Source organism: Helicobacter pylori (genome assembly GCA_008032935.1).
GTDB classification, from domain to species: domain Bacteria; phylum Campylobacterota; class Campylobacteria; order Campylobacterales; family Helicobacteraceae; genus Helicobacter; species Helicobacter pylori_CX.
The window spans coordinates 173,015-288,357 of the sequence record CP032039.1 but is presented as its reverse complement, the minus strand read 5'-3'; the positions used below and the strand labels follow the sequence as shown (position 1 = coordinate 288,357).

The following is a 115,343-nucleotide window of genomic DNA, read 5'->3' as shown; positions in this document are numbered from 1 at the left end:
TTTGACAGCTTTGGGCAAACACTTCCTTATCGCTCAAGTTTTTAGGCAAAATAGAAGTGAGATACGCCACAATATCGCTCAAATCTTGATCGCTAAATTGAGAAAACGCCGGCATAGGATAGGGCCTTTCATCGTTGAATTTATGGCTCAATTTCGCCGTTTTCACGGGGTCTTTGATGAAGTGGGCTAAGAAATTCGCGTTCAAAACCCCCGCCACATGGCTTAAATCCGGTGGCACGACCCCAAAAGAGTTGCTTGCGCTAAGGCTGTCCATAGGGGCTGGAATGTTTTGGGATTTAATGCCATGGCAAGCGGTGCAATTTTCGGCTACAAGCTGTTTTCCTTTATTAGCGTCGCCATTTTTTAAATCCATCGGCTCTAAATCCTTGAAAGCAAAATCTGCCGGAGCGACTTTAGGGTGCATCACCGAATGCGCATAAGGCTCAACCCCATAATAAATCACGCCTACCACCACAATAAGGATGATTAGAATCTTAAATTCTTTCATCTAACACCCCCTTGTTTCTTCCTTTCAGCGATAGTGATAATGGGCAACACCACAAAGAAAAGGGCTAGGAAAGTGATTGAACCCACTAGACCAATGTATTTACCAATCCCAAGCGGAGGCAATTTACCATAGATCGTTAAAACAATCATATCAATGATTAAAAGCCAAAACCACACCATAAACGCCGGCCGTTTGTGCGCGGGAGCGACGACTGGGCTTCTGTCCAAAAAGGGCAGTAAGAAGAAAATCACTTGCGCCACGCCAAAGGCCATTAGCCCTAAATCAGCGCTAAAGAAAAAGCCCCTTAAGACTTCATAGCTCCACAAGAAATACCATTCAGGGTAAATGTGAGGTGGCGTTTTAAGGCTGTTAGCCCTTTCAAAGTTAATGGGATCCATCGCAAAATCATAGTGGTAACACACCAAGTAAAAGAAAAAGACCATGAACGCACAAACCACAAAAATATCTTTAGACAAGAACACTGGCCAAAAAGGAATGACTTTGGATTCTTTTTTCTTGCCTTCAATGAATTTTTTTTCTTCCAATTCAAAGTCAATCTCTTCGCCTTCTTGGTTATTGACATGCGGGATGCGTAAAGAATAAAAATGCACCCCAATGAGTAGAATGATCGCAATGGGCAGTAAAAACACATGGAGCATGAAAAAGCGCGTTAGAGTGGAATCCGCCACAACATAATTGCCCCTGATCCACTCCACCACATCAGCCCCAATGAAAGGAATGCCCCCAAATAAATTCGTGATAACCGCTGCAGCCCAATAGCTCATCTGTCCCCAAGGCAACATATACCCGCTAAAGGCTTCCGCGCTAAAGACCACAAACAAAACCATCCCGCTAATCCAAATCATCTCACGACCCTTTTTGTAAGAGCCATAATAGATACCAACAAACATGTGGATATAAATGATGACAAAAATCATGCTCGCTGCCGTGGCATGCATGTGGCGCCAAAGCCAGCCATAAGCCACTTCTTGCATGATGGTGAAATTCACGCTATCAAACGCCATTTTCGCATCAGGCTTGTAATACATGAGCAAGAAAATCCCTGAGACTACAAGCACGCCAAAAAGGGTTAATAAAATCACCCCCATCGCCCATAAGAAATTGATGTTTTTAGGGATCCAATATTCTGTCATTAGCACTTTAACAAGCTTGTTAGTGCCAAGACGCATGTCTAGCCATTCGCCTAAATTCTTCGCTTTTTTTATCTCTGCCATGGAACTCTCCTTACGCTTTAGCCATCATTTTCTTGTATTCAGCCCCAGCTTCACCAAAAGTGATTTTAGTGCCTTCAATTTTAAAGGGCGGGATATCAAAAGGGCGTGGAGGGGGAGTGCCGGCAATATTCACGCCATCAGCAGTGAAACGCCCCCCATGGCATGGGCATAAAAAGCCTTTTTCTTCATCTTGATAAGTGGGGATACACCCTAAATGCGTGCAAATTTGAATGGCTGTGGTAAAAACGCTCTCGCCAATTTTAAAATCGCGCCTTTCATTAAAGCCCTCTTTTTTAGAACGCTTGAGGATATAGACCGGTTTCCCACGCCATTCCACCGTGGAAAACTGCCCTTCTTGCATGTTCGCCACATCTATGGTCGTAAAACCGGCTGAAACAACGCTTGGGAGCGGATCCCAAGTCTTTTTCATCGCTACCAGACTCGCTATAGCCCCTATAGCTGTAACGCTAGCAAGGCTCATTCCTAAAAAATCACGCCTTTGAATATCTGCCATGATTAAAAAACTCCTTAATGATAATTACCTTTTAACGACTAAAGGCATAGCAAATCCCTATTTTACACAAACTCTCTTAATAATCTTTTTAAAATAACAAAATTAACGCTAAAATCAAACGCTTTTAACGCCGCTTTAAAGAAATTTGAGCGCGCAAATGTTTCAAAAGGGTTTCTAAAACATCGTTATCGTCTTTGCTTGGGGCTTTCAGGCTTTCTTTCTTCTCATCGCCATAAGTGATGGTGATGTTTTGATTGAAATTAGAAAGTTTGATGATGCCAAGCTGGTTGGCTAGAATTTTAAGCGTAATGATTTGCAAAAATTGAGCGCTCAAATCGTCTATTCTACCAAACCTGTCTTCTATTTCTTCATGGATTTGCCCCACCTCATCTACATCCTCACACAAACTCAAACGGCGGTATAAATCCAGCCTCAAACTATCGCTTGCAATGAGTTCAGGGTTTAAAAAAGCGCTCACGCCAAGTTGGATTTCTACGCTTTTTTCAAGCCTTTTCTTCCCCCCACTCAATTCATAAATCGCGTCTTCAAGCATGCGCGTATAGAGTGCATAACCAATGTTTTTAATATGCCCGCTCTGATCTTGCCCGAGCAAATTCCCGCCCCCCTGATTTCTAAATCATGATAAGCGATGCTCTCCCCACTGCCTAAATACGAATTTTTTTCCAAAGCGAGCAAGCGTTTTAAAGCTTGTTCATTCAAACTTTTTTGATCTTCTATGAGGAAATAACAAAAGCCTTCTTTTTTGCCTCTCCCCACACGCCCCCTTAATTGGTGCAAATCAGCCAGCCCGAAATTCTGTGCGTTATCTATAATAATCGTGTTAGCGTTAGGCAAATGAATCCCTGATTCCACAATAGAAGTGCATAATAAAACTTGATAGTTTCCCTTAGCAAACTCTAGCATGATTTCTTCGCTCTTATTAGCGTTAATCTGGGAATGCAAAATAGCGATTTTGAGTTTAGGGATTAAACCTTCTAGCTTGGTTTTGACTTTTGAAATGCTAGCGATGTGGTTATGGATGTAAAAAATTTGCCCGTTACGGCGTAATTCTCTATAAATAATCTCTTTTAAGAGTTCGTCATTCTTTTCTTTCAAAAAAGTGCGGCTGGGTTTTCTGTCTGTGGGCGGGGTTTTTAAAGAGCTAATGCCTTTAATTTGAGAGAGCGCCATGTTTAAAGTGCGCGGGATAGGCGTAGCGGACATGCTTAAAAAATGCACGCTTTTGCTCAATTCTTTTAAAGCTTCTTTTTGTTTCACGCCAAATTTATGCTCTTCATCCACCACCACTAAGCCCAAGTTTTTAAATTTCGCGCCTAAAATCGCATGCGTGCCTACAAGAACATCAACTTGCCCTAATTCCACCGCCTTTAAAAGCTTGTTTTTTTCGCTCGCATACCGATCCAAACGAGCCACCTTAACGCCAAAATTTTCAAAACGCGCCCTTAAAGTCTCAAAATGCTGGTGCGCTAATAAAGTAGTAGGCACGACTAACGCGCTTTGAAAGCCGTTCAAAAACGCGCAAAAAATCGCATGCATCGCCACTTCTGTTTTCCCAAAACCCACATCCCCACTCAATAATCTGTCCATCACTCTCTTAGAGCTTAAATCCTTTGAAATTTCAGCGATAGCCTTTTCTTGATCGCTGGTGTATTCAAACCCCGCATGCGATTTAAAGACTTCCAACTCCGCTAAATGCACATCCATCTTTTTACCCAAGATCAAATTGCGTTCAGCCGCTAATTCAATGATCTTACTAGCAATCTCTAAAAGCTTAGTCCTGACTTTAGCTTTTAATTTGAGAAAGCTCCCTTTCCCTAGCCGGTCTTTAGCTGGCACGCTATCGCTTTGCGCCACATAGCGAGCGATGAGATGCAAGTTTTCTACCGGCAACAGCAGTTTGTCTTCGCCCAAATAAGCGATTTCTAAAAAATCCCTCTTGCTCCCTAAAACGCTGTGTTGGACTAATTGAGAAAACACGCCCACCCCGTAATCATCATGCACCACCCATTCGCCCGGATTTAGTTCATTCAAAGCGAGCTTGGATTTTTGGCGTTTTTTCTTCCTTTCAAAAGAATTGAGCGAAATAAAAATCCCATCAGGGGTTTTAAAGTTTAACACAAAGGGGGCGATGACGCATTCCATGCTGCTTTTTTCAAGCGCACTTATCGCATTGTCTAAAATCGTTTTATTAGGAGCTAGGAGCGTGATTTTATGGTGCGAATGCAAAGCGATAAAGCCTTCTAGGGCATGCGCATGGATTTCTAAATCTTCATAGCCTTGCGCATTTTCTAAAACCTTTAAAGATTTGAAACGCTCACCATCCAATTCGTTTAAGCTCGCTAATTCTTGAACCTCTTCTAAAGCCTTAGGGCTTATGATGCTTTGATAAACGCCCAATAAATCGTTTGCTTTTTCTCCTAAAAACCACAAACCAAAACTGGTTAAATCTTTAGAAAAGCTATTTAAGGGGCTTTGTTCCACTTTTGTTTTTAGATCCTTATAAGATGGTTCGTCCAAACTAAAAAGCGTGGGGGGATTTCAATTTCTAACAAATCTTCTTTGAGGCTCATTTGAGTGGTGGGATCCAATTCCTTAATGCTCTCACACTCCGTGTCAAAAAAACTCAAGCGATATGCTTTAGAATTGGGCGCATAAATATCCACAATATCCCCCTAAAGCTCGCTTCGCCTTCCACTTCCACCAAGTCTAAAATTTCATAACCATAATAAAAGAGCTTGTCTTTCAAATCCTTAAGGTTATATTTTTCTAAAAGAGTGATTTTAAAGCTTTCTAAAAGTTCTTTTTTAGGTAAAGGGTGCAATAACGTGCTAATAGGGGCAATAATGATAACTTCTTGCTTGTTTTCTAAGGCTTGATAAAACTCCCTCAAACCCCCTAAAAGCTGTAAAAATTCTTCAAAAAACGAACGCAAATCATCGTTTTTTTTAGCCCTAAACTCCGGGAAAAGAATGGCTTTAATATTTGGCTTAAAATAGCTTATGACTTCTTTAGCGAGCTCGGATTCTTTAAAATCTTTACAAGCGAGTATTTGGTAATCAAAGCCTTTGTTTAAGGCTCTATAAAGGCTAGATTGGATCATTCCCTATTTATTTTCAATTTTCTTTTCTTGCTCATTGATCAACAACGCCCCCCTTGAATATTCTTAGGGCGAGTTTCCCCAATCAAAATCCCCTTCCTTTCCACCACAAGCTCTTGGCTAGAGATCTTACCATCAAGGCGCCCTAAAGGCATGATTTCTACCACTTCCGCTTCCACCGTGCCAGTAAACTTGCCATTGACCACTAATTTATTAGCAAAAATCTCACCCACTACCGAGCCGGTTTGCCCGATCACCACCGTGCTTTTAGAATGCACCACCCCTTCTAATTCGCCATCTACGTGCAAATGGTAATCTAAATGAAGCTCCCCCTTTATTTTTGTGCCTTGAGCGATGATAGTCGCTGGTCCTGTTTTTGCATTAACCGATTTATTATTGTTATCAAAGATTGCCATCTGATGCTCCTTTCTTTATTGAAAACTTCTTCAAAATCTTTCATGTTCCACTTGGTGAAACTCATGGGGTTTATGGGTTGATCTAAAAAACGCACTTCATAATGCAAATGCGGCCCTGTGCTCATTCCTGTATTACCACTATACCCAATCAACTGCCCTTTTTTGACAAATTCGCCCGTTTTCACAACGATTTTATTCAAATGGGCGTAGTAGGTTTTAAAACCAAAAGGGTGGAAAACTTTAATCAAATTCCCATACCCCCCATTCCACCCTTTGCTCGCTAACCCCACTACCCCGCTTGCGCTCGCATACACAGGCGTGTTAATAGCGGTGCTTAGATCAAGCCCGGTATGGTTGTGCAACACATGCAAAATAGGGTGGATTCTTTTATTAAAGGCGGCTGAAACGCGCCGATAGGATTCTAGCGGGTAGTCATTGGGGATAAGGCGCATGATAAAGCTTTTTTGAAGCCCGGTAATCCCAGCGACATCCAAGCGGCTGGAAAAATTGCCCTCTTCTTTTTCTTCTTCAGGCCTATTCACTCCCACCACTTCTTCTAAATCGTTGATGCGTTCCCCTGAAAGTTGCAAATCGTCTAAAAATTCATCCATTTGCAAAGAAAGCTTTTCATTAGTCTCTCTTTTTTTCTCAAATTCTTTAGTGATTAAAGCATGCTGTTTTTCAATATTTTTAATTTCTTTATTTAAAACCAGTAACGAAACGCCTAAAAACAATAGAGAGCCTATAACGCTCAACAGCGCATACAAGCCAATTTGGCGGAATAAGATATGCACATTAATGTAACGGCTCCCTTTAGAGTCCGTAACCATCACAATCAAACGCCTGTCTAAAAACACCAAAAACCCCTACTGACCTTTTAAGGTGTCTTTATCCACATGCTCTTGGAGTTGGACGATGTCTTCTAAAACCCAAAACAAATTCTTCCATTCAATAAATTTATTTTCTTCTAAAGCGCTTTGGAAATGATCCAAATCCCATGCTAGAAATTTTTGCGCGTCTAAAATTTTACCCAAAAAGCGCACTTCATAATGCAATTTTTCGCCGCCGCTATTGCCGCTCTTCCCGCTATAGCCAATCAACTGCCCTTTTTGGATAAAGCTTTTAGGCTGCACATTGACATGATCTAAATGCGTGTAAATGGAGCTAAAACCAAACGCATGTTCAATGCGCACCAAGTTCCCATACCCCACATTAGAATTGGTCTTCACAAAATCCACAATCCCATCAGCGCTCGCATAAACAGGCGTGTTTAATGGCACGATAAAATCAATCCCGGATTCAACGCCCTTAATCTTTTTAATGGGGTGGTTCCTTTCTTTAGTGGGTTTGATCGCGCTATAAGTTTTCAAGGGCATGCCATTAGGAATGAGCATGAGCGCTAAATGTTTTTGATTTAAGCTCAAATTTTCTAAATCCACTTCATCATAGAGATGCCCTCCTCCATTAGCCCCTCTTTTGATTTCAATCAAGGATTCCAACCCACGGATCTTTTGCCCCACAATAAAGAGCTCTTCTCGCTTGTTTTTAATCTCTTTTGTCAAAGTGTAATTTTTTTGATACAAATCCCTAAAATCCCTTAAAACCGCATTCCTCTCGCTTGTCATCGTATCCATTTTAGCGATTAAAAATTTTAAAAACCCTACGCCAAGCCCCACGATCAATAAAAGAATGATAACAGAAATGATGAGGTTGCGTTTTAAATTTTTAGAAGATTTGAGCTGTTTAGAGCCTGATTCATCAATGATGGTGATCACAAGCTGGTTTTGCGGCATCAATCCCTCTTCTTTGGATAGCGTTCATAAAAAGCGTTGGCTACCAGAAATGAGCCATACACCAAATAATTTTCATTTTCTTCCACATCTTCAAACAAAGCGTGTTCTAACCCTAAAGTTTCTAAAATCCCTTTAAGTTTTTCTAATTGGATAATTCTTTCATTATGCAATTCTAAAATCAAAACCTTTTTAACCACAGGCTTTAAAATTTCTAACACCAAAAAAGCGTCCTTATCTTGATAGCAATTATAAATCAAAACGATTGGAGCGTTAAAAACGCGTTTGATTTCTTCTTTTAAGGCTTTAGCGCTATGGGGGTTATGCCCCACATCTATTAAGATATTAGGGCTTAAAAGCTCGCAACGGCCGATTAAATTCAGGGGCTTTAGGTTTTTTAAAACTTCTTGTTTATTGCATGGCATTAGCGTTTCAAACGCTTTTAGGGCCACTTCTAAATTCATCGCTAAAAAATGGGCTAAATGGTAGCGCTCAATATAATCTTTCACTCCTTTTGAAATCTCATTTTGAACCACAATCAATTGCGCGTGTTTTTCTTTGGCGATTTTTTGAGCCGCATTTAAAACCAGTTCTTGTTGGGGAGCGATGATATTAAGAGAGCCCATCGCTTTTAATTTGGTTTGCGCAATGCTTTCTAAACTATCCCCTAAAAATTCCTTATGATCATAATCAATGGGGGTGAAAACGCTTAGGGTTTTTTCTAAAGCGTTCGTGCTGTCAAACTCCCCCCCAAGCCCCGCTTCTAAAACCAAATAATCGCAATCTTTAGCGAGCATGACAGCTAGTAAGGTAGCGTATTCAAAATACGAGCAAGCGCTGCTGAAAGCGTGCGGTTGCAATTGCTGGTGGGCGTTTTCTAAAACGCTTTCTTCAACAACAGAGCCATTCAAAAAAAAGCGCTCCCTGAATTCAAAAACATGAGGGGAGGTGAAATGCAACACCTTAAAATTTTGATCGGCTAATAAAAGGGTTAAAAACCGCCCGGTGCTGCCCTTGCCATTAGTCCCTACTACATGAATGACTTTCGCTTGGATCTCAAAAAAAGCGTTCTTAAAATCTTTATAAATTTGAATGAAGCGGCTAGGGTCAAACTTGTGGTATTCCTTAGGCTTTGTTTCTAAAAACGCCTTTAACCCATGGCTATTTTTCATTATTGAATTTCCCCTCATAAGCGATTTGAGCCACAAATTTAGTCAAAGTTTGTTCCACAGCCTGATTGATAGCGTAATAGCGGTTCTGGTAGGTGTTAAGGGGGTCTTGCAAATTCACGGCGTAATTGTAATACCCGCTATTTTGAAAAGTCTTTTGTGTGCCTCTTTTATTATCATAGGTGTAATTCACAGACACGGTTGCGCGATAGAAAGTCGTAAAGCCTTCTTTATTTTGCGTGATGCTCGTATCGGTTACATTCGTGATTTCTATAATAATGATAGAATCCGCATCCTTTTCACTCGCTAAGCGGCTTTGGAAGCGTTGCACGACTAAACGATTCATCAAATCCTTAAACTCTACAGAGTTTTCAGGGTTAGGCAAATTCACAATGAGTTTCACGTATATGCTATCGCCTAAAGCGTTTTGAGCGTAAGCGGCGATGGGCTTATACCCACAGCCCTTGAACCAAAACAACAAAATAAAAAAAAGTAAAGCCCTCATGCGATAACAAAATTAACAAGCTTATTAGGCACATAAATTTCTTTTTTAACGCTCGCGTTTTCTAAATATTTCTCTAATTCTTTTTTAGCCAAAACAATAATTTCTTCTTTACTGGCGTTAATATTGACTTTCAATTCCGCGCGCCTTTTGCCATTAATGGTAAGCCCTAAAGTCATAAAGTCTTCCATCAAAGCGTCTTCATCGATCGCTATAGGCTTGAAATTCTCTCTTTTAAAAAGCCTCTCGCTCAACTCCCATGCGGTGTGTGGGATAATAGGCTCTAAAATTTGCAACAACACAAAATAACCCTCGCATAAAATTTGCTCATTATTTTGCGCACTCAAAGCGTTTAAGGCTTCCATGCAACTTGCGATCAAAGTGTTAAACGCGTAAGCGCTTTCAGCCTTATTGAAAATTTCATGCGATTTTTTTAACGCTTCATAGACTTTCTTACGAGCTAGTTTTTGCGCTTCATTCAGGCCCACTCCTTTAAATTCAGGCTTAGAAGTGGTAGGGGTAATGGCGTTCGCTTTATCGTATAAGCGCTTGATAAACCGGTGTGCCCCCTCTAAAGCGCTGTCATTCCATTCCAATTCTTTAGCCGGCGGGGCAGCAAAAAGGATAAAGAGTCTTGCGGCATCAGCCCCGTATTTTTTAAGTATCTCTTTAGGGCTAACGACATTGCCTTTAGATTTGCTCATCTTAGCGCCATCTTTTAAAACCATGCCTTGGGTGATGAGCTGTTTGAAAGGCTCATCTAAATTGAGATAGCCCAAATCCCTTAAAGCCTTAGTGAAAAAGCGCGCGTATAACAAGTGCAAAATCGCATGTTCAATGCCGCCAATATAAGTGTCCACCGGCATGAAATACTTCAAGTAATTTTGATCAAACGCTTGATTTTCACGCTGGTTTTTGGGGGTGGTATAACGCAAGAAATACCAACTGGATTGGATGAAAGTGTCCATGGTGTCTGTTTCTCTTAAAGCGTCTTTGTGGCATTTAGGGCATTGAGCGAATTTCCAACTCGCATGCTTTTCTAACGGATTGCCCTCCCCATCAATCACAATGTCTTCAGGTAAAGTTACCGGCAGTTGGGTTTCAGGCACAATCCCACAATTCTTGCAATGAATCATAGGAATGGGCGCTCCCCAATACCTTTGACGGCTCACCCCCCAATCTTGCAAGCGGTAGTTGATGACCCTTTTACCGAGGTTTTCTTTTTCAAAATAAGCGATGATTTTTTCTCTGGCCACTGAGCTAGAAAGATCGCTCCACTCCCCGCTATTTTTTAAAACCTCTTCTTTGGTGTGGGGCAAACTTTGAGAGCTTTGCGTGATCACTTTAATAGGAATATGATAAAGATTAGCGAATTCAAAATCCCTTTCATCGCAGGCTGGCACGCCCATTAACGCCCCAGAGCCATAATTGGCTAGGGCGAAATTAGCCACCCAAACAGGGATTTTTTGCTTCGTTAAAGGGTGGATAGCATAAACGCCTAAAAACGCCCCTTTTTTCTCCAAAGCTCTTTCTCTTTGAGTCGTGTTTAAAATCGCTTTAATGATCTTTGAATCTTCTTGGCTCACTCGCTTAATGGCATGCTCTACTAAAGGGTGTTCTGGGGCGATGGCGATGTAAGTTACGCCATAAATGGTATCCGCTCTTGTGGTAAAAACTTCAATTTCTTGAATGCCGTTGCAAGCTTTCAAGCACTCATCAGCGATTTTAAAGCCAAATTGCAACCCGCTAGATTTCCCTATCCAGTTTTTTTGCATGGTTAGGACTTGAGAAGGCCAATGATCTTCTAAAGTTTCTAAGTCTTTTAGTAATTCTTCAGCGTAGTTTGTGATCTTCAAATAATATTGGTAGAGTTCTTTTTGAACAACTTCCGTATCGCAACGCCAACACCTCCCATCAATGACTTGCTCATTAGCTAAAACGGTTTTGTCGTTAGGACACCAATTGAGCATGGCTTTCTTGCGATAAATTAGCCCTTTTTCCCACAAATCAATGAAAAATTGCTGTTCAAATTTCGTGTAATCCGGATCTGAAGTGGCAAATTCCCTGTTTTTAGAAAAAGAAAACCCTAAAGCTTCAAACTCTTTTTGCATGGCTTCAATGTTTTCATAAGTCCAGGTTTTAGGGTGGATACCATGCTTAATGGCCGCATTTTCTGCAGGCATCCCAAAAGAATCAAACCCCATAGGGTGTAACACATTGTAATGGTGCAAACGATAATAACGTGCCAACGCATCGCCAATGGTGTAATTGCGCACATGCCCCATGTGGATTTCCCCACTAGGATAAGGCAGCATGCTTAGAATGTATTTTTTAGGGAGGTTAAAATCGTCTTTAGGCTCAAAACTCTTATTTTTCCACCAAAATTCTTGCCATTTTTTTTCTATATTGATAAAATCCATCGTTACCCCTTAATCCGTTTCGCTCGTTACAACGCTTTCAATCAACAAAAAGATAAGGCTGAAAGCGTTGCTAATCAACGCCCCAATCATGAGCATGTAAGCGGTAACCAAATTATTTAAAATCTGTAAAAACACAAACGCCGGTATGAGGTGCAACACGGTAGCTAAAGAGCTGGCCAACAGCTCTGAAGCGAAACGCTTGATCACCCCAATTTTGAGCGTAACAGAAATAAGGTTTAAAGCTAACGCTACAAACAACACCACCGTGTTAGGCTCATACAAAAACCCTGCAATGGTGGTTAAAGAAATAAGGCTGAACAGTACATGAACGACCCGACCCCAATCCATAGAAACTCCTTAAACTTGACCGCCCTCATACAAACGGCGCATTTTTTCTTTCTCTTGAGCTTTTTTGATTTTTCTAGCCTCATTCTCATAATATTTACCCATATCAAAGCCTAACAATAACGCCACTTTAGGGGCGATGAAAATAGAGCTGTAAGTCCCTACAATCGTGCCTATTAGCATGGGCAATGAAAAGCCAATGATGATCTTACTCCCAAACACGCACAAAATCAACACCACAAAAAACACGGTTAAAGAAGTTAAAAGCGTGCGCGTGAGCGTGCTAGAAATGGCTTCATCAATGGCTTGAATGGCGTTTTTGGTTTTTTGAGAGAGCATTTCTTCTCTGATCCGATCAAAAATAATGATCGTATCATTAATGGAATACCCGATCAATGTGAGCAAGGCCGCAATCACTTCCAAATTCATATCAATCTTAAAAACAATCACCGAGCTTGCCACTAAAATCACATCATGTACAAGCGCAATAACACTCGCTAAAGCGAAACGCCATTCATAGCGGAAACTCACATAGACCATGATCGCCATTAACGCTAAAATCAGCGACAAAATGCCCTTTTCTTTCAATTCGCTCCCCACTCTAGGGCCCACGGTGTCAAATTTACGGATTTCAAAATCGCCGCTAGGTTTTAGAATGTTAGCCACGATAGCGTTCAAGTCTTCGTTTTCAGCCGTTTCTACAAAAGGGAATTTGATTAAAATCTCTTCTTTAGAGCCAAATTCGCTCACTTGCACGCCTTTAAAGCGAGCTTCTTTTTCAAACAGATCGCGCACTTCTTTAATGGGGGCGTTTTGAGTGTAACGCACTTGCACCAAACTCCCCCCCGCAAAATCAATCCCTAAAGAAAACCCTTTGAAAAACAAAAGCCCTAACGCTAGAAGCACTAAGATCGCTGAAACGATCACCCCATAATTGGAATAACGCATGAAGCTTAAGATTCTAGTTTGTTTGAATAATTCCATAAAACCTCCTAAGCTCTTTTATTCACGCCAAACCAAAAGTAAAGGCTTTTTGTTTGGGTGAGTTTAGGTAAAAGGGCTTGATAAATCCCTTGCGTGCCTATAATAGCGGTGATAATAGAGGCCAAAATCCCAATGCCTGTGGTGAGAGCAAAGCCTTTAATCGCTCCTGTGCCATAAGCGTATAACAACACTGAAGCGATCAAGGAAGTGATATTGGAATCAAAAATCGCCCGACTCGCATTGATATAGCCTAAATGGATCGCCTTAGCGATGCCCTCATTCTCTCTTAAGACTTCTCTAATGCGCTCATTGATAATGATATTAGCATCCACGGCAATCCCCACGGTTAAAACAATCCCCGCCATTCCCGGTAAAGTCAGCGTAGCTCCAAAAATCGCCATGACCGCCACAATCAAAAAAAGATTGACCACTAACGCCAAACAAGCGATCACCCCCGCCATGGAGTAATAAAGCACCATAAAGCCCATCACTAAAATAAAGCCCCCAATGAGGGCGATAATGGAAGTTTTAATGCTGTCTTTCCCTAAGCTCGGGCCTATAATCCTTTTTTCTAAAACCTGAATGGGAGCGCTCATCGCTCCACTCCTTAAAGCGATCGCTAAATCGCTCGCTTGAGCCACGCTAAAATTCCCGCTAATTTGCCCGCTCCCCCCACCAATACGCTCCCTGATCACCGGGGCTGAATAAACCTTATTGTCTAAAACGATCGCCATGCGTTTGCCCACATTCGCGCCTGAGAAATCCCCAAAAATCTTAGCCCCTTGTGCATCCAGCGTGAAGCTCACCACCGGCTGGTTGTTTTGATCATACACCACTTTCGCATCTGTAAGCATTTCGCCATCTAAAATGGGGATCGCTTTGAGTAAGATTTTACCCCCCATTTCCACATCCGATAACAACACACTGCCTAATTTTTGAGCCTCTAAATCCGTCATTTTCATCGCATCTTTATTGTGTTCTTCATCCACTGCCATCATCTGCAAATGAGCGGATCTTGAAATCAAGTCTTTAGCGCGCCGTTCTTCTTCTAAAGTCTTAATGCCGGGCAATTGCACCGAAATTTCTTCTTTACCTTGCTGGATGACTACAGGCTCTGCCAAACCAAATTGATCCAAGCGGTTACGAATGATCCCTATCACTTGCAAAATCGTGTTTTTACGCAATTCTTCTTGCTCTAAAGGGGTGAGCTTCACGCTATAAAACTCCGCTTCTTTTTTGATTTCAAACTGGCTATGACCTTGCAATTCCACTAAAAGCGCGTCTAATTTTTTCGCCTCATCTTCATCTAAAAGCTCAAAACTGATCCCTTCTAAACTGGATTTAATGTCTTTAAGCAAGATATTTTGCTTTTTAGCGTTGTATTCTAAAGCGGACGCCAAGCTTAAATACTTGTTTTTTAAAGCCTCATCGGTTTGCACCCCTAAAAGCATGTTCAACCCCCCCCTTAAATCCAAACCTAAAGTGATTTTAGGGCCTTTAGTCTCTAGTAAAGAAGGCACAGAAAACCCTACCCCTAAAAGAAGCGCGCAAATAAAAACGATTAAACGAGGGTTAAAAAGTTTCATTCAGTTGTTATTTGGCGTTGTTTCAAAGTTTTAGTACCAGATAATTTTGCCGAGATTTCTTCTCTGCCTTGTTGGATAACTATAGGCTCTGCCAAACCAAATTGATCCAATTCGTCTAATTTGAACGCTACATAGTTTTTAGAAAGTTTAGCGGTGGTGTCATCATTGAGCTTCACGCTAAAAAAATTCGCTTCCGCTTTAAGCACCTCAACGATGAACCCTCCTTGAGTAACGATTTTATCGCCCTTAGTCAAGCCCTCTATCATTTCTTTGTGCTTTTTTTGTTGCTGGCGTTGCGGGCGAACGATCAAAAAATAAAAAATAAGAAACAACACCACAAGGGGTAAAAGCGTCGTTAGAATGTCTTTAATTTGTCCCATTTAATTTCCTTAAAAGATGTTTTAATCTCAAATTATAGCATTTTTCACTATTTCTTTAAAGCCGCTCTTTTATCTAGCGCGAATAAATACAAAGCCCCTATGATCCCAGAAATCAAAGATCCGAGTAAAATCGCAATTTTTGCCACTTCCATAGCGTCCTCATGCTCGCTCGTGAAAGCCAGATTAGAAATAAACATAGACATGGTAAAACCAATCCCTGCTAAAAGCCCAGCCCCTAAAATATGCCACCAGCTGATGCCTTTAGGGCGCGCGGTGATTTTGAGCTTTTCGCTTATAAAAGTGATTAAGAAAATCCCTAAAGGCTTGCCCAAACAAAGCCCTAAAATAACCCCTAAAAGCACCTTATCCACTTCTAAATTGATGCTAGAATCAACGCTCACCCCAGCGTTTGCAAACGCGAATAAGGGCATGATGAAATACCCGCTGATGGGGGCTAAAAAATGCTCCAATCTTTCTAAGGGGCTTTGTAAAGCGCTCGCTTTTTCTTCAATGGAATGCAAGATTTCTTGCTGCTCTTTGGTCAAAAGCGCTCCTGAACTCGTTTCTGCGTATCGCTTGCCCAGTTCCAAAAGCTCTACATTTTTAGAATCTTTAGGGATCTTCACCGGTATCATAAAAGCTAGAACCACTGCAGCGATCGTTGCATGGATACCGCTTTGATGCACGCAAAACCAAAGCAACACCCCTAAAAGCAAGTAAGGGATGAGCGAGCGGACATTCAAGCGGTTCAATACCGCTAAGATAAGAACCACCCCTAAAGCCCCTAAAAGCCATGCGAATTTTAAATTCGTGGTATAAAAGAGCGCGATCACGATAATAGCTCCCAAATCATCAGCCACCGCTAGAGTGATTAAAAAAACCTTTAAGGCGGTTGGCACCCTCTTACCTAAAAGCATGATCACGCCTAAAGCGAACGCAATATCTGTCGCCATAGGGATCCCAAAACCATGCTGAGAGGGCGTATCAGCGTTAAGGAAAAAATAAATCAATCCTGGGGCTATCATGCCCCCAAGAGCCGCAATCACAGGGAAAGAAGCTTTTTTGAAACTAGATAATTCCCCAAACAACAATTCTCGCTTGATCTCTAAGCCTATCATTAAAAAAAATAACGCCATTAAAACATCATCAATCCAGTTGTGCAAACTAAAGCCGATAAAAAAATCCCCTATTTGAAACCCAAAAGGGGTGTGCCATAGTGCAAAATAACTTTCTTTTAAAAACGAATTAGCCACCACCATCGCTAAAACGGCGTTCAAAAAGAGGAAAATCCCTCCAAAAGATTCGCTTTTAATGAAGTTTTTAAGCGTCAAACTGAGCGCGTTTTCTGTTTTTTTGAGATTCATAGACAACCTTAAAATTTTTATTTTCAAACCCATAATTTTTCAAGCAGTCTTTTATGAGCGTAAATAATGCCCGCTTGTATCTTAAAATGGGGGGCTTGAGTTTGCAAAAACGCAGCGTAATGAGACACTTGCACTTTATGGCTTTGCTGGTAATTTTGAGAGCTTTTATAATCTAAAACATACAAATTTTGCCCCTTATCCCACAATAAAACATCAATCCTAGACACAACCCCTTCAAATAAAAAAGCCACTTCGCCTTTTAAGGCATAATTTTTAAAAAGAGTTTGTATCTCTGCATCGTTTTCAAAAAGCTCTAAACTTTCTTCTAACGCCTGATAATCCAAACCATAAAAACCATGATGGTAGTTTAAATATTCTAAAACGCTTTTTTTAGGAATGTTGTAAGCGTATTGGTATTCTAATCCCTTGTGCAAAGCGATACCAAAATTGATCGCTTCCTGGTCGTTATTCTTTTCATAATCGCTCTCTGGCTCTTCTTCTATCTCTTGGACTTGCTCGCCATAGGCATGGGGTTTGATTAACACGCTTGCGATTAAAGGCTCTTTTTGTGGAGAAATAACCGGCATAATTTCCCCCTCTTCTAAAGGCACAAGATCCAATTGTTCGCGCATTGTTTTGTTTTTGCTTTCTTTTTTGCTTTCTTTTTTGTCTTTGGCCACGACAATCAGCCCTAACTCAGCCCTAGTGAATGCGACATAATACACATTAATTTCTTCATGATCTTTGGCCGCTTCTTCTTTGTCTAAAGCCCTAGCGTAATCTTTATCCACGACCTCACGATTTTTCATTCTGTAATAAAGGCGCGCAAGCTCTGTGCCGTTATATTCTTCAAGGAGTTGATTGGAGTGATTTGAATTAGGATTGCCCAAGCGTTCGCACACGATCACATAAGGGAATTGCATGCCTTTAGATTTATGGATGGTCATGATCTGTGCACCTTTTGGATTGAAAGAAGCGATCTCTTTAGCCTCTAATTTTTCTAAAAAATCATTGGCGTCTTCGCACCCAATGGCCAATTCCAAACAGCTTTGTGCAGGCTCTTCATAAAGTTTAAACTGCTCCATAATTTTCCACACAAAGCTTGCCACGCTCTCTTTTTTAGGGTTAAAACCAGGTAAAGCGATCACATCATCATGCAAGTATCCGGCGAGTTTTAAAACGCTGTGCTTATAAAAGGGCTTGTAAGGTTCTTCCGCTAAAGCGTATTCTAAAGCGTTCTTAATGATCTTAGATTCTACCAATTGAGACAATCTCGCGCTAGATTCCGTGCTTGGGCGAATGTCGCTCAAATTCTCTTGCAAATAATTTTTGATTTCTAAAGCGTCATCATTAGTGGCGCATAAAATGGTAATGTTTTTAGGATCAATACGATGTTCTAAAAGGTTTTGAGCTTCTTGTAAGACCTGATTTAATAACAATTCTCTTTCATCAGCCACTAAAGAGACTTTAACATAGCCGTCTGTAGCATGTTTATTTTGAGAAGCTTTAGGGTATTTTTGCTCCAAATAAGCGGTGGGGGAATTTTGATAAGCTTTTTTAAAAATGGTGTTCACATAATTAATGATTAAAGGTGCACTGCGGTGGTTGAATTGTAAATTATCGTGGTAAAAATCCTTAGAAACGCTTTCAAACAAAGAGCTAAAACTCCCCCTAAAGGCATAAATGCTCTGCTTGACATCGCCCACAAAAAACACGCTCCTGTGCCATTTAGCTTGCCCTATCCCAGCTTTAATCTCATCAATAAAAGGGGCTAAAATCTTATAATCGTTCAAACTCGTGTCTTGAAATTCATCAATCAAAATGTGCGCGATCTTGCTGTCCAACCTGAAATAAAAAAACTCCGCCGGCATCTCTTCATAACCATTCAATAAGGCATGGACTTTATCTTTAATCGCATCAAAATCTAGGGCTTGGATTTTAGAAGTGGCGTTATCATAAAGTTGGATGAATTTAGGGAATTTTTTAAATATTGCGGTTTCTTTGGCTTCATAATAGCGTTTTAAATCGTTTTCAATCTCTTCGCATTCGCTCTCTAAAGTGGGGATTTCACTTTTAAGTTTTTTGAAAGATTGATATTCGCTCTTTTTTTCAAGCCAGGTTAAAGAGCTGTTTAAAAATCCCCTAAAACTATCGCATTTAATGGCTGTTTTAGCCCTATCTGACGCTGTTTCTATGCTTTGAATTTGGTTGTTTAAGCTCCTTAGTTTTTCTAAAAAACCCTCTTCATCAAATGCAGGTTCTTTCTTATTAGGATCAAATAAATAGAGCTTGTTTTTTAAAAAACGCAACCGCTCTAAAATAGAATCGCTTGTGTAACTCTCATAACTTAAGCATTGGACGATAAAAGCGCTCAATTCTTCAAGCTGTTCGCTGTTTAAAGTGCTCAAAAAACTCTCATTAAGCTGTCGTTGGTGCACTTCTGTGTCTTCATTGACTTCAAAATTCGCACTCAACCCCACAAACCAGCAAAATTTCCTTAAAATGCTTTGAAAAAACGCATCAATAGTGCTGATTCTGATTTCAGCGTTTAAAAAGCGTTGGTAGATTTTTGGAGCGCTATTTCGCACTAAACTAGGGTCTAAATGGTATTTTTCTTCTAATTCTTTTAGGATATTTTGGGATTTTTCTTTTTCATTTTCAAGGTTTTCTTGTTGCAAAATTTTTAAATAGTCTAAAATACGCTCTTTCATTTCGGCGGTGGCTTTTTTAGTGAAAGTGAGCGTTAAAATCTCGCTAGGATTAGCCCCCTTAAACAACAGGGCCAAAAACCGCACGCTCAAAGCGAAAGTCTTCCCGCTCCCTGCTGAAGCCTTTAAAGCCATGCATTGTCTTTTTGTATCCATTGAGTTCTATCCTAAAATTCTATTTTGTCTTTATTATAACCTAAAAGCCTTTTTTACTTAAGCTAAAAAACCTTAATCTTTTGCTATAATCATAAGGTTTTGTCGTTTTTTCTATCATTTTAATAGGAACAAGGCAAAGACAGCGTCAAATTCACACATGCTAATCCTTGTATTTAGGTGTTCTTAAGAATTTAAGAATCAAATGAGCATGGAGGAAGAGAACCAAAATAACTTTAAGGAGCGTATTCATGGTAACCATGAAAGATTTATTAGAATGCGGTGTGCATTTTGGACACCAAACAAGGCGTTGGAACCCTAAAACCAAGAAATTCATTTTTGGCGTTAGGAAAAATATCCATATTATTGATTTGCAAAAAACCTTGCGCTACTTTAGATACACTTATAATATCGTGCGCGATGCGAGCGCTCAAGGCAAGAGCATCATGTTTGTAGGCACTAAAAAACAAGCCAATGAGACTTTGAAAGAATTTGCTGAAAGCATTCAAGTCCCTTATGTCAATTACCGCTGGCTTGGTGGCATGCTGACTAATTTTAGCACCATTAGAAAATCGGTGAGAAAATTAGAAATCATTGAAGAAATGGAAAATAGCGGTCAAATTGATCTATTGACTAAAAAAGAAAAACTCATGATCTTAAGGAAAAAAGAAAAGCTGGATAAGTATCTTGGCGGGGTGCGCCACATGAAAAAAATCCCTGATATGATTTTTGTGATTGATGTGGCTAAAGAAAAAATCGCTGTCGCTGAAGCGAGGAAACTCCATATCCCTATCGTGGCTCCTTTAGACACTAACTGCGATCCTGATTTAGTGGATTACCCCATTCCTGGAAATGACGATGCGATCCGCTCTATTAGGCTATTTTGTAAAGAAATGAGCGAAGCGATTTTAGAGGGGCGAGAACTCATGCAAGAAGAAATCGTCCATGCGGATGAAAATAGCGAAGAGATAGAGTTCGTGAGCAATGAAGAAAAAGAAGAAATGCTCGCTGAAATCCAAAAAGAAATCACTCAAGGAGCCGAATAATGTCAGGAATTAGCACTCAATTAGTCAAAAAATTAAGGGATTTAACCGATGCGGGCATGATGGATTGCAAAAAAGCCCTTGTGGAAGTGGCTGGGGATTTGCAAAAGGCCATTGATTTCTTGCGCGAAAAAGGCTTGAGTAAAGCCGCTAAAAAGGCCGATAGGATCGCTGCTGAAGGCGTAGTCGCTTTAGAAGTAGCGCCTGATTTTAAAAGCGCAATGATGGTAGAAATCAATAGCGAAACGGATTTTGTGGCTAAAAATGAGGGCTTTAAGGAATTGGTGAAAAAAACTTTAGAAACGATCAAAGCCCACAATATCCATACCACAGAAGAACTGCTTAAAAGCCCGTTAGACAACAAGCCTTTTGAAGAATATTTGCACTCTCAAATCGCTGTGATTGGTGAAAACATTTTAGTGAGAAAAATCGCTCATTTAAAAGCCCCTAGCTCTCATATCATCAATGGTTATGCGCATTCTAACGCTAGAGTGGGCGTGTTAATCGGTATAAAATACAATAATGAGAAAAACGCTCCAAAAGTGGTGGAACTAGCCCGAAACATCGCTATGCATGCTGCAGCGATGAAACCTCAAGTGCTAGATTGCAAAGACTTTAGCCTTGATTTTGTCAAAAAAGAAACCTTAGCCTTGATCGCTGAAATTGAAAAAGACAACGAAGAGGCTAAACGATTGGGCAAACCTTTGAAAAACATCCCCACTTTTGGGAGTCGCATTGAATTGAGCGATGAAGTTTTAGCACACCAAAAAAAAGCTTTTGAAGACGAATTGAAAGAGCAGGGCAAGCCTGAAAAAATCTGGGATAAAATCGTTCCTGGAAAAATGGAAAGGTTTATCGCTGATAACACCCTTATTGATCAACGCCTGACCCTTTTAGGGCAATTCTATGTCATGGACGATAAAAAAACTATCGCTCAAGTGGTTGCTGATTGTTCCAAAGAGTGGGATGATGATTTAACAATCACTGAGTATGTGCGTTTTGAATTGGGCGAAGGCATTGAGAAAAAGACAGAGAATTTCGCTGAAGAAGTGGCTTTGCAAATGAAGTGAGATTTTAGAAAACAACCTTTAAAGGTTGTTTCTTCTAACTTTTCAACTTTCTTTATTTAAAATTTTCCATTTTAAGGTGCTTAAAATTTTTGTAATTTTCAATCTCTATGCTTTTAATCATTTAAATTCGCCTTTTAGTTAGCTTGAATTGATGCCACTAGACATCGGTATAATTGCTCTAATTTTACATTATTTTGATTAAATTTTGAACGCTCACCTGTTGTAAACCTTGCGTTTAAATTATAATAGCAAGCTAATCCGCATTCTTTTTGATTTAAGGGTTAGTTTTGATTGTCTTTCTAGGGATCATGCAAATCTCATTTTATTTAATTGGGATCAATCTAACTTAAACAGATTTTTTCTAATCTGTCCTCTAAATTTGGCCTTAATGCCACAGAGCCGGCAACTTAAGACTCCTTTTTGGAGTTTGGGTTAAAAAGAGCCTTTTATTTTATTTTAAAGCGGTTTTTTTCCAAAGCGTTTTGAATCGCAATAGAGGGCGATAGATAATTGTAACGCACTAAAATTTCGGTGATTTCTTTAAAAATGGGGGCTGCAATCTTGCTAGCGTAATACTCTTCCTTGCCATGCGAGCCTAAGATAACCACGCCGATAGTAAAAACCTGCCTTTCATCTTCAGCGAACCCAAAAAAAGAGCTGTTATAGGACTCCGCGCTATAACTCCCGTTTTTAGCAACCCTAGCCGTGCCTGTTTTGCCCCCTATGTATAGCCCTTCAAATTGAGCGTTTTTACCTGTGCCATAACGCACCACTTTGATTAAGGTTTCTTTCATTTTCCTAGCGCTTTTTGGGTTGATGACTTGAAAGGTGGGTTTGGGGCTAGGGATGTAAATATCGCCATTAGGGGCGGTTTCTCGTTGCACTAAATAGGGGGTAGTCAATTTGCCTTCATTAGAAAACACCGCATAAGCCCTTAAAAGCTGCAAAAAGTTGCGTTCAACCCATAGCCATAAGAGACGCTCCCCTTTAACACTTCACGCTTGAAAGCGGACAAAGGAGGGATCTTTCCTGTGGCTTCTAAGGATAAATCAATGCCGGTTTTTTGAGAAAATCCATAACCTAAAAGCCCGTTATAGAAATCCTCTGGGTTGAGACTTTTGCTGATTTTTATCATGCCCACATTGCTAGATTGGATCAAAACGTCTTCCACAACGGCTTTTTTACTGGGGATAAAGTCGTCTTTAATGGTGTATTTTCCTAATTGGTAATAACCATGGTTTAAATCAATGCGCTCTTTAGGGTTAATCAAATTTTTATCTAGTAGCAAGGAATAGACAATAGGCTTAATCGTGCTGCCCGGCTCAAAAACCTTTTCGGCAACGCTCAAATTCAAGCTTTCATAATCGCTGGTTTTAATGGCGTTAGGATTGAAGCGCTTGCTTGAAGCTAGCGATAAGATTTCCCCGCTTTTAGGGTTGATAATGCCCACCAGGATTTCTTTAGCCCTGAGCTTGTCTTTAGTTTTATCCAGTAGGGTTTCAATTTCTCTTTGGAGTTTTAAAGGAATACTCAAATACACCTCATAGCCATCAAGCCGTTCGATCTCTGTGTAAGAGTGGTTTTGAATGAAATTAAAACTCACGTCTCTTTTGCCTGATCTTATGCCATTTTGTTGGGCTTTAAGCAAATGATTTTGAGATTTTTCAACGCCTTTTTTACCGGTAGTTAAAGTGAGCTTGTCTTCTTCTTGTTTTTGCACATAGCCAATGATGGGCTCTAGGCTATTTTGATAAGGGTAATGCCTAGAAACGCCGCTCACTTCAATGTTTAACCCTTGCTTTTGCCACACTTTATCGTGCGCGTCTTTGAAATTTTGAAAAACCCCAAAGGCTAAAAATTTCTTATTCAAGTCTCTAATATTAGCGGCCATATTGGGCGTGAGATTGTAAGCTAAAATCGTGTAGCCTTTCGTATTGAGCGCGTCTTTTAGGGACTCTTTAGGGATATTGCTATAAATAGAAAGGAAATCAATAAAAAAATCTTCTTTATTTGGGTTTAAAAACCTTGTATCAAAGCCCAGTTTGAAAAGGGTTTGTGAAGTGGCCAGGCTGTAGTTGTCTTGACTATAAATAGTCCCCCTAGTAGCGGTGTCTTGTTTGATCATCACCAAAGTGGGCATGTTGGCTTGCGCAAAAAAAGCTTTTTTAAAAGCGACCATTAAAAAAATAAAAAAAAGCAATAAAAAGATTAAGGCCGTAACCATGCCCTTGTATTTTTGGGTTTCTAAAAATTGCTCTGGGTTGAAGTTGGGATCAATGTTTTTATTATCCATGAACGCTTACTTGAAAATGGCGTAGCGTTGGATTTTCACAACGCATGAGAGCATGAATTTTTGATGGCAAAATCCGTTAAAATGGGGTGTAGCAACAACAAACCCTCTCTTTAAAAAAGACCAAGCGATCATTTAAAGAGACGCCACTTAAGAGATTAGATCTGCGTTCTCAAAAGTTCTTTATAAGCGCTGATCGCTTTGTTACGCACTTCAAGCATGAGTTTCATGCTCGTTTCGGCCTTCCCTATGGCGATAGCCGCTTGGTGCAAGTCTTTGATCTGCCCTGTCGCCATATCCGCTAAGGCTTTATCAGACTGCTCTTGAGTGTTGTTAAGCTCATTGATAGATTGTTTCAAGAGTTTAGAAAACTCCCCACCTTTTTGTTCTTTAAAGGCGTTACCTGATTCTTCTCTTTTAGTCCTGTTGTCCGTGTTAAGCTCAGAGAAAGGACTCAATAAGCTTTTATCATTGTGTATGGCTTGCATAGAACCTCCTTAAGCTCTTTTTTAAAAATTTAACTCTATTAAATATCTTATTCATTTCTATATTCTACTGATCTTTGGCTAATACTACCTAAATTTCCTTATACTACCATAAATTGCTGAAAATGTTCATGTTTGTAACATGCCAATCGCGTTTTGCGCCATGTTTTTAGCGCTTTGGAAAGCCGCGACATTAGCCTGATAGGCTCTAGTCGCTTCCACTAAGTCCGCCATTTCAACCACCGCATTCACGTTGGGGTAAGCCACATAGCCTTGAGCGTTAGCGTCAGGGTGGCTGGGATCGTATTTCATCAACGGCTCGCTATCATCGCGCACAATCTTATCCACCACCACGCTTGTGATAGGGATTAAGGGGTTATCATCGCCTTCATCTAAAGGGTCTTCATAGGGGGTGATTTGATTGTTTTGGGCGATTTTTTGGTTTAAAATCTCGTTGAAATCAAAAGCCCTAAACACCGCTTCTTGCCTCCTATAAGGGCCTCCTTCGCTCGTGCGCGTGGTGTTAGCGTTAGCAATATTAGAAGAAATCAAATTAGCTCTTAAGCGTTGGGCGGACAAGCCATAACCGCTAATATCAAAAGAAGATAAAAACATGCTTTCCCTTAACTATAAATTCTTACTAGAGTCAATGGCGTAATTGATCACGCCTCGATACTTTTTTAAGGCTGAACTCAAGGCTAAATACATGGTAGAGTTCTTGCCCATTTCACTCGTTTCAATGTCTAAATCCACGCTGTTGCCATCATTTTTAGCCAAATGCCCGTCTCTAAAAAAAAGGTTCGCCCCATTTTTAGCGCTATTTTCAAAGTCTAAATGCCTAGGGTTAGTGTGGGCTAAAGGCAAAACTTTACTGGATTGGTTTTCAAAAATTTCTGCTTTTTTCTTTGCTAAAACGCTTTCAAAATCCAAATCCTTTGGCCTGTAAAAAGGGGTATCCACGTTAGCGATGTTAGAAGCGATCATATCTTGCCTTAAAGCCCTATAATCTAACGCTTTATAAACCAATCCAAACGCTTTAGAAAAATCCATCAAAACCCCTTTTTTAAACCCTTGCAAATTAATAACATGCAAAAAGCATTCCAAAATCAGCCCGCTTCTCATCAAAGAATGCGATCAATTTCAAAGCATGCTTAAGCTTGAGCGATAAGCCAATTCAGAGTCATTATAGTGTAAAATACCCCTAAAATACCTTAAGAGAACGCCTATTCAAAAACCAAAATAAGGAAATCCTAATGACTACAGACAGAAACCTGTTTTTTTGCGCTTCGCTATTGACTTTTTTGGGGGTATTGATGAGCTATTCGCTCTCAACTTACACCACAGTGGTGCTGTATCATTATGGAGAATTCCATTTTTTCATACGCCAGCTTTCAAGTGCGATCATAGGGATTGTTATCATGTGGGGGTTGTCTCGGGTTGATCCTAGCAAGTGGTTTAGCCGTTTGGGGTTTTTTCTTCTTTTTATCCCACCATTACTCATTATTGGCATGTTTTTTTTGCCAGAAAGCCTTTCTAGCAACGCAGGGGGGGCGAAGCGCTGGATTCGTTTGGGGTTTTTCTCTCTAGCGCCTTTGGAGTTTTTAAAGATTGGTTTCACCTTTTTTCTTGCGTGGAGTTTGTCTCGCACCTTTGTGGCAAAAGAAAAGGCTAATGTTAAAGAAGAACTGATCACTTTTGTGCCTTATTCGGTGGTGTTTGTAGCCTTAGCGATTGGGGTAGGGGTTTTGCAAAACGATTTGGGGCAGATTGTTCTTTTGGGGGCGGTTTTAGCGGTGTTGTTGGTCTTTTCTGGGGGGAGCGCGCATTTGTTTGGCTTGATTATTTCAGGGGCGTTTGCGATCAGCGTTTTAGCGATTGTTACAAGTGCTCATAGGATTTTGCGCCTGAAATTGTGGTGGTCTAATTTGCAAAATTCGCTTTTCACGCTTTTGCCGGATAAATTAGCGAACGCTCTTAGAATAAGCGACTTGCCCGAATCCTATCAGGTCTTTCATGCAGGCAATGCCATGCATAATGGGGGGTTGTTTGGGCAAGGGCTTGGGCTTGGGCAAATCAAGCTTGGGTTTTTGAGCGAAGTGCATACGGACATGGTCTTAGCTGGGATCGCCGAAGAATGGGGTTTTTTGGGGTTATGCGTTTGTTTTATTTTGTTTTCTGTTTTGATTGTTTTGATTTTTAGGATCGCTAACCGCTTGAAAGAGCCAAAATATTCGCTATTTTGCGTGGGCGTGGTGTTGCTCATCAGTTTTTCTTTGGTGATCAACGCCTTTGGGGTGGGCGGGATTTTTCCGGTTAAAGGTCTAGCGGTGCCGTTTTTGAGCTATGGAGGGAGTTCGCTTTTAGCGAATTGCATCGCTATAGGGCTTGTTCTAAGCCTAGCGCGATACACGAAGGGCTAAAAAATATCGCCCTTTTTAAAAATTAATGCCATAAGAATGGCTCAATTTCTGCATCATTCAAATCAAAAACCACCTTATAATAATCTTTCACCATCGCATTAATATCCACGCCCTTAAAGGCTTCAGGGTGGGCTTTTAAAGCGATATACAAGCTTATGAGTGGGGCTCTAGGACCGCCAATATCCATTGTGGGGAGTTTATAAACTTGCTTGTTTTTAATGGCCTTGATAGTGGAAAATTTGGGGTTGTTTAACACGTCTTCAGGCGTGAGTGGGCTTACCCACCAAATGAAAATGATTTCAGGGTTTTCTTTAACGATTTTTTCCACGCTAATGTCAGCGCGCCCGAATTTGACGTATTTCAAGCCAAAATTGTCTATGCCCCCTTTTTCTAAAATGTCTGAGCTAATGGCCTGATGGCCGCTAATCTTATTGGCTTTATGGAAAAGCTCCACGCCCTTTTTCTTTTTAACGCCTTTCAAACGCTCAGCAATAAAATCCAAAGTTTCTTGCATTTTGGCGAATTTTTTAGAAGCGTCAATTTCTAAGACCGCAGCTTGAGCTTGCATGGCCTGCATGGCCTCTGCAATCGTTGTCTCTTGGAAAGAAAGGAATGATATACCAAATTTTTTCGCATGCTCTACTGCTTTAGGGTTGCCCACAAAGGTTACCACAAGATCAGGGCCAAGTTTTTTTAAAAGCTCTACATTTAGTGCGGCTGTATGATCAGTGCTCATGTGTTTGACGCGTTTAAGATCTTCGCCTTTGAGAGTGGCTTTAACAATGTCATCCTTAAAAGCGTAATCCGAAACGCCTACAACCCTATTCCAAACATTAAGCATAGCAGGCACTTCTACATAACTCCCTATATAGGCTATTTTAGAAACAGGAAGCTTTATATTTTGCTCCCCGAAATAATCCTTGACTTTGACTTCTTGTGCTGAAGCGTTGCACACATTCAATAATAATGAAGCGACAAGTGCACCTAAAGAATAAGAAATGAAAGCTTTTTTAAAGCGAGTAACTAACATAACGATCCTTTTTGTATGATTTATAAAGCGATTATAACATTACTAAGAAAATAACAATAGTAAAAATGAAACTATTTTTCATAAAATCTTAAAAGTTAAAGATAAGATAAAAATATGATTTATAAAGCGATTATAACACTATTCAAGGAAATACAAGCAGTAAAAATGAAACTTTTTTTCACAAAATCTTAAAAGATAAAGATTAAGATAAAAATATGGAAGAAAATTTTAGCTACAAGGCTTGTTCTAAGCCTAGCGCGATACACGAAAGGCTAAAAAATATCAGCCCTTTTTTAAAATCAGTGCCATAAAAAGGGTTCAACTTCTGCGTCATTCAAATCAAAAACCACCTTATAATAATCTTTCACCATCGCATTAATATCCACGCCCTTAAAGGCTTCAGGATGGGCTTTTAAAGCGATATACAAGCTAATGAGTGGGGCTCTAGGGCCGCCAATATCCATTGTGGGGAGTTTATAAACTTGCTTGTTTTTGATGGCCTTAATAGTAGTAAATTTAGGGTTGTTTAACACGTCTTCAGGTGTGAGTGGGCTTATCCACCAAATAAAGATAATCTCAGGGTTTTCTTTAACGATTTTTTCCACGCTAATGTCAGCGCGCCCAAACTTAACGTATTTCAAGCCAAAATTGTCTATGCCTCCTTTTTCTAAAATATCTGAATCAAGGGCTTGATGGCCGCTGATTTTATTGGCTTTATGGAAAAGCTCCACGCCCTTTTTCTTTTTAACGCCTTTCAAACGCTCAGCAATGAAGTCCAAAGTTTCTTGCATTTTGGCCAGTTTTTTAGAAGCGTCAACTTCTAAGGCTTTAGCTTGAGCGTCAATATCTTCCATGACTTCTGCAATGGTTTTTTCTTGGAAAGAAAGGAATGATATACCAAATTTTTTCGCATGCTCTACCGCTTTAGGGTTACCCACAAAGGTTACCACAAGATCAGGGCTAAGTTTTTTTAAAAGCTCCACATTCAACGCCGCCACATGATCGCTGCTCATGGGTTTAATGCGTTTAGGATCTTTGAGAGTGGCTTTAACAATGTCATCTTTAAAAGCGTAATCTGAAATGCCTACAACCCTATCCCAAGTATGGAACATAGCAGGCACTTCTGCAAAACTACCCAAGTAGATTATTTTAGAAACAGGAAGCTTGATGGCTTGATCCCCAAAATAATCTTTGACTTTGACTTCTTGCACTGAAGCGTTAGCCACATTCAACCATAATGATGAAACAACAAGCACGCCTAAAGAATAGGAGATTAAAGCTTTTTTAAAACGAGCGATTAGCATGACAATTCCTTTCGTATGATTTATGAAGCGATTATAACACTATTCAAGGAAATACAAGCAGTAAAAATGAAACTTTTTTTCACAAAATCTTAAAATTTAAAAGGAAATATTTTTTCATTAACTTTTTAAGAATATACTCCACCATGTTTCCGCTGACTGAGTGGAAAGCATAATAAAATTAAATCTGTTCAGGTTTAATTTTGATCCAACAAAATTTTAAAACACTTAAGGAGTTGTATATGTTAGTTACAAAACTTGCCCCCGATTTTAAAGCGCCTGCCGTTTTAGGAAACAATGAGGTTGATGAACACTTTGAGCTTTCTAAAAATTTAGGTAAGAACGGTGCGATTCTTTTCTTTTGGCCAAAAGATTTTACTTTTGTATGCCCTACAGAAATCATTGCGTTTGACAAAAGAGTGAAAGACTTCCAAGAAAAAGGCTTTAATGTGATTGGCGTGTCTATTGACAGCGAACAAGTGCATTTTGCATGGAAAAACACCCCTGTAGAAAAAGGCGGTATTGGTCAAGTAACTTTCCCTATGGTGGCTGATATTACTAAGAGCATTTCTAGAGACTATGATGTGCTGTTTGAAGAAGCGATCGCTTTGAGAGGGGCTTTTCTGATTGACAAAAACATGAAAGTAAGACACGCAGTGATCAATGACTTGCCATTGGGTAGGAATGCCGATGAAATGCTTCGCATGGTAGACGCTCTCTTACACTTTGAAGAACATGGTGAAGTGTGCCCAGCAGGCTGGAGAAAAGGCGATAAAGGGATGAAAGCTACCCACCAAGGCGTTGCAGAGTATCTTAAAGAAAATTCCATTAAGCTTTAATGGTTCAATTCGCTGTTTGATCAAGAGAAACTTCGTTTTTCTTGGTTGAATCCTTTTCTTTCTATTCTTTGCCAGTTTCTAGAATTTTCGTATCGTTTTATCTTTTTATCATTTTTGAATTAATTTTTTTTAATAAAGGGGTTTTTATGAATATATTCAAGCGTATTATTTGCATAACCGCTATTGTTTTAGGTTTTTTTAATCTCTTAGACGCCAAACACCACAAAGAAAAAAAAGAAGACCACAAAATCACTCGTGAGCTTAAAGTGGGCGCTAACCCTGTGCCGCATGCGCAAATCTTGCAATCAGTCGTGGACGATTTGAAAGAGAAAGGGATCAAATTAGTGATCGTGTCTTTTACGGATTATGTGTTGCCTAATTTAGCGCTCAATGACGGCTCTTTGGATGCGAATTACTTCCAGCACCGCCCTTATTTGGATCGGTTTAATTTGGACAGAAAAATGCACCTTGTTGGTTTGGCCAATATCCATGTGGAGCCTTTAAGATTTTATTCTCAAAAAATCACAGACATTAAAAACCTTAAAAAAGGCTCAGTGATTGCCGTGCCAAATGATCCGGCCAATCAAGGCAGGGCGTTGATTTTACTCCATAAACAAGGCCTTATCGCCCTCAAAGACCCAAGCAATCTATACGCTACGGAGTTTGATATTGTCAAAAATCCTTACAATATCAAAATCAAGCCTTTAGAAGCCGCACTATTGCCTAAGGTTTTAGGGGATGTGGATGGGGCCATCATAACAGGGAATTATGCCTTGCAAGCGAAACTCACCGGAGCCTTATTTTCAGAAGACAAGGACTCGCCTTATGCCAATCTAATAGCCGCTCGTGAGGATAACGCGCAAGATGAAGCCATAAAAGCGTTGATTGAAGCTTTGCAGAGTGAAAAGACCAGGAAATTCATTTTGGATACCTATAAAGGGGCGATTATCCCGGCTTTTTAAGCCATCTGGATAAAATCCATCTTTATGATGAAAGGGGGTTTTTTTAGGCACTAATAAAAAGCTCTTTTCTCATTGAGCATTCAAAACGCTAAAAGTCTTTTTAAAATAAAACGAAAAGAGCTTGCACTAATCAAGCGGCAATTTCTTAAAAGCGTTATTTCTTAAGGGGGGAAATGGCGCAAAATAACCCTCTCTATCCCTTTAAGAAAATCATGATAAAATCTAAAACGATGAAGCAAAACAACTAAAACCCCATTTTTTAAAAACATTAAACAAGACTTCAGCTGTCAATATGCGATTAAAACAAAGCCAAACATACAGCAAGCCTAAAACTCATTGAAGTTACGCTTTTAGAGTGTTCTTTAATAAAGACCAGTTTTAAACCACCCGTTAGACTGAGTTATAGAGCGCTGAAACAAGTTTGGAAACAAGTTGGCTAATGGTCTTTAGCGTTTAAAAGGTTGCGTTTTTGAAAAGATTTAGAATTTTATTAAAGATAGCCAAGCTCATAGAGTTTGTTGCTCATTTTCACTAACAAGCCCCTAGTTTTGACCCCCCTTCCCCATGTTCTACTAAAATAGTGATAGCGTATTTGGGTTTTTCATAGGGCAAGAATGCGGTAATCCACGCATGGGATCGATGGAAATATTCCATATCCTTTTCTTTCATGCGATTGACGATGTTTTGAGCGATTTCTACGACTTGTGCGGTGCCGGTTTTACACGCTAAAGTAACCTTAGAACCCCTTGTGGAATGATAAGCGGTGCCGTCTTTATGGTTACACACTTCATACATGCCCACGCGCAAGGCTTGGAGCTTCTTTTTTTGAAAACTATTCAGGGGGTCTTTGAGCGGCTGTTGGTTATGGATAGCAAAATGAGGCGTCGCCAGTTTGCCTGTCGCAATGAGTCCCGTGTAGGCTAGCACTTGTAAGGGCGTGGCTAAAAAAGAGCCTTGCCCAATAGCGGTAATGAGCGTGTCCCCAACGCGCCAATCTTGATTGAAGCGTTTGAGTTTCCACAAATTATCCGGCACAATCCCCACAAATTCATTCGGCAAATCAACGCCCGTTTTTTCCCCAAAGCCCACTTCCCTTAAGGTTTTAGAGAGTTTTTCTATAGAGATTTCAAGCCCAAACTTATAAAAATACACATCCACGGACTCCCTAATGGCTTTATACAAATTGGAATTGCCATGCCCTGTTTTTTTCCAATCCCTAAATTTGCGCTTACCCACTTCAATAAAAGGGGGGTGGGTATGGTGGTGTTTTCTGTGATATGAAGGTTTTCTAAAAAGCTCAAGCCCACGCCCATTTTAACCACAGATCCCGGCGGATACAAAGCGTTAGCGAAGCGGTTTAATAAGGGGTTATAAATATCATCTTGAAGTTTTTGCCATTTGTCTTGACTGATCCCGCCTACAAAATCGTTCAAATTGTATTCAGGGTAACTTCCTGCAACGAGCAATTCCCCATTTTCTGCGTTCATCACTAAAATAGCCCCTCTCTTATTTTCAAAGAGCTTGTCCGCTTCTTTTTGCAAGCGTTTGTCTAAACTCAATTGCAAGTGGTTATTGGTGCTTGGTGGCACTACTTCTAAGGTGGCTAATTCTTGATTGAGTGCATTGACACGCATGATTTTATAGCCCACCTTGCCTTGTAAAAGCTTGTTGTATTCTTTTTCAATGCCGGTTTTGCCCACAATCTGGCTGTATTGATTCTCCTCATCGTCTTTTAAATCTTGCAAACTTGCCACCCCCACATAGCCTAAAACATGCGAAGCTAAAGCGTTATTAGGGTAGTAGCGCTTGTCTAAGGGAAGAGCAAAAATGCCTTGAGTTTGGATGAGTTTGGCATAAAGAGGTTGCATGGCGGCATAAGGAATGAATCCCACCACTTTAATGAGGTTATGGTTATAAAGCGAATTTTCTTTTTGGTAATTGTTTAAAAGCGTTTCTTTGGAAAAATTAGGGAAAAACTTTTGGATGATTTCAATTTTTTCTAAAAGCTCTTTTTGTTTCAATCTGCTGGGCAAAAACACGCCAAACACCAATTCGTTAGTGGCTAAAAACTCATCATTTCTGTCTGTAATATCGCCCCTTGTAGGGACTAAAAATTCTTTTTTGGTCATGTTGCGTTCGGCCAGTTTTTCATAGTATTCTTGATTTTTAACGCTTAAAATAAATAAATTTAAAACCAATAACCCCCAAAACCCTATAAAAACAAAGAGTAAAAGCTTATAGCGAAGATTTTTCATACAAACCCCACAAAGCGCTCTCTATTAAAGCAAAAAGAGCGAGAAAGCCGATCGTCTTCAGATCCAAAGACACCGAAAAAAAGCGCGATAAATAAAGGTAATAAACCAAAAAGACATGCAAAGTTTTGAATAAAAAGCCGTCATTAAAAAGCTTTAAAGAGTTTTTATAGACGATTTGGTGGTAGATTAAAAACAGCAAGGCTAAAACGCCTAAAGTCTTTAAATGCATGCTTTCAAACCAAAACAAACAACCAAACACGCTCAAACTGGGTAAAAAATGATCGTATTTTTTCGCATAAAACAAGAATAAAAACCCAATCATAGGGGGTAAAAAAGGCATTAGGTCTCTTAAAAGGCTATAAAAATAAAAACCAAAAATCCCTAAACATAAGAAAAAAAAGGAATCTTGTTTTAAAGAGAGCATGATTTGGTGGCCTATAAAGGGTTAGTGAGCAAGTATTTCAAAAGGGTTTGGCGCACTATTTCAAGGGTTGGGTATTTTGAAGAAAGAGCGTTAAAATGGGTGGTATTGATTAAAAAAGGTTTAGGAGCGTTTAAAAAAAGGCGGTGTTGCTCGTTTTTATTCAATTTGTCAAACTTCGTAAAAAGAGTAAGGTAGGCTTGATCAGGCCTTAAAAGGGCTTGAATGTTTTCTTTAGCGTTTTTATCAATTTCTAAATCCAAATGGCGTGCGTCTATCAAATGGATAAAAAGTTTGATAGAAACCCTAACGCTCAACAATTCCCATAAAAACCCCTCCCATTCTTTTTTCAAGCTTTTAGAAACTTTAGCGTAGCCAAACCCGGGCAAATCAATCACATTAAAGGTTGTTATTAAAGCGTTTTCTTTATCTTCCCAAGTGGTGGAAAAAAAATTCGCTAAGCGGGTTTTTCCCGGTGTCGCTGAGCTTTTAGCGAGGTTTTTTCCTAACAAGGTATTAATAAACGAGCTTTTGCCTACATTGCTGCGCCCTAAAATGACCATCTCAGAAGTCAAGCTTGCGGGGCATTGAAAAAGTTGGCTAGAAGAAGTGAGAAAATGAGCGTCTTTAATAGCGATCATGGTTTTTCCTTAGCACCTTTCTTCTTCAATTTAGCTTTACGATTTTCTTCATTAATATCTTCCATATCAAACACGAATTTAGCGGGCCGTTTCGCGCTCCCCAACACATCAGCATAACCCTTAGTTTTGTTTAAAATGATTTCATCGCCGGTGATAACATTGGATTTCCCCACTTCTCTAACCACCGCATTTTGCAACAATTTGTATTCCCCATTCAACGCGTTATAAATGAGCTTGTCAGCGCTCCCACTGATTTCACGATTGTCCTCTGTAAAGATGTTAAAATGCGTGTTCCCTGTGGCTTCATAGCGCTCTGGTTTTCGTTTATCGTTTAAAAACACGCTCACCTTGTCCGCAAACAACCGATCTTTACCCTTTTTGATCTGCACATTGCCTTGAATAACAGCAGTTTTGGTTTTGTCGTTCGCTACAAATTGGTTGCCGGTAATCTCTAAAAGTTCTCTTTCTTTTTTCAAACCTTTATTCTCTGTTTTTTGAGCGCTCATCACGCTTAAAATACCAAAACAACACACAAGAACACACCACCAACGCATTAAAATCCTCCTTTGAAAGTGGGGAGTTTTTTCTTTTCTTTCTGGCTTTGTTTGATTTCATCTAAGAATAAATGTGCTTGAATGCTTTGAGCTTCAATAATGGCTAAAGCATGCGAATAAGAAATGTCAAGCCCTTCAACCTTGCTATCCTTTGAAGTGAGAATGAAACGGCCCTTGCCTTTAAAATTTTGCTCTTTATGGTTATAAATCCCTGTTTCACTCCAAAAACTGGAATCATCGCTTCTTTTATAAGTAACCCCATTAGGGAAGAAATACAAATCCTGCTGCCGTTTGGCCTTAGGAGACTCAACGCTTTCTATCGTGTCTTCATCATAGCGCTTGATTTTAGAATCAAAAAAGATCTCGTAATCATCGTATTGTAGGGCTTTTTTGCCCTCTATGGACAGATCAAGGATTTTATCGTTGATTTGAAACGCTTTAAAATTTTCTAATTCAATTTTAGGGATATTTTCTTTAGAGACCACGCTAGTGGGTTGGGAACGCAAAAAGAAAAAAACTAGCCCTATCGTGATGAAAGACAAAACCACAAAAAAGTTTAAAACGCTATTAGAGGTAAAGCTTGAGCGCTTCATCTTGCAAGCCTTCTAATGTTAAAAGATAATCAATCGCTTCCCTAACGGCCCCCTTGCCCCCTGAATTTTGCAACACTTTATAAGCTTTGCTTTTAAGCAAGGGGTGCGCATCAAAAGGAGCGAAACTCCAAGTGCATGCCTTAAACATGCCTAAATCGTTATAATCATCGCCTACGCATGCGATTTCTTGCGCACTCAATTGCAAGTCTTTTTTGAGCCGCTCCACAACCACGCTTTTATTTTCAACGCCCATAAAAACAAACTGAACGCCCAAACTCTCCATGCGTTTTTTGACCATTGTTGAAGTTCTTCCTGTAATGATAGCGATTTTTTTGCCTAATTTTTGCCATAGCGTCATGCCAAGCCCGTCTTTGACATTAAAGGCCTTGATTTCGTGAAAATTTTCATCAAAATACAACGACCCGTCTGTGAGCGTGCCATCCACATCTAAAAGCAATAACTTAATCATTCTCTCGTTAAAACCGCATTCTGGTTGTATTTTTTCATAAAGTCCCTAGCCTCTTCTTCGCTTTGAAACCCTTGAACTAAAACTTTATACAAATCGTCTTTAAAAGCAACCTTGACGCTGTAATTTTTATTCTCTGCTTGCAATTTATCCGCTAAAGTTTGAGCGCCTATTTGGTTTCTAAAAGCCCCCATTTGCAAGGAAAATTTCCCCCCGCTCACGCTTTTTTCGCTCTCGCCGACTTTAAATTCCTTGTGTAAGATCTTTGAAGAGCTGGCGTTAAAGGATTGTTCGTATTGCGTGGAGATAACCCCACCAAAGCCCAAAACAATGAGACGCACGCTGGCCGTGCCTTTTTTAACCATGTCAATATCCCTAGCGGCTGCATTAGACAAATCAATGATGCGATCGCTCACAAAAGGCCCTCTATCATTAATGCGCACAATGGTGCTTAAGTTATTATCAACATTGATGACTTTCACCACGGTGTTCATGGGTAAAGTCTTGTGCGCGGCGGTGTGGGCATACATGTTATAGATTTCCCCATTACTGGTTTTTTTGGCATGGAAATTGGGGCCATACCAGCTCGCAATGCCATCAAATTTCTCGCCTAAATCCACTTTAGTGGGGTAATACCACTTGCCCCCCACTTGATAAGGGCGCATGGTGGCTCTTTGGATCGCGCTAGAATCGCGCATGCCGTTATCTAGGGGTTGTTTTGTATTGCTGTCTTGCGAATTGGTGTGGTGTTTGAAATGGCGTTCAAAAAAATTGCGTTTATAGGTGGCTTTTTTGGTTGTTGGGTCATAATCTTTAGCGTTTTCATAAGCGCGCAAGCTTTCATGCTTGTAAGACAAATTCTTTACCCCATTTTTTTTAACCGCGCAAGCGCTAATCAAAAAAACAACGCCTAAAAAATAAACTTTTTTCAACGCCCAACCCATTAAAATTCCCTTGTAGCGATCAATTTCTTATTGGTAGGAATGATTAAGCGCTGGTGGATAAAGATATTGGAATCTTTGAGGTTATTGGCTAATTGGATGCTGGAAATACTGACTTGATAGCGTTTAGCGATAGAAGATAAGGTTTCTTTAGGCAAGACCACATGGGTGATGAAAGGGCTTTTAGGATTAGCTTGAGCGTTTTTATTTTGTTTGAGTTGGCGTTGTTTGAAAAGGGCGAGTTTTTCATAAGGGATATAAATGGTGTAGGTGGGGTCTTTAGAGGGCAGAATGTTATAGCGGAATTGGTGGTTGTAAGATTTTAAGGTTTCCAAACTCAAATTCAAATTTTTGGCCACCTGGACTAAAGAAGTGTGCCTTTTGAATGGGACGCCCACTAAACTCACCCTCGCCCCACGATTGAGCAAATACTCTTTATCTTTGAGGTTGTCTAGGCTGTTGAACTTTAACGCTAGGCTTAGAATGGAGCGGATATATTCTCGTGTCTCTTTAGGGAGGTATTTTTTATCTTCATCTAGCAAGACTTTAATGTCTGAAGTGCCGGCGGCTTTAATAGCGTTTTGAACCTTTCGTAAGCCGTAATTATACGCCATAGCGACCAAATACCACTCCCCAGTTTGTTTGTAGAGCCGTTTCAAATAGGTGATCGCCGCTTGAGTGCTTTTAATGGGGTCTCTCCTTTCATCAATGTAATGATTGACCTTAAGCCCTAATTCTTTAGCCGTGCTTGGCATGAATTGCCAAATCCCTACCGCTTTTTTCCTACTATAAGCCCTTGATGAAAATTTAGACTCGGCCATGGCTAAAAACAAAAATTCTTGCGGCACGCTCGCTTCTATGAGCATGTTTTTAATGATAGGGATGAACTGGTAATTCACATCAAATCTTTTGACTAACTTTTTCCATTCCTCTTCTTTATTCATTTTTTTTAAAGCGTTGGGCATCTGGGATAAAAAGCTCGCATTAACCCCAAAGGCCTCTAGCGCTTTGGTGTCAATATTAGATTCAAAAGCCATTTTCGCATGGCCTAAAGAAGCCAATAAAAGGGTAACAAAAAAAACCAACCATTTTTGACTAAAACACTTCATTCTTTTTGACATCGCATCCTAATAACTACAGCTATCCAGCTTTTAAAATAGCCTTGATTATAGCTAAACTTGAATAACGCTTTCTAACACGACCCCATTTTCAGGGGAAACTAAAGAGCGTTTGAGCGTTATGCGTGCTTAAAGAAGCGAGCTCTTCAGTCTCTATGTGGATGATTTCGGCAATTTTTTGAGCGATTAAAGGGATATAAGTAGGGCTATTCCTAGTACCTCTAAAAGGGTGTGGGGTCAAATAGGGCGAATCCGTTTCTAAAAGAAGCCTGTTTTTAGGGATTTTAGGGAGAATCTCTACCAGTCTTTTAGCGTTTTTAAAAGTGCTAACCCCTCCTATCCCATAATAAAAACGATCGCTCAGTTCTAAAAGCATATTATCGGCGTTAAAGCAATGCAACACCCCAAAAGCTTTAGGATAGCTTTTTAAAAGATTCAAACTATCAAAACTCGCCTCTCTAATATGGATAATCAAGGGCTTGTTGTGTTGGATGGAAAATTCGATCTGTTTGGTAAAGATTTCTTTTTGCTTGCTTTTATAATTTTCTCTTTCATTCAATTCAGGCAAGCGGTAGTAATCCAGTCCGCATTCGCCTATCGCCACGCATTTTTGATGGCTGACAAATTTTTCAAACAGGCTTTCATCAAAGCTCTCCACATCATAAGGGTGAGCGCCTATGGCAAAAAACACGCCTTCAAATTTTTCGCTAATTCCTACCGCTCTATTCAGATCCTTCATGTCTGCGCCCGGAATCACGCATTGAGTAACGCCTTTTTCTAAACTCTCTTTTAACACTTCGTCTAAATCGTTTTCATAATCCTTGTGATCCAAATGGCAATGCGTGTCTATAAACATGCTTTTATCCTATGGTTTTATTTAGTATGTTACAATAATCAAACATTCTAACATAAGGAGAATAACAATCAATTATGTTTAGCGGGTTAATCTATAAAATAGCTAAAGTGAAAGGTTTTAAAAACAATATTTTAAGCATAGAGAGCGATCTCAATCCCAAGCTTGGCGATAGCATTGCGATTAATGGAGCATGTTTGACCGCCATAGAAAGTTCAAAAACGCATTTTAGCGTGGAATTGAGCCAAAAAACCCAAAACAGCGTAGCGTTAGAAAATTACAAGGATTTAGTCCATATTGAGCCAGCCCTAAAAGCCGATGCGAGTTTGGACGGGCATTTTGTGCAAGGGCATATTGACGCCATCGGGGTGGTTGAAAAAATCATTCACAACGCTAATCAAGTGGATTTTTTCATCAGTGCTTCTAAAGAAACGCTTTTATTGTGCGTTGAGCAAGGCTCTATTGCGATTGATGGGGTGAGTTTGACTTTAAGCAAGGTAGAAGAAAAGGGGTTTTGGCTAACGATTATCCCTTACACTTTAGAAAACACCCTTTTTAAGACTTATAAACTCAAACGGCGCGTGAATATTGAAACGGACATGTTGGTTCGTAGCGTTGCGTCTATTTTGAAAAAAACAAAAGGGTTTGAAAAAAATTTCTCTTGGAATGAGGTTGATGCCTTGACTTTAGGGTATTAGATGAATAAAACCATAAAAGCCGCCGCTCTAGCCTATAACATGGGGCAAGATCACGCCCCAAAAGTGATCGCAAGCGGGGTGGGCGAAGTGGCTAAAAGGATCATTCAAAAAGCTAAGGAATACGATATAGCACTCTTTTCTAACCCCATGCTGGTGGATTTGCTTTTAAAGGTGGAATTAGATTGTGCGATACCTGAAGAATTGTATGAAAGTGTGGTGCAAGTGTTTTTATGGCTCAATAGCGTGGAAAATAACGCGCAAATGTCCAAGTGATTGGGGTATAAAGTTAAAACGATGGTAGTAGAATTAAAAAACATTGAAAAGATTTATGAAAACGGATTCCATGCTCTAAAAGGCGTGAATTTGGAATTGAAAAAAGGCGATATTTTGGGCGTGATAGGCTATTCAGGGGCGGGAAAATCCACGCTCATTCGCCTAATCAATTGTTTGGAGCGCCCCAGTTCTGGAGAAGTTTTAGTCAATGGGGTCAATCTGTTAAACTTAAAGCCTAAAGAATTGCAAAAAGCGCGCCAAAAATAGGCATGATTTTCCAGCATTTCAATTTATTGAGCGCTAAAAACGTGTTTGAAAACGTCGCTTTCGCTTTAGAAATCGCCCGATGGGAAAAAACTAAGATTAAATCAAGGGTGCATGAATTATTGGAATTAGTGGGGCTAGAAGATAAAATGCATTTTTATCCTAAACAGCTAAGCGGTGGGCAAAAACAACGAGTGGCGATCGCTAGGAGTTTAGCGAATTGCCCTGATTTATTGCTTTGCGATGAAGCCACATCCGCGCTGGATTCTAAAACCACGCATTCTATTTTAACGCTTTTAAGCGGCATTCAAAAAAAGCTCAATTTGAGTGTCGTTTTCATCACGCATGAAATTGAAGTGGTTAAAGAATTGTGCAATCAAATGTGTGTGATCAGCAGCGGCGAAATCGTGGAAAGAGGCTCGGTGGAAGAAATTTTTGCTAACCCTAAACATGCCGTTACTAAGGAATTGCTTGGCATCAAAAACGAGCATGGGGATCAAAAATCGCAAGACATTTATCGCATCGTGTTTTTAGGGGAGCATTTAGACGAGCCGATCATTTCTAATTTGATCAGGCGTTTTAAAATAGACGTGAGCATCATTTCAGGCAATATTGAAGAGCTTACGACTAAAGATATAGGGTATTTAGTGGTGCGGTTTTTAGGCAGTGTTGCAGAGACTCAAAGGGCTTTAGAGTATCTAAACGCTTTAGGCTTACAAGTGGAAAAATTAAAGGATTAAAATGATTTCTCAAATGCTCATTCAAGCCACGCTAGAAACGCTCTATATGGTGTTTGTAGCGAGCTTTTTGGCGGTTGTTTTTGGCTTGCCTTTGGGGGTTTTATTGTTAGTGAGTAAAAAAGGGCATTTGTTAAACAAACCCCTTTTGCATAAAATTTTAGACACTTCCATCAACATGACTCGCTCTTTCCCTTTTATCATTCTCATTATCTTGCTCTTGCCTTTATCGCGCTTTTTGATTGGCACAAGCATTGGCTCTAGCGCGAGCATTATCCCATTAGCCATTTCAGCCATTCCTTTTGTCGCAAAGCTTTTTGAAAATTCTCTAATGGAAGTAGAGCATGGCAAGATTGAAACCACTTTAAGCTTAGGAGCGTCTCATTTGGAAGTCATTAAAATGATGCTTTTAGAGAGCTTGCCCTCTTTAGTGAACAATATCACCATCACCTTAATTTCTTTAATAGGCTATTCGGCTATGGCAGGAGCGTTAGGGGCCGGGGGCTTGGGGGATTTAGCCATTAGGATTGGCTATCAAAGTTATAGGGGCGATGTGCTTTTTTATGCGGTGGTTGTGATTATTGTTTTAGTGCAAATCATTCAAAGCGTGGGGGATTATGTGGTGAAACGCCTAAGAAAGCATAAGTATTAGGGATTTGGCTCTCATCAAATACGAATATTCAAAGCCAACTTTAATACACTTTTTAAAGGGGATTTTTACGCTTTGTTTATGGTAAAACCCCACTTTCTAAAGAACGCTTTTAAAAGGTTACCGCTCAAACTGAATTAGAGCTTTTTACGATGAATATTTAATTAAATTCTCATGCAACAATGGGCTTTATTTTGCACCGTTGATAAATTTATCCATCTGCTCTTCTAATCCTATGATTTGCGTTATCGCTCCCTCTAAAATTTCAAAATTTTGAGCGTTTTTTGGGGCAATGCATGCAAGCTTGTTGGAAGTTTTTTCTAACGATTGGATGTCTTTAAGCAAGGTTTTTAAAACTTCTACGCTTTTAAAATCCTTTTCAAAATAGTCATCAAATTGCTGTTCTGTTTGAGACAAGTTCTCTAAAAAAGCGCTTTGAAGGCGTATTTGGGTGCGATCATGCCCGGTTTCTATGCAGGTTTTATAGGTTTTATCGATCGCAATAAAAGCGTCTTTGGCTTTCAAAAAAGCCTTTGAAAGCTCAACAATGATTTCATAATGTTCGCCTTCCGCTCTTAAAAACCCTAAAAAGAGCACAATGAGTAATAACTTTTTTAGCACTTTATCCCTTTACCATTGATAAGAAAAGCTCACCCCATAGCGGCTACTGCCCTTAAAATCGCTAGAAATTTCAGGATAGAGCATCCATTGCTTAGGTTTGTAGCGTGAAGTGAATAAATAAGCAAACCCCCATGCGATAAGGCTGCCGATCGTAACTTGTAAGATCGTGTGTTGTCCTGCCACCACTCTGCTGGCATCAGTGAGGATTGCAAGAGCGATCACAGGAAGAGCCGGTTTCCACCCATAGCGGTAATACACAAACCCAGCCGCGCTAAACACCCCCCCAGCATGCCCGCTTGGCATGCCTCTCCAAGAATTACAGCATGGCCGTTTAGCAAATCCCACTCTAGCCCCATCTTTATGGGCGTTGCTAAAAGCTCCTTTAAGACCATAAATCACGCCTTGAGTGACTAATGTGCCGACCGCTAATTCCCCTAACCCTCTATAATCGCGCATCGCTAAACTGACCGTGCCTACAAAAATAGGCAAAAACCTAAGCACATCGCCGATCTCTTCTAAAATGTATGCCCCCTCATTGATCGGCTCACTCCTTAAAGGATATACCCATAAGAGCAGGATCAAAAAAAGACCTTTGAGCTTTTTCATTGAAACGCTCGCTTTTCTAAGGCAAAAACTTGCCTATTCAAATAAGCATAGCCTATTAAATAGCATGCGATAAAGACTAGGCTAATCACAATGAGCGCGTAAGAATTTAAACGAAACAAAACGCTCATTAAAATAAAAGGCAGGTTGCACAGAATAAGGATAAAAGCGCATAAAGGGTTGGGGTAATTTAAAGAGCGTTGTTGCAAGAATTTAAATAAAAGGGTGTGCAAATGCAAGTTATCTGGCATGGTGGCTTTCTGGCGTTTTATTTTGCGCCTAAGGATACTAAAAAGCACTTCTATGACCGGATAAAGCATTAAATTGAGCCCAAAAAACACGCTGATTTTTTGCTCTAAACTCAAATGTAAAAGGGAAATCCCGCACACCAAACCCAAAAAATACGCCCCTCCATCGCCTAAAAAAATCTTTCCTAAAGGGAAATTTAACACCATAAACCCAAGCACCATGTAAGCTAAGAGGCACGCCAAACTGCTAGGGTCTATATAATGGATGACTAAAAGCGTAATCGCACAAATCCCTGATGCCAGCCCGTTAAACCCATCAATAATATTAATAGCGTTACTGATGCCCACTAGCATAAAAATTGCGAATAAAAAAGCGATAAAATAAGGCAAGCTAAAAAGGGGCGAAAAATCGCTCACCACTAAAGGCGTTGATGAGATGATGCAAACAACCCCTACGGCTTGCAAAATAAGGCGTATTTTGGGGCTGAGCGAAAGGTTAATGTCTTCTAAAAAACCGCTTAAAAACACTAGCGATAGCCCTAAGAAAACAAAAAACCCCTTAAAAGGCACTTCAAAAGGCTCAAAAAGATAAGCTAACACAAAAGAAAGAAAGATCCCAAGCCCCCCAGCTCGTGGGGTTCTTGCATGATGAAAGCCTTGTATTTTATTAGCGTTATCCACAAAGAGCATGGATTTTTTAGACCACAAAATAATCAAAGAGCAAATAAATAAACTGGTTAAAAAATATAGCACCCACAACACTTTTTATTGGATTTAATTGGTATTTTGTTTTGGGTATTATAGCAAAAGATAGCTTGATGATAAAATCTTATAGGTGTAAGAGGCGGGTTTTATGTTACAATTCCAAAAATCATTATTATAAAATAAAGGATAGCCATGCGTTTTGGATTGAATATTGATCACATTGTTACTTTAAGAGAGATAAGAAAAACTTACGAGCCTGAGATTTTAGAAGCCTTATTCATCGCTAAAAACACCCATAAAGTGGATTTAATCACCATCCATTTAAGAGAAGACAAACGGCACATTCAAAATGAAGATGTTTTGAAGTTGCTTGAAATAAGCCCTTTGCCTATCAACATTGAATGCTCTATTAATGCTGAAATCACTGATTTTTTATGCTCTTTAAAAAATAAGCCCAGTAAAGTTACGATCGTGCCTGAAAACAGAGATGAGGTTACGACAGAGGGGGGATTGGATTGCTCATTAAAGGGTTTAGAAGAGGTCATTAGAGCGTATCACAATAAGGGCATTGAGGTGTCTTTGTTTGTTGATCCTTTAAAAGACTCTCTGCATTTTGCAAGGGAGCATCAAGTCAAGCAAGTGGAGTTCCACACTGGGGTGTATGCGAATTTGCACAACGCTTTGTATTCTAACGCTAACAATCAAATCCATGCCATTAGCGCGCTCAAAGACAAAAGCCCTAAAGAACTGAAAGAAGAATTGCACAACGCCTTTTTGCAATTAAGAAGAATGAGCAAAGAAGCGTTTTTTATGGGCATTGTGGCATGCGCGGGGCATGGGTTGAATTATACTAATGTGAAAGAATTGTTAAAAATCCCCTCTTTAAGAGAGCTTAATATCGGTCATAGCGTGGTTTCAAAAGCGGTTTTAGTGGGCTTAGAAAAAGCGATTTTAGAAATGGCGCAACTCATTAAGCGATAAAATGGCTAAAAAGAAAATTGCGATCAGTTGCGGGGATATTCAAGGCGTAGGCTTAGAATTGATTTTAAAAAGCCATAAGGAAGTGAACGCGTTTTGTGAGCCGTTGTATCTCATTGATGGCGAACTTTTAGAGCGGGCCAATCAATTGCTAAATAACGCTTATGAAACTAAAACGATTAACACACTCGCTATCCATTCCCCCTTACCCTTATTAAACTCTAGCACGATAGGCAAAGTCAGCGCTCAAAGCGGGGCGTATAGTTTTGAGAGTTTTAAAAAGGCTTGCGAGTTAGCGGATGATAAAGAAGTGGATGGCATTTGCACTTTGCCTATCAACAAACTCGCATGGCAACAAGCTCAGATCCCTTTTGTGGGGCATACCGATTTTTTGAAACAACGCTATAAAGATCATCAAATCATCATGATGCTTGGGTGTTCAAAACTCTTTGTGGGGCTATTTAGCGACCATGTGCCTTTAAGCACGGTTTCTCAACTCATTCAAGTTAAAGCGTTAGTTAAGTTTTTATTAGCGTTTCAAAAAAGCACTCAAGCTCAAATCGTTCAAGTGTGTGGTTTTAACCCCCATGCGGGCGAAGAGGGCTTGTTCGGGGAAGAAGATGAAAGGATTTTAAAAGCCATTCAAAAGAGCAACCAAACGCTGGGCTTTGAATGCTTTTTGGGGCCACTGCCGGCTGATAGCGCTTTTGCCCCCAATAAACGCAAAATAACCCCCTTTTATGTGAGCATGAGCCATGATGTCGGGCTAGCCCCTTTAAAAGCGCTCTATTTTGATGAAAGCATTAATGTGAGTTTGAACGCCCCCATTTTACGCACCTCCACTGACCACGGCACAGCGTTTGATATTGCTTATCAAAACAAAGCGAACAACAAAAGCTATTTGAATGCGATCAAATACTTAGCTTAAAGGCTTTTTCTAAAAAGGGGCTTATTTCATTCAAAGCTTTAATTTTAGATTTCATCTCTTTATTCTTCATGCTCAATGTTTAATTCTAGCTTTCTATTCATTGGTATTTTTGTCATTGGTATTTTTGTAAATCCACTTTTTAGTTTTGGTTTAAAGGCTTTAGAGTGTTGCTAACAAAGTATAATTCAAGCAAAAACACCACCCAAAGATAAAGACATGATTTTAAGCATTGAAAGTTCTTGCGATGACAGCTCTTTAGCCCTTACAAGAATAGAGGACGCCAAACTTATCGCTCATTTTAAAATCTCTCAAGAAAAGCACCACAGCTCTTATGGGGGCGTTGTGCCTGAGCTTGCATCGCGCTTGCATGCTGAGAATTTGCCGCTTTTATTAGAACGCATTAAAATAAGCTTGAATAAGGATTTTTCCAAGCTCAAAGCCATCGCTATCACGAATCAGCCAGGTTTGAGCGTTACTTTAATAGAGGGTTTGATGATGGCAAAAGCCTTGAGCTTGTCTTTGAATTTGCCCTTGATTTTAGAAGATCATTTGAGAGGGCATGTGTATTCGCTCTTTATCAATGAAAAACAAACCTGCATGCCTTTAAGCGTGCTGCTAGTTTCTGGGGGGCATTCTTTGATTTTAGAGGCTAGAAATTATGAAGACATTAAAATCGTTGCCACGAGTTTGGACGATAGCTTTGGGGAGAGTTTTGATAAGGTTTCTAAAATGCTTGATTTAGGCTATCCAGGAGGCCCCATAGTGGAAAAATTAGCCCTTGATTATAGGCATCCAAACGAGCCTTTAATGTTCCCTATCCCTTTAAAAAACAGCCCGAATCTGGCTTTTAGTTTTTCAGGTTTAAAAAATGCGGTGCGTTTGGAGGTTGAAAAAAACGCCCATAATTTGAACGATGAGATAAAACAAAAGATTGGCTATCATTTTCAAAGCGCAGCGATTGAGCATTTAATCCAGCAGACTAAACGCTATTTTAAAATCAAACGCCCTAAAATTTTTGGCATTGTGGGGGGAGCGAGCCAAAATTTGGCGTTAAGAAAGGCGTTTGAAAATTTGTGCGTTGAGTTTGATTGCAAGCTTGTTTTAGCCCCTTTAGAATTTTGCAGCGACAATGCCGCCATGATAGGGCGATCCAGCCTAGAAGCTTATCAAAAAAAGCGCTTTGTCCCTTTAGAAAAGGCCAGCATTTCGCCAAGAACGCTGTTAAAAAGTTTTGAGTGAATGGATACAAAAAGAAAGCGCATGATAAAACGCCCTAAAATTTATCAATCTTTTATCTGTATTTTAGAGATTAAATTTGAATAAAAGCGCATTAAAACTGAATTAACGAGTAAGCAAAAAGCCTTGAAACGCTTGACAAGAATTGTTTTATTATGGGCAGATTATTAGATTAAATACGGATTAAATCTACAATTTTATACAAAACCGCTATCATTTAAGTTAAATTAAGGATTATTGTATTATAGTTTTGCCACAGAAAAAAGGGGTTTACAAGATCCTTAAGAGTTGGTAACTCTTAAGGATCTGTATTTAGTGTAGTGGTGTTACGAGCACCATTAACCTGTCATGATTATGATTAGCTTCATGCTTACTCCTTTCTTGTTTAGATTTTAGCGTGTTTCTTAGCATGCATTATTCTTCAAACCATTAGGTTGGTGGTTAATGGTTTCAAACATCTATTAAGGAGCACATGTTTTGAATTGTATCATGTAAAATTATATTATTTAGCCTAGTCCCATTAGAATAAGGTATTAAGCATAAAATAAAAAATTTCTATAAACTACTGATCTCAAGCTGAATTTTGACATACTTACTTGTGAAAAACATAATATTACAAGACACTGAGAAGAGTAGAGTTAATTCTATTAACAAGGTTTTTACAGCGTTTAAAAATGCTAATGCATTCATTTCAAACGCTAAAGGCGTTTATAAGATTTCTGCATGAGACTAGGTTTAAATCTTTTTTAAACCTTTTTATTAAAAAAGCGTTTCAAGTTTAGTCAAATTTAATCTTATTTTGGTTATAATCCTAGGCTGTTAAGTTTTAGTTTAAAGGGAAAAAATGCTCCGCTCTCTCTATAGCGCCACTTCAGGGATGCTCGCCCAACAAACGCATATTGACACCACTTCAAACAATATCGCCAATGTCAATACCACCGGATTTAAAAAATCTCGTGCGGATTTTAACGACTTGTTTTACCAAGCGATGCAATACGCCGGCACCAACACAAGCAATACGACTTTATCGCCAGATGGCATGGAAGTGGGTTTAGGCGTGCGCCCTAGCGCGATCACTAAAATGTTTTCGCAAGGTAGCCCTAAAGAAACGGAAAATAATTTAGATGTCGCCATCACGGGTAAAGGCTTTTTTCAAGTCCAGTTGCCTGATGGCACTACCGCTTATACAAGAAGCGGAAATTTCAAGCTAGACGAACAGGGCAATCTTGTAACGAGCGAGGGCTATCTCCTCATCCCTCAAATCACTTTACCTGAAGACACCACGCAAGTAAACATCGGTGTGGATGGCACGGTGAGCGTGACTCAAGGCTTGCAAACGACTTCTAATGTGATCGGGCAAATCACTTTGGCTAATTTTGTCAACCCGGCGGGGCTTCATTCTATGGGGGACAATTTGTTTTCCATCACCAACGCTAGCGGCGATGCGATTGTGGGCAACCCGGATTCTCAAGGCTTAGGCAAGTTAAGGCAAGGCTTTTTGGAGCTTAGTAACGTGAGATTGGTAGAAGAAATGACGGATCTAATCACCGCTCAAAGGGCTTATGAAGCCAATTCTAAAAGCATTCAAACCGCTGACGCCATGCTCCAAACAGTCAATTCCCTCAAACGCTAAAAGGGGATTTTACTCTCCTTGACGCTCTTTAATCTCTGCTCCCTTGTTGTTTTTGTGCTTGGGGTGGTTTTGTGTTTTGGAGCGGTTGCTGCCATTCTTTAATTTTTGTGGCTAGGGTTTTTAAGGTTTTCAACACCGCTTTTTGGGTTATCGCTTGAATGGTGTTTCCCTTTCATGTAAAAAACAGCCAAAACAGCTAGACCGATAAGAACGATAGAAATGATAGCTAGATACCACATTTTCTCAGTTTTATCCGCTTCTTGTTCTGCTTTCAGTCTTGCTTGTTCCGCTTCTTGTTCTGCTTTTAATTTTTTGCGTAAGGTGGCAACCAAAACGCATGCAGGCACGGTCACCCTATAAGCCGGCCCAGCAAGATTGACGCTCACTAACGCGCCCGTAATGACCCAACCAATAGGGCCAGCTAAAATGCCTAGAGTTTTTTTAAGCACTACTTTACCCACCACAGACGATAAACCATGCCCTAGAGTTTGTCTTACCATTGCATCTGCAACAGATACAGCCAACGCATAAGAATGAGGGCCACCCGTTTTAAACAGCGTTAAAACAGATGCGATTAGGACTTGTTTGTTTTCACCAATCACTTTATCAATATTTGTCATGCCCAATTCATGGGTGAGTTCTTTAATCTGTCTCCCACTCATTTTTTCTAAACTATCTTTCAAAAGTTTAGAAAGCATGTTTTGCTCAATCAAAGAGGTTGCAGATTTTTCATTGTAATTAACCTTTAAATGATCGCACGCATCGCACAAAATCTCTTTGTATAAGACCCCTGCACCTCTCAACGCGCTCGCAAAGCTGTTAGCCCCATAATGCTGTAACTCTTCAGCGATTCTTCTTGGGTATTTGGCGTAATCGCTACCACACCTTTGGTATTCTGTTGAACTTGTCAATTTTTCATTCATTCTTAGTGCACCATCTTCATCATAAACAAGCACATCAAACAAATCTTTCAAATCATTAGAGCTTAATCGCTTTAAAAATTCCAAGTCGCTATTTGTATGCCATGCAATCCCTTTAATTTTATTTCTACCACTCACTCAAATCCCACCAAACCCCTTTTTTAGTGATTAGTGATTACAGCATCATTTTTTAAAATCATGTCTAACGCCCTAAAAGGCTTAAACACACCCGCTAACTGCGCATGAATATTGCACTACAAATGCTAATGGGTTTTATTGATTTTACAACCAAAGAATAATAATAATTAAAATATTTTGATACGCTTATCATTTTGGATAAGACAGATCCGATTTGAAAGTAGGAAACTATTGATTTTTCTTTAGGTATAATTTAATGAAACGCTACTTTGATTTTTGGCACAAGAAACCCCCTCCTCTAACCCTCTAACCCTTACTTTTTATCGTTTTTATGCTCGTGGTTAGCGTTGCATTGATTGGCTTGGTTTTGGCTATTTTTTTGACAACTTTCGTTGTTTTGATTTTTAGCATCACCTTTTTGATTGTGGTTTTGATTGCTGCAACTGTTACTCATTGTGTCTCCCTTAAATTAAAATAAAAACTAGATGCGTTTTCGCATCTAGGTCTCCATTCTATACCTTTTTCCCTAAAAAAAGCTTAAATGGATTCTATTTGCAACGACTTCTTATCTTCACTAGCTTGCTGTGTTTTTAGGCGTAAAGTGGCAACCACAATGCATGCCGGTATGGTTACCCTATAAGCCGGCCCTGCAATATCAATCGCTGTCCATACGCCTGTAATGATCCAGCCAACAGGGCCTGTTAAAAAGCTCAGAGTTCTTGTAAGCACCTGATTGCCCGCAAGCGATAAACCACGCCCTAGAATGGTTTTTGCGACCGCATTCGCAACAATGACCGCTAATTGATAAGATTTAAAGCCTCCCATTTTAAACAGCGTTAAAGTCGCCGCACTTAAGGCTTGTCTGTTTAAATTGTCGGTGTTTTTTATGGACAATTCATCGCACATTTCTTTCACTTCTTCATCATCCATTTCTTCCAAACTTCTTTCTAAGATTTTAGAAAGCATGTTTTGTTCAATTAAAGTCGTTTCGGTTTTCTTGTTGTAATTGACCTTTAATTTATCGCACACATCGCATAAAATCTCTTTGTATAAGACTCCTTCGCCTTTAATGAAGCTCGCAAAACTATTGCTCCCATAGTATTGCAACTCTTCAGCGATTCTTTCTGCGTATTTAGCGTAATCATCGCCATGCCTTTTGTATTCTATGGAGCTTGTCAGTTTTTCATTGTGTCTTTTTTCGCCGTCTTTACCAAAAACAAGCACCTCGAACAAATCCAATAAATCACTAGATTCCAGTTGCTTTAAAAATTCCAAGTCTCTATCATATTTGTATGCCATATTATTCCTTTATATTGTTTTATCACTTATTAAAAACAAACGACTTTTCGCACTCCATCGCTGTTTTTCTAAAGTGGTTACTGATTTTAATATCATTTGTCTAAAACTATACTTAATATTCTAAAAAGGCTTAAACTCAAAAGCCCAACGCTCTTAAGATTGCTTTAAAGCATCAATTCTTTTAAACGCTAAAAATAAAACCCAGACATTTTATAGCGTCTAAGTTTATGTTATGTTTTTTAAACAAGGTTTAAAAAGAGTTAAAGAAGATTTTTAATTTCGTTTGCTTGTGCTTTTAGGCGTAAAGTGGCAACCACAATGCATGCCGGTATGGTTACCCTATAAGCCGGCCCTGCAATATCAATCGCTGTCCATACGCCTGTAATGATCCAGCCAACAGGGCCTGTTAAAAAGCTCAGGGTTCTTGTAAGCACCTGATTGCCCGCAAGCGATAAACCACGCCCTAGAATGGTTTTTGCGACCGCATTCGCAACAATGACCGCTAATTGATAAGATTTGAAGCCACCCATTTTAAACAGCGTTAAAGCAGCTGTGCTTAGGGCTTGCTTGCCTAATTTATTAGTGTTTTTCACTCCTAATTCATCGCAAAGCTCTCTAATCTCCTCATCGCTCATTTTTTCCAAACTTTTTTTGTAAAATGCTAGAAAGCATGTTTTCTTCAATCAAAGTTGTGTCAGATTTTTTGTTGTAATTGACTTTTAATTTATTGCACACTTCACACAAAATTTCTCTGTATAAAACCCTTGTACCTCTCAACGCGCTCGCAAAGCTATTAGTCCCATAATGCTGCAATTCTTCAGCGATTCTTTCTGCGTATTTAGCGTGATCATTGCCATGTCTTTTGTATTCTTCTGAAAGCGTTAATCCCTCAGTAAATCTTTTTTTACCATATTCATCATAAACAAGCACATCAAACAAATCTTTCAAATCATTAGAGCTTAATCGCTTTAAAAATGCCAAATCGCTATCGTATCTGTAGCCATGTTATTCCTTTAATTTATTTCTACCGCTCGCTCAAATCCCACCAACCCCCTTTTTAGTGATTAGTGATTAGTGATGAGTGATTAGTGGTTATAGCATCATTTTTTAAATTTAGGCATAAAACGCCCTCAATTCAAGGGTTTTTGAGTGAGCTTTTTGCTCAAAGAATCCAAGATGGCGTTTAAAAATTTAGGGGTGTTAGGCTCAGCGTAGAGTTTGCCAAGCTCTATGCATTCATTGATGATGATAGGGTTTTGTGTGGGCGTGAAGCCAATTTCATACGCCCCTAAGCGTAAAATCGCCTTTTCCATGCTCCCTAATCGCTTGAAATCCCAGTCTTTTAAATGCGGCTCGATGAGAGCGTCAATTTCATTGATTTTTTCTAACACGCCATTAAAAAGGCTTAAGGCAAAAGCCAACTGGTTGCTTTTGATCTTTTTTTCTTCTAACATGCTAGAAGCGATTTTTTTAATTTCTTCATTACCGCTCTCAAACGCATACAACAATTCAACCACAGCCCCCCTGGCTTGAGTTCGTGTCGCCATTTTAGCCCTTGAGAGTTTGGCACAAGCTCAATAATTCAATGAGAGTGCTCATCGCTTCAAAGCCCTTATTGCCGGCTTTACTGCCCGCTCTCTCAATCGCTTGTTCAATATTGTCTGTGGTAAGCACGCCAAAGCTTACCGGCATGCTGTATTTGAGCATCGCGCTGGCAATGCCCTTAGTCGCTTCCGCGCTCACGTAGTCAAAATGCGGAGTCCCCCTCTAATAATGGCTCCTAAAACGCACACGCCATCGTATTTTCCGCTCTCTAACAATTTGTCTAAAATCAAAGGCAATTCATAAGCCCCAGGCACCAGCACGAGATCTAAAAGCTTTTCATCGCCCCCATGCCTTTTAAAGCAATCCATCGCCCCTTCTTTTAATCTGTCTGTGATGATATGGTTGAAGCGCGAGGTTAAAATAGCGACTTTTTCATTCCCTTGCAATTGCAATTTCCCTTCTATGATTCGCATGAAATTCCTTTAAAATAAATTTTGGATTTTTAACATGTCGGTTACTAAATGTTCTAGCTCATCAGGTTTTAGCATGTTCGCCCCATCGCTTAGGGCGTTTTTAGGATCAATGTGCGTTTCAGCGAACAACCCATCAATCCCCACCGCAGCCGCAGCCCTCGCTAAAATAGGGGCAAAAGAGCTGTCTCCTGAACTTTTCCCGTTCGCTCCCCCTGGCATTTGCACGCTATGAGTAGCGTCAAAAATCACCGGTGCAAATTCTCGCATGATTTTTAAAGAGCGCATATCCACCACTAAATTCCCATACCCAAAGCTGCTCCCCCTTTCACACAGCCACACGCCATTTTTTAACGCTGTTTCATAAGTGGGGCTTTGAATGCTTTTATCCCTTGTTTTAAGGGCTTTTAAGACAGAATATTGCATGTCTTTTGGGTTCATGAATTGCCCTTTTTTGATATTGACAATAGCGTTAGTTTGGCTCACTGCTACAATCAAATCCGTTTGGCGGCACAAAAACGCCGGGATTTGTAAAATATCCGCCACTTTGGCTGCCGCACTTGCTTGATAGCTCTCATGCACATCGGTTAAGATTTTATAGCCAAATTCCTCTTTGATAATTTGTAACATTTCTAGGCCTTTTTCTAAACCAGGCCCTCTGTAACTCTCCAAACTCGTGCGGTTCGCCTTATCAAAACTCGCTTTAAAATAAAAATCCAACCGCTCGTTGTTGGCTAGGGGTTGCAATTTAATAGCGATACTTCTTAGATTTTCTAAACTCTCAATGACGCATGGCCCGGCGATTAAAACGGATTTAGGGGTTTTTGTGCTAGAAGTTTTCATGACTTATCCTTTGTTTAATGGTTTCTTCAATCGGCTCAAAAAAATGGCTTTCAAAATTATAATTATAAATCCTGCCTGTTTCTATGATATAGTGCCAACCAAAAATTTTTAATTCGTTATTTATTACTCTTTCTTGAATGAAATCATAGCTTAAGAGGTTGTTGAGTTGCAAGCGCGCATTCAAACGCTCTGTAAGCCATGAACGCTTGGCGAAATGGTTGCTGAATTGCGGGTGGTTTTTTAATTCTTCTTTAACAGGCTCTAAAAATTGTATCCAATCTGCAATGTAAGGGGTTTTAGCTTTGGTGGTTTCATCATGGATTAAATGAATGCTCCCGCAAGCCCCACAATCGCTATGCCCGCAAATGATTAAATTTTGAATGCCCACATGCACAATAGCGTATTCAACGCTCGCAATGGTAGAAAGGGATTCTTTATAGCTTGTTTTAGGGGGGATCACATTGCCCATGTTACGGATCACATACAATTCGCCCGGTTTGGTGCCGGTGATTAGATTAGGCACGACTCGTGAATCCACGCAAGAAATGAACAAAGTGTGGGGCTTTTGCTTAGTCTTTAAGCTCTCATAAAGCTCTTTAAGCTCTTCGTATTCATTCTCTTGAAACTCTAACGCCCCTAAAAACGCTTCCACTCTTTAACCCTTAAATCTCATTTTTTTAAACTTGGTTTTCATTTTAAAACGCTTATCATAGCTAAAAATCTTGCATTTCTTTTTGTTATAATGGCGTTATTTTACACTTTAAAGGGCTTTCATGCAATTATGTGTCGCATTGGATTTAGAAAAAAAAGAGGACAATCTTTCTTTATTGCAAGAATTAAAGGGTTTAGAGTTATGGGCTAAGGTGGGGCTTAGATCTTTTATAAGAGATGGGGCTGTTTTTTTAGATGAAGTCAGAAAGATTGATGGGAATTTTAAGATTTTTTTGGATTTGAAGCTCTATGATATTCCTTATACTATGGCAAATGCCGCGCTAGAATGCGCGAAATTAGAAATTGATATGCTCACCGTGCATTTAAGCAGCGCTAAAAGCGCGCTAACAATTTTAATGCAACGCCTAAACGCTCTTAAAAAACGCCCTTTAATCATGGGCGTGAGCGCTTTAACCAGCTTTAGCGAAGAGGAATTTTGGAGCGTGTATAACGCCCCTTTAAAAACTCAAGCGATCAAATTGAGCGCTATGGGTAAAGAGAGCGGGATTGATGGGGTGGTGTGTTCGGTGTTTGAAAGTTTGGCGATTAAAGAGGCTTTGGGTAAGGATTTTTTGACTTTAACCCCTGGCATAAGGCTGGATAAAAATGATAAAGAAGATCAAGAAAGGGTGGCGAACGCTAAAGAGGCCAAACAAAATTTAAGCGATTTTATCGTGGTGGGCCGCCCCATTTATCAAGCTAAAGAGCCTAGAGAAGTGGTTTTAGAGCTTTTAAAGGATTGTTAAATGCGAGCGTTAGAAACGATTGCTGCTTTAAGAGAATATCGTAAAAGTTTGAAAGAAAGCGTGGGGTTTGTGCCGACTATGGGGGCTTTACACAAAGGGCATCAAAGCTTGATAGAAAGGAGTTTGAAAGAAAATCCCCACACGATAGTGAGTGTTTTTGTCAACCCCACACAATTTGGGGCTAACGAAGATTTTAACGCTTACCCGCGCCCTTTAGAAAAGGATTTGGCCTTGTGTGAAGGATTGGGCGTTAGCGCGGTGTTTTTGCCTAAAACGAGCGAAATGTATCCCTATGAAATAGAGCAACGCTTAAAACTCTACGCCCCTACATTTCTATCTAGCTCTTTAGAAGCAGCAGTGCGTGAGGGGCATTTTGATGGGGTTGTTCAGGTCGTGTTAAGATTGTTCCATCTTACTAATCCCACTAGAGCGTATTTTGGCAAAAAGGACGCCCAACAGCTTTTAATCATCCAGCATTTGGTTAAAGATTTGCTTTTAGACATTGAAATAGCGCCATGCGAGATCGTGCGCGATAGCGATAATTTGGCTTTAAGCTCTAGGAATGTGTATTTGAATGCAACACAAAGAAAACAAGCCCTAGCCATTCCAAAAGCTCTAGAAAATATCAAGCAAGCCATAGATAAGGGCGAAAAAGCGTGCGAAAAGCTTAAAAAACTAGGGCTTGGAATTTTAGAAACCTTGGAAGTGGATTATTTGGAATTTTGCAACCACAAGCTAGAGCCTTTAAAAACCATAGAGCCAACTAATACGCTGGTTTTAGTGGCGGCTCGTGTGGGTAAAACCAGGCTTTTAGACAATTTATGGGTGTAGTTTGGAATTTTTGTGGCGACCCTTGAAAGATTTGAACTTCCGTTTCCACCGTGAAAGGGTGGTATCCTTGGCCACTAGATGAAAGGGTCATTTTTAACGATTGACTATTGTATTGGAAATAAAGCGTAGGAAATGATTTAAAAAGCTCTTGGTGGCGGAGCGGACGGGACTCGAACCCGCGACCCCCTGCGTGACAGGCAGATATTCTAACCAGCTGAACTACCGCTCCCTATCCATAGCCTAAAAATGCATGCTTTAGTCATGGTGGTCGCTATAAGACTCGAACTTATGACATCTACCTTGTAAGGGTAGCGCTCTACCAACTGAGCTAAGCGACCAAAATATTGAGATAAAACCCCACTAAACCCGTATAAAAGAGTGGTGACTCCTAGGGGATTTGAACCCCTGTAACCACCGTGAAAGGGTGGTATCCTAACCACTAGATGAAGGAGCCACGATGCTCATGGTGACCCGTGTTGGATTTGAACCAACGGCCCATTCCTTAAAAGGGAATTGCTCTACCAGCTGAGCTAACGGGTCTCACAAAAAAAGATAATGATACAATTTTTTTTAACGCTTGTCAAGAATAATTGAAAAATATTGCGGTTTTCATAGAAATGACACGCTCTTAAAACGGCATGACAGCTTTTTGCTTAAATAAAAACTTGGTTGTGCTTAATGTTATAAGGATCACAATAAACGCCATGCGTTTTGGTTATTGGTTAGTATTGTTTTTGGGGTTTTAAAAAGCTTTGTTTTTATCAAGATCTAACAAATATTATTGGGATTTAATGCTTTTTTTGTTTAAAAAATTTCATTTTTAAAAAATGGGTTTTTGTTTTATTGTTTTAGATCTTATTTTGTTGTAAAACGCATTAAGTTTTATTTTATTTTCTTAAAGGGATAGGAAGCGCTTTGAAACCATTCTCTCCCCTACACTCACAACTAAAATCCCCCCAAAAAAAAGAGGGTTTAAAAAAAAGAAAGGCTTTAAAAGAAACCCCTTAAAAAGGGAGTTTCACAAAAAGCCAAACCTCAATACGCGAACACGTAATTCAAATACACGCTATACAATCTGCGGTATTGGAGTTGAGTGCCTAGCAAAGAATAGTAATTCGTGTTGATCGTAGGGATCTTCACGCCCAATTCCACGCCATGCTGAGCGGCATGATCGCTCGCTTTCTTTTTGTTTTTAGCGAGATTCATCCTCAAGCCCAAATTGAATAAAAACTGGAAATTCGCCACATTCATTTTAGCACTATAGAAATTATTGAAGGTCGCTAAATTCACATATTGGGAATTAAGCCACGAAGTGCCGGCTAATGCAATCCCCCCAAACACCCCAAAAGAAATCTTATTGTTTTTGGTGGCTTTATCGTTGATGAAGTTATAGAGGACATCTGTCCCTACCCCATAAGTGAACACATCAGAAGCCGAATTGAAAAAGCTGGATTTGATATAGGCATGGTTGTAATCAAAAAAGCCGTAATACCTTAACCCCCACCTTCTTTTTTCACCAAAGAATTGTTTATAGCCCACTTGCACGCCGATCCCATTCATGGCACCATTGTTGGTTTGAGAGCTGATCAAGCCAACGCGTCTGAAAGGGTTATGCCCTAATTCTTGCGTGGCGCTTAATAATTGCGAATAAGCGCTTTGGTTGACTTGATAAACGGCCTGTAAGCCCCCGGGGTTATTAGGGTTAGTGGATTGGCTTATCAAATTTTTAAGGAATGGGGAATTGGGCGTGTTTGAAGCGGTCGTGGTGATGCTGTTATAAGTGTTGTTTAAAGTGCTAAGGCTGCCTCTAAAATCAAGTATCGTGCGCGCCAACAACTCAGATTGCTTGATTTGCTCGGCTTGAGTGCCAAAATGCGCAAGGCTGTTGTTTAAAGCCGTTATCGTCTCTTCCACATACGCGCAACCCGCTCCCCAAGTGTTAGAAGTTACCCCTTCATTAGGTGTTGTGCCATCACTTCTGCAAGCTGCCAAGTAATTTGTGATAAATTGGCTTGGGATAGTGTTAAGGTCTTTTTTCATTTGAGCGGCTAGTTCAAGCATCTTGGCTTGCGCTTGCGCGTGATTGAGCATGTTTTGAGCGAAAGCCCTATCAGCAGAGGTGTAAGGATTGAAATCTTGCGGCGCGTTTTGATTGCTTTGGTTAGCGTTAAGGCTTTGAGCTTGCGTTACGATTTCTTGGGCGTTTTTGATCATGCTAGTAACGGCGCTAAACTCCGTGGCAAAAACCTGACACACGTTCCCTGCCGTATCTAAACCCCACGGCGCACCCCCATTTTGTCCTTGATTGTGATTGACCCATGGGCAGTTTGTAGTGAGGACGTTTATCATTTTACTGGCTTCTTGCAAAAGGTTTTGCGCGTCATTAGTAGTAGTAATAGTAGTAGTTTCCTTATTACTTTGCCCATTAGTTTGCGTTGTTACTGTGACTTTTATCTTTTGATTCGTGTTGTTCAAGACAGGCACCCCTTGTTTTAACGCTTGTTGGAGAACCTGATAAGCGTTGTTAAGCATTTTCATGTTATCAATGGATAAAGGGCCGCTAACCCCGTTGTTATAACCGGTTAAATTGCAATTAATGGAACTTGAATCATGTCCTGGCTGGCCATCAAAGGTTACGCTTTGCTGACTACTTTTACCAGGACCGCATTGGACATTATAGGCTATCACATTCCACAGCCCTACCGCCGCATTCAACGCCAAATACACCGCTTGATAGGCTGGGGAATTGGTTGTTTCGCCAGTCAACCCTTGCGTGTTGGCTTTTAAATTATCGATCGCAGCATTGATTTCTGAAGGGCTGCTCGCGTTCGTTACCGCCTGATTGAGGTTGTTAAAATTGGTTAAAAGGTTGCTCAAATTCTCATAAGTGTCTGAGAGCTTTTTCAATTCGCCGGTGTTTTTCACCATTTGAGCGGCTTCACCGATTTGATAGCCCGCGCTGATAAAAAAGCCGTTGTCTTCAGCGTTTAAAAGCGAAGCAGCGAGAGAGAGAGAGAGTAAAAGGGTTTTTTTCATAAAGTTTCTCCTTGAAATTAAATTGAGTGATTGGAATTTTATACATTAAGAATGTATTTAAAGCATTGTAGCATGAAATCGTTTTTTTTTGTCATTTGGAGAAAATTTTAGAATTTTTGCATTTTTTGCGCGTTTGTTTGGGTGGTATTGAAAGGGTTTTTAGGTTTTATTTTAATGGAACGCTAACGATAAAAGCTTGATTTTAATGGGGATTTTTTGTTGCACGTTTTTCAAAACGAGCGGTTTTGTGAGGTAAAAAGCCCCCAAGAAGAGGGCTGTTATGAAAAATGGTATTAAAAAGCAAGGGGGCTTACATCATGCCGCCCATGCCTCCCATGCCTCCCATGCCTCCCATACCGCCCATATCAGGCATTGCTGGGGTTGCTTTTTCTTCTTTGATTTCATGCACGGTGGCTTCTGTGGTTAAAAGCAGGCTTGAAACCGAAACCGCATTTTGTAAAGCGATCCTTTCTACTTTTAAGGGGTCAATAATGCCTTCTTTAAACATGTCCACATACTTGCCATTGCTGGCGTTAAAACCAAAATGCCCTTCGTGTTTTTCTACTTCATTCACGACCACACCGCCATCATAACCAGCGTTGATAGCGATTTGGGCTAATGGGGCTTTAATGGCGCGCATGATGATTTCATAGCCCACTTTTTCATCATCGTGTAAATTCAAATGCACTTTTTGAGCCGCGCGAATGAGAGCCGCACCGCCGCCAATCACAATGCCTTCTTCAACCGCTGCTTTAGTCGCGCTTAAGGCATCATCCACCCGGTCTTTTTTCTCTTTCATTTCCACTTCACTCGCAGCGCCCACTTTAATCACAGCCACACCGCCAGAGAGTTTAGCCAACCTTTCTTGCAATTTTTCTTTGTCATAATCGCTTGTCGTGCTTGCAATTTGGGTTTTGATTTGCGCGACTCTGTCTTTAACGTCATCGCTATGGCCTTTGCCATCTACGATCGTGGTGTTGTCTTTGTCAATCACAATCCTTCCGGCTTTGCCTAAAAACTCCACTTCAGCGTTTTCTAGACTCAAGCCCAATTCTTCGCTAATAACTTGACCGCCGGTTAAAATAGCGATGTCTTTGAGCATTTCTTTTCTTCTGTCCCCAAAGCCTGGAGCTTTAACCGCTGCGATATTCAACACGCCTCTTAATTTATTCACCACTAGAGTCGTTAAAGCTTCGCCCTCAATGTCTTCAGCGATAATCAAAAGCGGTTTGCCCTCTTTCATGGTTTTTTCTAGTAGCGGGAGGATGTCTTTCATGCTAGAGATTTTTTTATCCGTTAAAAGGATGTAAGCGTTATCCAATTGGGCGGTCATTTTCTCAGCGTTCGTTACAAAATAAGGGGAGAGGTAGCCTCTATCAAATTGCATGCCTTCTACAACATCCAGTTCGTCTTCAATGCCCTTAGCTTCTTCAACGGTGATCACGCCGTCTTTGCCCACTTTTTCCATAGCGTCAGCGATGAGTTTCCCGATATTGTGATCGGAGTTTGCAGAAATGGTCGCTACTTGGGTGATTTCTTCTTTACCGCCCACTTTTTTGCTCGCTTTTTTAAGCTCATTAATGATCGCTTCAGCGGCTTTGTCCATGCCTCGTTTCACTTCAATGGGGTTAGCCCCAGCCGTGATATTCCTCAAACCTTCTTTAAAAATGCTATAAGCCAGCACGGTCGCTGTGGTCGTGCCATCGCCGGCAGCATCAGCGGTTTTGCTCGCTACTTCTTTAACGAGTTGAGCGCCCATGTTAGCCACCGGGCAACTTAATTCAATCTCTTTAGCCACGCTCACGCCATCTTTAGTGATGCTTGGAGCGCCATAGCTTTTTTGGATCAACACGTTCCTGCCTCTTGGCCCCATGGTAACTTTAACAGCGTCATGGAGTTGTCTCACGCCTTCAAATAGAAGGTTTCTTGCACTATCTGAAAATTTAATTTCTTTTGCCATTGTGTATCCTTAATAATAATGTTTTTAGTGTTTTTTGTGATCATGACAGCAAGCTTCATGCTCTTTAGCATGCTTATGGTCATGATTACCTGTATGACAACAAGAGCCTGAGCCCACAATACCCAGAATGTCTTCTAATTCTAGCACCATGTATTCGGTGCCGTCTAAAACGATTTCTGCACCTTTGTATTTGCCAAAAGCGATCACATCGCCTTCTTTAACGCATTTGCAACCCTCACTGATTTTATGGCTAACGGCTTTGACTACGCCCATTAAAGGCTTTTCTTTAGCGTTATCAGGGATGATGATGCCTGAACTGGTTTTGTTCTCTTCTTCAAGTCTTTCTACTAAGACCCTTTCTCCTAATGGTTGAAACTTCATTTCAGTTCTCCTAAGTTTTGATAAATAAAATAGAAATTTAGCGCTTATTGTTATTAAGCGACACAACTATAGCGCATTTTTAGGGATAAGTCAAGCCATAAAACCAAACATAAGATTATAATTATAAGGATTATTAAGTCTAATTGTATCAAGTTTCATTAGTTTAAAAATATAAGGATTAGAAAAAAGGGGCGTTATCAACAAACCTTTTTAAGATTTTATTTATTGAGTATAATTCATTCAAGCGAGTTAAAACAAGAAGCAAAATGAAGAAAGCATGAAAATGATTCTTAAAAGTTCCATTGATCGCCTTTTGCAAACGATAGATATTGTAGAAGTCATTAGCTCTTATGTGGATTTGAGGAAGTCAGGTTCGAATTACATGGCTTGTTGCCCGTTTCATGAAGAAAGGAGCGCGAGTTTTAGCGTCAATCAAATTAAAGGGTTTTACCATTGCTTTGGGTGTGGGGCGAGCGGGGATAGCATTAAATTTGTGATGGCGTTTGAAAAGCTTTCGTTTGTGGAAGCGCTTGAGAAATTAGCCCACCGATTCAATATAGCTTTAGAGTATGACAAAGGTGCTTATTACGATCATAAAGAAGATTACCACCTTTTAGAAATGGTGAGTTCGTTGTATCAAGAAGAGCTTTTTAACGCCCCGTTTTTTTTGAATTATTTGCAAAAAAGAGGGCTTAGCATGGAGAGCATCAAAGCGTTTAAGTTAGGGTTATGCACGAATAAAATTGATTACGGCATTGAAAATAAAGGTTTGAATAGGGACAAATTGATTGAATTGGGCGTGCTAGGCAAAAACGATAACGATCAGAAAACCTATTTGCGCTTTTTGGATCGCATCATGTTCCCTATTTATAGCCCTAGCGCTCAAGTGGTGGGCTTTGGAGGGCGCACCTTAAAAGAAAAAGCGGCCAAGTATATCAATTCGCCCCAAAATAAGCTCTTTGATAAATCCAGCTTGCTCTATGGCTATCATTTGGCTAAAGAACACATTTATAAACAAAAGCAGGTCATCGTTACAGAAGGGTATTTGGATGTGATTTTATTGCACCAGGCGGGTTTTAAAAACGCCATAGCCACGCTTGGGACAGCTTTGACGCCATCGCATTTGCCCTTGCTTAAAAAAGGCGATCCAGAAATCCTTTTGAGCTATGATGGGGATAAGGCAGGGCGAAAGGCGGCTTATAAAGCGAGCTTGATGTTGGCTAAAGAGCAAAGGAAAGGGGGGGTAATTTTGTTTGAAAACAACCTAGACCCAGCGGATATGATCGCTAATGGCCAGATTGAAACCTTAAAAAATTGGCTATCGCGCCCCATGGCTTTTATTGAGTTTGTTTTAAGGCACATGGCGGGTTCTTATCTTTTAGACGATCCTTTAGAAAAAGATAAGGCCCTTAAAGAAATGTTAGGGTTTTTGAAAAACTTTTCCTTGCTTTTACAAAGCGAATACAAGCCCTTAATCGCTGCACTTTTGCAAGCGCCTTTGCATGTTTTAGGGATCAGAGAGCCAGCTTCTTTTCAGCCTTTTTACCCCAAAACAGAAAAACCCAATCTTGCTCAAAAATTCGCCCATGTTCCTAACACGATGAGTTTGGAATTTTTAGAAAAATTAGTGATCCGCTATCTTTTAGAAGACAGAAGCTTGTTGGATTTGGCGGTGGGCTATATCCATAGTGGGGTATTCTTGCATAAAAAACAAGAATTTGACGCTTTGTGTCAAGAAAAATTAGACGACCCTAAATTAGTTGCGTTATTATTAGATGCGAATTTACCCCTAAAAAAGGGGGGTTTTGAAAAGGAATTGCGTTTGTTGATTTTGCGCTATTTTGAGCGGCAACTCAAAGAAATCCCTAAAAGCCCGCTTTCTTTTAGCGAAAAAATGATCTGTTTAAAAAAGGCTCGCCAGGCCATTATGAAATTAAAACAAGGAGAATTAGTCGCCATATGAAAAAGATTAAAGCTTTAGCCCTATTTAGTGGGGGGTTGGATAGTTTGTTGTCCATGAAATTACTCATTGATCAAGGCATTGAAGTAACCGCTTTGCACTTTAATATAGGGTTTGGAGGGAATAAAGATAAAAGAGAGTATTTTGAAAACGCCACCGCGCAAATTGGGGCTAAGCTATTGGTGTGCGATATTAGAGAGCAGTTTTTTAACGATGTGTTGTTCAAGCCCAAATACGGCTATGGGAAATACTTCAACCCTTGCATTGACTGCCATGCCAACATGTTTAGGAACGCTTTTTATAAAATGCTTGAATTGGATGCGGATTTTGTTTTGAGCGGGGAAGTGCTAGGGCAACGCCCTAAATCCCAAAGGAAAGAAGCGCTCAATCAGGTGAGGAAATTAGTCAGAGAAGTGGGCGAAGAGGCTCGTTTTGATCCCGTTTTAGACCGAACGCAAGCAAGCGGTGAAAAACCGCAATTTTTAGACGAATTGCTCTTAAGGCCCATGAGCGCTAAACTCTTAGAGCCTACTTTCATGGAAAAAAAGGGTTTTGTTGATAGAGAAAAGCTTTTAGATGTGAGTGGCAGGGGGCGAAGCAGGCAATTGCAAATGATCAAAGATTACGGCTTGAAATATTATGAAAAGCCAGGTGGGGGGTGCTTGCTTACGGATATTCAAGTGAGTAATAAGATTAAGAATTTGAAAGAATACAGAGAAATGGTGTTTGAAGATGGCGTGATTGTCAAAAACGGGCGCTATTTTGTCTTACCCCATAACGCTCGTTTGGTGGTGGCAAGGAATGAAGAAGAAAACCATAAATTGGATATTCAACACCCCTTAATGGATAAGATTGAATTATTAAGCTGTAAAGGCCCTTTGAGTTTAGTGGATAAAAACGCCAGCAAAGAAGATAAAGAATTAGCCGGCCGTATCGCTTTAGGCTATGCTAAGACTTTAAAAAATCAAGCTTATCTCATTCAAATAGGGAATGAAAAGCACGAACTTTACCCTTTGGATAAAGAGAACGCTAGGGAGTATTTGTTCGCTTGAAAGGGGAGTTTTTGAGAATTTTAGGGGTTTTCTTTTTATGCTATAATGGAAAAAGCTCTAATCATTAAGCTATTTGCTAGGAGGTTTGCATGCAAGAGTTTTTAGGTTTTGGTGTGGTGGGGAATTTTGCAGGGCATTTGGAGCAAGCAGGAGAGAGTCATAGTTTTATTAACATGAAAAGCGAAGAAAAGGACGCCCCTAAGGGGCTGTTCCCTTTTTATATCCCGTATGAGAATTGCTATTTGGGGCGTTGTTGCATTAATAACCATAAGATTATTTTGCCTAATGATTTGAATTTAAAGGTGCAAGCAGAGCCAGAAATCGCTTTAGAATGCGATGTTAAGTATGATGAAAAACATTTGGTAACCAAGCTTGTGCCTAATTTTTTCATGGCGTTTAATGACGCTTCTGTGCGTAATTTAGAAGCCACAAAGCTCTCCCAAAAAAAGAATTTTTCACCGGCTTCTAAAGGCATAGGGCAGAAATTGCCTATTGACAGGTTTGTTTATGGGGGGGTGTGTAACAATTTCTCTATCGCATCTTTTTTGAAATATAATAATGTTTGGCACATTTATGGGGAAAACAGCAAATTGCTCAAATACGAGTTTTTTTATCAAAAGCTTTTAGACTGGATTAAAAACCAATTAAACTACCAACAAGATGGTGATTCTTTAGAGGCTTTAAGACCTTTTTTAGAGCGCCATAATTTCCCCACTAAAATGATTTTTGCGATTGGGGCTACCCCTTATATGCCTTTTGCGCAAGAGCATTTTTTACAAAAAGGCGATGAGGTGGTGATTGTTGCTTACAACCATTTGCAATATAGTTTTGAAAAGATTCAAAGCCTCTTAGAAGAAGACACCCTACAAACCAAAGAACACACCAATCTTTCTTATGTCTATCAAATCGTAGAATAGTAAGGCTTTTATCTCTTTAGCTTTGCTTTTTTACCCTTTTAAAGATTAAATGCATCCCTTTTGACCCCCTTTTAGAGGATTTTTATGGTTTTTTTGAGATAATAAAGCCTTATAAAGTTAATTAAAATTAAACAAAAGGGTTTTGATGTCCGCTCATTTTTTAAAAATCGTTTTTTTAGTAGGCATGTGCGTTTCAAGTTTGTTCGCTGAAGGTTTAGAAGGTTTTTTTAACGCCCTAGAAGCCCAGCTTAAAAGCCCCATCGCTAAGGGGATTTTAATGGTGATTTTCATAGGGATCGCCATTTATGTGTGGAGGAATTTGGACCGGTGGAAAGAGATTTTATTCACGATCCTTGGCGTGGTGTTTGGGATTTTTTTATTCTTTAAGGCCCCGAGTTTGGCGAATTGGTTTATGGGAATTTTTAATGATTATCCTCTCAGCGAGCGTGAAGAATTTGCGTGAAATTTCGGTTAAAGAAAAATTTTTATGGCTGAACGCTAAGTCTTATTTGATTTCTGTTTTTGCGCCTTTTATCTTGCTCCCTTGGATTGATTTGTTGAGCGCTTTTTTATTGTATTTAGGGTTTTTAGCGCTCTTTAGCGTTCTGGAATTTTTTGATGAAGACATTGCAGATATTATCGTGGCTAAAAGCAAAATAAAGACTAAAACCAAATGTTATAGAGCGTAGGATGTTAGAAAAGCTTTTAGGCGCTATCAAACAAAAAGTTTCAAACTATTTTTTAGGGGTTTTGCCTAAAAGCTATTCTATGAGCGAAGAAAACAACATTTTAGGCTTGTATGATGAGCATTTTTTACTCACTAAAAACGAAAACTTAGTGGGCATCCTCCGTTTAGAGGGGGTGAGTTACACCCATTTAAGCACAGAGCAATTGCAAGATCTTTTCACCGAGCGCCAGATGGCGTTGGATTCTTTAGAAAAAGTCGTGGCGCGCCTTGTGGTTAAAAGGCGTAAAATTGATCACCAACAAAACATTCAAGCTGACTCTCAATACTTGCAAGCGATTTTGAATCAATTTGAAAACAAAGAAGTGTATGAGAATCAGTATTTTTTGGTTTTAGAAAGCACGCACTCCTTACAAGGTGTTTTGGAGCATAAGAAAAAATCTCTCATGCATGCCAATAGGGAAAATTTTAAGGATATTCTCTCTTATAAAGCGCATTTTTTGCAAGAAACTTTAAAAAGCCTAGAAATCCAGCTCAAAAATTATGCCCCCAAACTCTTAAGCTCTAAAGAGGTTTTGAATTTTTATGCAGAATACATTAACGGGTTTGATCTTCCCCTAAAACCCCTAGTAGGGGGGTATTTGAGCGATAGCTATATCGCTAGTTCTACCACTTTTGAAAAAGATTATTTCATTCAAGAGGGTTTTAACCAAAAAACCTATAACCGCTTGATTGGCATTAAAGCTTATGAGAGCGAACGCATCACTTCTATAGCGGTGGGAGCGCTTTTATACCAAGAGACGCCACTAGATATTATCTTTTCTATAGAGCCTATGAGTGCGCATAAAACGCTGAGTTTTTTAAAAGAGAGGGCCAAGTTTAGCATGTCTAGTCTTGTTAAAAACGAGCTGTTAGAATACCAAGAATTAGTCAAAACCAAACGCCTATCCATGCAAAAATTCGCCCTAAACGTTCTTATCAAAGCCCCCAGTTTAGAGGATTTAGACGCTCAAACCAGCTTAATTTTAGGGCTTTTATTTAAAGAAAACTTAGTGGGCGTTATAGAAACTTTTGGCTTGAAAGGAGGGTATTTTTCCTTTTTCCCTGAACGCATCCATTTGAACCACCGCTTGCGTTTTTTAACCTCTAAAGCCCTAGCGTGTTTGATGGTGTTTGAAAGGCAAAATTTAGGTTTTAAGGCTAATTCATGGGGGAATAGCCCTTTGAGCGTGTTTAAAAATTTGGATTATTCCCCTTTTTTATTCAATTTCCACAACCAAGAAGTGAGCCACAATAACGCTAAAGAAATCGCCAGAGTGAATGGGCATACTCTAATCATAGGGGCAACCGGAAGCGGTAAAAGCACGCTGATTAGCTTTTTAATGATGAGCGCTTTAAAATACCAGAACATGCGCCTTTTAGCCTTTGACAGGATGCAAGGGCTGTATTCTTTCACCGAATTTTTTAAAGGGCATTACCATGACGGCCAATCTTTTAGCATTAACCCCTTTTGTTTAGAGCCTAATTTACAGAATTTAGAATTTTTGCAATCCTTTTTTTTGAGCATGTTGGATCTCGCCCCTTCAAGGGATAAAGAAGCCTTAGAAGACATGAATGCGGTTTCTGGCGCGATTAAGAGCCTTTATGAGACCTTATACCCCAAAGATTTTAGTTTGCTAGACTTTAAAGAAACGCTTAAAAGAACCTCATCTAACCAACTGGGCTTGAGCTTGGAGCCGTATTTGAATAACCCCCTTTTTAACGCTTTGAATGACGCGTTCAACTCCAACGCTTTTTTAAACGTGATAAACCTAGATGCGATCACCCAAAACCCTAAAGATTTGGGGCTTTTAGCCTATTACTTGTTTTATAAGATCTTAGAAGAGTCCAGGAAAAACGACAGCGGTTTTTTGGTTTTTTTAGACGAGTTTAAATCCTATGTGGAAAACGATTTACTGAACACCAAAATCAACGCTTTAATCACGCAAGCCAGAAAAGCTAATGGCGTGGTGGTGTTGGCCTTGCAAGACATTTACCAATTAAGCGGGGTTAAAAACGCCCATAGTTTTTTAAGCAACATGGGGACTCTCATTTTGTACCCGCAAAAAAACGCTAGGGAGTTGAAACACCATTTCAACGTGCCTTTGAGCGAGACTGAAATTTCTTTTTTAGAAAACACCCCTTTGTATGCCAGGCAGGTTTTAGTCAAAAATCTGGGTAACGGGAGTTCCAACATGATTGATGTGAGTTTGGAGGGCTTGGGGCGTTATTTGAAAATCTTTAATTCAGATTCTAGTCATGTCAATAAAGTGAAAGCGTTACAAAAAGACTACCCTACGGAGTGGCGTGAGAAACTTTTGAAGAGCTAGTTTAAAAAAGTCAATATCATTTTGAAACACTCCTATTCAGATGGCTAAGGCACACAAGAAATTAAGGGACTCTGCTGTATTCCTACCCTGAAGCGTTACCCTAAAATCCTATTGCATAGGTCTAAATAAGAGCTTAGGGATCATTTTAGCCATAAAAAGCTTATGTTTTCATTAAAAATGTTATGATACGCTCAAATAGTCAAGCAAAAAAATGTCAATTAAAAGGGTTAGATTGAAAATATTCGTTCTGTTGATGTCGGTAATTCTAGGAATATCATTAACAGGTTGCATAGGCTATCGTATGGACTTAGAACATTTTAACACGCTCTATTATGAAGAAAGCCCTAAACAAGCTTATGAATATTCCAAACAATTCACTAAGAAAAAAAAGAACGCTCTTTTATGGGACTTGCAAAACGGCTTGAGCGCTTTATACGCAAGGGATTATAAGACTTCTTTAGGGGTGTTAGATCAAGCCGAGCAACGCTTTGATAAAACCCAAAGCGCCTTCACAAGAGGGGCTGGTTATGTGGGCGCTACCATGATTAATGATAACGTGCGCGCTTATGGGGGGAATATTTATGAGGGCGTTTTAATCAATTATTACAAAGCGATAGACTACATGCTTTTAAACGATAGTGCGAAAGCTAGGGTGCAATTCAACCGCGCGAATGAGCGCCAACGCAGGGCTAAAGAATTTTATTATGAGGAAGTGCAAAAAGCCATTAAAGAAATCGATTCTAGCAAAAAGCACAATATTAATATGGAACGCTCTAGGGTGGAAGTGAGCGAGATTTTAAACAACACTTATTCTAATTTAGACAAATACGAAGCTTATCAAGGCTTGCTTAACCCGGCGGTTTCGTATCTTTCAGGGTTGTTTTACGCTTTAAATGGGGATAAGAATAAGGGATTAGGCTATCTTAATGAAGCCTATGGGATCAGTCAAAGCCCTTTTGTAGCCCAAGACTTGGTTTTTTTCAAAAACCCTAACAGGAGCCATTTCACTTGGATCATCATTGAAGATGGTAAAGAGCCGCAAAAAAGCGAATTTAAAATTGATGTGCCTATTTTTATGATTGATTCGGTTTATAACGTGAGTATAGCCTTGCCCAAGCTAGAAAAAGGGGAAGCGTTTTATCAAAATTTCACTCTCAAAGACGGAGAAAAAGTAACGCCCTTTGACACTTTAGCCTCAATAGATGCGGTGGTCGCTAGCGAATTCAGGAAGCAATTGCCCTACATTATCACTAGGGCTATTTTATCGGCCACTTTTAAGGTGGGCATGCAAGCGGTGGCGAACTATTATTTGGGGTTTGTTGGCGGGTTAGTAACTTCGTTGTATTCAGGTGTTAGCACCTTTGCAGACACTAGAAGCACGAGCATTTTTGCCCATAAAATCTACCTCATGCGTATCAAGAACAAAGCCTTTGAAAGTTATGAAGTTCGAGCCGATTCCATTGACGCTTTTTCGTTTTCCTTAAAGCCTTGTAAAAGATCGCTTGAAAGCCCTAAAGTCATTGACGCTAGGGAATTGCTTTCAGGGTTTGTAACAGCCCCACAAGTCTTTTGCTCTAACCGCCATAATATTTTATATATCCGCAGCTTTAAAAACGGGTTTGTTTTGAGTCATTTAAAATGATTTAAAAAACCCCCAAAGATAGTTTTTAAGTGTCGTTGGCATTAAACACAAACACGATATAATTATAAAACGATACGAAAACCTAAATTAAGGGGAAGTTATGGCTGATAGTTTAGCGGGCATTGATCAAGTTACGAGTTTGCATAAAAATAACGAGTTGCAGTTGTTGTGTTTCAGGCTGGGTAAAAACAAGGATTTGTATGCGGTCAATGTCTTTAAGATCCGTGAAGTGGTGAAATACCATGGCAATCTCACTATTATCAGCCACGAAAACAATTCGCTTGTTGAGGGGCTAATCATTATAAGAGAGCTCACCATTCCCTTGATTGATATGAAAAAATGGTTTTATTATGACAGCCAAAACAAAAACAAGGATTTACGCCCTTATAGGATAGAAAAAGACAAGGGCGAAGACGATATTGTCATGATTTGTGAGTTTTCTCGTTGGACCATAGGGGTTAGGATCTATGAAGCGGATAGGATTTTGAGCAAGAAATGGACTGAAATGGAGCAAAGCGCTGGGCTAGGGGGATCTGCAGGCAATAACAAGCTCGTGAGCCGCACGCGCTATTTTGACGGGCGCTTGGTGCAAGTGGTGGATATTGAAAAAATGCTTATAGATGTGTTCCCTTGGATTGAAGATGAAAAACACAGCGATTTAGAGACGCTTTCTAAAATCCATTCTAACCAATGCGTTTTGCTCGCTGATGACTCCCCAAGCGTTTTAAAAACCATGCAAATGATTTTAGACAAGCTAGGCGTCAAGCATATAGATTTTATCAATGGTAAAACCTTATTAGAGCATTTATTCAGCCCGACAACCGATGTGAGTAATATTGGCCTTATCATCACCGATTTAGAAATGCCAGAAGCGAGCGGTTTTGAAGTGATCAAACAGGTTAAAAACGATCCTTTGACTTCAAAAATCCCTATCGTCGTCAATTCTTCTATGAGCGGCAGCTCTAATGAAGACATGGCCAGGAGTTTAAAAGCCGATGATTTCATTTCCAAGTCTAACCCTAAAGACATCCAGCGAGTGGTTAAGCAATTTTTGGAATTAGCATGAAAAAATACAGCGCTATCCCCACCCCTTGCTATGTGTTAGAGAGCGAACGCTTAGAAAAAAACGCCAAGATTTTAGAAATCGTGCGCCAACAAAGTGGGGCAAAGGTTTTGCTCGCTTTAAAGGGGTATGCGTTTTGGCGTGAGTTTGGGATTTTGAGGCAAAAATTGAACGGGTGTTGCGCGAGCGGTCTTTATGAGGCTAAGCTCGCTTTTGAAGAATTTGGGGGGCGAGAGAGCCACAAAGAAATTTGCGTTTATAGCCCGGCTTTCAAAGAGGCTGAAATGAGCGCGATTTTACCCCTAGCGACAAGCATTATTTTCAACTCTTTTTACCAATACGCCACCTATAAAGACAGGATTTTAGATAAAAACAAGCAATTAGAAAACTTGGGCTTAAGCCCCATTAAAATGGGTTTGAGAATCAACCCTCTTTATAGTGAAGTAACCCCAGCGATCTATAACCCATGCTCTAAAGTGAGCCGGTTAGGGATTACGCCTAGCGGATTTGAAAAGGGGGTGAAAGAGCATGGCTTAGAGGGGGTGAGCGGGTTGCATTTCCATACGCATTGCGAGCAAAACGCTGACGCTTTGTGCCGGACTTTAGAGCATGTAGAAAGGCATTTCAAGCCCTATTTAGAAAACATGGCGTGGGTGAATTTTGGTGGGGGGCATCATATCACTAAGAGCGATTATGATGTGAATTTGCTCATCCAAACGATTAAGGATTTTAAAGAGCGTTATCATAATATAGAGGTGATTTTAGAGCCTGGGGAAGCCATAGGGTGGCAATGCGGGTTTTTAATCGCAAGCGTGATAGACATCGTTCAAAACGATCAAGAAATTGCGATTTTAGACGCTTCTTTTAGCGCTCACATGCCCGATTGTTTAGAAATGCCTTATCGCCCTAGCATTTTTAAAATCTCTGTAGAAAATGATGAAGAGCTTGTTGAAGTTGAAAAGGGCGAAAATCAAGGGGCGTTTTCTTATTTTTTAGGCGGCCCTACTTGTTTAGCGGGGGATTTTATGGGGAGCTTTAGCTTTGAAACGCCTTTAAAAAGGGGCGATAAAATCGTGTTTCAAGACATGCTCCATTATACGATCGTGAAAAACAACTCGTTTAATGGCGTGCCACTGCCAAGCCTGGCTAAAATAGACTCGCAAGGTTTTAAGATCCTTAAAAATTTTTCTTATGAAGATTATAAAAACAGGAATTAAGGCTTTAATCAAGGTTTTTGATTAAGACTTTTTGGGGCTTGTAAAAAGACCCACGCATAACATTCCAGTGCCAAGCCCGGCCAACACCGCGCCAATGGTGTGCATGTCTAAATAAATGCGAGCGAGCATGGTTAAAGGGATTAGGGGTAAGAGCCACAAGTATTTTTTAACAGAATAACGGCGCATTAAAAACGCCACCGCCAAACCCACCATAGACGAATGCCCGCTTGGCATGTTGAAATTACCCCCATAAGGGCGCTCGCCCAAACGCTGATCGTTGATTGTTATATGGTTTAAGGCTCTTTTGGTGGTGTGCGTGAGAAGGGTTGTAGCGATAGAAGCGTTAGCGACTTGAAAAAGCCCTATCGCATCTCTTTGGATTAAGGGAATCGCCACAGATAAAATCGTAGGGATAAAGCGCGCGTAATGCTCGGTGAGATGAAACACTAAAGGCACGCTAGGCTGTTTAGGGACTTTAGGGAGGGGTGCAAAAACACCCAGTAAAATCAAGCCCAAACTGAGCGCTAACAAAGTTTTAGAAAAGCTTTTCGGCAGGCTTTCACAAAATTTTTGTTTAAATAAGAATTTTTTCATGAGTGTTATTTCACTCTTTTTTGTGTTTAAGCAGATCTAAAGGAGGGTGATAAACAACGCTTGGGTTTTTAAAATCCAAAAACACCCCTAAAACGCTATGGAAAATCACGTTTTGATTAATGGGGGTTTGGGTTTGGATAATGGAATGCTCCTTTTTAAAAAGATCGTTGGCATAAACGATAAAGGGGATCTCGTATTGCTCTTTGGGGGCGATGCTTTTAGGAATGCCATGCAAATAGAACGCTTCTTCGCCCAAACTTTCGCCATGATCGCTTAAATAGATCATTAAGGCGGGTTGCTTGGCTTTTTTGAGCATGCTAATGATTTTGTCTAACAGATAGTCGTTATAAAAAATGGTGTTGTCATAGGCGTTAATCAGGCTTTCTTTGGAGCAAGAAGACAGATCAGCGCTTGAGCAATAAGGCTTAAACACCCTAAAATTTAAAGGCACTTTGTTGTCATAGTTGGGGCCATGCGAGCCGGCAAGGTGTAAGATGAGCAAGACATTTTCATTAGAGTGTTCTTTTAAAAGGTCAGGCAAATTATAGAGTAAGGATTCATCATAAGGAGCGATCGCTTCACAATTGGGGCATTTTTGAATCAATTCATAGTTTTTAAGATAGCTTGTAACCTTAACATTCTTTTCGCCGTCATTCGCGCTATACCAAAAGACTTTAATACCGGCTTTAGTCAAGTAAGTGGGCAAATTTTCATAGGCGTTGTTTTTAAAAGAAGAATCTAAAATGCATTCCAAACTCGCTGTCGTGTAAGTGGCGCAAGAAGTGGCGTTAAAAAGGGTGAGTTCGTGATTTTCTAAGCGTTTGCTTAATCTTGGGGTGGTGGGTTTTTGATAGCCATAAAGGGCGTAATTATGCTTCCTAGCGCTTTCGCCAATGACTAGCACCACAAACGAATTGGAATGATTGGGCGAAAAGAGAGGGAGCGGCTTGATAGTGGGGGCGAAAAATTTAAGAGCGCTCACTCTAAAAGCGTTCACGCTATAAGCGAAGGGCAAAATTAAGCCCCCTATGAATTTCGCATGCTTGTCAAACCACAGCCAATTTTTAGCGTTAGCTAAAGCGCTAGCGATAAAAATAAACACTAACGCCAAGATCGCTAAAAAGGGCGCTTTTTTAGAAGAATTTTTGATGGGGATTTTATAAATGATATAGCCGGGTAACACCCCAAAAACAACGATAAAAACGAATAATTTAACGCTCAAAAAGCCTAAAACTTCATGCGTATTGGTGTTTAAGACATTCCCCATCATGCTCTTATTTAAAAACACCTTATAAGCGCTAATGAAATAGAAAGCGACAGAATTGAGCCAACTAAAAACTATTGCGCTCCAACGCATCAAAGAAGCAGAGATCAAGCCTAACGCCAAAAAAAGAGCGCCATTCACGCAAAAAAGCACCACAACCATCATGGCGATAAAACTAACTTGGTTGCTTTCTTTATAAACATAAGCGAACAAAGGGAAATGGTATAAAACGCCAAAAATAAGGCTATAAAGCAAACCGGCTTGCAGACAACTTAGGGGTTTTAAAAACTTCAGATGGAATAATGATGCCAAACACGCCCCTTAAAATCAATCGATCTTAGGATTATATCGTAGGTATGGGGATTTTATGGTTTATTTTAAGACTAGAGAAGCGTTTTTTTAGGGTGGCTTGCATTGAAGAGCTTTAAAGCGTGTTGGTTGTAGGATTTCATCACGCCCCATAGTTAGGATATGGGGCAAATCCAAATAAGGAGCATGCCATGAAGTGTAAAAGTGGCAAACGCTCTTGGAAACTATTATACCTTGAAATTTCTTTTTCTTGGTTTAAGGTAGTGTTTTTGATGAAACGCTAATTTCTAAGAGCGTTCCCCTAAGCCTAAAAAGCTTATGGGTTTCCTTTTTGATCGGGTTTGTCCTTGACTTTTGGGGCGTTTTTTGGTTAGTGGAGCGCGCGAACGCTAAAGATGTTTGGGGTTTCTTGCTTGGGTGGTTAAAAGGATCGCTTGAATAACGCTAATTTTTATTTAGATTGTAAAAAACGCCTTTGAGTATTTTTTGTGATTAACGCTTGAAGTCGAAAAACTTTGTTTGGTGGAAAAAATTAAAAAAGTTTAGAAAAATAAAAACTTTATGAAAAGATTAAAAAGCGAGTGAGAAGTCAGTGAAAAAATCAGTGAAAAAAGATTAACCCCCCAAAAAAGAGAATTTAAAAAAAGAAAGGGTTCAAAAAAAGGGAGTTTAAAAGAAATCCCCCAAAACAAAGGGTTCAAAAAAACCCCCTTAAAAAGGGAGTTTTAAGCTTTTAGTAAGCAAACACATAGTTGAGATACACGCTATAAAGCCTTCTGTATTGCAAGGTAGTGCCTAGCAAAGAATAGTAATTCGTGTTGATCGTGGGGATCTTCACGCCTAACTCCATGCCATGTTGCGCGCTATGTTCAGCACCTCTTCTCTTATTTCTGGCGAGATTGGTCCTTAAGCCCAGATTGAATAAGAATTGGAAGTTAGAGGTGTTGATTTTAGCTTTATAGTAATTGTTCACATTCGCTAAATTCACATACTGAGAATTAAGCCATGAAGTCCCTGCTAGTTGGATACCGCCAAACGCACCAAAAGAAATTTTATTGTGTTTAGTGGCTTTATCGTTGATGAAATTCACTAACAAATCGCTCCCCACGCCATAAGTCCAAACATCAGAATCGGAGTTGAAAAATTGGGATTTATTATAGGTGTGGTTGTAATCCACAAAGCCGTAGTATCTTGCGCCCCATCGTTTGTTTTTCCCAAAGAATTGCTTATAGCCCACTTGAAAGCCGATCCCATTCATCGCGCCGTTATTGGTGGTAGAAGCGGCGATTAAACCGGCGCGTCTGAAAGGGTTACTGCCGAGTTCTTGGCTCCTGGATTGCACTTGAGAATGGATATTGGAGTCAATGTAGTAGTTATCCTGTATGCCTTGTGGGCTGTTAGGGTTAGTCTTTTTGCTCACCACATTTTGTAAAGACTGAGCGTCAGGCAAGTTAGAGAGCGCTGCTGTGATGCTGTCATAGTGTTCGCCTAGCTTTTTGTATTGGCCGCTGAAATTCGCTAAAGTGTAGGCGAGGTTTTGCGCGTTATGGATTTGCTCGGCTTGGTCGCCAAAATGAGCGATGCTGTCTTTTAGACTCGTTAAGGTCTCTCCCACATACGCACAGCCTGCCCCCCAAGTGTTAGAAGTAACCGTGCCGGATGGCGTGCCACGGAGATTGCCGTCGCTACCCTTTTCATGGCACACCCCTAAAGAGTCTTTTACGAACTCTGCAGGGATTCTTTCAAAGTCTTTCACCACTTGTTGGGCGCGGTTTAAAATCTCCGCTTGCGCTCTAGCGTTAGCGAACATGCTTTGGGCGAAGTTGGCGTCTTTATAGGGGTTGAATGTCTTCCCTGTATCTAGGTTGCGCTGGTTTTGCGCGTTGGCGGCAACGATTTTGGATTGCTCTACGGCTATTGCAGCGTTTTTGATCATGTCTTGAATCGCGCTGATTTCATTTTTAAAACTCCCGCACGCCGTCCCATCGCCTTTTATATCTTTCCAATAGCCACCGCCATTACTCAACCATGGGCATGCTTCATTAAGAGTGGTTAAAATAATGCTCGCTTGTTGTAAAAGCTCTTGAGCGTTGTTGGACACTTTGATGTCTTCTTTAGTTTCTTTATACTCCCCATTCACCCACTTGACCGAAACAAATTTTCCATTAGTCCATGGGAATTTCCATTTTTCTCCTGGCTGGACGCTATCGTTTTTCTTCCCTTTAATTTCAAAATTAAGTTCTTTAGTGTCGCTTAAAGCAGGAATATCTTGCCCGCTTGCTCCAAAAGCCTTTTGGATGATTTGATAAGCTCTATTGATTTTCGCGTAATTTTCAGTGGATATACCGCTCCATGGTCCTGGTTCATAAAATGAATCGCAAGTAATGGTAGTCCCCCCATTTGACGGCACATTTTCAAAGGTTTGGACGCCCCCATTTTTATTTTTGTCAGAGCCAGGGCCACAAACGCTGATCGCATAGCTCATGACTTGCCACAACCCCGCTGCCGCATTCAAGGCTAAAAGCACCGCTTGATACGCCGGGGAATTCTTTTTATCATTGATTAAATTCTTCGCGCTCGCGTTCAAATTGCCCCTTGCGTTATTGATAGCGTTGGGGTCGGCGGACTGCCTAATAAGAGTGTTTAGGACGCTATAATTCGTTAAAAGATTGTTCAATCTTTCATAGCTGTCTGAGAGATCTTGAATGCCTTTGGTGTTTTTCACCATTTGAGCGGATTCACCGATTTGATAGCCGGCGCTCACAAAAAAGCCGTTGTCTTCAGCGCTTAAAGCGGAAACTAAAAGCGAACCTAAGGTTAATGACAGAAATTTTTTCTTCATGTTTTCTCCTTTTATTACTTGAAATAAGATTGATTTTGTCCGTCAAATCTTGCGAAAGTGTGTCTTTAAGTGAAACCATACCGCAAGCTTTCGTTAATATAGTATAAATTAATGGGATTTTGATATTAATTAGGCGTTTTTGACCTTTCAAAAAAAAAAAAAAAAAGGTTTTTGTAGCGTTTCTAAACAAATATGAAACAAATGAAAATGATTTTAAAAGAAATGAGGTTGTTTGAATAGGGGTAGTGATAAAAAAAGGGGTTTTTAACTTGGATTGTTTTTGGTTTGTTGCAAGAATGATTTCTTAAATTGTAAAAAGGATTTCCTTAAATTTTCTTAAGAGGCGTGTTTTGCAATCATTTCCCCTAAAAACTCAAGGGTTTCTAGGATTTCTTTAAAAAAAGTGGTGGTTTCAATAAAACGCTAAAATTTATAAGAGCGTTCCCTAAGCCTAAAAAGCTTAGGGGTTTGCTTTAAAAGTGGGGTTATTTTTGAGTTTTGGGGCGTTTGCATGCGGTTATTTAAAAATTACCGCCTGCTTGGTGCGAGATCCTCACTCTTTTAAACGAGTTTCTCACTCTTTTAAAAAGGCTTTGAGCGTTTTTTAAAACTATCATCAACGCTTATAAAACAAAGCCTAGCTTAATATTAATCCCCGACATAAACTTGTCTTGGGCGCGTGATCCTAGCTTGCGGGCTTTTGACATGCTCTAAAAGTTGAGCGCACCAGCCCACGGTTCTGCCAATGACAAACACCGGCGTAAAAAAACGCACCGGGATTTTTAAAGCCCTTAAAATCGTGCCGGAGTAGAAATCCACATTAGGGTAGAGATTCCTTTCAATGAAATACTCATCTTTTAGCGCGATTTCTTCCACTTTCGCGGCGATTTCGCTCAAGCGTTCGTCCATTTTAACGCCTTTTTGGTGCAGTTCGTCTTTCAAGCCTTTTAAGATTTTAGCGCGCGGATCGTAGCTTTTATACACCCTATGCCCAAAGCCCATGAGTTTGAAATTGTCGTTTTTGTCTTTCACTCGTGCGATGTATTTATCCACATTTTTCACATCGCCGATTTCTTCTAATTGGATAAGCACTTTTTCATTCGCTCCGCCATGCAAATGCCCCCATAAAGCGCTAATGCCCGCGCTAATGGCTGCATAAGGATGCACGCCGGTGCTAGCGACATTCCTTACCGTGGTAGAAGAGGCGTTTTGCCCATGGTCAGCGTGCAAGGTTAGGATTTTATCAAAGGCTTCCACTTCTAGGGGCGTGATTTCTACTTCGCCTTGAGTGGTGTGTTTTAAGCGGCTATAAGGATACCCTCTCAGCATGAAAAGGATATTTTCCACATAAGAGCGCGCGATATCCGGATAAATAATGGGCGCTCCCACTTCATTACGATAGCAAATAGCCGCAAGCGTGGGGATTTTAGCGACAATCCTTCTGGCCATAGTCTGGTAATCTTCTTCAGTGTGCATGTTTTGGTGCGTGGAATAAAGGGTGGATAAAATAGACACACCGCTAGAGAGTTTCGCCATAGGGTGGGCGTTACTAGGGAAAGCTGAAAACATGTTCAATAAGCTCTCATGCACAAAGCTTCTGTGGCGTAATTCCAGTTCAAATTCCAAGCTTTCATCTTGATTTTTGGGTAATTCCCCTGTGAGTAATAGCCTGCACACATCTACATATTTGTATTTGGCGACTAGATCTTCTATTCTATGCCCTCTGTAATACAATTCGCCTTTTTTGCCATTGATATAGCTGATCTTAGATTGGCACCCGGCGGTAGAAGAATACCCTGGATCGTAAGAAAAAAACCCGGTCGTTTCAAAAAGCTTGGAAAAATCCACCGCTTTAGGCCCACGAGTGCATTCAATCGTTTCAAATTCATAGCGTTCATTATTTTCATTATTGATTAAAGTAACAGACATTCAATTTCCTTAAGTTTTTAGAATGATAGCACTCCATTATAAGCCAAAAAATTAAATGATTTCTTTTAAAAACATTGCGTTTTTTCAAGTTATTTCCAACCACTACTTTTAAACACGCATTCAAAAAAAAGATTTTTAGGGGTTATATAGTATTTTTGCGCTAGTATAGTTACTCAAACTTTAGAAAAAGGACGAGAGATGGCTTACAACCCTAAAATTTTACAAAAGCCTAAAGAGGGCGAAGAAATTACGATTAAAGACAACAAATTGCATGTGCCAAATTACCCCATTATCCCTTTCATTGAGGGCGATGGCATTGGATCAGATATTACCCCTGCGATGATTAAAGTCGTGGATAGTGCGGTTCAAAAAGCGTATAAAGGCGAGAAAAAAATCGCATGGTATGAGGTGTTTGTGGGCGAAAAATGCTATCAAAAATTTAAAGATCACAAAGAATTAAGCCCCGAAGAGCAATGGCTCTTACCGGACACTATTGAAGCGATTAACCACTATAAAGTCTCTATTAAAGGGCCTTTGACCACGCCGATTGGTGAGGGGTTTAGATCTTTGAACGTGGCGTTACGCCAAAAAATGGATCTGTATGTGTGCTTGAGACCGGTAAGGTGGTATGGGAGTCCAAGCCCAGTGAAAGAACCACAAAAAGTGGATATGGTGATTTTTAGAGAAAATTCTGAAGACATTTATGCGGGCATTGAATGGCAAGAAGGCAGTGCGGAAGCGAAAAAACTCATCCATTTTTTACAAAATGAACTAAAGGTTAAAAAAATCCGCTTCCCTGAAAGCAGCGGCATAGGGATAAAACCCATTAGTAAGGAAGGCACAGAGAGGTTGGTGAAAAAAGCGATTGAATACGCTATTGATAACGACAAGCCAAGCGTAACTTTTGTGCATAAAGGTAACATCATGAAATACACTGAGGGGGCGTTCATGAAGTGGGGCTATGCGCTCGCTCAAAAAGAATTTAACGCTCAAGTCATTGATAAAGGCCCATGGTGTTCTTTGAAAAACCCTAAAACCGGTAAAGAAATCATCATTAAAGACATGATCGCTGACGCATTCTTGCAACAAATCTTATTACGCCCTAGCGAATACAGCGTCATTGCGACCATGAATTTGAACGGGGATTATATCTCTGATGCGTTAGCGGCGATGGTGGGGGGCATTGGTATCGCTCCTGGGGCTAATCTCAATGACACAGTGGGCATGTTTGAAGCCACCCATGGCACCGCTCCTAAATACGCTGGGCTAGATAAAGTCAATCCGGGGTCTATTATTTTGAGCGCGGAAATGATGTTAAGGCATATGGGCTGGGTGGAAGCGGCTGATTTGATCGTCTCTGCGATGGAAAAAGCGATTAAGAGCAAGAAAGTTACTTATGATTTCGCTCGTTTGATGGATGGGGCTAAAGAAGTGAAATGCTCTGAATTCGCTAGCGTGATGATTGAAAACATGTGAAAGAGCCTTTAAGCTCTGGTGTTTGAATGCGATTATAGGCTAATACTATCATTAAGGAATGAAGTTGATAAAATTTGTGCGTAATGTGGTTTTATTCATTCTAACGGCGATCTTTTTAGTGCTCATGCTTTTAGTGAGCTATTGCATGCCCCATTATAGCGCGGCTGTCATTAGCGGGGTGGAAGTCAAAAGAATGAATGAAAATGAAAACACGCCCAATAATAAGGAAGTAAAAACCCTTGCTAGAGATGTCTATTTTGTGCAAACTTACGACCCTAAGGATCAAAAAAGCGTAACCGTCTATCGTAACGAAGACACGCGCTTTGGCTTCCCTTTTTATTTTAAGTTTAATTCGGCTGATATTTCAGCTCTCGCTCAAAGTTTAGTCAACCAGCAAGTGGAAGTGCAATACTATGGCTGGCGGATCAATTTGTTTAACATGTTCCCTAATGTGATTTTTCTAAAGCCCTTAAAAGAGAGCACTGACATTTCAAAACCCATTTTTAGCTGGATTTTATACGCTTTGCTGTTAGGGGGCTTTTTTATCAGCGTGCGTTCTGTTTGCACTTTATTTAAGAGCAAAGCTCATTAATTCTTTTAGGCTTTGTTGGAAAATCACAATGGGGTTATTGGAGCGTTCGTTAAAAAGCTCAATATAGGGCAAACTGATGCTGTAAAAAGCGGTGTTGTTTTCTCTCAAATTGATAGCGATTTTATAATCTAATTGGTGGGATTTCAATAAAAAGTCATTCAGCAAACAATCATTGATTAAGCCCAAATTGTCATGGCTAATCAAAAGCATTTTGGCTTTTAATTTCAGAGCCAAATCCAGCATGTTTTCTTCTAAAGTGATAGGCACGCATAGCCCCCCAGCCCCTTCAACGATGACTAAATCGTAAGTTTTGGTGAAATTGTGGAGGCGTTGGATTAAATGATCTATATCAATGGGGGCGTTTGGATCTTCTTCTTGTTGGGCGATGAGAGGGGCTGAGGCTTTATGATAACGATAGAATGAAATGTCTTTTAAGGTTAAAGAGCGATCCAAAAGGCGGTTATCTTGCAAGAACAAATGCGCATCGCTAGAGTGGTTAATGGCGTCATTAACGCCCGTTTCAATGGGTTTTAACAAGATCGTTTTAACGCCACAAGCGTTGCAATATTGGGCTAATAGCCTAGCGCATGTGGTTTTTCCGGCATTGGTGTTAGTCGCACTGATAAAGAGCATGGTTTAACTTTTAAAGTGGTAAGCACCATCAAAGATTTGAGCGGTCAATACATTTTTAATTTGTGGTAACTTCACATTTTTAAGCGCTTCTCTTGGGACTTCAATGACTAACTCATTTAATGATTGGTCGCTCATAGGGTTATCAATATCAAAGATGAAATTCAAGGTATTGTGGAGCGAGTTATAGGTGATTTTGTCAATTAACGCATAAGTTAGTCTAACGCCCTCTGCTTGCTCTATGGCGGTTACGATACTCTTGGATAGTCTAGGGCTGATACTATCAAGTTGTGTCGCTAAATCTGTCGGTGAAATAAAGCAATAACCCGCATCAGTGTCTATGGTGTTAGCAAGCACTTTAGCAATTAGTGTCCTACTCACTTTTTTGCCTTTTAGCATAGCATTGACAAGGTTATTAACTTGAATGTTGTGGTTGTAGCTTGCTTTAAAGCTTTTACTTTTAGAGCATCTTTGTAAATCTAGTCTTTTAATAGCTTGTAGCTCGTATTGTTGAATTTTGTCCATATCAAAAGTGCGACCAGGATAATTTCGTTCCCCTCCTAAACTGCTATAAATAGAAGTTTTAATGTGGTGTTCAATGTAGGCTTTACAAGGAATGTTAAATCCCTCAATGTCTTTAGGCATTCCCATTGCTTTTAATTTTGTCGTAGAAAGCTCTTCAAAACTAACGCCATAATTTTCCATATTTTTCTTTTCAAAGAATGTATAGACTTTATTGTGTAAGCGTGTGAGAGATTGGGTTAAAGGGATAGTGAATGTGATGTCAGTGAATTTCGCCCACACATCGCCAAAGTCATTAGGTAAAGCGCTCACCAATTCCACTTTATCAGTCTTTGCGTTGTCGCAATAACAAATCGCCGCTTGATTGAATAGTCTCGCTAACAATAATAAATAGCTCGCTAAATCAAATGTGCTACTAGGCTCGTTTGTGAATACAAAAAAGCTAGTCTCTTTATCAGGTATTAGGGCGTCCTCGAGATTGTCTTTCCAATAGCCGATTACTTGAATATAACCAATGAAGTCTCGCTTACTATCCAATAGTGATTTTAGCTGTTCTGTCCTTTCCATATTGTCTTTTTGGGTGTAGCGGTATTTTTTGACAAATTTATCGCTAGACATAAAGTCTCTCATTGTGGTTTCACTTTTAGGAGCAATATAGCTATCCATAAATTTTTGTCCAAATAAATTGCGAAGTGTCCTATAAATATTAGTATTCCCTTTAAAGAAGTCTTTAGCTTTTATAGGTTCGTATGGGTCTATTTTAGTGAGTTTGATTTGCCAATATTGAGCGACTTTGTCCGCATTTTTAGGGTCAAATCCGCTTTTATACGCACTGATTAACGCTTTTTGTTGTTTTTCAGTAAAGTCTTTATAAAAAGCGTCTTTAAAAGGTCTAAACGCCGAGATAGTTCCAAAAGGTAGTCCGCTTTTGATTTTATTGACAATGCTATTGAGATTAGCGCTCTCAATCGTGGAAGCTTTAATAGTCGTTGTGTTTTGTTCTCTTTTAAGTTGTGAGAGTTCCTCACCAAACGCATCTAGTGTCGCTCTTAAAGATAAGTTGTCTTTTATCTTTACTTTAGGTTTATTTTGTCTAGCTGATTTCCTGTCCGCTAACGCTTTATCAATAGCTGATGTCAAGGAAGTGTGTCTTTTAGGTTCATCATCAACAAATTCTAAAAAGTCGTAATTCAATAGCATTTTGTGTCCTTTTCTTTAAGCGAGATTGTAGCGCTTTATCTTTGAGCTTTCAGCGGGTCATTAGGGTTTATTTGGTATAATATCAAAACTTCATTTAAGGTTGGTTCTTATGAATATTTTATTTGGGATTAGCGACACGCAAGAATGTTATAACGCTATTAAATTCGCTGTCAAATTAGCCCATTCGCTTAAAGAGGTCCGTTTCACCTTGTTGCATGTGAGCATGGAAGTGTTTATTTACAGCGAAAGCGGGATGATGGATTATGGCCAAACAGAAGCCTTAGAAGAAGAAAAAGCTAAGGCTTTGTTAAAGCAATTTGAAGACGCTTTCAAAAAAGAGAATATAGAGTGCGAGAGCGTTCTAAAAAGCGGCGATTTGATTGATGTGGTTTTAGAAATGGCGAAGGATTATGATTTGTTATTGATTGGGGCGAGCGAATCTAATTTGTTGTATCGTTTGTTCATTTCGCACCAAAATAGCCTTGTTGAACAATCCAGTATCCCTGTTGTGATCGCCAAGTAGCATGGATAAGCAGCATGAAAATGTATAACATACCCACCCCCACCATGGCGCAAGTGATCATGGTTGATGACCCCATTACGACAGCGGAATTTGTCATCTCTGCTTTGAGGGATTTTTTTGACAAGTCTTTAGAAGAGGCTCAAGCTCTCACATCAAGCATCCATCGTGATGGCGAGGGGGTTTGTGGCGTCTATCCTTATGATATTGCCAGGCATAGGGCAGCATGGGTTAGGGATAAAGCCAGAGAGCTGGATCTCCCCTTAAAATTATTGGTAGAAGAGATAAGATAATGGCTAAATTCAATCAAGATCTCAATGAAGTCCTAAACCGAGCTTTAAATTTAGCCTTAGATCTTAACCATGCCCTTTGCACCACAGAGCATGTGCTATTGGCCATTTTGGAGCATGAGAGCGGGGCAAAGATGATTGGCGTTTTAGAAAGAGATGACTATGATAGATTAAAACAAATCCTTAAAGACTATTTGTTGCAATATGTGCCTTTAAAGAGCGATCCCGCCAAAATGCCTGCCAGGAGTTTTGTGCTATTAAGAATGCTTAAAAGAATGTATGCGAGTAGTTTTGAGAGCGTGGGCGTGGAAGAATTGCTTATTTTAATGCTGGATCACCCCGATTGTTACGCTTCAAAACTCATGGATAGTTTTGGCATCGCTCGTTTGTATTCCAATCCTGCTTTATTGGATTTGGATAACCATGGCATTCCTAATGACACCAATGAAGAAGTGCCCAAAAACACTCCCTTAAAAAAATACGCTAAAAACTTGAGTGCTTTAGCCCAAGATAACGCTTTAGATCCAGTCATTGGCAGAGAAGAAGAGATTTTAAGAGTGATAGAAATTTTAGGGCGCAGAAAAAAGAATAACCCGCTTTTAATTGGCGAAGCGGGCGTGGGGAAAACCTCCATCGCTGAAGCTTTGGCTTTAAAGATCGCTCAAAAAGAAGTGCCGGAGTTTTTGCAAGAATATGAAGTCTATTCTTTGGATTTAGCCTTAATGGTGGCTGGGGCAAAATACAGAGGGGATTTTGAAAAACGCTTGAAAAAAACGCTCAAAGAAATCCAACAAAACGGCCGTATCATTTTATTCATTGATGAAATCCACACCCTTTTAGGTGCAGGGAGCAGTAACGCTGGGAGCTTGGATGCGGCGAATATATTAAAACCGGTTCTAACGGATGGGGGCTTGAAATGTTTAGGAGCGACCACTTTTGAAGAATACCGCAGCGTGTTTGAAAAAGACAAGGCTTTCAACAGGCGTTTTTCAGTCATAAAAGTTGAAGAGCCTTCTAAAGAGGCGTGTTATTTGATCTTAAAAAAGATCGCTCCCCTTTATGAAGAACACCACCAGGTGCGTTATGATGAGAGCGTGTTTAAGGCATGCGTGGATTTAACGAGCTATTACATGCATGATAGATTCTTGCCGGATAAAGCGATTGAATTATTAGATGAGGTGGGATCGAGGAAAAAAATCAGCCCTAAAAAGGGCAAAAAAATCGGCGTTGATGATGTGAAAGAAACGCTCGCTCTCAAGCTTAAAATCCCTAAAATGCGTTTGAGCAGCGATAAAAAAGCCCTTTTAAGGAACTTGGAAAAATCGCTTAAAAATAAGATTTTCGCCCAAACCGAAGCGATCAATCTTGTCAGCAATGCGATTAAAATCCAGCATTGCGGGCTTTCTGCAAAAAATAAGCCTGTGGGGAGCTTTTTATTCGTGGGGCCTAGTGGGGTGGGGAAAACAGAGTTGGCTAAAGAATTGGCCTTGAATTTGAATTTGCATTTTGAACGCTTTGACATGAGCGAATATAAAGAAGCCCATAGCGTGGCCAAACTCATCGGGAGTCCTAGCGGTTATGTGGGGTTTGAGCAAGGGGGGTTATTGGTGAATGCGATTAAAAAACACCCGCATTGCTTGCTGCTTTTAGATGAGATAGAAAAAGCCCATTCTAATGTGTATGATTTGTTGTTGCAAGTGATGGATAACGCCACTTTGAGCGATAATTTAGGCAATCAGGCGAGCTTTAAGCATGTGATTTTGATCATGACTTCAAATGTGGGGAGTAAGGATAAGGATGTGCTAGGGTTTTTTAGCGCTAAAAACACCAAGTATGATAAAGCCGTTAAAGAGCTTTTGACCCCTGAATTACGATCTAGGATTGATGCGATCGTGCCGTTTAACGCGCTTGGTTTGGAGGATTTTGAACGCATTGTTTCTGTGGAATTAGACAAATTAAAAGCCCTAGCGCTAGAGCAAGACATAGCCTTAAAATTCCATAAAGAAGTTTTGAAATTCATCGCGCAAAAAAGCTACCAAACGACTTTAGGAGCGAGGGAAATTAAAAAAATCATTCACAATGAGATCAAAACCCCACTAAGCGATCTATTGCTCTTGCAATCGTTTAAAAAACCTTGCAAGATCGCTTGCTTGCTAGAAAAAAACCAATTGGTTTTGAAAGAAATCAAGCGCGCGCAAAAGGTGAAAGAAAATGACTTTTGAAATGCTTTATAGTAAAATCCATAGGGCCACTATCACAGACGCTAATCTCAATTATGTAGGATCGATCACCATAGATGAGGATTTGGCCAAGCTCGCTAAGCTTAGAGAGGGCATGAAGGTAGAAATCGTGGATGTCAATAACGGCGAACGCTTCAGCACCTATGTGATTTTAGGGAAAAAAAGGGGCGAGATTTGCGTCAATGGTGCAGCAGCCAGAAAGGTGGCCATAGGCGATGTGGTGATCATTTTAGCTTATGCGAGCATGAATGAAGATGAAATCAACGCGCACAAGCCATGCATCGTGCTAGTGGATGAAAAGAATGAAATTTTAGAAAAATAAAGGGTTAGAGATGGATTTTAGTCAATTGGGCGGGTTATTAGACGGCATGAAAAAAGAGTTTTCCCAACTAGAAGAAAAGAATAAAGACACGATCCACACTTCCAAAAGCGGTGGGGGAATGGTGAGCGTGAGTTTTAATGGGGTGGGGGAGTTAGTGGATTTGCAAATTGATGACAGCCTGTTAGAAGATAAAGAAGCGATGCAAATCTATTTGATGAGCGCTTTGAATGACGGGTATAAAGCCGTAGAAGAAAACCGCAAAAATTTAGCCTTTAACATGTTGGGGAATTTGGGGAATTTTGCCAAATTGTGATGTTTCACAAAGCCCTTATCATTCTATTGGTTTTTTTGAACGGCTTAGGGGCTTATGATTTTAAGCATTGTCAGGCTTTTTTTAAAAAAGCGAGCCTTCAAAAAGGGGGCGTGGCTTTAAAAGGATTGCCTAAAGGCGTGTATCTGTATTATTCCAAAACCTACCCTAAACACGCCAAAGTCATCAAATCCGATCCCTTTGTGGGGCTGTATTTGTTGCAAAGTGCGCCAAGCGAGTATTTTTATACCTTAAGGGATTTAGACAAAGACGCCCTTATAAGGCCAATGGCCAGTATAGGGGATAAAGAAGCCCTAGAAGCGCGATTGCTTTTTAGGCAAAAAGGCTATGAGCGCTACGCCCAAATTTCACAAGAGATTCAAAAAAATGGCGTTATCAGCAATATTTGCTATCAAATGTTAGGGCTAGGGGTAGGGGGGAATGGCTTTATAGAAACGAAATTTATCAAGCGCTTTTTAAACCAAAAAGAGCCTTATTATGGGGATATTGGGGTGCGTTTAGAAGAACATCATAAGCGTTTAGTGGTGGCGCAATTTGATCCCTTTTTCCCTAAAAACCCTTTTTTAAAAAACGATGAAATCCTAGCGATCAACCACCAAAAGATCCACTCATTAGCCGAGTTTGAATGGGTGGTGAGCAATCTTAAATACCAAAGCCTTGTAAAAGTAAGCATCAAACGAAACCATAAAATCAAAGAAGTAACGCTTAAAGTCAATAAGCGTTATGGGGGGTTTTTGCTCAAAGACACTTTTTTAGAGCGCTATGGCATCGCTTTAGACAAGCGTTTCATTATCACTAAAATAGGCAGTCATTTGCCCAAAGGCTTGGATTTTTTAAAGCTTGGGGATAGGATTTTATGGGTGAATCGTAAAAATGTGGCGTCCAACCCGAAGGCTTTAAGAGAAGCGTTAAGCGCGCCTAAAATTGAATTATTAGTGTGGCGTGAAGGCTTTGAATTTTACATTAAAGTCCGTTGAAATATTGATGAAACATGACGCTTATGAGATTATCCTTTCTTGGTTTATCACGCCTCTCACGGCGATTTTAGGGCGTTTCGCTGAATTTTTTCTCTACACCTTGCATGCGCAATTGGTGTTTAATAGCGTGGTCGCTTTGGCGTTCATGCTCTTTGCTTATAGGAGTTTGAAAGAACAGAATTTCTTCAGCACTAGCGCGCTAACAGAAGCGTTATTGTTTGTGGGGTTTTTTGCGCTGTTTAACTACGCTTTAAAAAACCCTTCGCGCTTTTATGAATTGTTTCAAAACGCTATTTTTATTGCGCCTAACATGATCACTCAAAGCCTCTCTCAAAGCTTGAGTAACTTTTCTAACCACGCGCTTTCTTTAGATTTTATCTTTAATCATGGTTTTTATGCCCTTAGCTTTATCAGCGATTTGAGCCATAATGAAATGTCCGTGTGGCTTTTTTTAAGCATCTTGCAAGCGCTTTTTTTGAGCGTTTTGTTTGCGATTATCATTTTAGTGTATTTGGAAGTGCATGTGTGGTGCTCTTTAGGGGCGCTGTTTTTAGCGTTTGGGTTTTTTAAAACCTGGAGGAGCGTTGTGGTTATATGCCTAAAAAAATGCTTCGCTCTTGGGTTTTACAAGCCTTTTTTGTTGTTGGTGGGGTTTTTGAACGTGTCGGTTACTAAGGCTTTAATAGATGCTAGCATGCAAGAAAAACAAGACTTAAGCCTTTTATTGGTGGTAGCGTTATTTTTGTGTTGCGTTTTTATCATCGGCGTGCCTTTTTTCATCAACGCTTTGTTTAGGGTGCAAAACAGCCTTAAAGAAACTTACAAACTCGCCACCAATTTGAGCGCTAACCTCAGCCAAAACGCTCTCAATTCCTTACAATACATCACGACCTCGCCCGCTCCCTCTAGCGTTTCTCCTTCTACAAGCGGTAGCGTTTCTAAAGAAAAAGAAACGCATTCCCCCACATTTAAGGTAGAAACCACTCAATTAGATGTAAAAATTCCAAATTTCAAGCAAAAAAAGGTTAAAAAGGATACAATAAATACAAAAAATGAAATTTAAATAAATGGGAATTTAATGAGAATTTTTTTTGTTATCATGGGACTTGTGTTTTTTGGTTGCACCAGTAAGGTGCATGAGATGAAAAAAAGCCCTTGCACCTTGTATGAAAATAGGTTAAATCTCGCATGAGAGAAAAGCCTTTCAACAGCGAGCAATTGATCTATTTAGAAGAGCTTTTAAGCCACCAAGAAAAGCATTTAGAAAACAAGCTTTCTGGTTTTTCGGTGAATGATTTGGACATGCAAAGCGTGTTCAGACTGGAGAGAAACCGCTTGAAAATCGCTTACAAGCTATTAGGCTTGATGAGTTTTATCGCCCTTGTTTTAGCGATCGTGTTAATCAGTATCCTGCCCTTACAAAAAACCGAACACCATTTCGTGGATTTTTTAAACCAGGACAAGCATTACGCCATTATCCAAAGAGCGGATAAAAGCATTTCCAGTAATGAAGCGTTGGCTCGTTCGCTCATTGGGGCGTATGTGTTAAACCGGGAGAGCATTAACCGCATTGACGATAAATCGCGCTATGAATTGGTGCGCTTGCAAAGCAGTTCTAAGGTGTGGCAACGCTTTGAGGATTTGATTAAAACCCAAAACAGCATTTATGCACAAAGCCATTTAGAAAGAGAAGTCCATATCGTCAATATTGCGATCTATCAGCAAGACAATAACCCCATTGCGAGCGTGTCCATTGCCGCTAAACTTTTGAATGAAAACAAGCTCGTGTATGAAAAGCGTTATAAAATCGTATTGAGCTATTTGTTTGACACCCCGGATTTTGATTACGCTTCCATGCCTAAAAACCCTACCGGCTTTAAAATCACTCGTTACAGCATCACTGAAATCGCGCCGACTAATAGGAATGATTGATGCGTAAGGTTTTATACGCTCTTGTGGGCTTTTTGTTGGCTTTTAGCGCTTTAAAAGCCGATGACTTTTTAGAAGAAGCGAACGAAACAGCCCCGGCGCATTTAAACCACCCCATGCAGGATTTAAACGCCATTCAAGGGAGCTTTTTTGATAAAAACCGCTCAAAAATGTCCAACACTTTGAACATTGATTACTTTCAAGGACAAACCTATAAAATCCGCTTGCGTTATGCGATGGCGACCTTATTGTTTTTTTCAAAACCCATTAGCGATTTTGTTTTAGGGGATAAGGTGGGCTTTGATGCGAAAATATTAGAAAGTAACGATCGCATTTTGCTCATCAAACCCCTACAAATTGGCGTGGATTCTAATATCAGCGTGATAGATAGTGAGGGCAAGATTTTTTCTTTCTATGTGTTTTCTACCACTTTCACCAGCTCCAAACACCCTAATTTGCAGGTTTTTATAGAAGATAAAAATTATTATTCTAACGCTTTTTTGAAGCCCCAAAAAGAAAATAAAGAAAATAAAGAAAATACCCTTGAAAACGCTCCCACAAACAACAAACCCTTAAAAGAAGAAAAAGAAGAAACCAAAGAAAAAGAAGAAGAGACTATAACTATTGGCGATAACACCAATGCGATGAAAATCGTTAAAAAAGACATTCAAAAAGGTTATAAGGCTTTAAAAAGCTCTCAAAGGAAATGGTATTGTTTATGGGCTTGTTCTAAAAAATCCAAACTTTCTTTGATGCCTAAAGAAATCTTTAACGACAAACAATTCACTTATTTCAAATTTGACAAAAAATTAGCGCTCTCTAAATTCCCGGTGGTTTATAAGGTCGTTGATGGCTATGATAACCCGGTGAATACAAGGATTGTAGGCGATTACATTATCACTGAAGACGTTTCTACTAAATGGACTTTAAGGCTGGGTAAGGACTATTTGTGCATCCGTTTTGTCAAAAAGGGTAAAGATGAATAAGTGGCTTAAGGGGGCGTTGATTGTTGCAGGGGGTTTTGCAACGATTACAACCATTTCTTTAGTCTATCATCAAAAGCCAAAAGCCCCCTTAAATAACCAGCCTAGCCTTTTAAATGACGATGAGGTGAAATACCCCTTACAAGACTACACCTTCACTCAAAACCCACAGCCAACTAACACAGAAAGCTCCAAAGACGCTACCATCAAAGCCTTACAAGAACAGCTCAAAGCCGCTTTAAAAGCCCTAAACTCCAAAGAAATGAACTATTCCAAAGAAGAAACTTTTAAGAGCACTCCCATGGATTTAAAAACAAACACAACCCCCCTAAAAAAGATTTTTCTCTAAAGCAATTAGATTTATTAGCCGCTCGCATCACCCCTTTCAAACAAAGCCCTAAAAATTACGAAGAAAACCTGATTTTCCCCATGGATAACCCTAATGGCATTGATGGTTTCACTAACCTTAAAGAAAAAGACATCGCCACTAATGAAAACAAGCTTTTACGCACCATTACAGCGGATAAAATGATACCCGCCTTTCTCATCACGCCCATTTCTAGCCAGATCGCTGGTAAAGTCATCGCGCAAGTGGAGAGCGATATTTTCGCTCACATGGGAAAAGCCGTTTTAATCCCCAAAGGCTCTAAAGTCATAGGCTATTACAGCAACAACAACAAAATGGGCGAATACCGCTTGGATATTGTATGGAGCCGCATCATCACCCCCATGGCATCAATATCATGCTCACTAACGCTAAAGGGGCGGACATTAAAGGCTATAACGGCTTAGTGGGGGAATTGATTGAAAGGAATTTCCAGCGCTATGGCGTGCCGTTACTGCTTTCTACGCTCACTAACGGCTTATTGATTGGGATCACTTCGGCTTTAAACAACAGGGGCAATAAAGAAGGAGCCACCAATTTCTTTGGGGATTACCTCTTAATGCAATTGATGAGGCAAAGCGGTATGGGGATCAATCAAGTGGTCAATCAAATTTTAAGAGACAAGAGCAAAATCGCTCCCATTGTGGTGATTAGAGAGGGGAGTAGGGTCTTCATTTCGCCCAATACTGACATTTTCTTCCCTATACCCAGAGAGAATGAAGTCATCGCTGAGTTTTTGAAGTGACTCAAAAACGCCCGATTAAAAACGCTATAATAACCCTAAAAAACAAAAGAGAGCCTGACAAGAAAACCCATGAAAATTAAAAATATCTTACTGAGTGGGGGGAGCGGCAAACGCTTATGGCCTTTAAGCCGTAGCCTATACCCTAAGCAATTTTTAAAGCTTTTTGACCATAAAAGCTTGTTTGAATTGAGTTTTAAAAGAAACGCTTCATTAGTGGATGAAACGCTCATTGTGTGCAACGAAAAGCATTATTTTTTAGCCCTAGAAGAAATAGAGAGCGAAATCAAAAACAAAAGCGTGGGTTTTTTATTAGAGAGCTTGAGTAAAAACACCGCTAACGCCATTGCTTTGAGCGCTTTAATGAGCGATAAAGAAGATTTACTCATCGTTACGCCAAGCGATCATTTGATTAAAGACCTTCAAGCGTATGAAAATGCAATGAAAAAAGCGATTGATTTAGCGCAAAAAGGTTTTTTAGTCACTTTTGGGGTGAGTATTGACAAGCCCAATACCGAGTTTGGGTATATTGAAAGCCCTAATGGTTTAGATGTGAAGCGATTCATTGAAAAGCCAAGCCTAGAAAAAGCGATAGAGTTTCAAAAAAGCGGGGGTTTTTATTTCAATAGCGGCATGTTTGTTTTCCAAGCGGGCGTTTTTTTAGACGAGCTAAAAAAGCATGCCCCTACTATTTTAAAGGGGTGTGAAAGAGCGTTTGAATCGTTAGAAAACGCGTATTTTTTTGAACAAAAGATCGCTCGTTTGAGCGAAAAGAGCATGCAAGATTTAGAAGATGTGAGCGTGGATATAGCTTTAATGCAACAAAGCCACAAAATCAAAATGGTAGGATTAAACGCCAAATGGAGCGATCTAGGGAATTTTAACGCTCTTTTTGAAGAGGTGGCTAACGAGCCTAAAGAGAATGTCAGCCTGAATCAAACGCCTGTTTTTGCCAAAGAGAGCCAGAATAATTTAGTGTTTTCTCATAAAGTGAGCGCTCTTTTAGGGGTTGAGAATTTAGCCATCATTGACACTAAAGACGCTCTTTTAATCGTTCATAAAGACAAGGCTAAAGATTTAAAAGCCCTAGTGAGCGAGATAGAAACGCATAATCAAGAATTATTACAAACGCACACTAAAGTCTATCGCCCTTGGGGGAGTTATGAAGTCTTGCATGAGAGCGGTTGTTACAAGGTTAAGATTTTGGAAGTCAAACCAAACGCTAGGCTTTCTTTACAAAAGCATTTCCACAGGAGCGAACACTGGGTGGTGATTAGCGGGATGGCGAGCGTGGAGTTGGATCACCAATCGTTTGAATTGCAAGCTAATGAGTCCACTTATATCCCTAAAAACACCCTACACCGCTTGGCTAATTACGGCAAAATCCCTTTAATTATCATAGAAGTTCAAGTGGGCGAGTATGTCGGTGAAGACGATATTGTAAGGGTTGATGATGATTTTAACAGACAAAATCAAAACGCCTAATGAAAAAATTTGATAAAGAAAATTCAATAGAGGAACAATAATGAAAGAAAAAATCGCTTTGATCACCGGGGTTACCGGGCAAGACGGGAGCTATCTGGCTGAATACTTGCTGAATTTGGGTTATGAAGTGCATGGGTTAAAAAGGCGCTCTTCTAGCATCAACACTTCTAGGATCGATCATTTGTATGAAGATTTGCATAGCGATCATAAAAGGCGTTTTTTCTTGCACTATGGGGATATGACCGATAGCTCTAATCTCATCCATTTAATCGCTACCACTAAGCCTACAGAGATTTATAATTTAGCCGCTCAAAGCCATGTGAAAGTTTCTTTTGAAACCCCCGAATACACCGCTAACGCTGATGGTATTGGCACACTAAGGATTTTAGAAGCCATGCGGATTTTAGGCTTAGAAAATAAAACACGATTCTATCAAGCCAGCACGAGCGAATTGTATGGTGAAGTCTTAGAAACCCCGCAAAATGAAAACACCCCCTTTAACCCACGAAGCCCCTATGCGGTCGCTAAAATGTATGCCTTTTACATCACCAAAAATTACAGAGAGGCTTATAATTTGTTTGCGGTTAATGGCATCCTTTTTAACCATGAAAGCAAAGTAAGGGGCGAAACTTTTGTAACCCGTAAAATCACACGAGCCGCTAGCGCGATAGCGTATAACTTAACGGATTGCTTGTATTTAGGGAATTTAGACGCTAAAAGAGACTGGGGGCATGCCAAAGATTACGTGAAAATGATGCATTTAATGCTCCAAGCGCCCATCCCACAAGATTATGTGATCGCTACAGGGAAGACCACAAGCGTGCGCGATTTTGTGAAAATGAGCTTTGAATTTATCGGTATCAATTTAGAATTTCAAGATACAGGGATTAAAGAAATCGGTTTGATTAAAAGCGTTGATGAAAAAAGAGCGAACGCTTTAGACTTAAACTTAAGCCATTTAAAAACAGGCCAAATCGTGGTGCGCATAGACGAGCGCTATTTCAGGCCTACTGAAGTGGATTTGCTTTTAGGCGATCCCACTAAGGCAGAAAAAGAGCTAGGCTGGGTTAGGGAATACGATTTAAAAGAGTTGGTTAAGGACATGTTAGAATACGATTTAAAAGAATGCCAGAAAAACCTTTACTTGCAAGATGGGGGCTATACTTTAAGGAATTTTTATGAATGAGATTATTTTAATCACCGGCGCCTATGGCATGGTGGGGCAGAACACGGCGTTGTATTTTAAAAAAAATAAGCCTGATGTTACTTTACTCACCCCTAAAAAGAGCGAATTGTATTTGTTGGATAAGGACAACGTTCAAGCCTATTTGAAAGAATACAAGCCTACAGGCATTATCCATTGCGCCGGGAGAGTGGGGGGCATTGTCGCTAACATGAACGATCTTTCAACTTACATGGTTGAGAATTTACTCATGGGCTTGTATCTCTTTTCTAGCGCTTTAGATTCGGGCGTGAAAAAAGCCATTAATCTAGCGAGCTCTTGCGCTTATCCCAAATTCGCCCTTAACCCTTTAAAAGAGAGCGATTTGTTGAACGGCTCTTTAGAGCCAACGAATGAGGGCTACGCTTTAGCCAAACTTTCTGTGATGAAGTATTGCGAGTATGTGAGCGCTGAAAAAGGCGTTTTTTATAAAACTTTAGTGCCTTGCAACCTTTATGGCGAGTTTGACAAGTTTGAAGAAAAAATAGCGCACATGATACCAGGGCTTATTGCTAGGATGCACACCGCTAAATTAAAAAATGAAAAAAATTTTGCGATGTGGGGCGATGGCACGGCCAGAAGAGAGTATCTAAACGCTAAAGATTTAGCGAGGTTCATCGCTCTCGCTTATGAGAATATCGCTCAAATCCCTAGCGTGATGAATGTCGGCTCTGGCGTGGATTACAGCATTGAAGAGTATTACGAAAAAGTCGCTCAGGTTTTAGACTATAAGGGCGTGTTTGTTAAGGATTTATCCAAACCAGTGGGCATGCAACAAAAGCTTATGGATATTTCCAAACAAAAGGCTTTAAAATGGGAATTAGAAATCCCTTTAGAGCAGGGCATCAAAGAAGCTTATGAGTATTATTTGAAACTTTTAGAGGTTTGAAATAAAATCAAGGCTCTTATAGAGTTTAAAAACGCTTCGCTATTAGGCGTTGGGCTAGCGATTTTACGATATTGTGCTTACATTCGCTTCAAAAAGCTTGAGCCATTAAAAGGGGTTTGGTCGCTTTACTCTAAATCTCAAACGCTTTTTTATCATCAATATCAAGCCCGCTTTTTTATAACCCGCCATTAACACCCTCTTATTGCAAGTTTTCTCTCAAATGCCCTGAGTATAGTGGACTTAGACTTAGCTTAGGTGAAAAAATTTTAGAGGGTAGAGAGATTTTAAAAAACGCCTTAATTTTAGCAAATTCTAGGCAACAATTCGCCCTCTGGCATCTCTAAAATCCTTTCAAAACCCCATGCGTTCTTTAAAACCACGCTAGGATAAGGGTTTTCAAACACTTTGCCAATCACGCAAGCGTTTTTAGCTTTTTCGTTACTTTTTAAAATTTCTAAGGCTTTAGGGGCGTCTTTTTGATTGAGCGCTAACACAAACACCCCCTCATTGGCTAGCGCATAGGGTTCTAGCCCTAAAATCTCACAAATCCCTTTCGTTTCTTCTTTTAAGGGGATTTTTTCTTCTTCTATAACAATTTTCACTCTAGAGCTGTTCGCCCATTCGTTCAGCACGCTCGCTAACCCTCCCCTAGTCGCATCTCTTAAAGCATCAATTTTGAGATCGCTTAAAAATAAGGGTTTTAATAAGGGGTAGAGCAGTTGGCAATCGCTTTCTAGATTCGTTTTAAGCTTGATTTCATGACGCATCGCAAACAGGCTTGCCCCATGATTGGCGATCGTGTCGCTTAGGATAATGGCTTGCCCTTGTTGTAAATGGCGCGAAGAAATCCCTGGCTTGATGATTTTACCAATACAAGTTGTGTTGATGAAAAGCTTATCCACACTCCCCTTTGGCACGACTTTAGTGTCTAGGGAGAGGAGTTTTAGGTTGGCTTTAAACAATTCTTTTTGTATGGATTGTAAAATTCGCTTTAAAAGAGGGATTTCTAAGCCTTCTTCTAAAATAAAACCCATATTCAAATACAAAGGTTCGCCCCCTTGCACGCTCACGTCATTCGCGCTCCCGCAAACGCAAAGCTTGCCTATATCGCCCCCATTAAAAATCAAGGGCGTGATGACAAAACTATCCGTGCTCACGCAATATTCCCCACTAGCTTTAAATGTGGGGGCGTCTTCATCAAACGCAACGATAAATTCTTTCAAATAGGGCATGAAGACTCGCTCAATTAAAGCGTTTGTTTCTTTCCCCCCGTTCCCGCATGCTAGAGTTACGCTATCCATTTTTATCCTTTTTATCCTTTTTTGATGATTGTAGGGTTGAAATACGCCATTAAGGCTTGACCGATAGGGATACTGCTATCGTTAGGAGGGAAATGCTTGTGGAAAAAATACTGCCTCTTTAGCCCCCTCAATCGTTTGGCTAATTGTTCGCATAATAATTGATTACAAAACACGCCCCCACTGCACACCACCACATGCTCTTTAAAAGGCGCGATTAAAGCGGTAATGATTTCTACTAGGCTGTTAAAAAATTTCTTGGCGATGCGTTCAGGCTCTAAAACGCCCAAATCCTTTTCAAACGCTTGATAAAATTTTTTTAAACACACCACGCTGTTTTTGATTGTAAAAGGGTAAAAGGCAATTTCATCGCTTTGTAGGGCTAGATTTTCTAAAACCTGCCCGCTCTCGGCTTCAAAACTGATCGTTCCTGTTAAATCCAAACTAAACGCCACTATATCAAACAAACGCCCTATGGAATTGGTAGCGACGCTTTGAATTTTTTTGTCATGCATTTGTTGGAAAATTTCTAATTCGTCTTCTTTGAAATGCTTTTGAACGCGTTTTAAAAGCTTGTTGAGCTGGTGTTTTAAAGCGATTTCTAAAACTAGGCGTCTAGGCTCTTTGATCGCTTTTTGCCCCCCTAAAAGCCAAAATTCTTCAAACCTAGCCACTTCTTCAATGTATTCAAAATCCCCCACAAAACACTCCGCCCCATAAATCTTATTTTCGTAAGCCCCACTCCCGTCCCAAACAATACCTATAAAGGGGTGGTTTAAATGCGGATCTTGCAATAATGCGTCTAAAACGCTCGCTAAAAAGTGGGCATGGTGGTGCTGGACTTGCAACAAGGGCGTATTAAATTCAAAAGCCATTTTAGTGGTGGTGTAGTTTTGATGCTTATCGCAAGCTAAGAGCGTGGGCTTGAAATCATAGGTTTTTAAGAAAAAATTCAAGGTTTCTTTAAAGTGTTTTTCATTTTCTAAAACGCTCAAATCCCCACAAAAAGGCGAGAGTAAAAGAACAGAAGTTTCACTATCCAATAAACTAAAATGCCCTTTTTGCTCCGCTCCAAGCGCTAAAATCTTTTTGGGCGAACCATTAGAGCGTTTGGGCAAAGTGAGGTAAAGGGGGGCAAACCCTCTAGCCAAACGCATGGGGCGAATTACATTATCCACGCGCTGCGCGATACTATCATCAATCTTGTGGATGATGGCGCGATTGTGCGTAAGCTTAAAATCAAAAATAAAATGAAGCGAATCAATCTCTTTTTCATTACTCGCTAAAGGGAGGGAGTTGAAATTCGCGCTCGTGAATACAATAGGGAAATCCAATAAATCCAGTAATAAAGCATGCAAAGGGGTATAGGGTAAGATGACGCCATAAAAGGGGGAGTTTTTAGCGATATTAGGGGCTAATTGCGTGTTCGGTTTTTTACGCGCTAAAAGAATGGGGGCGCTTGTGGAATTTAAGCTCTCGCATTCTAATGCATTCAAAAACGCATGCTGTTTGGCTGTGTTTAAGTCTTTAAACATGAGCGCGAAAGGTTTTAGGGGGCGGTTTTTTAAAAGCCGTAATCTTTCTATGGTTTGAAAATTCCTCGCATCGCACAAGAGGGCAAAGCCTCCCAAACCTTTAAGAGCGATGATTTTACCTTTTTGAATGTCTTTAGCGCATTCTAAAAGAGCGTCATCATTTTTGAATCGCTTGTAACTGAGCGTAATACCGCACTTTTTGCAGCTGATGCCTTGAATGTGGAAGCGTTTGTTATTGGCGTCTTTATAAACGAATGCACAAAACTCACAGAGTTTGAAAGGCTTTAGGGCGGAGTTTTCTCTGTCATAGGGCAAGGCGTTTAAAAGGCTGTATCTCGCCCCGCATTTCGCGCAAGAATTGAAAGCGTAATAAAAATAGGGGGAGTTTTTATCTCTGATTTCGCGCAAGCAATCTTCACACATGCCTAAATCTTTAGGGATTTGACTGAGCAAATTTAAGGGGTGGTTCTTGCTTTCTAAAATCCTAAAACCATTGGATTTGAGCGTTTTATCATAAGGGCTAATAACGATTTTTTCAACCAACGCTAAAGGGGGTAACCCTTTTTTTAGGGCGTTTAAAAAAGACTCTGTTTTATGAGCGGGTAAGATGATTTCTAAAGCCGCTTGGGTGTTACGCGCAAAGCCTACAAGCTCTAATTTTTGAGCTAGGGTATAAATAAAAGGGCGCATGCCCACGCCTTGAACCACGCCAAAAAGCGTGATTTTGTTCAATAAAGTTGCATCGTTACACAATGCAAGCTTCCATGCTGTTTGATTAAAGTATTGCAATCAACCCCTATCACTTCTAGGGGCGTGTGTTGTTTTAAGGTTTCTAAAATGAGCGCGTCTTTAGGGTCGTTGTAGGTGGGCACAATAAGAGCGTCATTGCACAATAAAAAATTCACATAAGTTGCCGGCAAGCGTTGCTGGTTTTCATCAAAAATGGCTTTGGGGATTTCTAGAGGGATGAGTTTATAAGGCATTCCATCTAGTTTTTTAAAGGTTTTTAATTCTTCTTGCATGTTTTTTAAGGCTGTGTAATGCTCATCGTTTTTATCCTCGCATGCACTATAAACAATGGTGTCTTTATCTAAAAAGCGAGCGAGCGTGTCGGTATGGCTATTGGTGTCATCGCCTTTGAGATAGCCATAAGAATACCACAGCACTTGTTTAGCCCCTAATTCCTTTTTAAGCATGTTTTCTATTCCATTTTGATTCAAATGGGGGTTACGATTTTTTTCTAACAGGCATTGGGTGTTGGTTAAAATACTCCCGGCCCCATCGCTTTCTATGCTCCCGCCCTCTAAAATATAGGGCATCGTTTTTAAAGGGTGTTTCAAAAACCCTAAATTTTTGAGCTTGAAATTCACTTGATTGTCTAAATTGGAAGGGTATTTCAACCCCCAGCCATTAAAACCAAAATCCAAGCACTCCAAAACGCCATGATTTTCAATGCTGATCGCTCCAAAATCCCTAGCCCATGTGTCGTTAGTGTCGACCTTTGCGATTTCTACACCAGATAAGTTTTTAAGCGTTTCATAGCCGATAGTATCGCTAGTATGGACGCACACTAACACCTGAGCGTGTTTAGCTATGGCTTGAATGATGTTTAAAAAACTTTCCCTAGCCTCTTTGATGCAATACGCCCAATCGCCAAACTCATGGGGGAACGCCATTAAAATCGCTTGGATTTTTTCAAACTCCGCTAACATTCTTTTCATTCAAAATATCCTTTTAAATAACTATAACACAATCTCATTCAAATAGCGTTTTTAAAACAGATTCAAACGCTTTTTGGCGGTTTGAAAATATTCTTTTTCTGATTCTATACCGATAAAATTCCGTTTCAAGCGCTTGCACGCTAAGCCGGTGGTGCCGCTCCCCATGAAAGGATCTAGCACGATGTTATTCAGGGTTTGTGTGGATGGAAATGATTTTTTCCATTAAGGCTAGGCTTTTTTGCGTGGGGTGTTTGACTCTTTCAAGCCCGCTCACCACAGGGCTTTTTAAGATCAAAGGTCGTAAATATTTTTCATTTTCGGGTTTGTTAAACACCCATTTGGCTTTCTTTTTAACCGCCCATAAGGCAAATTCCGTGTCTTGGACATAGCGCCGGTGAATATTTCTTGGCATGGGATTATTTTTAACCCATTGGATAAAGTCTTTGACTACAAAGCCGTTGTCTTCTAAAAAATCAGCGATATAGCTTATAAACCTGTAAGAGCAAAAAATCACCATGCAGCCGTTTGGATTGATTAAGGGGGCGTAGCGCGTGATCCATTCTAAAAGCTTGAAATTTTTATCCCATTCCCCAAAATCTATGCCTTGCCTTTTAGCGCTCTTTAGGGTGGGAAAATTGTTTTTAACCGAAATGTTATAAGGAGGGTCTGTGATGATCGCATCCACTTTTAAATTTTGCTGGTAAAAATCCTTGATGATCTCAAAAGCGTCAGCGTGATAAATTTGTATCATTTTCTTAAGCTTTTTAAGATCGCTTTGCCTAAGGCTAGGGCTAGAAGAGGAGGCACAGCGTTACCGATTTGCTTGCAAACGCTCGTTTTATTGCCATAAAAGATATAATTACCGCTAAAACTTTGTATCCTGGCGGCTTCTCTGGGCGTGATAGAGCGGTGCAATTCAGGGTGGGAGTTGGTGCCGTTGCTTGGGGTGTCAAAGCGTGTGTCTATGGTGGGGCTGATTTTATTCCAATTTAAGTGCCCCCATGTGCTTTTGAATTGCTGTTTGCCATGCAAGTTTTTAGGCAAGCATTCTTTGCCCTGCTCTTTGTTAATGAGTTTTAATTTCTCTAAAGCGGCTTGCGAGTGGTTGGTGGCTTGGTGGTTGTATAATTTAGGGCTATTTTTTCGCATTAAGGCTTGATAGCTTGATTGGACAGGGTTTAAATAATCGCTCTCAAACGCCCCCTCATTAGAACAAAGATAAGCTAAATCGCTTATGGCATCTTGAACGCTCACGCTTTGAGAAGGCTCTAAAAGATTGAAATCAAAACTGAAACGACTAGCCCCTACAATAAACGCTCTCTCTCTGTTTTGAGGCACGCCATAATCTTTAGCGTTTAGGATTTGATAGCTCAATTGATACCCTAAAGCGTTCAACCTTTCTTTAATTTCTTCTAAAAAATAGCCTTTAGCGCAAGAGATTATGTTTTTCACGTTTTCAATGATAAAAATTTCTGGCTTTATGGCTTTGATTATTCCAGTATTTGACTTACCAAACGATCAAAGGAAGCGATACGGGTTTAAGTTTTTTTGATTTCATTCAAAAATTAGGAAGACTCCAAAAAACACACACGATTAAATCAAGCGTTTGCAATGTGAGGAATAAGTGCGTAACGAGCTATTCTATTTTAATCCAAAAAAAGGCGGTTTGACATGGAATTAGAAAAATTACAACCGATCGATTTAGGAGTTTTAGAATTTCTAAATAAAAAAGCGTATTTGCCTAAAACAGCCGACGAGATTTCAAGAAAACTCAACATTGATTACTACTACACGCTTAAGATTTTTAATAAGCTTAAAAAAAAAGGCTTATGCGATCAATGGATCATTAATAGAAAAAGAGAATGCGACAAAAAAGACAATTACTTTAAAGTTTGTTGCTTGAACGATATTGGTAAGGATTTATGCGCCTATTTAAAAGCCTTAAAAGGCTCTAAAAACCACAAAAAGGATTAAACATGAACTACATACTAAAAAATAATTTGAATGTTGAGAGCAACTACACCAAAACCGCTAATAGTATCCTCATTGACAGCCCGTTAAGCAGAGATGCAAGGATTGTTTTTATCACCTTAAGCAGTCTAGCAAGCTCATTTAACCCAAGAAAAGAATTTTTGTGTAAGCAACTAGACATGAATGCTAAAACTCTTAACAAGTATTTAAAAGAGCTAGTGCAAAAAGGTTTTTTGAAAATCATTTACTACAAAAATAAGTTAGGAAAGTTTTTAGGCAAAAGGGCTTACATTTTAGCGCCAACTAAGGAGCAATTAGAGCAAGAGGACTTTATTATCGTTGATGAATCTAACCGCACCGAAACACCAAAATTTACCATGCGGCAAATTGTAGAAAAACAAGCCGAAAAACCCCTTAAATCCGAAGTTTGCACCGAAACACCAATTTTTACCACCCTTATAAAGAAGAATAATAACAACAAACATGAAAAAATGGATGAGAATGTGAGTGAGAATTTGCAAAATCAAGCGGATCAAAAAAACAAGCATGATAATTTTTCTTGTCTTAGAGGCTCTATTAAAAACTTTAGCATGTTTAAACACTTTAGTGATTTCATTTTTTCTATTTTAGGGAATCTTGACACAAGAGGATTAGAAAGGCGCGATAAACAAGCGTTTGAGCGGTTTTTAAACTACAGAAACGAGAAAGAAAAGCTAACTTACGCCACGAAAAAAGCTTTACTAAAACAAGCGTTAGAGCTGAAAGAACAAGGCCAAGACATAGTAAAAAGTGTAGAGCAGAGTATACGCAAGGGTTATAACGAACTTTATGCTGTTTTTGAGTTTAAAGCTAGATGGACGCCCCAAAAGCAAGAAGAGGAGCCGCTTGAATACAAACCAAACCCCAAATATAACGGTTATTGCATCTGGTAGGCGCAAAGAAAGAGAGCAAGCAATGAGATCATTTCATTACGAACACAAGCAAAAGAATTTTAAACCCAAAGTAGAGACTGAATGCCTACTTGTTGAAAGCGTGTTGTTGGAAATTTTAAAACTCATTAAAGAGCAAGAGGGAAAAAGCAGGGCTGTAATTATTGAAAGAATGATTATCTATTTTTTAGAAAAAGATAAAGGAAATAAAAATGAGACAGCATGGAATAAATCAAAACGATCTTATAGAAGGACTCTTAAAAACTACGCGAAAGAGGCTAAAGTTAAGAGAAAGCACCTACAAAAAGCTAAAAAGGATGCAGAGAAAAAAAACTATACATTTGCAAGAATAGTTCGTTTAGCTATTTTAGAGGGTATTAGGAAGTTTCAAGAAGAAAACCTATTTTTGAACTTGCAAACGAAAGGTTTTGAGATTGCAATAAGCATTTTAGAACAAAAAACAAAAAGAGACAGAAAGAAAGGGAAAAATGCAGAACTTGATAATGAATAGTTTCATAAATTATCCAAACGATTTGGAGGAATTTTTAGAAGAAATACACATAACAAGCTTCACGCTTTTTAATCAAAAAATAATTCAAGCTTTGTTAGAGATGAAAAACAAAAACCAAGTCGTGCAGCTTGAAACTATAAGGCTAAAAATAGGCGATGAAGCGTTTGAAAGCAAAGAATTTAGCGCTATTTTACAGGCAGATAGCTATCCGAACTATTTAGACTTAAGGAGCGATTTTAAAACTTATTTGAGTTTAAAGATGCAGGAACATTTAGCAAACGAGCTAATAAAAGCCACACGAAAGAGCGAGATTTTTGATTTTGATTTTTTAAGCAAATACATCAAATTAGGATCTAACCGAAACGGGAGGTATTATTGGGAGTGGGAAGAGTTTTTCAAATCAAAACCTAAAATAGAAAAAATACACACAGGAATTGACTTTTTAGACAATATCAGCGATGGCGGTTTTGAAGTGGGGCAATTGATTTTACTTAGCGGCGATCCCGAATCCGGTAAAACGCTTTTGAGTATCCAATACATCACCAACGCGCAACAACAGCACAAGGTTACTTATTTTGGTTTTGAATTTAGCGTGAGGAAACATATAGAAACCTTGAGCTCTAAAGGTTTCAAAATTAATAAAGAAAATTATTTCATTGATGATCTAAGTTGCGAGATTAATGATCTAGTTTCACAGATTAGAGGTTTAGCTAAAGAAGGGCATAAGCTTTTCATCATTGACAGCCAGATGAAAATACAAGCTCCCATCGTAGGAAGGACGATTGAAGAAGTAGAAACAATTAAATTCACTACTTTAGCCGATCTAGCAAAGCGCTTGCAAGTCATAATTATTTTGATTATTCAAAACTCCAAAAACGACAGCTATGCCCCAACAGGAAGCCGTAAAGGCGCTCATGAAGCGCATGTAATGATTAGGATTGAAAAGATCAAGAGTGGGGAACTCAAACACATTAAAGATTACAATGAGAGAGGCAAATACCGAAAGGTTTTGATTTTAAAAAACAAACAGACAGGATTACAAGGAATTCAATTTTTTAGAATTAGTGATTATAAGTTGTTTGAAATCAGCACGAATTACAAAGAGTTTAAAGAAAGCGATTTTAGCGGCTATGATTTAAACGATTTCAGAGATTAAAGGATCTACAATGATTATTAATTTTGAAGGTCTTAAAAATATCGTTAGCGTTGTTGATGTCATAGAAAAATACCTAGACTTACACAAATGCGGAGCGAATTTAAAAGCGTGTTGCCCGTTTCATGATGAAAGAAGCGCCTCTTTTTTTGTCAGCCAAGAAAAGAATATTTTTAAATGTTTTGGGTGTGGCGTTAGCGGTGATGCGTTTAAATTCTTGCAAGAATTTAAAAAAATCAGTTTCACCGAAGCGATTCAAGAAATAGCCTCCATGTATCACTACACTATAGAATACGACAACAACGAAGAGAAAGAAGAAAAAGAAAGGCTAAAAGAAATTTTAGCGTTTGCTAACAACCTTTTCAAAGAAAGGATTTTAAAAGAGCCTGTTGTTTTAGAGTATTTAAATAGGAGAGGCGTTACACTAGAAAAGGTTAAAGATTACGGTTTGGGTTTTTGCACTAACGAAGAAAAAGAAGAATTGAAAAAGCGTTTTACCCCTTATGATTTGATAGCGAGCGGGCTTTTTAGTGATGCAAACAAAGACAGAGAGCTTAAAATCTTTTGCAATTATAGGATCACTTTTCCCTTGAAAGACACTAAAGGGAACATTGTTAGTTTTAGCGCCAGAACTTGCACGATCAAAAATCCTAGGAATGGCACTAAATACATTAACGGCAGAGACACAAAGATTTTCAAAAAATCTTTCATACTTTACAATTTAGACAGAGCGCGCCAAGCGATAACGCAAAAAAAGCAAGTCATTCTATGCGAGGGTTTTTTTGATGTGATGAGTTTTGAAAATTTTGATTATAATAATTCGGTTTGTTGCATAGGAACGGCATTCACTAAAGAACATGTGAAGATTTTGAACCATTTGAATGCGGAGCTATGTTTTTGTTTAGACAACGATTTAGCAGGATTAGAAGCCAGTATTAGAGCGATTGAAATATGTTTGTTAAACCACACCACTAATTTAAGCGTGATAAAAATTAAAGACAAGGATTTTAAGGACATGGGGGATTATTTAGAAAGGAATAAACGTCCAAACCTAGTTAAGATCAACGGGTTTAAGTTTTATTGCTCTTATTTGTTGCGAGCAGAATTTGACAACAAAACAAAGGATTTTAATTACAAAAGGATTTTAAGAGCGATTAAAGATTTGAACCCCTTTATCAAAGGCGATCTCTTAAAGATTTTAAAAAGCTTTTTACCTAGCGAAGACACCCAAATGGAGAAAATAAAAAAGCCCGTGTTATCCCTTTTAGAAGCGAGGATTTATGCGACAATGCTTGAAAGCGAAGAGTTTAGATACATTGCAAGGAGGTATTTAAGCCCGGAAGATGTGGAGTTTAAAGATATTTTCAAGAAAATCGTTTTAAACGATTTTAGGGGTTTAGACTTTTTGAAAAAATACGAAATTATCAAAGAGCGTGATTATTTACATTGTTTGAACGAGTTTAAGATTAAAGGCTTAAAAAATAGCCTAAAATACGCCATAGAAAACAAAGATTACATGCTTATAGAAGCGCTGAATCATAAGATTAAGGAGTTACAGAACCCGTTTTAACCGGGTAAGCGAACGCAAGAAAGGATTTTGAATGGGTTTTTTTTTGATATAACCGCCCCTTATCCAGGAGGCCAAAGCGATCCCTATATCCCACGATTTGAACCGTTAGGACCTCTTAATGATGGAACGACAGGACAAGGTGCAGGACAAGGCATTACGCCTCACATTATTGATTGGCATAATATTTTTAAAGGTCAAGAGAATACCTTTTATACGATAGGTAGTAGGTTTAAAGATCTTGCAGGATCTTTAGACGTTTACAAGGCCGCGCTAGAGAAATCAAATAGAATGGTGAACCGCCATAAATCATCTTTGCACGATTATAACGCGGACATCAATTCGTTAGAACACATTAAGAAAGAGCGCCATGATTTATTCACCACCGCTAAAAGACTAAAAGAGCTGATCCGACAAGAAGAAGAAAAGAAACAACGCTTTAGTAAAGAATTAAGGTTATTTTTTGACTTTCAAGAGAAAGAATACGATAAGCAAGAAAATATTTTCCAAGGCCTTTTTAAGCGCAAAGAATTTAAAGCCTTAGACGCGTTTTTGACAAACCCTTACGCGATATTGCCTAAAGGCTTTATTTTTGAATATCATAATCCAGGGTCAAACAATTATAACCCCTTAAACGCGTTTAACCCCATGGATGGAATCAACAACCAATTCACAATTAACACTCTAAATCAGCTGAATAATAATTCTTTTCAAAGAAGCTTAGCCGGCGGAGCGGATTTTAATTATTTTGCACCTTTAAATTTTGCGAAGGCTTTGAATGTGGAGCAAATGGTGTTCAGTTTTGAAAATAGAGTTAAAATAAGACAAACATGGGCGTTTTTCTTACAGAATAAGTGGTATTCTAACGGTCGTAAACTTAAGATAATCAACTTTAAAATCAAAACGGTGAAAGTTTTAGAGGACTTGCAAGAGAGCATCAGAGAAAAAGAAAGAGAATTAGAGGACGAAATAAGAAAGCAAAACGCCAATGAAGAAAACATTAAAGCGCTAACGGGACAAATCCTAGAAAAATCAAAAGAATTACAAAAAATAGAAGAGCAATTAGCACAAGAATACAGAATCATTAAGGAATTCACCGATAAAAAGCAATCCATCCTTAATGAGATCAACCATTCTAATTTAAACGAGAACTTGAAACACGGGTTTAGAGATATCTTAAATGATTTTAATTTACTGGAGTCTTTTAAAAAAATACCCCTTTAAAAACGCCTTCTTTTTAGATTTAATAGGTGAAAATTTACGAGGTCTCTTTTCATATGCAACAAGAGTTTTTAAACACACTAAACACCACAACAGATAACAATAATCAAATAAAAACCATGCCCTTAAAAGATTTTGAAGCTAAAAAGAAAGAAATCAACGAGTTATTAAACTCAAAGGCCAAAGAATTAAAAGAATTAGGCTTATTAGACAAGTTAGGCGAGTTTGTAGGCATCCAAACTGACAACGCCAAACAAAGAGAGAGCCAATTAAATGAGATTAAAGAGGTTGCCATAAAGAGTAAAACCGATTTTAAAGATTTGCCAAGTGCTTTGAAAGACGAATACTACAACAAAGCCGAAACTAGCATTTTTAACCCGCTCAAAACCAAGAACGAGATCGCTAAGCAAGACTATCAAAAAGACTTACAGAGAAAAGAAATTTTAAAGAAAACGAGTAAAGAACTTACCGAGAGCGATAAGGAATTAATAGACAATGATAGCGGTTTTTTTAATTATGCGCTTGATGCTATCACAGGTAAAAGCGAAGTGGAGAAGCTTAAAGAATACAAGGAAAAAGAAAAAGCCAAAGACATAACCAAAGACTTGCAAAAATCATGGAATTTGTTTAATAACTTGAGAAAAGACAAGGACGCTTTTAGCCTTTTTTCTAGTGAAGACTTGCAGTTAAGAGAAAAGTATCAAAACGAGTTTAAAAACATTGCTAGAAATAACGGTTTTGATGATGTAGTTTACAATGAAAAGCATGAACCATTTGTGAGGAAGGGAGATAAATTTTATAAGATAAACGACCGCTTTTTTGATAATTTTTTAAACTTTTTAAGCGCTAATAAGTTTTCATTATCCGGATCTTTAATAGGAGTGGCTAGCGGTGCTAAAGCAGGGAAGAATTTAGGCGCTTTAGGTTTATTAGGCGGCGCTATTGTAGGAGGAGCGTTAGGGAGTATAGCAGGTGGAGCAACCGATGCGATTGCAGGTAATGCTTTTTTGAACAGAGATCAAAAAGCCGACGAAATCATAAGGCATGCGTTAAGTGAGGGGGCTTTAAGTTTAGTAACGGACACTTTGGTTTTAGGAGCAGGGAAGTTTATTAAAAAAGCGATCAACCCAAGAAACATTTTTAACATAGGCGCTAATGTTTCTACTAGCGGTTTATACGCCTTAGGCAAGCACATAGTAACAGGCAACGCTAAAGGAGCTGAAAGGATATTGAATGAAACCATAAGCGAAAACGAGCGTCAAACAGTTAGAGAATTAGCGAAGCGGTTTGGAGGCGAATTGAGACTCACTAAAGCAGACGAAAGCAAATACCGAGAAGAACTAGTTAAAAAAGTAGGCGAAGATAGTAATATTTTGAAGGGGTATGATGCTTTAAGAGACGCTTTTTTATTGCAAAGTCAAGCTAAAAAGCAAGAAGCTTTTATCCAAGCGATAAGAAGCGATGAGACAGGCAACGCGATAGCTTTTTTAAGCGAAGCGGCTAACTCAAGTCCCATCGCTAACGCTAATCTAAAAAAGATTTTAAACAAGACGACCGAAAATTTAAAAAATTCTTTGAGGCAGCTTGATTTGAAAGATTACGAAGTTAAGAGCATTTTTGATAATTTAGAACAAGGCACTAAGGAAAGCTATGAAAAAGCGCTTGATGGCATTATAGGAAAACTTTATGATGACAGCTATAAAACCAATCTAAGAGAAAGCATTCAATACACAACGGCATTTGAAACCTTTGTGAAAGGGTTAAGAGAGCAAGGGAAATTCGATCCAACAGCTAGCAGCTTTTTAAACCAAATTGAAAAAAATATTTACAGTCCAGAAGGTGTTACTTACAGTCAGTTAAGAAACGCTAGGCAAATGATTAACGCTTATGAAAGAAATGTTAAAGACCCGAGCACTTTAGGCTATATCAAAAAAATAAGCGCGCAGTTTTTGAGAGAAGACATTGACAAAGGCATTGAAAACATCTTAAAACAAAACACGCAAGCTTATGAAAAACTAAGCGATTTGAATAAGACCGCTATCAGCGACTATAAAAACATGAAACAAACATTAGAGCTAGTGGATAGCGCCAAGATAAGAGACAGAGAGATCACCAAAGAAAAAGCGATTGAAAACCTTATGAAAGTGATACAAGCTCAAGGCGAGAAAGATTTAAGCAACTATGCGCTTTTAACGAAAGGATTGAGTGAGCAAGATAAGGAAAAACTAGAATTGAGCATGCTGAATGCTTTGATGGAGAAGTCAATTAAGCAAGGCGAAAACCTTAAAGTATTTGACAGCACGCTTTTTTTTAACCGATTAAGCGAGTTTAAAAACGAAGTTTTTAGCACACCAAAAGCTAAGCAGTATATAAATATAGCCAAAGGTTTTGACAAGCTCTTTAGAAACGACGCCACGATAGCGGGCAAAATCAACTACACGACTACAAAAGACATTAAAAGTCCTCTTGCAACAAGCCTAGAAGGCGCTTTTAACCAGAAGCTCACGCAAAGATTAGTAAGTAATATTGTGAGAAACATACCGACAACTTACATTTTTAAGAAGTTGGATGAACTAAGCGGAGGCGCAGCGTTAAAATACCACATTCAAAGAGCGCTAGAAAGAAGCCACACGATAAGCGCTTTCACGAAGAATTTAGAACTCAGCGCTAAAAATTCCAAGTTTTCTAACGCTACGATGCGAAAGATTGAAGAGATCACGCAAGGCGTAAAAAGCGCTAAAGAAAACATCACTAAGCAAGAGAAAGCGCTACAAGACGCGATAACGCCCTTAAAACAATTCGGTAAGAATTACGCAGAATTTGTTTTAAAGCCAAAAGAAGCGTTAGAGAAACTATTACAAGAGAAAAACGGACAAGTTGCAGGCACAGCGTTTAGGGACGATTTAGGAGGGATTGATTTTGTGTGGGGCAAGGATGGCAAAGATGGCTACGGATTAGCGCACATCTTAGAAAAGAGAGAAAAACAATACACAAGATTAGGATTAAATGCAGAGCAAATCAAAGAAAGAACAGATGAGCTATTAAAATCTATCCCTGAAGTCATTGAGAACGGGGCATTGTTTAAAGACGATTTAGGGCGCGTTAGCGTGGAATTAAATAACATAAGAGTGGGGCTAAAAAACACATGGGATAATAACAACCTAAATAATCATTTTGTGGTTACTAGCTATGAGAGAGATGAAAAAGTATTAAGGGAGTTAGAAACCAAACCGCCACTTTCTAACGATTACAAAGACAATAGCAACTATAGTGTCTTAAACCTTAATGAAAACAATTCTACTAAAGAAGGCCTAACAAGTCAAGAATCGCCCTTATCTATATTAAAAAAAGCCAACTAGAGAAAGAAAAGAAACTAGAAAGCGAAAGATTAGCTAAAGCAGAAAAAGAACGCGCCCAAAAGATTAAAGATAAAGAAAAAGCCGAATTGAGAGATAAAATCAGAGCGCAAAAAAATGCCACGCTAGGTAAAAGCGAATTAGACAGAGAAATCGCCAAAAGTGAAAACATACCGTATAAAGAGCCAGAAAACGCCCCTAAAACGAGCGTTAGCTTAAACGATGACGAAATACATCCCTTAAAGTTTGTAATCGTCAATAAGAGCGATTTAAAGCCCAATTTCAAAAACACCGGCACGCAAACACGCACCGCAGTGGATAGCAAGAAAGTAGAAGAGATAGCCGCTCACTTTGATCCTAAATTGATTGTAGGGCGCGGGGGTTTTGATGATTTGCCCATTATCTTACCAGACGGGCAAGTTATCGCAGGCAACCACAGGATACAAGGCATGCTAAACTTTAACGCAGAGAGCCGAAAAAAATACGAACAAGCGCTTAAAGAGAACTTCAACATTAGATTAAAACCTAATGAGCTTTTAGTGCGAATGCCAGAGCAGGAATTAAACGACAAAGAGATTTTTAAATTAGCGAGCAAATCTAACGAAAACCGAGCAAACAGCTTTAGCGATATGCTTTTGAGTGCGATGAGCAGTTATAACGATAGATTGAAACATTTACCGCGTGAATTTGAAAGCGACAGCGTGGAGAATTTAGCCAATCAGGTTGCAAGAGTGTTAGAAAGAGACGCTAAAAACCCAAGCACCAATCAAGTGGAAAACGCTAACCTTTGCCTTTTGAGTCATTACGCCACAAACACCCCTAATAACAGCTTTTTAGAAGTGTTTGATAACGCTTACAAAAACCTAGACAGAGAGCAATTTAAAGCGTTTAAGGAAATGTTTGCCAATAACAGCACGAATTTTCACAATCTCAATAACGACACCATGATTAAAAATTTCACGATTTCACCTTATCTAACCGATGCGCTAGACGCTACCGCTAAAATGCTTGAAAGCGGTAACAGAACTGATAATTTTTCTAAGTTAGCGCATAGTATTGACTACCTAGTTAATACAACAGATGAAAACGGCATGAATGCTTTCATTAAAGAAAATAAGGACGCTTACAACAGCGTAATAAGCCAATTATTAGGTAGTTCTTTTGCGCGCTTTTTACGCCTTGAAAACCCTAGTGCGCAGTTTTATGAGTTTTTAGTAAAAGCTAAAGAACGAATGATAGAAAACGCATCCAATGTTTTTACAGGAACGAGTAAGCCTATTAGCCAGATAAATGTATTTGATTTCATTAAATATGGCATTGAAAGCGGTAGAAGCAGTAAGGAGAGCAGGGAATTACTGGATCTATTGCCAGAGTTAGAAAAAAAGTTTAACGCTCATGAGAAGTTTTTATAAGGAGCTAAAAAATGAATTATCCTAATCCACCAATCCCAGAAATCACCACTAAAGAAAAACCAGCGTTTAAAGAAATCACAAGCGAGTTATTAAGAGAGATTGAAAGCACCTTGAATAACGCTACATCATGGGAAGAGCAGGTGAATTTAAGCCTTAAGGGAGTGAAAAGGATTTTAGAGGTTATAACGGGCATTGATTTTTTTCAAAAAGCCAATGAAATTGATGAAAGATTGAGGGGGGTCCTTAAATGGTTAGAAAATTCAAGCAATGGATTACAAACTAAAATACGAGAATATGAAAGCTATTTAACTGATTTCAATGCGAGCATGCGAGCTAATGAGCAAGAAGTAACGAACATCTTAAACGCTAACACCCAAAACATTGAAAGCGAAGTTAAAAAGCTAGAAAATCAATTGATGGAAATCGCTTCAAGGCTTTTAACGAGCTATCAAATCTTTTTAAACAATGCTAAAGAAAGCGCTACAACGCAAATAAACACCAACAAAACCGAAAGCCTTGAAGCGCTAACGCAAGCAAAAACGAACGCTAACAACGAAATAAACAAGAATAAGCAAGAAGTTTTAAATAACATCACGCAAGAAAAAAACCAAGCCACAACAGAGATCACGGAAGCGAAAAAAACCGCATTTAACGAACTTTTAGAAACTCTAAAGCCGAAGTTTAGCGGCTTGTTTGTGGGCGCGTATTATATTCATAATACGTTCTATATTAAAGGCGGATGGGAACAGAAAGTCAAGGATTTGAGCGATTACAATCTAGATAAAAGCAAAAAATACGAAATAGAAGTATTTTTCCAATTTGTGAGCGCGAAAATTGTAGAAAAAGATCCGTATTTTGGGCTGAAAGTGCAAGAAGGCTTTTTGAAAGAAAGCATCCAAAAGATCACACATAAGTATGTATCGCAAATTTACTATACAAAGCTTTTAATAGAGAATGTGAGCGGTGTTTTAAGTTTGTATCATGGCTATTTTTACGGGAATATCAATTATTTTAATGAAGTGATCATAACAAGCATTAAAGAACTACCTAACGATACGATCATAAGCAATGCAAGTAATGGATCTGGTTTTTCTAATGCAACAACGATCACGCAAAATTTGAACGACATAACAACAACAGAAACAACCAACACAAGGAGTTAAAAAATGATTTTAGAAAACGCATGCGCTTATAAGAATTATTTAGGAAGCGTGTTTGATGCAATGGGATTTAATGGGAGTTTTGAAGTGGTAGGTAACGCCATACATATTAACATTATCACAAGCGAGAACCAAGAAACGCCGACTAAAGAGCAGGTTTTAGAAAAAATCAAAGAGATCATGCTCAAAAAGAAAAAGCAAGAAATAGAAAGCCAAATTAACGCTATTTGTAAAGAAAAAGTCATCAAAGGCTTTCAAAGTAGCATTTTAGGGAGCAATCATGCTTACGATTTAACGATAGAAGATCAAACGAATTTACAAGCTTTAGTTATCGCTGGCATTGATTCGGTTTTTAGGTGCGCTGAAGTTAGTAATGATGGCGTTGTAAGTAATAAGACTTACAAAAATCACACTAAAGCGCAATTATTACAATTATCTAAACAGGCCTTAAAATTTAAGCATGATCTTATTGTCTTTTATGGCAGAGAAAAAGAACGCCTGAACGCTATCAATAGTTTAGAAGCGTTAGAAAAATTTGAAATTAAAGAATACTTGACATGAGAAAGTTTAGCGAGCCGATCGTGGCTGAGTTTAGCAATGATGGGAAGAGTTTGAGGCTTGTTGAAGGGTTTGAATACTACCTTAAAAACGATCATTCTAAAAAGTTAATAATTCCGAGCGGTTTTTCTAGCGATGGCTTTACGAACATGGGATTTAGTTTTATTATTCCCAGATATGGGAGCGGTTTGAAATGCGCGATTTTGCATGACTACATGTGCGATGTTTTGAATGGTGTAGTGCCTAGACAGAAAGATTTTTTTATTAACACACGCAAAGAATGCGACGATCTGTTTTTAGAAAGCATGCTTGAAGTGAAAGCGTTTTCTGTGTTTAAAGCGGTTTTGATTTATTGCGCTGTGAGAATATTTTCTAAAGTGAAAGGCTTGAAATGATGCGATCGGTAGTTTTTGACATGAGCGGTGTTTTAGAAGCGTTTGATTATAGAGGCGTTTTAATCCATTCGCAAGAAATACAAGCCAATCAAAAAATAAAACTACCCTTCACAGAAAAAAACTTTTTTAAATTCAATAACGCTTTTTTTGGAGTGTGTGAAGGCGTGGGGGATTTGGATTATAGAGATTACCCTAAAAATTTGAATTTTAACGCACTTTTAATTGAAAGCATAGAAAACTACCTATTAGAGTTAAAAGAGCCAGAAAACAAGAAACAAAAGGCTTTATTAACGGATTTTTTAGAAGTCTATGAAAAGAATATTATTAAAGGTGCTTATTACCTTGAGCCTAAGTTTTTTTTAGAAAAAGAAAAACAATTGATAGAAAGGATTTTGAAATGATAGAAGTTAGCGAAGTGATAGCCAAAGTTAGAGAACGCTTAAACGACAACGAAGTAGGAAATTACGAAATATTAGACAGCGTGCTAGTGGAAAACATTAATCAAGCGCTTTTAAAAATTTGTTTAGAATTCAAGCTTAACAAAACGATCACAAGAGCCTTAATCACTGAAGAAGAACGCTTTTTAACGATTAACAACCTTTTAGGTATAGAAAGCGTTAAGTTAGATAAAAAAGAAATAGAAAGCCGTAACAGCATAGAAAAAGACACCGGAGAAATAGAATTATGGGTTTTGAGCGATAAGCTGAGTGTAACGCCTTTTAGAAGCGGAGAGCTTGAAGTGATCTATTATACTTACGAAGAGGTTAATAACGTTTTAGATAGCGTGAAATTGCCTAAAATCTGCCTTGACGTGTTAGTGTATAGCGTTTTATGCAGCCTTTTAGAAATCCCTAACAATGAAACCAATTTTAGCGTTTTAGCGAACTACAGGCAATTATTGAAGCTTGCTAAAGACAACCTAACGAACTATTTAAGCCTGATGTATTCTAAAAATATCCATTTTAGCAAGGTTGTAAGGGTTTAGGAGACCTCTTAAACCAAGCCATTCAAGAGTATTTTTAGATAAGTTTAAAATGCTAACACACTTAAA

At 39.4% G+C, this 115,343-nt stretch carries 100 protein-coding genes, 5 tRNA genes, 1 other RNA gene and 16 pseudogenes (1 of these 122 cut by a window edge); 55 read left to right on the top strand and 67 right to left on the bottom strand.

Features of this window, described 5'->3' with window-relative positions; all coding sequences use genetic code 11:
- The 18 genes and pseudogenes from D2C78_01510 to D2C78_01425 all read right to left on the bottom strand — a co-directional run.
- Positions 1-508, bottom strand: the 5' portion of a protein-coding gene (locus D2C78_01510; GenBank protein QEF34766.1) for a cytochrome c1. The gene continues 350 nt to the left of window position 1, outside the view; the window shows 508 of its 858 coding nt (coding positions 1-508); the start codon lies at positions 506-508; the stop codon falls past the left edge of the window.
- Entirely contained in the window at positions 505-1,743 is a 1,239-nt protein-coding gene (locus D2C78_01505) for a cytochrome bc complex cytochrome b subunit (protein ID QEF34765.1), read from the bottom strand. Before D2C78_01505 ends, D2C78_01510 begins: the two co-directional genes overlap by 4 nt.
- A gap of 10 nt (positions 1,744-1,753) precedes the next feature.
- Complete coding sequence (locus tag D2C78_01500) at positions 1,754-2,257, bottom strand: ubiquinol-cytochrome c reductase iron-sulfur subunit (GenBank protein QEF34764.1); 504 nt, start codon at positions 2,255-2,257, stop codon at positions 1,754-1,756.
- A 124-nt stretch (positions 2,258-2,381) separates the two neighbouring features.
- A pseudogene (locus D2C78_01495) lies at positions 2,382-3,865 on the bottom strand (DEAD/DEAH box helicase).
- A 150-nt stretch (positions 3,866-4,015) separates the two neighbouring features.
- A pseudogene (locus tag D2C78_01490) lies at positions 4,016-4,420 on the bottom strand (transcription-repair coupling factor).
- A gap of 481 nt (positions 4,421-4,901) precedes the next feature.
- Positions 4,902-5,378, bottom strand: coding sequence for a hypothetical protein (locus D2C78_01485; protein QEF34763.1), 477 nt, complete (start codon positions 5,376-5,378; stop codon positions 4,902-4,904).
- Positions 5,379-5,381: 3 nt separating this feature from the next.
- A pseudogene (locus D2C78_01480) lies at positions 5,382-5,791 on the bottom strand (polymer-forming cytoskeletal family protein).
- Positions 5,710-6,648, bottom strand: a complete 939-nt coding sequence (locus D2C78_01475; GenBank protein ID QEF34762.1) for a M23 family peptidase — start codon at positions 6,646-6,648, stop codon at positions 5,710-5,712. The pseudogene D2C78_01480 and the gene D2C78_01475 overlap by 82 nt, the downstream one beginning before the upstream one ends.
- Positions 6,649-6,657: 9 nt before the next feature.
- The gene (locus tag D2C78_01470; GenBank protein ID QEF34761.1) at positions 6,658-7,584 is read right to left on the bottom strand and encodes a M23 family peptidase; all 927 of its coding nucleotides are present in this window, start codon (positions 7,582-7,584) and stop codon (positions 6,658-6,660) included.
- A complete protein-coding gene (locus D2C78_01465; protein QEF34760.1) occupies positions 7,584-8,753 on the bottom strand; it encodes a bifunctional folylpolyglutamate synthase/dihydrofolate synthase in 1,170 nt (389 codons plus the stop codon). The genes D2C78_01470 and D2C78_01465 overlap by 1 nt, the downstream gene beginning before the upstream one ends.
- Positions 8,743-9,255 (bottom strand): hypothetical protein, encoded by a 513-nt coding sequence (locus D2C78_01460; protein QEF34759.1) that lies wholly within the window; start codon positions 9,253-9,255, stop codon positions 8,743-8,745. The genes D2C78_01465 and D2C78_01460 overlap by 11 nt, the downstream gene beginning before the upstream one ends.
- A complete protein-coding gene (gene leuS / locus D2C78_01455) occupies positions 9,252-11,672 on the bottom strand; it encodes a leucine--tRNA ligase (protein ID QEF34758.1) in 2,421 nt (806 codons plus the stop codon). Before leuS ends, D2C78_01460 begins: the two co-directional genes overlap by 4 nt.
- A gap of 9 nt (positions 11,673-11,681) precedes the next feature.
- Positions 11,682-12,020: a hypothetical protein gene (locus D2C78_01450; protein QEF34757.1), complete on the bottom strand. Its 339-nt coding sequence runs from the start codon at positions 12,018-12,020 to the stop codon at positions 11,682-11,684.
- 9 nt (positions 12,021-12,029) lie between these two features.
- Positions 12,030-13,001 carry a protein translocase subunit SecF gene (gene secF, locus D2C78_01445; protein QEF34756.1) on the bottom strand — a complete coding sequence of 324 codons (972 nt, stop codon included), beginning with the start codon at positions 12,999-13,001 and terminating at the stop codon, positions 12,030-12,032.
- Between the two features lie 8 nt (positions 13,002-13,009).
- Positions 13,010-14,587, bottom strand: a complete 1,578-nt coding sequence (gene secD, locus D2C78_01440) for a protein translocase subunit SecD (GenBank protein QEF34755.1) — start codon at positions 14,585-14,587, stop codon at positions 13,010-13,012.
- Entirely contained in the window at positions 14,584-14,967 is a 384-nt protein-coding gene (gene yajC, locus D2C78_01435) for a preprotein translocase subunit YajC (protein QEF34754.1), read from the bottom strand. Before yajC ends, secD begins: the two co-directional genes overlap by 4 nt.
- 47 nt (positions 14,968-15,014) lie before the next feature.
- Positions 15,015-16,331, bottom strand: coding sequence for a sodium/proton antiporter NhaA (gene nhaA, locus D2C78_01430; GenBank protein ID QEF34753.1), 1,317 nt, complete (start codon positions 16,329-16,331; stop codon positions 15,015-15,017).
- Between the two features lie 23 nt (positions 16,332-16,354).
- Entirely contained in the window at positions 16,355-19,195 is a 2,841-nt protein-coding gene (locus D2C78_01425; protein QEF34752.1) for a RecB-like helicase, read from the bottom strand.
- Positions 19,196-19,443: 248 nt separating this feature from the next.
- Between D2C78_01425 and rpsB the strand changes: the two genes are divergently transcribed.
- Both rpsB and D2C78_01415 read left to right on the top strand, forming a co-directional pair.
- Positions 19,444-20,238 (top strand): 30S ribosomal protein S2, encoded by a 795-nt coding sequence (gene rpsB, locus D2C78_01420; protein ID QEF34751.1) that lies wholly within the window; start codon positions 19,444-19,446, stop codon positions 20,236-20,238.
- Positions 20,238-21,305 carry an elongation factor Ts gene (locus D2C78_01415; protein QEF34750.1) on the top strand — a complete coding sequence of 356 codons (1,068 nt, stop codon included), beginning with the start codon at positions 20,238-20,240 and terminating at the stop codon, positions 21,303-21,305. The genes rpsB and D2C78_01415 overlap by 1 nt, the downstream gene beginning before the upstream one ends.
- 446 nt (positions 21,306-21,751) lie before the next feature.
- Here D2C78_01415 and D2C78_01410 read toward each other — a convergent pair.
- From D2C78_01410 to flgB, 5 genes and pseudogenes are all read right to left on the bottom strand, one after another.
- Positions 21,752-23,598 (bottom strand): annotated as a pseudogene (locus D2C78_01410) (penicillin-binding protein 2).
- A gap of 6 nt (positions 23,599-23,604) precedes the next feature.
- The gene (locus D2C78_01405; GenBank protein ID QEF34749.1) at positions 23,605-23,730 is read right to left on the bottom strand and encodes a transcriptional regulator; all 126 of its coding nucleotides are present in this window, start codon (positions 23,728-23,730) and stop codon (positions 23,605-23,607) included.
- A 23-nt stretch (positions 23,731-23,753) separates the two neighbouring features.
- Positions 23,754-24,083: a flagellar hook-basal body complex protein FliE gene (fliE, locus tag D2C78_01400; protein ID QEF34748.1), complete on the bottom strand. Its 330-nt coding sequence runs from the start codon at positions 24,081-24,083 to the stop codon at positions 23,754-23,756.
- Between the two features lie 126 nt (positions 24,084-24,209).
- Positions 24,210-24,695 carry a flagellar basal body rod protein FlgC gene (gene flgC, locus D2C78_01395; GenBank protein ID QEF34747.1) on the bottom strand — a complete coding sequence of 162 codons (486 nt, stop codon included), beginning with the start codon at positions 24,693-24,695 and terminating at the stop codon, positions 24,210-24,212.
- A gap of 12 nt (positions 24,696-24,707) precedes the next feature.
- On the bottom strand, positions 24,708-25,130 hold the full coding sequence (flgB, locus tag D2C78_01390) for a flagellar basal body rod protein FlgB (GenBank protein QEF34746.1): 423 nt from the start codon (positions 25,128-25,130) through the stop codon (positions 24,708-24,710).
- Positions 25,131-25,333: 203 nt separating this feature from the next.
- Here flgB and D2C78_01385 point away from each other — a divergent pair, with 203 nt between their 5' ends.
- Positions 25,334-26,500: a cell division protein FtsW gene (locus D2C78_01385; GenBank protein ID QEF34745.1), complete on the top strand. Its 1,167-nt coding sequence runs from the start codon at positions 25,334-25,336 to the stop codon at positions 26,498-26,500.
- Positions 26,501-26,522: 22 nt separating this feature from the next.
- Here the strand turns inward: D2C78_01385 and D2C78_01380 are convergent, their stop codons facing one another.
- Together D2C78_01380 and D2C78_01375 are read right to left on the bottom strand one after the other, a co-directional pair.
- The gene (locus D2C78_01380) at positions 26,523-27,530 is read right to left on the bottom strand and encodes an ABC transporter substrate-binding protein (protein QEF34744.1); all 1,008 of its coding nucleotides are present in this window, start codon (positions 27,528-27,530) and stop codon (positions 26,523-26,525) included.
- Between the two features lie 299 nt (positions 27,531-27,829).
- Positions 27,830-28,834 (bottom strand): ABC transporter substrate-binding protein, encoded by a 1,005-nt coding sequence (locus D2C78_01375; protein QEF34743.1) that lies wholly within the window; start codon positions 28,832-28,834, stop codon positions 27,830-27,832.
- A 239-nt stretch (positions 28,835-29,073) separates the two neighbouring features.
- Between D2C78_01375 and D2C78_01370 the strand changes: the two genes are divergently transcribed.
- Together D2C78_01370 and D2C78_01365 are read left to right on the top strand one after the other, a co-directional pair.
- Positions 29,074-29,670, top strand: coding sequence for a peroxiredoxin (locus D2C78_01370; GenBank protein ID QEF34742.1), 597 nt, complete (start codon positions 29,074-29,076; stop codon positions 29,668-29,670).
- Positions 29,671-29,816: 146 nt separating this feature from the next.
- A complete protein-coding gene (locus D2C78_01365) occupies positions 29,817-30,632 on the top strand; it encodes an ABC transporter substrate-binding protein (GenBank protein ID QEF34741.1) in 816 nt (271 codons plus the stop codon).
- Between the two features lie 490 nt (positions 30,633-31,122).
- Here the strand turns inward: D2C78_01365 and mrdA are convergent.
- The 9 genes and pseudogenes from mrdA to D2C78_01320 form a co-directional block, all read right to left on the bottom strand.
- Positions 31,123-32,887, bottom strand: a pseudogene (mrdA, locus tag D2C78_01360) (penicillin-binding protein 2).
- Positions 32,868-33,311 carry a hypothetical protein gene (locus tag D2C78_01355; protein QEF34740.1) on the bottom strand — a complete coding sequence of 148 codons (444 nt, stop codon included), beginning with the start codon at positions 33,309-33,311 and terminating at the stop codon, positions 32,868-32,870. The pseudogene mrdA and the gene D2C78_01355 overlap by 20 nt, the downstream one beginning before the upstream one ends.
- Positions 33,312-33,322: 11 nt before the next feature.
- Positions 33,323-33,949 (bottom strand): YihA family ribosome biogenesis GTP-binding protein, encoded by a 627-nt coding sequence (locus tag D2C78_01350; GenBank protein QEF34739.1) that lies wholly within the window; start codon positions 33,947-33,949, stop codon positions 33,323-33,325.
- Entirely contained in the window at positions 33,946-34,503 is a 558-nt protein-coding gene (gene lptA, locus D2C78_01345; protein QEF34738.1) for a lipopolysaccharide transport periplasmic protein LptA, read from the bottom strand. The genes D2C78_01350 and lptA overlap by 4 nt, the downstream gene beginning before the upstream one ends.
- Positions 34,503-35,096 carry a hypothetical protein gene (locus tag D2C78_01340; protein ID QEF34737.1) on the bottom strand — a complete coding sequence of 198 codons (594 nt, stop codon included), beginning with the start codon at positions 35,094-35,096 and terminating at the stop codon, positions 34,503-34,505. The genes lptA and D2C78_01340 overlap by 1 nt, the downstream gene beginning before the upstream one ends.
- A complete protein-coding gene (locus D2C78_01335; protein QEF34736.1) occupies positions 35,071-35,565 on the bottom strand; it encodes an HAD family hydrolase in 495 nt (164 codons plus the stop codon). Before D2C78_01335 ends, D2C78_01340 begins: the two co-directional genes overlap by 26 nt.
- On the bottom strand, positions 35,562-36,506 hold the full coding sequence (locus tag D2C78_01330) for a septal ring lytic transglycosylase RlpA family protein (GenBank protein ID QEF34735.1): 945 nt from the start codon (positions 36,504-36,506) through the stop codon (positions 35,562-35,564). The genes D2C78_01335 and D2C78_01330 overlap by 4 nt, the downstream gene beginning before the upstream one ends.
- A complete protein-coding gene (locus D2C78_01325) occupies positions 36,506-37,624 on the bottom strand; it encodes a LysM peptidoglycan-binding domain-containing protein (protein ID QEF34734.1) in 1,119 nt (372 codons plus the stop codon). The genes D2C78_01330 and D2C78_01325 overlap by 1 nt, the downstream gene beginning before the upstream one ends.
- A gap of 88 nt (positions 37,625-37,712) precedes the next feature.
- Complete coding sequence (locus D2C78_01320) at positions 37,713-38,477, bottom strand: YchF/TatD family DNA exonuclease (protein QEF34733.1); 765 nt, start codon at positions 38,475-38,477, stop codon at positions 37,713-37,715.
- Between the two features lie 74 nt (positions 38,478-38,551).
- On the opposite strand from D2C78_01320, the gene ribE reads away from it, so the two are divergent.
- The 4 genes and pseudogenes from ribE (at position 38,552) to D2C78_01300 (ending at position 41,098) form a co-directional block, all read left to right on the top strand.
- Entirely contained in the window at positions 38,552-39,172 is a 621-nt protein-coding gene (gene ribE / locus D2C78_01315; protein ID QEF34732.1) for a riboflavin synthase, read from the top strand.
- Positions 39,173-39,445: a FlhB-like flagellar biosynthesis protein gene (locus tag D2C78_01310; protein ID QEF34731.1), complete on the top strand. Its 273-nt coding sequence runs from the start codon at positions 39,173-39,175 to the stop codon at positions 39,443-39,445. It abuts the gene before it with no gap.
- A 21-nt stretch (positions 39,446-39,466) separates the two neighbouring features.
- A pseudogene (locus tag D2C78_01305) lies at positions 39,467-40,449 on the top strand (methionine ABC transporter ATP-binding protein).
- A gap of 1 nt (position 40,450) precedes the next feature.
- Positions 40,451-41,098, top strand: a complete 648-nt coding sequence (locus D2C78_01300) for an ABC transporter permease (GenBank protein ID QEF34730.1) — start codon at positions 40,451-40,453, stop codon at positions 41,096-41,098.
- A 186-nt stretch (positions 41,099-41,284) separates the two neighbouring features.
- On the opposite strand, the gene D2C78_01295 is transcribed toward D2C78_01300, so the two are convergent.
- The 3 genes from D2C78_01295 to D2C78_01285 are packed head-to-tail and all read right to left on the bottom strand — an operon-like array spanning position 41,285 to position 43,329.
- Positions 41,285-41,716 (bottom strand): hypothetical protein, encoded by a 432-nt coding sequence (locus D2C78_01295; protein ID QEF34729.1) that lies wholly within the window; start codon positions 41,714-41,716, stop codon positions 41,285-41,287.
- 9 nt (positions 41,717-41,725) lie between these two features.
- Entirely contained in the window at positions 41,726-42,322 is a 597-nt protein-coding gene (locus D2C78_01290) for a PAP2 family protein (GenBank protein QEF34728.1), read from the bottom strand.
- Complete coding sequence (locus tag D2C78_01285) at positions 42,319-43,329, bottom strand: undecaprenyl/decaprenyl-phosphate alpha-N-acetylglucosaminyl 1-phosphate transferase (GenBank protein QEF34727.1); 1,011 nt, start codon at positions 43,327-43,329, stop codon at positions 42,319-42,321. The genes D2C78_01290 and D2C78_01285 overlap by 4 nt, the downstream gene beginning before the upstream one ends.
- Positions 43,330-43,464: 135 nt before the next feature.
- Here D2C78_01285 and pdxJ point away from each other — a divergent pair, with 135 nt between their 5' ends.
- The 4 genes from pdxJ (at position 43,465) to flgG (ending at position 48,047) form a co-directional block, all read left to right on the top strand.
- Positions 43,465-44,253, top strand: a complete 789-nt coding sequence (gene pdxJ, locus D2C78_01280; protein ID QEF34726.1) for a pyridoxine 5'-phosphate synthase — start codon at positions 43,465-43,467, stop codon at positions 44,251-44,253.
- Between the two features lies 1 nt (position 44,254).
- Positions 44,255-45,178 (top strand): 4-hydroxythreonine-4-phosphate dehydrogenase, encoded by a 924-nt coding sequence (locus tag D2C78_01275; GenBank protein ID QEF34725.1) that lies wholly within the window; start codon positions 44,255-44,257, stop codon positions 45,176-45,178.
- A gap of 216 nt (positions 45,179-45,394) precedes the next feature.
- Positions 45,395-46,417: a tRNA (adenosine(37)-N6)-threonylcarbamoyltransferase complex transferase subunit TsaD gene (gene tsaD, locus D2C78_01270; protein QEF34724.1), complete on the top strand. Its 1,023-nt coding sequence runs from the start codon at positions 45,395-45,397 to the stop codon at positions 46,415-46,417.
- Between the two features lie 841 nt (positions 46,418-47,258).
- Positions 47,259-48,047, top strand: a complete 789-nt coding sequence (gene flgG, locus D2C78_01265) for a flagellar basal-body rod protein FlgG (protein ID QEF34723.1) — start codon at positions 47,259-47,261, stop codon at positions 48,045-48,047.
- Here the strand turns inward: flgG and D2C78_01260 are convergent.
- The 8 genes and pseudogenes from D2C78_01260 to D2C78_01225 all read right to left on the bottom strand — a co-directional run bounded on the left by D2C78_01260 (position 48,044) and on the right by D2C78_01225 (position 53,914).
- A complete protein-coding gene (locus D2C78_01260; GenBank protein ID QEF34722.1) occupies positions 48,044-48,142 on the bottom strand; it encodes a flagellar biosynthesis protein FlgG in 99 nt (32 codons plus the stop codon). The genes flgG and D2C78_01260 overlap by 4 nt on opposite strands.
- A 3-nt stretch (positions 48,143-48,145) precedes the next feature.
- On the bottom strand, positions 48,146-49,078 hold the full coding sequence (locus D2C78_01255) for a DUF3944 domain-containing protein (protein ID QEF35796.1): 933 nt from the start codon (positions 49,076-49,078) through the stop codon (positions 48,146-48,148).
- 564 nt (positions 49,079-49,642) lie between these two features.
- Positions 49,643-50,404, bottom strand: coding sequence for a DUF3944 domain-containing protein (locus tag D2C78_01250; protein ID QEF34721.1), 762 nt, complete (start codon positions 50,402-50,404; stop codon positions 49,643-49,645).
- Between the two features lie 260 nt (positions 50,405-50,664).
- A pseudogene (locus D2C78_01245) lies at positions 50,665-51,385 on the bottom strand (DUF3944 domain-containing protein).
- A 149-nt stretch (positions 51,386-51,534) separates the two neighbouring features.
- Positions 51,535-51,951 (bottom strand): transcription antitermination factor NusB, encoded by a 417-nt coding sequence (nusB, locus tag D2C78_01240; protein ID QEF34720.1) that lies wholly within the window; start codon positions 51,949-51,951, stop codon positions 51,535-51,537.
- 1 nt (position 51,952) lies between these two features.
- Positions 51,953-52,422, bottom strand: a pseudogene (locus D2C78_01235) (6,7-dimethyl-8-ribityllumazine synthase).
- A gap of 9 nt (positions 52,423-52,431) precedes the next feature.
- A complete protein-coding gene (gene kdsA / locus D2C78_01230; GenBank protein ID QEF34719.1) occupies positions 52,432-53,262 on the bottom strand; it encodes a 3-deoxy-8-phosphooctulonate synthase in 831 nt (276 codons plus the stop codon).
- The gene (locus D2C78_01225) at positions 53,249-53,914 is read right to left on the bottom strand and encodes a carbonic anhydrase (GenBank protein QEF34718.1); all 666 of its coding nucleotides are present in this window, start codon (positions 53,912-53,914) and stop codon (positions 53,249-53,251) included. Before D2C78_01225 ends, kdsA begins: the two co-directional genes overlap by 14 nt.
- A gap of 121 nt (positions 53,915-54,035) precedes the next feature.
- Between D2C78_01225 and D2C78_01220 the strand changes: the two genes are divergently transcribed.
- Together D2C78_01220 and panC are read left to right on the top strand one after the other, a co-directional pair.
- Positions 54,036-54,719, top strand: coding sequence for an orotidine-5'-phosphate decarboxylase (locus tag D2C78_01220; GenBank protein ID QEF34717.1), 684 nt, complete (start codon positions 54,036-54,038; stop codon positions 54,717-54,719).
- Positions 54,720-55,550 (top strand): pantoate--beta-alanine ligase, encoded by an 831-nt coding sequence (gene panC, locus D2C78_01215; GenBank protein QEF34716.1) that lies wholly within the window; start codon positions 54,720-54,722, stop codon positions 55,548-55,550. It abuts the gene before it with no gap.
- Positions 55,551-55,563: 13 nt separating this feature from the next.
- Here panC and D2C78_01210 read toward each other — a convergent pair.
- The 8 genes from D2C78_01210 to D2C78_01175 form a co-directional block, all read right to left on the bottom strand.
- Positions 55,564-55,639: transfer RNA gene (locus tag D2C78_01210), tRNA-Glu, on the bottom strand.
- A gap of 63 nt (positions 55,640-55,702) precedes the next feature.
- Positions 55,703-55,779, bottom strand: a tRNA-Asp gene (locus D2C78_01205).
- A gap of 33 nt (positions 55,780-55,812) precedes the next feature.
- A tRNA-Val gene (locus D2C78_01200) sits at positions 55,813-55,888 on the bottom strand.
- Positions 55,889-55,929: 41 nt separating this feature from the next.
- Positions 55,930-56,004, bottom strand: a tRNA-Glu gene (locus tag D2C78_01195).
- A gap of 10 nt (positions 56,005-56,014) precedes the next feature.
- Positions 56,015-56,090 (bottom strand) — tRNA-Lys (locus D2C78_01190).
- A gap of 495 nt (positions 56,091-56,585) precedes the next feature.
- A complete protein-coding gene (locus tag D2C78_01185; protein QEF34715.1) occupies positions 56,586-58,586 on the bottom strand; it encodes an outer membrane protein in 2,001 nt (666 codons plus the stop codon).
- Positions 58,587-58,896: 310 nt separating this feature from the next.
- A complete protein-coding gene (gene groL, locus D2C78_01180) occupies positions 58,897-60,546 on the bottom strand; it encodes a chaperonin GroEL (protein QEF34714.1) in 1,650 nt (549 codons plus the stop codon).
- Between the two features lie 24 nt (positions 60,547-60,570).
- Positions 60,571-60,927, bottom strand: a complete 357-nt coding sequence (locus D2C78_01175) for a co-chaperone GroES (protein QEF34713.1) — start codon at positions 60,925-60,927, stop codon at positions 60,571-60,573.
- A 283-nt stretch (positions 60,928-61,210) separates the two neighbouring features.
- Here D2C78_01175 and D2C78_01170 point away from each other — a divergent pair, with 283 nt between their 5' ends.
- From D2C78_01170 to D2C78_01145, 6 genes are all read left to right on the top strand, one after another.
- A complete protein-coding gene (locus tag D2C78_01170; GenBank protein ID QEF34712.1) occupies positions 61,211-62,890 on the top strand; it encodes a DNA primase in 1,680 nt (559 codons plus the stop codon).
- Positions 62,887-63,939 (top strand): ATP-binding protein, encoded by a 1,053-nt coding sequence (locus tag D2C78_01165; protein ID QEF34711.1) that lies wholly within the window; start codon positions 62,887-62,889, stop codon positions 63,937-63,939. Before D2C78_01170 ends, D2C78_01165 begins: the two co-directional genes overlap by 4 nt.
- 89 nt (positions 63,940-64,028) lie before the next feature.
- Complete coding sequence (locus D2C78_01160) at positions 64,029-64,856, top strand: hypothetical protein (GenBank protein ID QEF34710.1); 828 nt, start codon at positions 64,029-64,031, stop codon at positions 64,854-64,856.
- Between the two features lie 145 nt (positions 64,857-65,001).
- Positions 65,002-65,319 carry a competence protein ComB gene (locus D2C78_01155; GenBank protein ID QEF34709.1) on the top strand — a complete coding sequence of 106 codons (318 nt, stop codon included), beginning with the start codon at positions 65,002-65,004 and terminating at the stop codon, positions 65,317-65,319.
- On the top strand, positions 65,282-65,545 hold the full coding sequence (locus D2C78_01150) for a competence protein ComB (GenBank protein QEF34708.1): 264 nt from the start codon (positions 65,282-65,284) through the stop codon (positions 65,543-65,545). Before D2C78_01155 ends, D2C78_01150 begins: the two co-directional genes overlap by 38 nt.
- Position 65,546: 1 nt before the next feature.
- Entirely contained in the window at positions 65,547-67,910 is a 2,364-nt protein-coding gene (locus D2C78_01145) for a VirB4 family type IV secretion/conjugal transfer ATPase (protein QEF34707.1), read from the top strand.
- 30 nt (positions 67,911-67,940) lie between these two features.
- On the opposite strand, the gene ffs is transcribed toward D2C78_01145, so the two are convergent.
- Positions 67,941-68,038, bottom strand: an RNA gene (gene ffs / locus D2C78_01140) — signal recognition particle sRNA small type.
- Between the two features lie 104 nt (positions 68,039-68,142).
- Here ffs and D2C78_01135 point away from each other — a divergent pair.
- From D2C78_01135 to nspC, 3 genes are all read left to right on the top strand, one after another.
- Positions 68,143-69,552 (top strand): hypothetical protein, encoded by a 1,410-nt coding sequence (locus tag D2C78_01135; GenBank protein QEF34706.1) that lies wholly within the window; start codon positions 68,143-68,145, stop codon positions 69,550-69,552.
- A 100-nt stretch (positions 69,553-69,652) separates the two neighbouring features.
- Positions 69,653-70,618, top strand: coding sequence for a chemotaxis signal transduction protein CheV (locus tag D2C78_01130; GenBank protein QEF34705.1), 966 nt, complete (start codon positions 69,653-69,655; stop codon positions 70,616-70,618).
- Complete coding sequence (nspC, locus tag D2C78_01125) at positions 70,615-71,832, top strand: carboxynorspermidine decarboxylase (GenBank protein ID QEF34704.1); 1,218 nt, start codon at positions 70,615-70,617, stop codon at positions 71,830-71,832. The genes D2C78_01130 and nspC overlap by 4 nt, the downstream gene beginning before the upstream one ends.
- Positions 71,833-71,853: 21 nt before the next feature.
- Here the strand turns inward: nspC and lpxE are convergent, their stop codons facing one another.
- Both lpxE and eptA read right to left on the bottom strand, forming a co-directional pair.
- The gene (gene lpxE, locus D2C78_01120; GenBank protein QEF34703.1) at positions 71,854-72,426 is read right to left on the bottom strand and encodes a lipid A 1-phosphatase LpxE; all 573 of its coding nucleotides are present in this window, start codon (positions 72,424-72,426) and stop codon (positions 71,854-71,856) included.
- Between the two features lie 10 nt (positions 72,427-72,436).
- Positions 72,437-74,002: a phosphoethanolamine--lipid A transferase EptA gene (gene eptA / locus D2C78_01115; GenBank protein QEF34702.1), complete on the bottom strand. Its 1,566-nt coding sequence runs from the start codon at positions 74,000-74,002 to the stop codon at positions 72,437-72,439.
- Between the two features lie 188 nt (positions 74,003-74,190).
- Here eptA and D2C78_01110 point away from each other — a divergent pair, with 188 nt between their 5' ends.
- Positions 74,191-74,283 (top strand): hypothetical protein, encoded by a 93-nt coding sequence (locus D2C78_01110; GenBank protein QEF34701.1) that lies wholly within the window; start codon positions 74,191-74,193, stop codon positions 74,281-74,283.
- A gap of 208 nt (positions 74,284-74,491) precedes the next feature.
- Here the strand turns inward: D2C78_01110 and D2C78_01105 are convergent.
- The 4 genes and pseudogenes from D2C78_01105 to D2C78_01090 all read right to left on the bottom strand — a co-directional run bounded on the left by D2C78_01105 (position 74,492) and on the right by D2C78_01090 (position 78,770).
- Positions 74,492-74,679 (bottom strand): annotated as a pseudogene (locus D2C78_01105) (hypothetical protein).
- A 53-nt stretch (positions 74,680-74,732) separates the two neighbouring features.
- A complete protein-coding gene (locus D2C78_01100; GenBank protein ID QEF35795.1) occupies positions 74,733-76,841 on the bottom strand; it encodes an outer membrane protein in 2,109 nt (702 codons plus the stop codon).
- A gap of 9 nt (positions 76,842-76,850) precedes the next feature.
- Positions 76,851-77,031, bottom strand: a pseudogene (locus tag D2C78_01095) (hypothetical protein).
- A gap of 458 nt (positions 77,032-77,489) precedes the next feature.
- Positions 77,490-78,770, bottom strand: coding sequence for a citrate synthase (locus D2C78_01090; GenBank protein ID QEF34700.1), 1,281 nt, complete (start codon positions 78,768-78,770; stop codon positions 77,490-77,492).
- Positions 78,771-78,968: 198 nt separating this feature from the next.
- Here D2C78_01090 and icd point away from each other — a divergent pair, with 198 nt between their 5' ends.
- Together icd and D2C78_01080 are read left to right on the top strand one after the other, a co-directional pair.
- Positions 78,969-80,246, top strand: coding sequence for an isocitrate dehydrogenase (NADP(+)) (icd, locus tag D2C78_01085; protein ID QEF34699.1), 1,278 nt, complete (start codon positions 78,969-78,971; stop codon positions 80,244-80,246).
- A gap of 58 nt (positions 80,247-80,304) precedes the next feature.
- On the top strand, positions 80,305-80,838 hold the full coding sequence (locus D2C78_01080) for a DUF1523 family protein (protein ID QEF34698.1): 534 nt from the start codon (positions 80,305-80,307) through the stop codon (positions 80,836-80,838).
- Here D2C78_01080 and bioD read toward each other — a convergent pair.
- Both bioD and D2C78_01070 read right to left on the bottom strand, forming a co-directional pair.
- Positions 80,815-81,471, bottom strand: a complete 657-nt coding sequence (gene bioD, locus D2C78_01075) for a dethiobiotin synthase (protein QEF34697.1) — start codon at positions 81,469-81,471, stop codon at positions 80,815-80,817. The two genes, D2C78_01080 and bioD, sit on opposite strands and share 24 nt — an antisense overlap.
- Before the next feature lie 3 nt (positions 81,472-81,474).
- On the bottom strand, positions 81,475-83,190 hold the full coding sequence (locus tag D2C78_01070) for a hypothetical protein (protein ID QEF34696.1): 1,716 nt from the start codon (positions 83,188-83,190) through the stop codon (positions 81,475-81,477).
- A 109-nt stretch (positions 83,191-83,299) separates the two neighbouring features.
- Between D2C78_01070 and D2C78_01065 the strand changes: the two genes are divergently transcribed.
- The 15 genes and pseudogenes from D2C78_01065 to D2C78_00995 all read left to right on the top strand — a co-directional run bounded on the left by D2C78_01065 (position 83,300) and on the right by D2C78_00995 (position 95,849).
- Positions 83,300-83,713 carry a universal stress protein gene (locus D2C78_01065; protein ID QEF34695.1) on the top strand — a complete coding sequence of 138 codons (414 nt, stop codon included), beginning with the start codon at positions 83,300-83,302 and terminating at the stop codon, positions 83,711-83,713.
- A 14-nt stretch (positions 83,714-83,727) separates the two neighbouring features.
- Positions 83,728-84,003 (top strand): ATP-dependent Clp protease adaptor ClpS, encoded by a 276-nt coding sequence (locus D2C78_01060; protein ID QEF34694.1) that lies wholly within the window; start codon positions 83,728-83,730, stop codon positions 84,001-84,003.
- Entirely contained in the window at positions 84,003-86,222 is a 2,220-nt protein-coding gene (locus D2C78_01055) for an ATP-dependent Clp protease ATP-binding subunit (protein ID QEF34693.1), read from the top strand. The genes D2C78_01060 and D2C78_01055 overlap by 1 nt, the downstream gene beginning before the upstream one ends.
- Entirely contained in the window at positions 86,212-86,562 is a 351-nt protein-coding gene (panD, locus tag D2C78_01050) for an aspartate 1-decarboxylase (protein ID QEF34692.1), read from the top strand. Before D2C78_01055 ends, panD begins: the two co-directional genes overlap by 11 nt.
- Before the next feature lie 10 nt (positions 86,563-86,572).
- Positions 86,573-86,875, top strand: coding sequence for a YbaB/EbfC family nucleoid-associated protein (locus tag D2C78_01045; GenBank protein ID QEF34691.1), 303 nt, complete (start codon positions 86,573-86,575; stop codon positions 86,873-86,875).
- Positions 86,875-87,870 carry a PDZ domain-containing protein gene (locus D2C78_01040; GenBank protein ID QEF34690.1) on the top strand — a complete coding sequence of 332 codons (996 nt, stop codon included), beginning with the start codon at positions 86,875-86,877 and terminating at the stop codon, positions 87,868-87,870. Before D2C78_01045 ends, D2C78_01040 begins: the two co-directional genes overlap by 1 nt.
- A 7-nt stretch (positions 87,871-87,877) precedes the next feature.
- Positions 87,878-88,933 carry a P-type conjugative transfer protein TrbL gene (locus D2C78_01035; GenBank protein QEF34689.1) on the top strand — a complete coding sequence of 352 codons (1,056 nt, stop codon included), beginning with the start codon at positions 87,878-87,880 and terminating at the stop codon, positions 88,931-88,933.
- 15 nt (positions 88,934-88,948) lie between these two features.
- The gene (locus D2C78_01030) at positions 88,949-89,062 is read left to right on the top strand and encodes a comB7 lipoprotein (GenBank protein ID QEF34688.1); all 114 of its coding nucleotides are present in this window, start codon (positions 88,949-88,951) and stop codon (positions 89,060-89,062) included.
- Positions 89,059-89,802, top strand: coding sequence for a virB8 family protein (locus D2C78_01025; GenBank protein QEF34687.1), 744 nt, complete (start codon positions 89,059-89,061; stop codon positions 89,800-89,802). The genes D2C78_01030 and D2C78_01025 overlap by 4 nt, the downstream gene beginning before the upstream one ends.
- Positions 89,802-90,785 (top strand): conjugal transfer protein, encoded by a 984-nt coding sequence (locus D2C78_01020; protein QEF34686.1) that lies wholly within the window; start codon positions 89,802-89,804, stop codon positions 90,783-90,785. The genes D2C78_01025 and D2C78_01020 overlap by 1 nt, the downstream gene beginning before the upstream one ends.
- Positions 90,778-91,912, top strand: a pseudogene (locus D2C78_01015) (TrbI/VirB10 family protein). Before D2C78_01020 ends, D2C78_01015 begins: the two are co-directional and overlap by 8 nt.
- Before the next feature lie 69 nt (positions 91,913-91,981).
- On the top strand, positions 91,982-93,394 hold the full coding sequence (locus D2C78_01010) for a mannose-1-phosphate guanylyltransferase/mannose-6-phosphate isomerase (protein QEF34685.1): 1,413 nt from the start codon (positions 91,982-91,984) through the stop codon (positions 93,392-93,394).
- A gap of 40 nt (positions 93,395-93,434) precedes the next feature.
- A complete protein-coding gene (gmd, locus tag D2C78_01005; GenBank protein QEF34684.1) occupies positions 93,435-94,580 on the top strand; it encodes a GDP-mannose 4,6-dehydratase in 1,146 nt (381 codons plus the stop codon).
- Complete coding sequence (locus D2C78_01000; protein ID QEF34683.1) at positions 94,573-95,505, top strand: GDP-L-fucose synthase; 933 nt, start codon at positions 94,573-94,575, stop codon at positions 95,503-95,505. Before gmd ends, D2C78_01000 begins: the two co-directional genes overlap by 8 nt.
- 158 nt (positions 95,506-95,663) lie before the next feature.
- Positions 95,664-95,849 carry a hypothetical protein gene (locus D2C78_00995; GenBank protein QEF35794.1) on the top strand — a complete coding sequence of 62 codons (186 nt, stop codon included), beginning with the start codon at positions 95,664-95,666 and terminating at the stop codon, positions 95,847-95,849.
- Here D2C78_00995 and hypE read toward each other — a convergent pair.
- The 5 genes and pseudogenes from hypE to D2C78_00970 all read right to left on the bottom strand — a co-directional run bounded on the left by hypE (position 95,808) and on the right by D2C78_00970 (position 101,553).
- The gene (hypE, locus tag D2C78_00990) at positions 95,808-96,806 is read right to left on the bottom strand and encodes a hydrogenase expression/formation protein HypE (protein ID QEF34682.1); all 999 of its coding nucleotides are present in this window, start codon (positions 96,804-96,806) and stop codon (positions 95,808-95,810) included. The genes D2C78_00995 and hypE overlap by 42 nt on opposite strands.
- 11 nt (positions 96,807-96,817) lie before the next feature.
- Positions 96,818-99,127, bottom strand: coding sequence for a carbamoyltransferase HypF (gene hypF / locus D2C78_00985; protein QEF34681.1), 2,310 nt, complete (start codon positions 99,125-99,127; stop codon positions 96,818-96,820).
- Complete coding sequence (locus tag D2C78_00980) at positions 99,067-100,059, bottom strand: agmatine deiminase (protein QEF34680.1); 993 nt, start codon at positions 100,057-100,059, stop codon at positions 99,067-99,069. Before D2C78_00980 ends, hypF begins: the two co-directional genes overlap by 61 nt.
- Positions 100,060-100,110: 51 nt before the next feature.
- Positions 100,111-100,810 (bottom strand): annotated as a pseudogene (locus D2C78_00975) (site-specific DNA-methyltransferase).
- Positions 100,807-101,553, bottom strand: a pseudogene (locus tag D2C78_00970) (DNA cytosine methyltransferase). Before D2C78_00970 ends, D2C78_00975 begins: the two co-directional pseudogenes overlap by 4 nt.
- Positions 101,554-101,730: 177 nt before the next feature.
- On the opposite strand from D2C78_00970, the gene D2C78_00965 reads away from it, so the two are divergent.
- The 13 genes and pseudogenes from D2C78_00965 (at position 101,731) to D2C78_00905 (ending at position 115,277) form a co-directional block, all read left to right on the top strand.
- Entirely contained in the window at positions 101,731-102,033 is a 303-nt protein-coding gene (locus tag D2C78_00965; GenBank protein ID QEF34679.1) for a hypothetical protein, read from the top strand.
- Positions 102,034-102,035: 2 nt separating this feature from the next.
- Positions 102,036-102,962 (top strand): DNA-binding protein, encoded by a 927-nt coding sequence (locus D2C78_00960; GenBank protein QEF34678.1) that lies wholly within the window; start codon positions 102,036-102,038, stop codon positions 102,960-102,962.
- A 22-nt stretch (positions 102,963-102,984) separates the two neighbouring features.
- Positions 102,985-103,340, top strand: a pseudogene (locus tag D2C78_00955) (hypothetical protein).
- A 122-nt stretch (positions 103,341-103,462) separates the two neighbouring features.
- The gene (locus D2C78_00950) at positions 103,463-104,626 is read left to right on the top strand and encodes a helicase DnaB (GenBank protein QEF34677.1); all 1,164 of its coding nucleotides are present in this window, start codon (positions 103,463-103,465) and stop codon (positions 104,624-104,626) included.
- A 10-nt stretch (positions 104,627-104,636) separates the two neighbouring features.
- Positions 104,637-106,193: a DNA primase gene (gene dnaG, locus D2C78_00945; GenBank protein ID QEF34676.1), complete on the top strand. Its 1,557-nt coding sequence runs from the start codon at positions 104,637-104,639 to the stop codon at positions 106,191-106,193.
- A gap of 27 nt (positions 106,194-106,220) precedes the next feature.
- Positions 106,221-107,414 carry a hypothetical protein gene (locus tag D2C78_00940; protein QEF34675.1) on the top strand — a complete coding sequence of 398 codons (1,194 nt, stop codon included), beginning with the start codon at positions 106,221-106,223 and terminating at the stop codon, positions 107,412-107,414.
- 53 nt (positions 107,415-107,467) lie between these two features.
- Positions 107,468-110,233 (top strand): annotated as a pseudogene (locus D2C78_00935) (hypothetical protein).
- Between the two features lie 240 nt (positions 110,234-110,473).
- Positions 110,474-112,179, top strand: a pseudogene (locus tag D2C78_00930) (DUF3519 domain-containing protein).
- 11 nt (positions 112,180-112,190) lie between these two features.
- Positions 112,191-113,342, top strand: a complete 1,152-nt coding sequence (locus tag D2C78_00925) for a hypothetical protein (protein QEF34674.1) — start codon at positions 112,191-112,193, stop codon at positions 113,340-113,342.
- Between the two features lie 3 nt (positions 113,343-113,345).
- Positions 113,346-113,900 (top strand): hypothetical protein, encoded by a 555-nt coding sequence (locus D2C78_00920; GenBank protein QEF34673.1) that lies wholly within the window; start codon positions 113,346-113,348, stop codon positions 113,898-113,900.
- Entirely contained in the window at positions 113,897-114,292 is a 396-nt protein-coding gene (locus D2C78_00915; GenBank protein QEF34672.1) for a DUF1353 domain-containing protein, read from the top strand. Before D2C78_00920 ends, D2C78_00915 begins: the two co-directional genes overlap by 4 nt.
- The gene (locus D2C78_00910; protein ID QEF35793.1) at positions 114,292-114,693 is read left to right on the top strand and encodes a hypothetical protein; all 402 of its coding nucleotides are present in this window, start codon (positions 114,292-114,294) and stop codon (positions 114,691-114,693) included. The genes D2C78_00915 and D2C78_00910 overlap by 1 nt, the downstream gene beginning before the upstream one ends.
- Positions 114,690-115,277 (top strand): hypothetical protein, encoded by a 588-nt coding sequence (locus D2C78_00905; protein ID QEF34671.1) that lies wholly within the window; start codon positions 114,690-114,692, stop codon positions 115,275-115,277. Before D2C78_00910 ends, D2C78_00905 begins: the two co-directional genes overlap by 4 nt.
- Positions 115,278-115,343 lie beyond the last annotated feature (66 nt).

Excerpts from the sequence above, each read along its gene's own strand:
- kdsA (QEF34719.1), bottom strand. The coding sequence starts at position 53,262 with ATGAAAACTTCTAGCACAAAAACCCCTAAATCCGTTTTAATCGCCGGG.
- D2C78_01025 (QEF34687.1), top strand. The coding sequence starts at position 89,059 with ATGAGAGAAAAGCCTTTCAACAGCGAGCAATTGATCTATTTAGAAGAG.
- D2C78_01250 (QEF34721.1), bottom strand. The coding sequence starts at position 50,404 with ATGGCATACAAATATGATAGAGACTTGGAATTTTTAAAGCAACTGGAA.
- D2C78_01380 (QEF34744.1), bottom strand. The coding sequence starts at position 27,530 with ATGTTAGTTACTCGCTTTAAAAAAGCTTTCATTTCTTATTCTTTAGGT.
- D2C78_01275 (QEF34725.1), top strand. The coding sequence starts at position 44,255 with ATGGCTAAAAAGAAAATTGCGATCAGTTGCGGGGATATTCAAGGCGTA.
- D2C78_01470 (QEF34761.1), bottom strand. The coding sequence starts at position 7,584 with ATGCCGCAAAACCAGCTTGTGATCACCATCATTGATGAATCAGGCTCT.
- D2C78_01020 (QEF34686.1), top strand. The coding sequence starts at position 89,802 with ATGCGTAAGGTTTTATACGCTCTTGTGGGCTTTTTGTTGGCTTTTAGC.
- D2C78_01060 (QEF34694.1), top strand. The coding sequence starts at position 83,728 with ATGAAAATGTATAACATACCCACCCCCACCATGGCGCAAGTGATCATG.
- D2C78_00920 (QEF34673.1), top strand. The coding sequence starts at position 113,346 with ATGATTTTAGAAAACGCATGCGCTTATAAGAATTATTTAGGAAGCGTG.
- D2C78_01165 (QEF34711.1), top strand. The coding sequence starts at position 62,887 with ATGAAAAAGATTAAAGCTTTAGCCCTATTTAGTGGGGGGTTGGATAGT.
- D2C78_00905 (QEF34671.1), top strand. The coding sequence starts at position 114,690 with ATGATAGAAGTTAGCGAAGTGATAGCCAAAGTTAGAGAACGCTTAAAC.
- groL (QEF34714.1), bottom strand. The coding sequence starts at position 60,546 with ATGGCAAAAGAAATTAAATTTTCAGATAGTGCAAGAAACCTTCTATTT.
- hypE (QEF34682.1), bottom strand. The coding sequence starts at position 96,806 with ATGGATAGCGTAACTCTAGCATGCGGGAACGGGGGGAAAGAAACAAAC.
- D2C78_01100 (QEF35795.1), bottom strand. The coding sequence starts at position 76,841 with ATGAAGAAAAAATTTCTGTCATTAACCTTAGGTTCGCTTTTAGTTTCC.
- D2C78_01055 (QEF34693.1), top strand. The coding sequence starts at position 84,003 with ATGGCTAAATTCAATCAAGATCTCAATGAAGTCCTAAACCGAGCTTTA.
- D2C78_00960 (QEF34678.1), top strand. The coding sequence starts at position 102,036 with ATGAACTACATACTAAAAAATAATTTGAATGTTGAGAGCAACTACACC.
- D2C78_01260 (QEF34722.1), bottom strand. The coding sequence starts at position 48,142 with ATGGCAGCAACCGCTCCAAAACACAAAACCACCCCAAGCACAAAAACA.
- D2C78_01355 (QEF34740.1), bottom strand. The coding sequence starts at position 33,311 with ATGCTCTCTTTAAAACAAGATTCCTTTTTTTTCTTATGTTTAGGGATT.
- D2C78_01330 (QEF34735.1), bottom strand. The coding sequence starts at position 36,506 with ATGGGTTGGGCGTTGAAAAAAGTTTATTTTTTAGGCGTTGTTTTTTTG.
- tsaD (QEF34724.1), top strand. The coding sequence starts at position 45,395 with ATGATTTTAAGCATTGAAAGTTCTTGCGATGACAGCTCTTTAGCCCTT.
- D2C78_00925 (QEF34674.1), top strand. The coding sequence starts at position 112,191 with ATGAATTATCCTAATCCACCAATCCCAGAAATCACCACTAAAGAAAAA.
- D2C78_01310 (QEF34731.1), top strand. The coding sequence starts at position 39,173 with ATGAATAAAACCATAAAAGCCGCCGCTCTAGCCTATAACATGGGGCAA.
- secF (QEF34756.1), bottom strand. The coding sequence starts at position 13,001 with ATGGAATTATTCAAACAAACTAGAATCTTAAGCTTCATGCGTTATTCC.
- D2C78_01145 (QEF34707.1), top strand. The coding sequence starts at position 65,547 with ATGTTAGAAAAGCTTTTAGGCGCTATCAAACAAAAAGTTTCAAACTAT.
- secD (QEF34755.1), bottom strand. The coding sequence starts at position 14,587 with ATGAAACTTTTTAACCCTCGTTTAATCGTTTTTATTTGCGCGCTTCTT.
- D2C78_00915 (QEF34672.1), top strand. The coding sequence starts at position 113,897 with ATGAGAAAGTTTAGCGAGCCGATCGTGGCTGAGTTTAGCAATGATGGG.
- D2C78_01045 (QEF34691.1), top strand. The coding sequence starts at position 86,573 with ATGGATTTTAGTCAATTGGGCGGGTTATTAGACGGCATGAAAAAAGAG.
- D2C78_01460 (QEF34759.1), bottom strand. The coding sequence starts at position 9,255 with ATGAGGGCTTTACTTTTTTTTATTTTGTTGTTTTGGTTCAAGGGCTGT.
- D2C78_01130 (QEF34705.1), top strand. The coding sequence starts at position 69,653 with ATGGCTGATAGTTTAGCGGGCATTGATCAAGTTACGAGTTTGCATAAA.
- D2C78_01220 (QEF34717.1), top strand. The coding sequence starts at position 54,036 with ATGCAATTATGTGTCGCATTGGATTTAGAAAAAAAAGAGGACAATCTT.
- yajC (QEF34754.1), bottom strand. The coding sequence starts at position 14,967 with ATGGGACAAATTAAAGACATTCTAACGACGCTTTTACCCCTTGTGGTG.
- D2C78_01505 (QEF34765.1), bottom strand. The coding sequence starts at position 1,743 with ATGGCAGAGATAAAAAAAGCGAAGAATTTAGGCGAATGGCTAGACATG.
- panC (QEF34716.1), top strand. The coding sequence starts at position 54,720 with ATGCGAGCGTTAGAAACGATTGCTGCTTTAAGAGAATATCGTAAAAGT.
- pdxJ (QEF34726.1), top strand. The coding sequence starts at position 43,465 with ATGCGTTTTGGATTGAATATTGATCACATTGTTACTTTAAGAGAGATA.
- D2C78_01160 (QEF34710.1), top strand. The coding sequence starts at position 64,029 with ATGCAAGAGTTTTTAGGTTTTGGTGTGGTGGGGAATTTTGCAGGGCAT.
- D2C78_01000 (QEF34683.1), top strand. The coding sequence starts at position 94,573 with ATGAATGAGATTATTTTAATCACCGGCGCCTATGGCATGGTGGGGCAG.
- D2C78_01385 (QEF34745.1), top strand. The coding sequence starts at position 25,334 with ATGACTACAGACAGAAACCTGTTTTTTTGCGCTTCGCTATTGACTTTT.
- D2C78_00980 (QEF34680.1), bottom strand. The coding sequence starts at position 100,059 with ATGAAAAGAATGTTAGCGGAGTTTGAAAAAATCCAAGCGATTTTAATG.
- fliE (QEF34748.1), bottom strand. The coding sequence starts at position 24,083 with ATGCAAGCCATACACAATGATAAAAGCTTATTGAGTCCTTTCTCTGAG.
- bioD (QEF34697.1), bottom strand. The coding sequence starts at position 81,471 with ATGCTCTTTATCAGTGCGACTAACACCAATGCCGGAAAAACCACATGC.
- D2C78_01090 (QEF34700.1), bottom strand. The coding sequence starts at position 78,770 with ATGTCTGTTACTTTAATCAATAATGAAAATAATGAACGCTATGAATTT.
- flgC (QEF34747.1), bottom strand. The coding sequence starts at position 24,695 with ATGTTTTTATCTTCTTTTGATATTAGCGGTTATGGCTTGTCCGCCCAA.
- D2C78_00965 (QEF34679.1), top strand. The coding sequence starts at position 101,731 with ATGGAATTAGAAAAATTACAACCGATCGATTTAGGAGTTTTAGAATTT.
- leuS (QEF34758.1), bottom strand. The coding sequence starts at position 11,672 with ATGGATTTTATCAATATAGAAAAAAAATGGCAAGAATTTTGGTGGAAA.
- D2C78_01405 (QEF34749.1), bottom strand. The coding sequence starts at position 23,730 with ATGATCGCTTGGTCTTTTTTAAAGAGAGGGTTTGTTGTTGCTACACCC.
- dnaG (QEF34676.1), top strand. The coding sequence starts at position 104,637 with ATGATTATTAATTTTGAAGGTCTTAAAAATATCGTTAGCGTTGTTGAT.
- D2C78_01415 (QEF34750.1), top strand. The coding sequence starts at position 20,238 with ATGTCAGGAATTAGCACTCAATTAGTCAAAAAATTAAGGGATTTAACC.
- D2C78_01465 (QEF34760.1), bottom strand. The coding sequence starts at position 8,753 with ATGAAAAATAGCCATGGGTTAAAGGCGTTTTTAGAAACAAAGCCTAAG.
- D2C78_01030 (QEF34688.1), top strand. The coding sequence starts at position 88,949 with ATGAGAATTTTTTTTGTTATCATGGGACTTGTGTTTTTTGGTTGCACC.
- nhaA (QEF34753.1), bottom strand. The coding sequence starts at position 16,331 with ATGAATCTCAAAAAAACAGAAAACGCGCTCAGTTTGACGCTTAAAAAC.
- D2C78_00910 (QEF35793.1), top strand. The coding sequence starts at position 114,292 with ATGCGATCGGTAGTTTTTGACATGAGCGGTGTTTTAGAAGCGTTTGAT.
- rpsB (QEF34751.1), top strand. The coding sequence starts at position 19,444 with ATGGTAACCATGAAAGATTTATTAGAATGCGGTGTGCATTTTGGACAC.
- D2C78_01010 (QEF34685.1), top strand. The coding sequence starts at position 91,982 with ATGAAAATTAAAAATATCTTACTGAGTGGGGGGAGCGGCAAACGCTTA.
- D2C78_00950 (QEF34677.1), top strand. The coding sequence starts at position 103,463 with ATGAATAGTTTCATAAATTATCCAAACGATTTGGAGGAATTTTTAGAA.
- D2C78_01335 (QEF34736.1), bottom strand. The coding sequence starts at position 35,565 with ATGATTAAGTTATTGCTTTTAGATGTGGATGGCACGCTCACAGACGGG.
- D2C78_01500 (QEF34764.1), bottom strand. The coding sequence starts at position 2,257 with ATGGCAGATATTCAAAGGCGTGATTTTTTAGGAATGAGCCTTGCTAGC.
- gmd (QEF34684.1), top strand. The coding sequence starts at position 93,435 with ATGAAAGAAAAAATCGCTTTGATCACCGGGGTTACCGGGCAAGACGGG.
- D2C78_01320 (QEF34733.1), bottom strand. The coding sequence starts at position 38,477 with ATGTTTATAGACACGCATTGCCATTTGGATCACAAGGATTATGAAAAC.
- D2C78_01325 (QEF34734.1), bottom strand. The coding sequence starts at position 37,624 with ATGTCAAAAAGAATGAAGTGTTTTAGTCAAAAATGGTTGGTTTTTTTT.
- D2C78_01185 (QEF34715.1), bottom strand. The coding sequence starts at position 58,586 with ATGAAAAAAACCCTTTTACTCTCTCTCTCTCTCGCTGCTTCGCTTTTA.
- D2C78_01035 (QEF34689.1), top strand. The coding sequence starts at position 87,878 with ATGAAACATGACGCTTATGAGATTATCCTTTCTTGGTTTATCACGCCT.
- D2C78_01070 (QEF34696.1), bottom strand. The coding sequence starts at position 83,190 with ATGCTATTGAATTACGACTTTTTAGAATTTGTTGATGATGAACCTAAA.
- D2C78_01290 (QEF34728.1), bottom strand. The coding sequence starts at position 42,322 with ATGAAAAAGCTCAAAGGTCTTTTTTTGATCCTGCTCTTATGGGTATAT.
- nspC (QEF34704.1), top strand. The coding sequence starts at position 70,615 with ATGAAAAAATACAGCGCTATCCCCACCCCTTGCTATGTGTTAGAGAGC.
- D2C78_01485 (QEF34763.1), bottom strand. The coding sequence starts at position 5,378 with ATGATCCAATCTAGCCTTTATAGAGCCTTAAACAAAGGCTTTGATTAC.
- D2C78_01170 (QEF34712.1), top strand. The coding sequence starts at position 61,211 with ATGATTCTTAAAAGTTCCATTGATCGCCTTTTGCAAACGATAGATATT.
- flgB (QEF34746.1), bottom strand. The coding sequence starts at position 25,130 with ATGGATTTTTCTAAAGCGTTTGGATTGGTTTATAAAGCGTTAGATTAT.
- D2C78_01065 (QEF34695.1), top strand. The coding sequence starts at position 83,300 with ATGAATATTTTATTTGGGATTAGCGACACGCAAGAATGTTATAACGCT.
- D2C78_01450 (QEF34757.1), bottom strand. The coding sequence starts at position 12,020 with ATGGATTGGGGTCGGGTCGTTCATGTACTGTTCAGCCTTATTTCTTTA.
- D2C78_01040 (QEF34690.1), top strand. The coding sequence starts at position 86,875 with ATGTTTCACAAAGCCCTTATCATTCTATTGGTTTTTTTGAACGGCTTA.
- D2C78_01110 (QEF34701.1), top strand. The coding sequence starts at position 74,191 with ATGAAGTGTAAAAGTGGCAAACGCTCTTGGAAACTATTATACCTTGAA.
- D2C78_01350 (QEF34739.1), bottom strand. The coding sequence starts at position 33,949 with ATGATCGCTATTAAAGACGCTCATTTTCTCACTTCTTCTAGCCAACTT.
- flgG (QEF34723.1), top strand. The coding sequence starts at position 47,259 with ATGCTCCGCTCTCTCTATAGCGCCACTTCAGGGATGCTCGCCCAACAA.
- D2C78_01340 (QEF34737.1), bottom strand. The coding sequence starts at position 35,096 with ATGAAGCGCTCAAGCTTTACCTCTAATAGCGTTTTAAACTTTTTTGTG.
- D2C78_01080 (QEF34698.1), top strand. The coding sequence starts at position 80,305 with ATGAAGTTGATAAAATTTGTGCGTAATGTGGTTTTATTCATTCTAACG.
- lpxE (QEF34703.1), bottom strand. The coding sequence starts at position 72,426 with ATGAAAAAATTCTTATTTAAACAAAAATTTTGTGAAAGCCTGCCGAAA.
- icd (QEF34699.1), top strand. The coding sequence starts at position 78,969 with ATGGCTTACAACCCTAAAATTTTACAAAAGCCTAAAGAGGGCGAAGAA.
- D2C78_01150 (QEF34708.1), top strand. The coding sequence starts at position 65,282 with ATGATTATCCTCTCAGCGAGCGTGAAGAATTTGCGTGAAATTTCGGTT.
- D2C78_01300 (QEF34730.1), top strand. The coding sequence starts at position 40,451 with ATGATTTCTCAAATGCTCATTCAAGCCACGCTAGAAACGCTCTATATG.
- panD (QEF34692.1), top strand. The coding sequence starts at position 86,212 with ATGACTTTTGAAATGCTTTATAGTAAAATCCATAGGGCCACTATCACA.
- D2C78_01375 (QEF34743.1), bottom strand. The coding sequence starts at position 28,834 with ATGCTAATCGCTCGTTTTAAAAAAGCTTTAATCTCCTATTCTTTAGGC.
- ribE (QEF34732.1), top strand. The coding sequence starts at position 38,552 with ATGTTTAGCGGGTTAATCTATAAAATAGCTAAAGTGAAAGGTTTTAAA.
- nusB (QEF34720.1), bottom strand. The coding sequence starts at position 51,951 with ATGGCGACACGAACTCAAGCCAGGGGGGCTGTGGTTGAATTGTTGTAT.
- lptA (QEF34738.1), bottom strand. The coding sequence starts at position 34,503 with ATGCGTTGGTGGTGTGTTCTTGTGTGTTGTTTTGGTATTTTAAGCGTG.
- D2C78_01370 (QEF34742.1), top strand. The coding sequence starts at position 29,074 with ATGTTAGTTACAAAACTTGCCCCCGATTTTAAAGCGCCTGCCGTTTTA.
- D2C78_01155 (QEF34709.1), top strand. The coding sequence starts at position 65,002 with ATGTCCGCTCATTTTTTAAAAATCGTTTTTTTAGTAGGCATGTGCGTT.
- D2C78_01425 (QEF34752.1), bottom strand. The coding sequence starts at position 19,195 with ATGGATACAAAAAGACAATGCATGGCTTTAAAGGCTTCAGCAGGGAGC.
- D2C78_01175 (QEF34713.1), bottom strand. The coding sequence starts at position 60,927 with ATGAAGTTTCAACCATTAGGAGAAAGGGTCTTAGTAGAAAGACTTGAA.
- D2C78_01365 (QEF34741.1), top strand. The coding sequence starts at position 29,817 with ATGAATATATTCAAGCGTATTATTTGCATAACCGCTATTGTTTTAGGT.